This window comes from Cellulophaga lytica DSM 7489 (genome assembly GCF_000190595.1).
Classification (GTDB): domain Bacteria; phylum Bacteroidota; class Bacteroidia; order Flavobacteriales; family Flavobacteriaceae; genus Cellulophaga; species Cellulophaga lytica.
In genome coordinates this window covers 3,000,858-3,116,200 of sequence record NC_015167.1, presented here as the reverse complement: position 1 = coordinate 3,116,200, position 115,343 = coordinate 3,000,858, and the positions used below count along the sequence as shown (strand labels likewise).

Below are 115,343 nucleotides of genomic sequence, written 5' to 3'. Positions count from 1 at the left end.
ACTGGCATTAATCTAGAATCAATAATTCTTTTTGCTTCAGCAGTTAAAGTAGAGCTACCAGTATTCCAGTTAATTGGTAAAGCTTGGTATTGTACTAAAGAACACTCAACCTCGCTCCAAGTAGTAAGACCACCTTTTTGCTTTAATACCTCTTTGGTAATAGTTTTAGTTACAGCAGGTACAGAAACACTTGTAGTAAAAGCATCCTTATCTAAAACAGTTTTAGTAATTTCTTTGTACTCAGCAGGAATTATAGTTTCTACAACAGAAGGACCAGAAACTAAAACAGTTTTCTTGTAAGTTGCGTTTCTAGAACCAATTGGTGTTTTAGATACAGTAGCGTCTGAAGCTAATTCTTGAGTTTGAATAGTTGTAAACTCTGCTGGGTAACCTTTGTAACACCAGTATCTACAATCATCTGGGTTGCTAGAAGCACAATCAGGAGCAGGAGCACCTAATTCCCAAACTGCATATGCAGGCTTAACCTCTATAGTTTGTGAGCTTGGTGTAAAACTTGCAGGAGTAATGCTTAACGTATTACCTCCTTCTTTAGCTACATAACTAACAGTTTCTGTTCCCCATTTAGCAGGTACTATTTTTAAACTTTTACTTTCATCTTTAATCAAAACACGCTCTGTAACAGTTTTAAAAGTTGCAGGCACTGTTTTTAATACAGAATATGCAGGTTTAGTAGTTATTGTAATAGATTCATTAACGTATACGTCTGGAGTTGTACAACGTACGTAACATTTACCTGGTTCTGGATTTGTAGGCAAATCTTGAGCCATAGTAACAGATGCAGTCATTACTGCAAATAAGAATAATAATTTTTTCATTTTTGGTTAATGTGTTTAATTAATGTTAAAATATGTTAAATAATTATACTGCAAATATAATTTTTATGTTCAACTAATCATAAAAAAAGAGCATTAATTTATAAAAAAACCTTATTTTACTAGTGTTTTAAGGCTTAACAAGCGTTAATTTATAAATAAACCACTAATCTTAACAAAGTCTTAAAATTAATTTTACCATAACTTTAAAAAAATTCTTATATTTAATAAAAATGTGTAGGTATGTTAGATATTGAAAAAAAAGAGGATAATACTTTTACTTTTAGTTTAAAAACAAAGAACAATGTTGTGTTACTGCAAGGGAACAGTTTTAAAACAAAAGAAGAGTTACATAGTGCCATAAAAGAAATAATGCCATCTATAAACAGTCTTAACGTTTTTGAACGTAAGACCGCTTACAATGGCAAGTTTTTATTTAATTTAAAAGGTTTAAACGGTAAGGTTATTGGTAAAAGTCAGTTTTATTCATCAGAAGCTGGTATGGAAAATGGTATTAAAAATTTAAAAAACAGCTTTTTATCTATGCCCAATTTACAAACTCTTTAAAACAGACAAAAAAGTGCTATGCATAGTATCTGTGTAGTCTAAATGAGTAACTATACGTAATTTTCCTTGTCCCATTCCTATAATTTCTACTCCTTTTTTAAGTAATTTATCTAAGAATTGTTCTTGGCTTAATTTATTTTCATCAATAGCAAAAATAACAATATTAGTTTCTATAGGCTCTACAGTTTTTACATAGCTTAAGTTTTGCAATACCTCTCCTATCTCTTTTGCTTTTCTATGATCTTCTTTTAATCTATCTATGTGATTATCTAAAGCATATATAGCTGCACCAGCTAAATAACCTGCCTGCCTCATTCCGCCACCAAATAGCTTACGTACCCGGATAGCTTTTTCTATATCCTCTTTAGAGCCTATTAATACAGACCCTACAGGACATCCTAAACCTTTACTTAAGCAAACACTTATGGTATCAAACAAATCTCCATATTGTTTTGGAGTTTCATTTTTAGCTACCAATGCATTCCATAAACGAGCCCCATCTAAATGGTATTTTAAGTTGTGTTTTTCACAAACCATCTTAATTTTTTTTAGCTCTTCAAAATCCCAACAAGCTCCTCCTCCTTTATTAGTTGTATTTTCTATACAAACTAGTGTGGTAAGCGGACTATGATAAAAATCTGGCGGATTAATTGCTTCCTCTACCTGTTTTGCAGTCATCATACCTCTGTGGCCATCAATAAGCCTACATGACACACCGCTATTAAAGCTAACACCACCTCCCTCATAATTAAAAATATGAGCATATTTATCACAAATTAATTGCTCTCCTGGTTGTGTATGTAATTTTATTGCTGTTTGGTTTGCCATAGTTCCACTAGGAAAAAATAAAGCTGCTTCTTTACCAAACATTGTTGCTAGTTTTTCTTCTAACGCATTAATAGTTGGGTCATGCTTAAAAACATCATCTCCTACTTCAGAGGCAAACATTGCATTTAGCATTTCTGGGGTAGGCTTTGTTACCGTATCACTAATAAGGTTTATTTTCATTTTTAGATATTCTTTTTTTTTAGTTTGATAGACATTCCATTCCTATAGGAGAACCATCAGGAATTTTAGGAGACGTAACTACCTTAAATAATTCTGGGTGTTTTTGATAATAATTTATTCTTGTTACAATTTCTAAAGCATATGGCGTACTTACTGCATTATACTTATTTTTTAATTCGTTTAGCTTAAAATTAGCAATAGCATTTACTTGCGGATGTACGTTTTTACTTAACGCTAATTTTGTGATATAATATAGAGCTCTAAAGTTAATATTCTGTTGTACACCATTTAAATAAGAATCTTTATAATTATAATTTAGTGTAGTATTAACTAATTGGTTTAACACATCTTGTAGTCCTAGTTGTTTGGAGTCTAAACTTTTTTGCTGTATTAATCTAGATGCTCTTTGCGGATGCAATAAAAAAGAAAGTGTCATATCTGCAGCTGTTTCTGCAGCAGAAAGCGCATCAAAAGAAATTCCTGTTTTTCCGCTAAAAGATTCCCTACTGCTACCATAACCTAAAGCTCTAGGAGGAAAAAGAGGTAGTTTATTTTTAGGAATTGCAATCTGTTCAGCTTTTAATGTTTTTAATAATGCATCTAAGGCGTATTGTTGCTCTTTACTAGATACTGTTTTAACTGTAAATTGCCCATCTCCTTTTACTGCATAATTATAGTCTAAACCAGCAATTAGTTTAGTTACGGCTTCAGTTTGGTATCTATGAAAAAAATACAATGGAGCAAAAACATCTTCTAGAACTGAATTTGGTTGTCCTTCCTTAATATTATCTATAGAAAAATTAGAAATACCTACTGCTCTAATTTTTAACACCTTATTTAATTCTTCTGTTGCATTACCTCCATTGTCCCAAAGGTGTGCATATGCATGTGCACCTCCACTGGCTCTGGCATCTCTGTCTGATATAAACCTATATCCTTCTTTATATGCCTTTTCAATATTTTTTTTCAATTCTTTTTCTTCGTCTACACCATCTTTAAAATCTGAATAAGAATAAGCTACTGTATATTTATCCCACTCACCTATACCCTCTGCATATGCACTAGAAAAATCTATATTTTTTCCTTTCAACTTAAATTGTGGATGCGGATAATCCATAACAGATGCTCTGTTATTGGTACTAGCTGCAAAATTATGAGCAAAACCTAAGGTATGTCCAATTTCGTGTGCAGACAACTGTCTTATACGTGCTAGTGCAAGTTCAAGCATTTTGTTATAGTTATCATCACTCTTTGCAAAAGGTTTATTTGTTAAGGCTTGCGCAATTAAAAAATCTTGGCGAATTCGTAAACTTCCTAAACTTACGTGCCCTTTTATAATTTCTCCGGTTCTAGGGTCTGTAACACTAGCACCATAACTCCACCCTCTAGTAGATCTATGTACCCATTGTATAACGTTATACCTAACATCCATTGGGTCTGCATCTGCTGGTAATATTTTTAACTGAAAAGCATTTTTATAACCAATAGCTTCAAAAGCTTGGTTCCACCACCTACCACCTTCTAACAGTGCAGAGCGTACTGGTTCTGGTGTGCCATTATCTAAATAATAGACAATTGGCTCTACTGCCTCACTTATTGCCGCATTAGGGTTTTTCTTTTCTAATCTGTGCCTAGTAATAAATCTTTTCTGTATGTCTTTTTGTACTGGAGTAGCATAATCATAATAAGAAAACATAAAGGAACCACTTTGTGGATGATAACTTCTTTTTTTATAATTGTCATCTGGCAACTCTATAAAAGAATGATGCTGTGCTACTGTTACTAGGCTAGATGTTGGCGTTACAGAACTAATATACCTACCCTTTGCAGTTCCTTTAAAGGTTAAAAAAACATCAAACTCTATATTTTTAGGAAAAGCCTTTGTACGCTCTAAATTAAAAGCACTTTTACTAGCATCTAAACTATAACTACCTTGAGCAGAATTTTTTAATTTAGCGGCAACACCGTGGGTATCTTGCATTAATAATGGGGTAATATCTATTATATATTTACCTTCTTTTTCTTCTTCAATTTTAAAACCACCCAAAATAGATTTTGCAAAAGCTTGCTCTACAGATTGTTTTTCTAAAACATTATTAGTTAACGCTCTATATTTTAAATTTGGTTGTACTAATACTAGTTTGTTTCCTGCTTTTTTAAAAAATACTACTCTAGTTTTACCTAACTGGCCCCTATCTAAACCAATATCATTACTACCAATACCACTACTTAAAGAATTTACATATAAAAATTCTTTTTCCAATTCTTCAACTTCTAAATATACCTTATCTTTTTTGTCATCGTAATAAAACGAAAAATAGCCAGAGTATTTTTTAAAATCATTTTTCTTACTTGTAAATTGTGCATTTATAGATAAAGAATAAGTTATCAATAGTAGGAATATAGAAATATGCTTCATAGGTTGGTTTTTTAGATTTTCTAAATTTATATAAAATAGATTGTACAACCATAGTTTAGTGCTATTTTTGCTTTTAAATTAATTTAAGAATGATAACAACAGATCAATATAAAGATCTTTTAGATCGCCTTGGTGCGTTAAGGAGGTATCTTTGACATAGATGCCAAGCTTATAGAAATAGAAAATGAAGAAGAAAAAACACTAGCTCCAGATTTTTGGAATAATGCGCAAGTTGCACAAGCGCAAATGAAAGTTCTACAATCTAAAAAAAAATGGGTTAAAGATTTTGATGATGCAAAAATACTTATTGCAGATTTAGAGGTTCTGCTAGAGTTTTTAAAAGAAGGCGATGTTACTGCTGAAGAGGTAGAGAACCACTACAACAAAGCAAAAACTCATATTGAAGACTTAGAGTTTAAAAATATGCTTTCTGATGAAGGAGATGAACTCACTGCCATTTTACAAATAACAGCAGGTGCCGGCGGAACAGAAAGTTGTGACTGGGCTGCTATGCTTATGCGTATGTACTTAATGTGGGCAGAAAAAAATGGTTATAAAATTAAAGAACTAAATTACCAAGAAGGAGATGTTGCTGGTATTAAAACAGTTACTTTAGAAATTGAAGGTGATTATGCATTTGGCTGGCTAAAAGGTGAAAACGGAGTACACCGTTTGGTACGTATTTCTCCTTTTGATAGTAATGCTAAAAGACATACTTCTTTTGCTTCTGTATATGTATACCCACTTGCAGATGACAGTATAGAAATAGAAATTAACCCTGCTGATATAGAAATTACAACAGCACGTTCTAGCGGAGCTGGTGGACAAAATGTTAATAAAGTAGAAACCAAAGTACAGTTAACTCACAAACCAACAGGAATACAAATTTCTTGTTCTGATTCTAGATCTCAGCATGACAACAGGGCTACAGCTATGAAAATGCTTAAATCTCAATTATACGAAATTGAATTGCGTAAAAAACAAGAAGCACGTAGCGAAATTGAAGCTGGTAAAATGAAAATTGAATGGGGATCTCAAATACGTAACTATGTTATGCACCCATATAAATTAGTAAAAGATGTGCGTACAGCCGAGGAAACGGGTAACGTAGATGCTGTGATGGACGGACAAATAGACCCATTTTTAAAAGCTTATTTAATGATGATGGGACAAAAAAATGAAGATTAATTTTTAATAATATAATAATGATAAAAATTTACCATAACAACAGATGTAGTAAATCTAGAGCAGGAGTAGCTTTTTTAGAAGAAACTGGTAAACCTTTTGAAATTGTAAAATATTTAGAAAATGTACCTACAAAACAAGAGCTACAAAACATTATTAGCCTTTTAGCTATAGAACCTATAGCTTTAGTACGTAAAAATGAGGCTATTTGGAAAGAGAACTACAAAGGCAAGCAACTATCTAATAATGAAATTATTGATGCTATGATTGCCAATCCTAAACTAATAGAAAGACCAATTGTTATTAACGGAAATAAAGCCGTTATAGGAAGACCTACAGAAGCAATAAAAACTGTAATTTAGTAACAGTTTAATTTTTGGCATTTTTATTGCTAATTCTTTTAACAAATCTTTAACCAAACCAGATTAAACCTTCTTTAATTTTTAAACTCTTACTAATTCAGAAAGTTATGAAAACTAATAAAATATTTTTTTATGCAACAATAGTATTTGTATTGTCTTTTTCTACTGTAGAAGCGCAGTATGGTTACGGTAACGGTTATAATAATGGGTACGGAAACGGACGTGTTAGAAACCAAATGCCACAAACACAATCTAATGAAAAACCAGAGCCTTTAACAGCTGAAGAAATTGTAGACTTACAAATGCCTAAAATTTTAGAAGTTATAGATCTTAATAGTTTTGAAGAAGCAGTGCTAAGCACAACTTTAACCAAATACATTAAAAAGTATATGGAACTGCAGATTTTAAAGCTAGACGGTGAAAAAATGAAAGAAAGCATAGAAAAATTAAAAGAACAACAATCTGAAGAATTAAAAGCTGCACTGCCTAAAGAAAAATATGAGGCCTATGTTGCTTTAGAAAAAGAAGGCTTTAAAAAAGCCAAGAAAAAGAAAAAGAAAAAAACTAAACGAAAAGAATGAAACAACTACTTTCCTTAGTACTAGTATTTGCAACCGTAATTACGTACGCTCAAGGTCCCAATGCACAATCTAAAAACCCTAAAAAAATTAAAGTCACAGGTACTGTGGTTGATGATGAAACAGGAGACCCGTTAGAATACGCAACACTAATATTAGAAAGTGTTAAAGACCCATCTGTAGTTACAGGAGGTATAACAAATCAACAAGGAAAATTTAATGTTACTGCAGACGCAGGGCTTTACAATATTAAAGTAGAGTTTTTATCTTACAAAACATACACACTTAACAATCAAAACCTAACCAAATCTATAGATTTAGGTATTATTAAATTAGCTTTAGATGTAGAGCAGCTAGATGATGTTGTTTTAGTTGCCGAAAAAACTACCGTAGAACTTAGATTAGATAAAAAAGTTTACAACGTGGGTAAAGATTTAACCGTAAAAGGTGGTTCTGTTACAGACGTTTTAAACAATGTACCATCTGTAGATGTAGATGTAGAAGGAGCTATTAGCTTGCGTGGTAATGAAAGTGTTAAAATATTAATTAATGGTAAACCGTCTGCCCTATCTGGTTTAGACAATGCTGCACTAAAATCTTTACCTGCAGATGCTATTGAAAAAGTAGAAGTAGTAACAAACCCATCTGCTAGATATGACGCAGAAGGTACTGCTGGTATTTTAAACATCATTTTAAAACAAAGTAAAACTGCTGGCCTAAACGGATCTGTATCTGCTTCAGTTGGTGATCCAGAACAATACGCTGGTTCTGCAAATATTAACTTAAGAAGAGATAAATTTAACTTATACACTAACTTAAGCTATAGAGACAGAACAGGACCTGGAAATGCTACTTTTGAAAATGAATACCTTAATGATGACGGTACAACTTCAAGTTTTGAAAACGAATACAGAAATTACGATCGTAGCAGTAAAAATTACAACGCAAATATAGGTTTTGAATATTTTATAGACGAAACTAGTAGTATAACAAACTCTGTTTTATATAGAAACTCTAACGGTTTAGATAAAGCAGATGTTAACTTTTTTAATTTTGATGGTAATATGAATCCAACCATTGAAAGACAAAGAAACACAGTAGAAGATGATGATGAAGAAACTGTACAATATTCTTTAAACTATGTAAAAAGGTTTAATGATGATGGTAATAAATTAACTGTAGACTACCAATACTCTAGATCTAATGAGCTAGAAAATGCTAGTATTGAAGAATTAGTTAGTGGTAATGCTAGCAGCAACCCTTTAGAACGTACAATTTCTGACAACAAACAAATAGATCAATTAGTACAGGTAGACTATGTTTTACCTTTTGGTAAAGATTTAGCCTCTCAGTTTGAAGCAGGTTATAGAGGTAACTTTAACTTTTATAATACAGATTATGATTTTGGAGAAGAAGTTAATGGTAACTTCACTAGTAACCCAAATTTTAGTAACGAGCTTTTTTACAGAGAAAATATAAATGCTGCTTATGTACAATTAGGTACTAAATTTGATAAGTTTAGTTTACTTGGTGGCTTACGTATGGAATCTACAGATATAGAAATTGAGTTAGCAGAAACTAATGAAATTAACACCAAAAATTACACAAACTGGTTCCCTTCTGTATTTTTAGGGTATGAGTTATCGGAAATGGAACAATTTACACTTAGCTACAGCAAAAGATTAAGAAGACCTCGTTCTAGGTTTATAAATCCTTTCCCTTCTAGATCTAGTAATACAAACTTGTTTTTTGGTAATCCAGACTTAGATCCAACTTTTACAGATGCGTATGATTTAGGTTACTTAAAAAGATGGGACAAAGTTTTATTTAACATTTCTGGTTACTACAATCATTCTACTGGAGTTTTTCAATTTATTTCACAAGAAACAGGTGACTTTGTAAGCATAGAAGACCCTGCTAACCCTGGAAGTACTGTAGAAATTCCTGTACAAGCTAGAACACCAATTAACTTAGCTACAGAAACTAGATACGGTTTAGATATTACATCTACCTATACACCAATACGTAATTGGAGATTTAGCTTAAACCTTAACTTATTTCAACAAAGCTTAGAAGGTGAACACACCTATACTAATTTCTTAAACGAAGAAATTACTCAAAATTTTGATGCTGATAATTTTAGCTGGTTTTCTAAATTTAGTGCAAAAATACCATTGCCTGCAGAAATAGATTTTCAAACAAACTTAACTTATAGAGGTCCATCTAAAAATGCACAAACTGATACTAAAGGAATGTTTGGATCTGACTTAGCATTAAGTAAAGATATATTAAAGGAAAAAGGTACTTTATCTTTAAGTGTTAGTGACATTTTTAATTCTAGAAAAAGAAGATCTGAAAGTAGAACTGAAAATATCTTCTCTAACAGTGAATTTCAATGGAGAGAAAGAAGTGTTGCGTTAACTTTTACATACAGATTTAACCAACAAAAAAACCAACGTAACAAAGGTGAAATGAGAGATGGTGGCGGTGATGATATGGATATGCAAGGGTAAATTGCATAATTAAATAACCACAATAAAAAAAAGGATGTTGTTTAACAACATCCTTTTTTTATTTTATAACTAAATTATATTACACACTAAAATACACACCTAAGTAAACGTATATTTTATTAAATATAGGGTACAAAAAAAGAGACTTTTAAGTCTCTTTTTTGTTTTTTATTCTAAACGCTTTGCTTTTTTAGCTTCTCGTTTTTCTTTCAGAAATTCTATAAGTGATCCGCCCAACCAATAAGGTATAACAAATGTTAATAAAAATATCATTAGCCAAAATCCTATTGTAAGGATAGTTAAAAAAGCTAAAAAACCTAAATACTGGTCAAATTCAAACATAAGTAATTTATTTTAACGGTTACAAAGATACTTGTTCAAATGAATAGAACAAATCTAAATCATAAAAAAATAATAATTATTTTAATATTTTTTTATATTTGTAGTATAAGACGTACTAATTTTACCTTAAAATACCTGTAAGTAACCAAGGAAATACAAAGCGTTTTTTTAACTAACATACTCAACCAAATAACCTACGTTAAACTTATGCATAAGAACACTTATAATTTCCTAGTCTTTTTTACCCAAATTACAAAAGGCTAACCATAAATGAAAAATATTTTATTTTTGTTTTTAGCCCTAACAACAGCTATTAACGCTCAACAAAACCAAGTTAACAATAGCAATAGTTCTGTAAAGTTAACCGGTACAATTGTAGATTCTGAAACAAAGAATCCGCTAGAATTTGCTACATTAATTATACAAGATAATAATAACCCTAGTTTTATTTCTGGAGGTATAACCAATAAAAATGGCAAGTTTATTATAAATGATATTCCTAAAGGAAATTATAATATTAAGGTTGAGTATATTTCTTACAAAACCTATTACCTAAATAATGTTACTATAACAAAGTCTAAAAACCTAGGACAAATATTGCTAGACTTAGATGTAGAAGAGTTAAACGAGGTTGAGCTTATTGCTGAAAAAACAACTGTAGAGCTAAGGTTAGATAAAAAAATATACAATGTTGGTAAAGACTTAACTTTAAACGGAGGGTCTGCTTCTGACGTATTAAACAATATCCCCTCTGTAGCTGTAGATGCTGAAGGTACTATTAGTTTAAGAAGTAACAATAATGTAAAAATATTAATTAATGGCAAACCTTCTACATTATCTGGTGTAAGTCCAGAGGCTTTAAAGCAAATGCCAGTAAGCACAATACAAAAGGTAGAAGTTATTACAAACCCTTCTTCTAAATATAGTTCCTCTGGTACTGCAGGCATTTTAAATATAATACTTAGAAAATCTAAAAAAGCAGGTATTAATGGTTCTGTAACTGCAACTATTAAAGACCCTGAATATTATAAGTTAGGATTGTCTTTAGGTTTAAAAAGAAAATTATTTAATATTTTTTCTAATGTAACTTATACAGACAGGGAACGACCTGGATACTCATTATTTAATAACGATTTTTTTGATAATAGTAATACCAAAATAGGTTATGAAAATGAGTACAGATCATTAGATCGTAATTATAAAAACCTTACTATTAATGCAGGTATAGAGCTTTTGTTAAATAAAACCTCTAGCATCACTAATTCTGTTGCTTATACTAAAGCATCAGGTTTAAACTATACTGGTATAGATTTAAATAATTTTAATACCCTAAACAATACAACTATTAACAGAAGTAGAAATACTGAAGAAGATAGTAATGAAGAAAACATACGTTATTCCCTAAACTATAAAAGAAAATTTAATTCTAAAGGTCATATTTTAACTGCAGATTACCAATACTCTAGAAGTTTTGAGCTAGAAGATAGAGCTATTAACGAGGTTATATTAGGCAATAACAACAATGGCTTGTTTGAAGAAGCAATTACTGATGACCATCAAATTAGTCAGCTTGCCCAATTGGATTATACCTTACCTTTTGGAAAAAATTACAATTCTAAAATAGAAGTTGGTTACAGAGGTGTTTTTGATAATTATCATATAGACTATACAGAAGGTTCTATAATTAACAATCAATTTATAAAAAATAATATCTACAGCAACAATTTAATATATAGTCAAGATGTTAATGCAGGATACTTACAATTTGCACAAGGTTTTAATAAATTTAGTGCCTCTTTAGGTATGCGAGTAGAACATACAAATTTAGCGGTGTTACTTACCAATAATAACAGTACAGATAATAAATCTTATACAAATTGGTTTCCCTCTGTTTTTTTAAGTTATGAGTTTACTAATAAAGAAAAGATTAGTTTAAATTATAGCAAAAGAATTGATAGACCTACAGCAGGTAATTTAAATCCTTTTCCTAATAGAGTTAGTAAAACCAACTTATTTTATGGTAATCCAGATTTAGACCCAATGTTTACAAACTCATTTGAGTTTAACTATTTAAATAAATGGGATAAAATAACTTTTAACACTGCCCTATTCTATTCTAAAACAGAAGATGTAATACACAATGTAATAATAGAAACAGGCGAAACAGAGATTATTACAAACAGCACTAATACTATAGCTGCTCCTATAATTGCAAAAACTAAGCGCAATATTGCAGAGGAAGACAGGTATGGGTTAGATGCTACTGTTACTTATGTTCCGCGTAAAAAATGGCGCTTGTCTTTAAACCTTTTTATGTATAACCAAAAATTAAATGGCAGTTATAACTACACCAATAATAACAACCAGTTAATTAATGTAGACTTTAATGCCAACCAATTTAGATGGACAGGTAGCGCTAGTGCTAGATTACCTTTAATGTATGATATTAATTTTCAGACAAACTACTATTACATAGGAGCAAACAATAACTCTCAAACAAAAACAAAAGCACTAGACAGGTTAGACTTTGCGTTTAGCAAAAACATATTTAAAAATAAGGTATCTGTATCTATAGGCGTAACAGATATTTTTAATGCTTACAGAAGGTATTCTACCAGCAATTTAGACAATTCTATTTCTTATAATGAACTTCAATCAGACCAAAGAAACCTAAGAGCCACATTTACATATAAATTTAATTAACAATATTTTTAATTAAAGTTCATATTTACTCCAAAATAAACCAAAATCATCAAATAAATAGGCATTAAAAATTTTCCAAATTCTTACCTTTGTATCTATAAAAAATTAGTACAATGAGCTTTAGAATAGAAAAAGATACAATGGGTAAGGTAGAAGTACCTGCTGATAAATATTGGGGAGCACAAACAGAGCGCTCTAGAAACAATTTTAAAATTGGTCCTGCTGCATCTATGCCATTAGATATTGTTTATGGTTTTGCTTATTTAAAAAAAGCAGCAGCATATACAAACTGTGAGTTAGGTGTATTATCTACAGAAAAAAGAGATTTAATTGCACAAGTTTGTGATGAAATTTTAGAAGGCAAACACAATGATCAGTTTCCATTGGTAATATGGCAAACTGGCTCTGGTACACAGAGTAATATGAACGTAAATGAGGTTATTGCAAACAGAGCTCATGAAATAGCTGGTAATGTTATCGGTGAAGGCGAAAAAACAATACAGCCTAATGATGATGTAAACAAATCTCAATCATCTAACGATACGTTTCCTACAGGAATGCATATTGCTGCATATAAAAAAATTACAGAAGTTACTATACCTGGAGTTAAACAACTAAGAGATACTTTAGAAAAGAAATCTAAAGAATTTGCAAATGTTGTAAAAATAGGACGTACTCACCTTATGGATGCTACTCCTTTAACTTTAGGACAAGAGTTCTCTGGTTATGTATCTCAGCTAGATCACGGTTTAAAAGCTTTAGAAAACTCATTGCCGCATTTAGCAGAGCTTGCTCTTGGTGGTACTGCTGTTGGTACAGGTTTAAATACACCTGCCGGTTATGATGTTCTTGTTGCAAAGTACATAGCAGAATTTACAGGATTGCCTTTTATTACTGCTAAAAATAAATTTGAAGCATTAGCTGCCCATGATGCCATAGTAGAAAGTCACGGAGCACTAAAACAACTAGCTGTTTCTTTAAATAAAATTGCTAATGATATTAGAATGATGGCTTCTGGGCCAAGATCTGGTATTGGCGAAATAATTATACCTGCAAACGAACCAGGAAGTTCTATTATGCCAGGAAAGGTTAACCCTACACAAGCAGAAGCTATAACTATGGTTTGCGCACAAGTTATGGGTAATGATGTTGCTGTAACTGTTGGTGGTACACAAGGCCATTATGAGCTAAATGTATTTAAACCTATGATGGCTGCTAACATATTACAATCTGCCCAATTAATTGGTGACGCTTGCGTTAGTTTTGATGTTAATTGTGCGTCTGGCATACAACCAAATCACGATGTAATTAAAGAATTATTAAATAACTCTTTAATGCTTGTAACAGCTTTAAACACTAAAATTGGTTATTACAAAGCTGCAGAAATTGCAAATACTGCACATAAAAATGGTACTACACTAAAAGAAGAAGCTATTAATTTAGGCTACGTAACTGCAGAGCAATATGATGAATGGGTAAAACCTGAAGAAATGGTAGGTTCATTAAAATAAAAACCTAACTACTATAAAACAAAAAAGGTGCAATTTTAAATTGCACCTTTTTTATATGTATTAAATTAAGTATTACTTAAGGGTAAACTCACTTTTACCTAATATCTTTAATTTAGAATCGTAAACTATAGCCATATAGTTTCCTTTTTGAAAATCACCAACTGGCTTATTTACGTAATCACAAATGTCTAAAGTTCTGTTTTCATAATAAAAAGCTGTAGCCTTACTATACGTTAAAGAAGCTCCTGTTTCATTAGACTTTGTAGTTCCTTCTCCTAAAACATTTCCTTGAGGATCTAAAACTTCAATATAAAACTCTCTGTCACCAGCTTGTGCAATTGCATTATCTGCTACAGTAAAACAAATTTTTAATTTATCTGCTCTACTAGCTCTAGTTGTAGAAACTAATTTTCCGCTATTACGCTCTTTAACTGCATCTACAGAAAATTTAGCCAAGTTTAATGCAGAACCTTTTTCTACAGCATCAGCCAATTGTGTGTTTTGTACAACTAAAGAATCATTAAAAACTGTTTGTCTAGATAATTCTTGGTATGTACTATCTCTTTCCATAGCTAACATAGTGTTAGATGTAGTTAAAGAATCAACCTTTTTAAGTAAAAAAGCTCTTTCTTTCTTTAACAAATCAACCTGTCTTCTATATCTAGATAAAGAAGAAATATCAGTTTTCATTGTCTTAACAGAGTCAATATACTTAGCAATTCTGTCTCTTGCCTCAACTAATTCTTCATTTGTAGCATTACTTTCCATAATAGCCTTGTCATACTCAGACTGTAAGCTAGTTAAATCATTAACTACATATTCTTTCTCTTGCGTTAAAACAGTTTTGGTTTTCTCTCTGTCTTTGTATAAAGACACTGTGTAGGCAATAGAAGCTAATAATCCTACTCCCAATAAAACAGCAAGTACCTTTAATCCTGTATTACTCTTTTTCTCACTCATAACAATACTATTAATTCAGTTTAATTTATTAACTTGACTAAGTTAATCTTTTGGTTCAAATTTATATACGTTTTGGTTTAACATTTAGATTATATGCACTTAAAAATTGGTTTAAGTCCAATATTAATCGTCTAACGGAAATAATTACCTAAAATTATAATTTATAATGAATAATTTAACATTTATTCCCTTTCAGCCAAAATACGCTAAAACCTTTAAAAATCTAAATTTAGAGTGGATAAAAAAGTTTTTTGTGGTTGAAAATAAGGATATAGAGCTTTTAGACAATTGCGAAGAGAATATAATTAACAAAGGAGGCTATATTTTTTTTGCTAAAATTGATACTACCATTGTTGGTTGTGTAGCCTACATTAAAATTGAAGACAACGTTTATGAATTAGGTAAAATGGCAATAAGTGAAGCCTATCAAGGAAAAAAAATTGGACAAGAACTATTGACCTTCGCCATTAACTTTGCCAAAGAAAAACAATGGAAACAAGTAATCCTATACTCTAGTGTTAAGCTAACAAATGCACTACATATTTATAAAAAAGTTGGTTTTAAAGAAGTACCGTTAGAGCCAAACGTTGTTTACAAAAGAAGTAGTATAAAAATGGAACTAAATTTAAAATAGAAACTAATGAAAAAACTAATGGGTATTGCTGTTTTTTGCTTATTTATAGTGAGCTGTAAAGACGGTAAAAAGAAAGAAACAGCAACAAATAATGCTACAAAAGAAATTACTAAGGAAAATGACAGCAACTTCCAAATTACACCTATAGAACACGCTACTGCTGTTTTTAAATGGGGAAATACAACTATTTATATAGATCCTGTTGGAGGAGCAGATATGTTTAAAAAACAAGACGAACCAGATTTAATTTTGGTTACAGATATTCATGGAGATCATTTAAATGTTGAAACTCTAGAAGCCATTAACACCAAAAAAACAACAATTATTGCCCCACAAGCTGTTGCAGATAAACTGTCTGACAACTTAAAAACGAAACTTACTATACTTAATAACGATGCCTCTGTAGATTTTGCCAATATAAAAATTACAGCAATACCAATGTACAATTTAAGAGAGGAAGCTATTAAATTTCATAGCAAAGGACGCGGAAACGGTTATTTATTAGAGAAAGGTGGAGAGCGTGTTTATTTTTCTGGTGACACGGAAGACATACCAGAAATGCGTGCTTTACAAAACATAGATAAAGCATTTATTTGTATGAACTTACCTTACACTATGACTGTTAAAAGCGCCGCAAGTGCTGTTTTAGAATTTAAACCAAAACAAGTGTATCCATATCATTACCGTGGCAAACCAGATGTTAGTGATATAGCTAAATTTAAACAATTGGTAAACGATGGTAATAAAGACATTGAAGTTATACAGTTAGACTGGTACCCTAACGCATCTTACTAAAAAAATGAAATAAAAAAGCTCCTTACAACTAGTAAAGAGCTTTTTTTTATTTTGAATTAATTAAATAGAACTACCTAATTAATTTTTTATACTTAATACGTTTTGGCATTAAATCGCCACCTAAACGTTTTTTCTTATTCTCTTCATAATCAGAGAAAGATCCTTCAAAGAAATATACTTGCGAGTCTCCTTCAAAAGCTAATATGTGTGTACAAATACGATCTAAAAACCATCTATCGTGAGAAATAACTACAGCACAACCCGCAAAATTATCTAAACCTTCTTCTAATGCACGTAATGTATTTACATCCAAATCGTTTGTAGGTTCATCTAAAAGTAAAACGTTACCCTCTTCTTTTAACGTCATAGCTAAGTGTAAACGGTTACGCTCACCACCAGATAACATGCTTACTTTTTTGTTTTGCTCACTACCAGAAAAATTAAACCTACTTAAATAAGCTCTAGAATTTACTTGCTTACCTCCCATCATAACCAACTCTTGCTCATCACTAAAGTTTTGCCAAATTGTTTTTTCTGGGTCAATGTTAGAGTGACTTTGGTCTACGTAGGCAATTTTAGCAGTTTCACCAACACTAAATTCTCCTTTATCTGGAGTTTCTTCACCCATTATCATTCTAAAAATTGTGGTTTTACCAGCACCGTTAGGGCCAATAATACCTACAATACCAGCTTGTGGTAGTTTAAAGTTTAAATCTTCATAAAGTAACTTATCATCAAAAGCTTTGCTAACCCCTTTAGCCTCAATTACGTTTGTTCCTAAACGCGGACCATTAGGTATGTAAATTTCTAATTTTTCGTCAAGTTGTTTTTGATCTTGGCTCATTAATTTATCATAGTTCTTTAAACGTGCCTTTTGCTTAGTTTGTCTTCCTTTAGGACCTTGACGCACCCATTCTAACTCTCGTTCTAATGTTTTTTGACGCTTAGACGCTGTTTTACTTTCATCTGCCATACGTTTAGATTTTTGGTCTAACCAGCTAGAGTAGTTTCCTTTCCAAGGAATGCCTTCACCTCTATCTAACTCTAAAATCCAACCAGCTACATTATCTAAAAAGTATCTATCATGCGTTACTGCAATAACAGTACCTTTGTACTGTGCTAAATGGTGCTCTAACCAATGTACAGATTCTGCATCTAAGTGGTTGGTAGGTTCATCTAAAAGCAAAATTTCTGGTTCTTGTAACAACAGTCTACATAAAGCAACTCTTCTGCGCTCACCACCAGATAATACACTTATTTTTTTATCACCATCAGGAGTACGCAAAGCATCCATAGCAATTTCTAATTTAGTATCTAACTCCCAAGCATTGCTAGCATCTATTTGGTCTTGTAAAACTGCTTGCCTAGCCATTAGCTTGTCCATCTTATCTGCATCAGAATACACTTCTTCTAAGCCAAACATATCGTTTATCTTATTGTACTCATCTAAAATGGCTACAGTTTCTGCTACACCTTGCTTAACTATTTCTAAAACAGTTTTATCTTCATCTAGCTTAGGTTCTTGTTCTAAATACCCAACTTTATAACCGGGAGAAAAAACTACATCACCTTGGTAATTTTTATCTAAACCAGCTATAATTTTTAATAAAGTAGATTTACCAGATCCGTTAAGACCAAGAATACCTATTTTGGCTCCATAAAAGAAACTTAAGTATATATTTTTTAACACTGGAGTATTGGCCGTTTTAAAGGTTTTTGTAACTCCAGACATTGAAAAAATGACTTTTTTATCGTCAGACATATCTTGTATTATTAGTTGTTATTATTTTGAATTAAAAAAAGGCAAAACAGCATAGAATTATGCCGTTTTGCCTACATATATTTTGTTTTACACTCTACCTTTAAGTGCATTAAAAACCCATGCAATAGCAAAAAAGCCAATTCCTACGGCTGCAAAACCCCATCCGGCAACATCATCATATCTAAATGCACCAAGTGCAATTAATGCTAAGCCTACAAGTATCATAATAAATGTAGCCCAAGCTAAAACTGTATTTTTATTCATCTTCTATTATTGTTGGTTTATTAGATGCCAAATATCGTAATTTTAAAGGTAAAATACCTAATAAATTAAGCTTCAAAAGGAAAAACTATACCTGTTTGATCTCTAATTTGATCTAATAAATGTATTAAATCTAAACTATTTTGATGAGACCATAGGCTACTTTGTATTTGGTTGTTAGCAATGCATTTGTGCACTTCTTCTATTTCATATGTGTAACCAATTCCTTTTTTGGCTGTTTTATAATACTCTTTCTCTCGAGCCTTTTCAATATAATACTCTTCAGCCTCGTGCCATCTAGTTTCTAATTTTAACGTTGCTTTTTCACCAGATATTTCTGAGCTTGTTTCTGTGCTTGCCGTTAAACCACTATACAAATGCGCCTGTGCGTTATCATATTTAAAAATAATAGAAATTTGTTTTTCTATTCCGGTTTTATAAAAATTAGCTGTCGCTAATATTTCATTTGGCTTTCCTAACAAAAGGTACGATAAAAATACAGGATAAATTCCTATATCTAATAAAGAGCCACCTGCTAAATTTGGATTTAAAAGTCTACTCTCCTCTGCCCTATCTAAACCATAAAAAGCAAAATCAGACTTAATATAACTTATAGTTCCTAACTCATTAGCATCTACAATTTGCTTTACTTTTTGTATAGATGGTAAAAACCTACTCCATAAAGCTTCCATTAAAAAAACATTGTTTTTAACAGCAGCAGCAATCATACTTTGCACTTGCTCTTTGTTAACTCCCATTGGTTTTTCGCACAAAACGTGCTTACCACTGTTCATAGCTTGTATACTAAAATTAATATGCAAGGTATGCGGAGTAGCTATGTAAACAACATCTACATCTGTACAATTAAATAAATCTTGGGCATTGGTATATCTATTTTTTACATTGTGTTTATCTGCAAACGTATTTGCTTTTTCTTCACTTCTAGAAGATACTGCAACTAAATTTGCATTTTTAACCAAAGCTAAATCTTTAGCAAACTTATCTGCAATATTCCCTAAACCAACTATACCCCAACCTATTTTTTTGCTCATCAATCAACTATTTTTTTAAACTTTTATCAAAGTTAATCAATATCATATATATTATTCCACTTATCTTTATGGTCTAAAGCAATTTTTACAGAATGGATATAAATTTCAATAAGAACGAAGATCACAACAAACTCCTTTTATCAGATTTAAAACATAAACTGACCAAAGTAAAGTTGGGTGGTGGCAAAAGTAAAATTGAAAAACAACACGCCAAAGGCAAAATGACAGCCAGAGAGCGTATAGACTATCTTTTAGATAACAATACAGATGTTATAGAAATAGCTGCTTTTGCAGGAGAAGGAATGTACAAAGAACATGGCGGGTGCCCATCTGGAGGAGTTATTGTTAAAATAGGATATATACAAGGCAAACAATGTATTGTTGTTGCTAATGACGCCACTGTTAAAGCTGGTGCTTGGTTTCCTATAACTGGCAAGAAAAACTTAAGAGCCCAAGAAATTGCAATAGAAAATAAATTACCAATAATTTATTTGGTAGACAGTGCTGGTGTTTATTTACCAATGCAAGATGAAATTTTTCCTGACAAAGAGCATTTTGGACGCATTTTTAGAAATAATGCGGTAATGAGTAGTATGGGAATTACCCAAATATCTGCAGTAATGGGAAGTTGTGTTGCAGGTGGTGCTTATTTACCAATTATGAGTGATGAAGCTTTAATTGTAGATAAAACAGCTAGTATATTTTTAGCGGGTAGCTACCTTGTTAAAGCTGCTATTGGAGAAAGCATTGATAACGAAACTTTAGGTGGCGCTACTACACATTGCGAAATATCTGGTGTTACTGATTACAAAGCTAAAGATGACGCAGATGCTTTAGATAAAATAAAAAAAATAGTAGCTAAAATTGGTGATTTTGACAAGGCTGGCTTTAACAGAATTGAACCTAAAAAACCAAAATTAGACCCTAAAGATATTTATGGTATTTTACCAAAATCTAGAAGCGACCAGTATGATATGCTTGAGATTATTAAGCGTTTGGTTGATGATTCTGAGTTTGAAGAATACAAAGAAGGTTACGGAAAAACTATAATTACAGGTTATGCTCGTATAAATGGTTGGGCTGTTGGTATAGTTGCTAACCAACGAAAGTTGGTAAAAACCAAAAAAGGAGAAATGCAATTTGGAGGTGTTATTTATAATGACAGCGCAGATAAGTCTACCCGTTTTATAGCAAATTGCAACCAAAAGAAAATACCGCTTGTATTTTTACAAGATGTTACCGGCTTTATGGTTGGTAGTAAAAGTGAACATAGTGGTATAATTAAAGACGGAGCAAAAATGGTAAATGCAGTTAGCAACTCTGTAGTTCCAAAATTTACTATTGTTATTGGCAACAGTTATGGTGCTGGTAATTACGCTATGTGTGGTAAAGCATATGACCCAAGGTTAATTGCTGCTTGGCCTAGTGCAGAGCTTGCTGTAATGAGTGGTAATTCTGCTGCAAAGGTTTTAATGCAGATTGAAAAAGCTTCATTGCTGAAAAAAGGTGAAGAAATAGACGAGAAAAAAGAAAAAGAATTATTTGATAAAGTGAAAGCAAGATATGACGAGCAAATATCTCCTTATTATGCTGCTTCTCGTATTTGGACAGATGGTGTAATAGACCCACTAGATACCAGAAAATGGATCTCTATGGGTATTGAAGCCGCTAACCACGCTCCTATTGAAAAACCTTTTAACTTAGGAGTAATACAGGTTTAATTTTTACACTCAAAGTTCTATTTATCAACACTAAAAAAAAACATAATTGGCTATATCTGTTTCTCCTAATTTTATCAGGGGAAGCAGTTTTTATATTACCGTTTGTTTTAGCTAGAGTTTTTAGACCTACAGTTTTAGAGGTTTTTAATCTTACAAATTTAGAGCTAGGCACTTGTTTTTCTGTTTATGGTTTTGTTGCTATGGCTTCCTATTTATTAGGCGGACCAATTGCAGATAAATTTCCTCCTAGAAAACTAATTGCTGTAGCATTATTTGCTACTGCTTTAGGCGGATTGGTACTTGCAAGTAACCCTAGTTATTTTGTTCTTAAAATATTGTATGGTTATTGGGGATTTACAACCATTTTTTTGTTTTGGGCCCCAATGATAAAAGCTACACGCGTTTGGGGAGGAAACCACTCCCAAGGTAAAGCATTTGGTTTTTTAGATGGCGGTAGAGGTTTAGTTGGTGCTAGTTTTGGTGCTTTAGGTGTTTTTATATTTTCTTTATTTATAATTGGTTCTGTAGAAACTGCTAGCTTAGCAAATAGAGCAGAAGCATTTAATTATATTGTATGGGTAACTTCTGCAATAATTATTGTAATTGGTATTGTTGTTTGGTTTTTCTTAAAATCTAAAGAAATTAAAGAAGAAGAAATACAAATACAATCCATATCTACTCATCAAATAAAAACAGTTTTAAAAATACCATCTGTTTGGTTGTTAATGGTGATAATATTATGTGCTTATGTAGGCTATAAAATAACTGATGTTTTCTCGCTCTACGCAAAAGATGTAATGTTATATAATGAAGTAAAATCTGCTGAAATAGGCACAATTTTACTATTTATTAGACCGTTTATTGGAATTTTAATAGGTTTTATTGCAGATAAAAGCAAAACTACACTTTGGCTTATTATTAGTTTTATTTTTAGTATTTTAGGTGCTCTACTATTTGCATCAGGAATTATTAATCCTACAAGTACAACACTATTTATGGCTTCTATTTTAATTACTGTAACCGGAGTTTACGCGGTGCGTTCTTTATATTTTGCTACAATGCAAGAAGGTCATATACCTTTACTATTAACAGGAACTGCAGTAGGACTTATTTCTATTATAGGCTATACACCAGATATTTTTGCGGGCCCGTTAATGGGGATATTATTAGATAATTCTCCTGGTGAATTAGGTCACCAACACGTATTTATTATGCTGGCTATTTTTTCTTTTATTGGTTTAGTTGCCTCTATACTATTTTACAGATTACAGCATAAAAAGTGTTAACCATTGCTAGTTAACACTTAAAAATACAACCACTATTAACACTACAACTCTTTATGTGCAGCGTTTACTAAACGTATAAACTCTGCTCTGTAACCTTGTGCATCTTCCCCTCTGCCCTGTTCTGCTAACTCAATTATAGTAGTATAACTAGCATTATTTGTAAACTGAGATTTACGTAATTTAAGTCCGAATAAAGCAACTGCAGAAGCAAATTTAAAATCAGTAGACATTTCTGTTTCTTCATTTTTTTGAATGTGAACCATTTCTATACTTGTATCTTTATTTGGTTTCTTATACCTAAACTTTACCGTAAACAACTCATCCGTATAGCTATCTGCTGCTACTACATTTGTGTATTTTAATGGTGACACTTCTTTTAAATAATCACTTTTTACACCAACAGGTATCACCTCATAAAGTGCCGTTACCCTATGTCCGCTTCCCAACTCACCAGCATCTTTAGTATCATCTACAAAATCTTCATCTGCTAAAAGTCGGTTTTCATAACCAATTAAACGGTAAGCTTGTACTTTAGCAGGATTAAACTCAACCTGAATTTTTACATCTTTAGCAATAGTATACAGCGTACCTCCAAATTCATCACCAAATACTTTTTGTGCCTCTTGCATAGTATCTATATAAGCGTGGTTGCCGTTTCCTTTATCTGCTAAGGTTTCTAACTTAGAGTCTTTATAATTTCCCATACCAAAACCTAAAACAGATAAGAAAACTCCTGAAGCTCTTTTTTTCTCTATTAATTTTTCCATAGCTGTATCACTAGATGCGCCAACATTAAAATCACCATCTGTAGCAAGTATAACTCTGTTGTTTCCGTTCTTTTTAAAATTCTTTTCTGCTAATTTGTATGCTAATTTAATACCTTGTCCGCCTGCGGTAGAGCCACCAGCTTCTAATTTTTGTAATGCATTTATTATTTTTTCTTTTTGATCTCCATTAGTTGGAGGCAAAACTACACCAGCAGCTCCAGCATAAACCACAATGGAAACTTTATCTTTTTCTATAAGTTGATGCACCAACAATTTAAAAGCAGATATCAAAAGCGGTAACTTATTATGATCTTCCATAGAGCCAGAAACATCTATTAAAAAAGTTAAATTAGAAGCTGGTAACTCCTCATTTAAATACTCTTTTCCTTGTAAACCTATACGAACCAATTGTGTTTGTGTATTCCAAGGCGTTTTAGCCACATCTGTAGATATAGAAAATGGATGTTCGTCTGTTGGTTGCGGGTAATCATAATCAAAATAATTTACCATTTCTTCAATCTTAACAGCATCATAAGGTATATTGTCTCCGTTATTTATCATTCTTCTTACGTTACTATAACCTGCCTTATCAACATCTATAGAAAAAGTAGAAAGCGGATTTAGCGTAGCCTTTTTAAACTGATTTTCTGATAATTTAGCATATTCTTCATCATAATTAATTGTATTTGTATATCCTTTAGTGGTAATTACAATACATCCGTTTTTGGCTGAGTCTCCAAACAATACTCTTGCTTTAGGAGATTTAAAAACTTTCATAGATGTAATTTTTGATGGCTTAATTTTATAAATAGCTCTGTTACCCTCTTTAGCAGGAACTCCGTTTACAATATACAATGGATCCTTAGCTGTGTTAATTGATGATACACCTCTAATCTGAATTGGCTTACCTCTCTTTTTGGCTCCCTTTGTAACCTGTACACCTGCAACATTACCTGTTAATTGGCTAGAAATATTGTTTTGTATTTTTTCTCTCTTTGTTACCTTTCTGACATTACTACCTGTATATGATTTTCTTGAAGTTGTGCCATATGCCACAACAACCACTTCTTCTAAAGTTGCATTATCCTCTTCTAAAACTACATCTATTTTAAGACTATCTTTTACTACAACCTCTTTGTATTTATAGCCTATGTAGGTATATGCTAACGTATCTCCTTTTCTTGTTTTTATAGTGTATAAACCATCAAAATCTGTGGTTGTTCCGTATTTAGTCCCAGAACTAATGATATTTACTCCTGGCAAAGGACCAGTAACATCTGTAACTGTACCCGTAATTGTTAGTTCTTGTGCGTTTGCTTGTATGCTACATACAATTACGCAAAGTATAAATAATAGATTTTTCATAAGGTTTAGTTTCTTTTGGTTAGTAAATAGTTAGATGCTGCAACAGAATTAGCAACGTACACCTTTTCAATATCTGAAGGGTTTATGGTTTGTAAGATTGAAGTATCTGTGTAGCGTACACCATCTATAATAACAATGGTATTACTATCGCCACGCATTGTAATTTTTGGTGTATTATTAGTTTGAGTGTTTGTTATTTGTACACCCGGAACTTTTGTCCTAATTGTATTGTACAAATCTTGTGGTGTGTTTATATTTTCTGCATTAAACTCGTAAATATTAAATGGTAAAAAATACGATAGTTTAGCAAAGCAAATTGTAAAATCTTCTTGTAAGTTAACTGTTGACTTTATTTTTTTCTGTTTAATTTCTTTAGGTTTATAACCTAAACAGGTAAAGACAAGTTTATCATTCTTCATAGACTTTATTGAAAAATGACCATTAAAATCTGTTAATACGCCTTTGTTTGTTCCTTTAACAACAACATTTACTCCGGGCAAAGGGTTGTTATCACACATTACAGTTCCTGTAACTGTTTTTGTCTGAGCACTTAATTCTGTGCTAAAAAAAATGATACATAAGGCAATTAAAAAGTTTTTCATAATGATTGGTTTATAAGTTTAAAACAAACCTACAATAGAGTCATTAGTAGAAAAACACAGAATTAGGGAAGTGTACTTTTGAGTGAGTTAAGTTACTTTTTAAGTAATTCTAAAGTTTTAGTACGTTGAATTTTACCTGATTCTGTACGTACAAAATTAGTAATGTAGTTTACCTCCTTTGGTATTTCATAAGAGGTAAATGCAGTAGATTTTTTTAGCGTAGTAATAATATCTTCATTTTTTTGCTCCCCCTCTATTAGCAAAACAAGTTTGTTTTCTAAAACAGGGTCGGGCAAGCTTGTAATAAAAAAATCAGAATTAATATAGTCAGATAATTTAGCTTCAATCTGTTCTGGATTCAGTTTTATTCCACCAGAGTTTATAATATTATCAAACCTACCCAACCATTTAAATTCGTTTTCCGTTATAAGTTTTACAACATCGTTAGTAGTTATAATAACATCTGAGACTTTTGGCGCATTAATAATTAAGCAATTACGATTATCTAAAGAGACTGTAACGTTTGGTAAGGTTTTAAAAGAATCAGATTTAATTTCTTTTACTGCAATATGGGTAATGGTTTCCGTCATCCCATAAGTTTCAAACAAATGTGTAGACACGCTTTTTAATTTCTCTTTTAAATCTAATGAAACAGCTGCACCACCAATTATAAGTGTATCTATAAAGTGTAAATTATGCAAACAATTATAAACCTGCATAGGAACCATTGCAGAGAATTTATATTTTTTATTTATTTCTTTTAAAGGATTAGAACTGGGTTCTACAAAATCTATTTCTAAACCCAAAGCCAATGCTCTTACCAGCATCATTTTACCAGCAATATAACTTGCGGGTAAACATAATAAAGCTGTGTCACTTTCTTTTAAATTAAAGAAAGAACCTGTTGCTAAAGCAGAATTTACCATCTGCTGTTTTTGTAGTATTATTGGCTTAGGTGTGCCTGTAGAGCCAGAAGTATGAACAATTAATGTAGGCGAATTAGAAAGCCAATCTTGCAAAAAAGAGCCTATTTCTTTTTTAAAATTGTCTTTTTCTGCCAATTCTACAGCTAAAGAACACAATTGATCCTTAGTATATGAAATGCCGTTTAATTTAAACTTAGGATTAATGCTACTAAAATGCTTCATCTGTAAGCTGTTCTGCAGTCAATTCTTCTTCTTTAAAAACTTTACCAGTTAGCTTTTCTTTCCAGTTTGCCCATTTGTATTTTTTAGCAAAAAGGAATATTAGTATTGGATATATTACCAAAACTGGCACAAAAATATCCCAACCCAACTCTGGCTTACTAACATCTACATAAATAGAATCTGTCTGAAAAACGGTCCAATCTGCAGTAACAAGTAGTGCTCCTATTAAATTATTAGCAGCGTGAAAACCAAGAGCAAGTTCTAAACCGTCATCCATTAGCGTTATAATACCTAAAAAGAACCCCGTACCAATGTAGTACACCATTATACCATAACCAAGTGTTTCTACCTCTGGGTTTGCCATATGCATAACACCAAACAAAACAGATGTAATAATTAAAGGCACTAACCTATTTCCTGATAAAATACCAAGACCTTGCATCATATGCCCTCTAAAAAGGTACTCCTCAAAACTAGTTTGTAACGGAATTAAAAGTATGCTAATAATAGCTAAAGTTATAAAAGGCCCTAACTTAAAATTAAAAACAAAATCGTCTGGAGAAAGAACAAAACCAATAGCAAATAAAAATATGGTTAATAATCCCCAAAAAGCAAAAGAAAATCCAATACGTTTAAAATCTATCTTTTTTCTTGCGGTAGTTAAAGATGTTACAGATTGCCCATGCACAAGCTTTGTCCAACCTAAAACCACCAACAAACCAAATGCTAAAGGCACTAAGTTAATAGCAAACACTGGATTTCTACCAAATTGTTCTATTAACTTATTCATTAGCTCATCTACAGGAATTGGAGAGGTTTTTACAGAGATATAATTAAATATCATTAAAATTATAAACCCAGTTGGAAGTATAAAATACTTCCACATACCTCTTGTTTTTGCTTTGAGCCCTTGTTCTATATACATAAATCTTCTATTAAATTTTGTTGCCAATCTAAGTTATTACGGTAACTAATAGCTCCGTTACTAACCTCTAAAGGACTATTAAAATTGTTGGTATACAAACTACCAGTACCTAAACCTTGCGGCATTTTACTTTGCAAACCATAGGTCCATTGTGCAATTGCATTTAACCCTATATTACTTTCTAATGCACTTGTAACCCACCAACCAATATTATATTTTTCTGCTATGGAAATCCACTCTTGTGCCCCTTTAAAACCCCCAACTAAACTGGGTTTTAAAATTATATATTGCGGTTGTATTGTTTGTAGCAGTTCTTGCTTTTTTGTTACACTAAACACACCAATTAATTCTTCATCTAAAGCAATAGGCAATGGTGTAACTGCACACAAATTTTTCATTTTTGCGTAATTACCTTGTTTAATTGGCTGTTCTATAGAGTGTAAGTCCAATTCTGCTAAAATTTTAAGCTTATCTAAAGCATCTTCTTTAAAAGCACCGTTAGCATCTACACGCAGCTCTATTTCTTCTTTTTTGTATGTTTTCCTAATCGATTTTAAAAGCGAAACCTCTGTATCAAAATCTATTGCTCCAATTTTCATTTTAATACAGTTAAACCCGTCTTTCAGTTTTTGCTGTATTTGTTGGTGCATAAAAGACTCCTCTCCCATCCAAATTAATCCGTTTATTGGAATAGGAGCTTCTTTGGTTGAAAAATTATTTTCAAATAAAATAAAAGGATTATCTGCTGTTAATGATAAAAATGCTTGCTCTAAACCAAATTGTATACTAGGAAACTCTGTTAAATCATTTAAAAGAACCTCTAAGCCTAAATGAATGTTGTTACACACCCAATTTAGCTTTTCTTCATAGTTTGGAACATCGTCTATACTTAAACCTCTTAAAATTCCGCATTCACCAATTCCTGTTTTATTATCATTTTTTAAAATAATAAACCAAGTTTCTTTTTGGGTAAGTACACCACGGGAAGTACCACTAGGCCTTTTAAAATCTAGCGTGTATTTCTTATAAATTGCTTTCATAACAGTAAAAATTATACTGTAAGGGAATTGCCTATTGGCAATAAATGCAATAGTTTACCTGACGCTTTAAACTTTTCTATAGCTTTAGCTTCATCAATCTCTATAAAACCAAAAGTATCAAAGTGGTAGCCTAAAATAGTATTACATTCTATAAAGTCTGATGCAATAATAGCATCATCTACACCCATAGTAAAGTTGTCTCCTATTGGTAAAACGGCTAAGTCTAACTTAGTAAACATTGGTATAAGTTTCATATCCATAGTTAAGGCTGTGTCGCCAGCTATGTAAACACTTTTGTTTGCTGATGCGATAATAAATCCTCCAGGAAGACCACCCTCTGTACCATCTGCAAATGAAGATGTGTGTATAGCATTAACGTATTTTACAGTTCCAAAATCAAAAGACCAACTACCTCCATGATTCATTGGGTGTACTTTTAGTCCTTTATTTTCATAATACGTAGCAATCTCGTAATTACTAACTATTACTGCATTGGTTCTTGTAGCTATATCTTCTACATCTAAAACGTGGTCTTGATGTGCGTGGGTAACTAAAATGTAATCTGGGTTTAAAGAGTCTTTATCTACTTGATTATTATTCTTTGGATTACCAGAAATAAATGGATCTACCAAAACAGTTTTGCCTGCTACCTCTATTAACAAAGTTGCGTGACCAAGGAATGTAATTTTCATAGTATGTTATTTTAGTTCAAATTTATTTAAAATTGAACCAAAAACGAACTCCTTCTACAGATTTATCTATATTAAGTGTAGATTGTAATTGATTTACCAAACGGTTCATTAAACGAATTCCCATTGAAGATTTAGTTCTCTCATCTGTATCTTCTGGTAAACCAACACCGTTATCTGTATATTCAAAATAACCACCAGTTTCTGTATTTCTTAAATGAATGTATATTTTACCATTTTCATCATTATCTGGAAAAGCATATTTAAAAGAATTAGAAACAAGCTCATTTAGTATTAATCCAAAAGGAATTGCTCTATCAATATCTAACTCTACACCTTCTGCATCTATGGTAATGTTTATATTGTGACCTCCTTTTTTAAATACAGATTGTACACTGTTTACCAAACTCTCTACGTAGCCTTGCATTTCTATTACAGATAAATCATCATTCTGATATAGTTTTTGATGAATTAAAGCCATAGCTTTAACTCTACTTTTACCTTCTTCTAAAGCCATAATTGCAGCTTTACTTTTAGTATTTTTAGTTTGTAGACTTAACAAACTAGATACCATTTGAAGGTTGTTTTTTACTCTATGGTGAATTTCTTTTAAAAGCGAATCTTTTTCTGTTAACTGACTTTCTATAATATTATTTTGCTTAGCAATAACGCGTTGGTTTTTTATACTTTTGATGTAAGCAAATACCAAACCACCTAAGCCTAATAATGTAAATATTAACGATATTAAAATAAGACTCATACGCTCATCACTAGCCTGTGCCTCTATTTTTGCATTTTCTAATTCTATTTTCTTTTCATCTAATCTGTCTTCAGAATTTTCTAATTCTTTTTCAAAAACAGTTGCAATTTGCTGATGCTTTTTAAGCGTTTCATTAACTCTAATAGAATCGTTAATTTTTATATTGTTATTTAAATAGTAGTTGGCTTTTTTGTAATCGTTCATTTTTTGATAATAAACAGCCAACAATTGATTTTTGCGTAATACGTTAGATACTTTTATTGCACGTAAGTCATCATTAATAAGCTCTAAAACCTTATCTAATTTATTAGTCTGTAAATAGCAATTAGCTAAGTCTAAGGTGTTTTCTACCGCGTCTTGCGAATATACTTCTACGTTAAATTCTCTAATTTTAACCAAACTAGAGTCTAACAATGGTATAGCCTCTTCATACCTTTTTAAAAGCATATAGCATTTACCTATATTGCCCTCTATAACACCTTTTAAAAGAGCTCCTTTTGCCAACTCATCTTCAGTTTTTGGTCTGGCAATAGTATCTAAATATGTATTTATGTATTTGCGTGCTTCTTGATATTTTTCTAAGGCAACTTGTGAAGATTTATCTAACCTTAAAAAATCTCCTATTTTATTATTATAAACAGCTTGTCCGTAATAATCATCACTACTAACAACATTGCTTTTTTCTCTTATGTATTCGCTTCTGGCTTTTTGGTATAGGCCTTGGTCTGCATAAATATCATAAAATGAAATATTGTCTGCTAAACCTAGTTCTTTCTTTTCCTTACGTATTGCAATTTGTTTTTCATATAGTTTAAGCTGAGAATAATTCTCATCCATAATATCTAACAATGCACTTTTAAGGGTGTCACTAAGCTTTGTTTTATCTATATATAACTCATTGGTAATAGCAATACTTTTATCATACTGCACCAAGTCTTGATGTATGTGTGCTTGCAAAATTCTATAGTATTCTACAGAGCCATCATCCTGAGCATTTCTGGCCTTAGTTAACATAGAGTCTATACGCTCTAACCACTCATAGCTAGAGTTTTCTTTATATCTATTTGGTGTTTTATAAAAGTAGGCAAACTTATCTTTAGCAGACGGTATTTTAACAAAACTGTCTAAAACAGTTTGCTGTAATTGTATTTCTTGCGCATTAGACAGATTAATAAAAACAAACGAAAAAAAGAATACAGCAATATATGTTTTAAAAGAAAATATGCTGTTGTTTGTTTTTAAAGTGTACTGTGTATTTTTATTGTTGCTTAAAAATTTAGCAATTTTTGTAATCATATTACGGGTCTGTTATAAAAAATTCTTGCCTTACTTGGGTATAAGTAAAAGAGCGTAGTGCCCCAAAACACTCCTTTTTCTTAAGTTTTTGTTAAACTCTAGGGCAAGTTATGATTTTCTTAATAATTATAAGCTGAAAATAGTAAAAATAATAAGGCAAAACCTCTTAAAATGTATAAAAGAACTATAGTTATGTAAGAATTGCACCATTCTAATTATACTTAGCAAGTTTAATATTAAAATAAATAATTTATTTACTCTGTTTAATTGCTGGTAAATTAAAATATTACAAAAAAATGATTCTAATTAATAGCAAAAGAATATTATTTTTTGCAATGTGATATAAAAAAAAGCCTTACTAAATTATAGTAAGGCTTTACACGTTTGTAGTTGCTGTATTATTTTATGAATTCATAGAAGAAATAATAAATTCTTTAAACTCTTTAGATATTGGAATTAATTTATCATTAATCATAACATCTTTAGAATTTACCGCTCCAATATGATCTACATTTACAATGTATGATTTATGAGCTCTATAAAACTTATCTTTAGGTAATTTTTCTAAATAATCTTTTAAAGGAGATCTAACCAAGAACTTTTTATCTACTGTATTAACCTCTAGGTAAACATTATCTGCCTTTATAAACTGAATATCTGTAAAGTTTATTCTGTAATATAAATGTTGTTTTTTAACAAAAATAGAATCTTTTAAAACCGAATTAGACATTGGTTTTTCTACATCATCTTCTGTTAAACCTTGTTTATCTAAGTAGTTAAAGTTAGATAATGCAATTTCTATTGATGTGTATAAATCTTGTTGCTCAAATGGTTTAACTAAATAACCGTTAGGCTTAACAATTTTTGCTTTTTCTACTGTAGCTCTGTCAGAGTTAGATGTAACAAAAATAAAAGGTATATTGTAGTTATCTCTAATATGCTTTCCTAAATCTATACCTGTTTTGTCTGACGCTAGTATAATATCTATAAGTACCAAATCTACTTCTGTAGTTCTTAATACTTCTTCTGCTTGCTCGTAAACAATAACATTACCAACTATTTCATAGCCAATTTCTTCTAGCATAGATTGCATATCATCTGCTATAATAACGTTATCTTCTACAATTAAAATTTTAATGGGTTTTTCCAATTCAGTTGGTTTTTTATGGACTTAATCTATGCTAATTTACAAAAAATTATTAAAACTAAAATAAAACAAAATAGCGAATAAAAAACTACTTAAAGCCACTACTTTTAGTTCTGGGTCCATTGTTAAAGAATCCTTCATTTTTAATACTTTTATAAAGTGTTTAGCTATAGGAATATAAGCTAACAACCACATAAAATTTAGTACGTTAGTATAATTATATATTGTAAAAATTAATACACTTATAAAACTAGTTATAAGTATTGAATAATGGTACTTTTTTCCGTTTAAAAAACCCATTTTAACAACTATAGTGTTTTTTCCTGAGTTTTTATCAGATATAATATCTCTTAAATTATTAAGATTTAAGACAGCTACACTTAACAAGCCTATTGTAATAGCTGGTAAAAAAGCCATTGTAAAAAGTGTTTTTGTTAGTAAAAACATTGCGCCTAATACACTTACTAAGCCAAAAAAGATAAATACAAAAACATCTCCTAAACCTCTGTAGCCGTAAGCAGATTTACCTACAGTGTATTTTATTGATGCCCAAACAGCACAAAAACCAAGTATAAAAAACAATGCTATGTATATAATACTATCTGCTGTAAATGCTGTAAATGCTGTAAATATTAAACCTGCTATTAGCAGCAAGCATAATACAATAGCTACTATAATTCCTTTTTTAAGTTCTTTACGGGTTAATATACCACTTTGCAAAGCACGTTTTGGACCTATTCTGTCATCATTATCTGTACCTTTTACACCATCTCCATAATCATTAGCAAAGTTAGACGTTACTTGCAGTGCTACTGTAGTTAAAAGTGCTAGTATAAAAATTGTACTGTTGTTAAAACCATATAAACTAGCCAAAGCATAGCCTACAATAATTCCGGATATAGATAAAGGTAAGGTTCTTAACCTGGCTGCATTTACCCAAGCTTTTAATTTCATTTTAATTAGGATTCTCTATTTTTAATCTTTTGCCATTTTTATATGAAGCAACAAAGGCATCTTCAAAACCCATTTTTACAAGCTGTAACCTAAAAGTTCTAGCTTCTTCAATAGTCTCAAAATTTCCAATAGAATATGTATAAAAAGGGTTATTTTTTACAAATAACGTGTTTGCTAATGAGTTAGATACTAAGGTTACATTATTATCTACAAACGTTTTAACTTGTACAGAGTATATTACTTTTTTCTCTAAAATGTTACGTGCTAAGTAAAAGTCGTTTACAAAATTAAGTTCTTCGTTTTGCTCTTTTAAGTTATTAATACGTGATTTAATTACGTCTAAACTGTCTATAGATACTAGTATATTATTATTTTCTGCAGAGTTAAAAGCTCTTGCCCTTGTAGATAAGCCGGCAGAAAAAGAGGTAAAAACTAATGTTCCTAAGAAAAAAACAGCTGCTATTACACCCAGCACATTACGCTGCCTTTTTTTTCGTTTTAACTCTTTGTTTTTATATTTTATTTGATCTAATAAACGCTCGTTCATTAATTGAGCCTTATCTATATCCTTGTGTAGTTCTAATAAATCTACTTCTTCTATAAATGGCATATTCTTAATTTACAGGTTGGTTAATGTTTGCTTATAGTTATGGTATATGCAATTTAACGTTTTTTACACTAAAATAAAATAATGAATAACTTAATTTATATAACAAAAATAGCGCTGTAGGTTTTATTTTACAAAATAACGCTAATTATTTAACTCAAATATATTCCGTCTGACTTAATTTCTATTTTTCGTTCTCTGTATAATGTTCCTATTCCTTTTTTAAATGCTTTTTTACTTAGCTCTAACTCTCTTTTAATATCTTCTGGGTCAGATTTATCATGTAAACCTAAAAAGCCTCCATTTTCTTTTAATTTTTCGTAAATAGCATTAGCTACTGGTTCTAAAATTAAATGACCTAATGGCTGTAATGAAACATCAATTTTATTATCTGGTCTAATATTTTTTATATACCCTATTTGTTTATCTCCAATGGCAATATCTTTAAAAACCTCATTAGCGTAAACTAATCCTTTATGTAAGTTGTTAATTATTACCTCCCAACCAAGGTCTGTTTTTCGAGTAAACAAAATATTAACCTCATCATTATTATCTACGGTTAACTCTTCATTAGATAAAAACTTATCTAATTTGTTAGATGCTACCAACCTATCTGTTTGTTCATCTAAATAACAATAAACAATATACCATTGGCCGTCTACCATTTTTGTACGTTGTTCTCTAAAAGGCACTAACAAATGTTTTTCTAAACCCCATTCCATAAACGCACCAAAATTATTAACCTCAGCTACACGTAACAAATGAAAATCGTTACGTATAATATAGGGTTTTAAGGTTGTAGCAATAGGTCTTTCATCATAATCTAAATAGCAAAATACAGTAAGCATATCACCTATTTCAAAATTCTCTGGTACATACTTATTTGGCAATAAAACATCATTACCATCTGTATCTCCTAAAAACAACCCAACACTGGTGTCTCTTAATATTTCTAAAGTGTTATATTTTCCTAATTCCATTTTAACTATTGTATGCTTGCAAAAGTACAGTAAAAAAAAGAGGCTACCTTGTTTAAGGTAGCCTCTTTTACATAATTCTTTAAAATTCTATTTATCGTAAACAGACTCCTTTTTAAAGTGCTGAGCTAATTTATAATAAACTACAGCTCTATGCTTATTTTTGTTAGATGATCCGTATTTGTCCATAACAGTTTTAATACCCTCCATTAATTTTGGGTCATCACTCATTCCTAATTTTTTCATTAAGAAGTTTTTCTTAACTGTTTCTAATTCTTTCTCATCAGAACCAGATACTTTAGAAGAGTCTTTATTATAAATAGAAGGACCTAATCCAATAGTAACCTTTGTTAATAAATCCATATCTGCCGTTTCTCCAAATTTATCTTTTAAATCGGCAGCGTACTTTGCAATTAAATCATCTCTTTGGCTCATAATTTTAATATTCTTTTGTATAGTTAATGTTAATAATGCTTCTAAGATATAAAATCAAAATAACTAAGCAAAATTTTATTGTTTATAATTCTAGGGGTTTTTACCTCCAATAAAATTGCCTTGTCAGATTCTTTATAAAAATCTTCTAAATGTTGGTTTAATGTATTTTCATCATTAGCCAACTTATAATCAACATTATACATATTACACAAGTTTTCTATTTCTAAATTGTGTGCCGTTTCAAAATAGGTTTTATAGTTTTCGGTTTCTTCTTGTCCTGGTAAAATTCTAAAAATACCACCTCCACTGTTATTTATTACTATTATCCTAAAATTTGGTTTTACATAGTTGTTCCAAAGTGCATTACTATCATATAAAAAACTTAAATCTCCTGTAACTAAAAGGGTTGGCTTTTTATTATATATTGATGCACCCACTGCTGTAGAAGTACTACCATCTATACCACTGGTTCCGCGATTACAATACACTTTTAAAGTATTTTTTAAGGGAAATAACTGTGCATACCTTACCGTAGAACTGTTAGACAAGTGTACTTGGTAACCATCTGGGATACTTGGTAGTATTTGAGAAAAAGCCAACATATCTGAAAACGGAATAGTTTTTAAATATGCTTCTCTTTTTTCTTCATAATTTAATTTAACCTTAGACCATTTAGCGTAGTATGTACTATCTACAAATTTTGTTTTATCTAAAAAAGCATTAAAAAAAGTATTTGTATCTACTTTAAAATGATGAGATAAGCTATAAAATGTATTGTATGCTTTTTTACCATCTATATGCCAGTGATGTTTTGGCTTGTACGTACGTAAAAAATGTTTTATTTTTTTTGATACTATTAAACCTCCAAAGGTTAGTAAAACATCTGGCTTTAAGGCTGTAAATAATTCTTCTTTGTTTTCAGATTTTTCAATAGGTGCTAAAATGCTATCTATACTATTAAAAAAAGTAGAGTGATGTATGTTAGATGTTGTCTCTGTAAAAACAATAACAGATTCATCTTCTGCAACCTCATCTAAAAATTGCTGTTCTACAACATTAGGCTTATTAACTCCTACTAAAATCATTTTTCTGGTAGACGTATTCCAAATTGAAGCAAAATCATCTAATTTAGAGCAACTTTCTGGTATAGTCTCCTCCTCTTCTTTAACCGTCGGGTATACACAACTATACTCTTCTGTATTGTACAACGGCTCTTCTAAAGGTACATTAATATGTACTGGCGCATACTCATTTACAGCATAGTCTATTGCATTTTGTAGCTCTGCGCTATTAAATGTATTAATGTCTTTTTGCTGCTCTTCTACTGTTTTTTTTGCAGATAAAAGTTGTTCTCCAAATTTTTGTATAGTAGTTGTTGCATGAGAGACATCTTGTTTTAAATTAGCTTGGTAGCCTATATGGTTTTTAAAAACGTTTTCTTGTCTAATAGTTTGTCCGTCTCCAATATCTATTCTGTAACTTGGCCTGTCTGCAGAAATAACCAATAAAGGAATATCACTATAAAAAGCCTCTGCAACTGCTGGGTAGTAGTTTAACATAGCACTACCAGATGTACATACAACGGCAACTATTTTACCTGTATTTTGTGCAATACCTAATGCAAAAAATGCAGCACAACGTTCATCAACTACGCTATAACATTTAAAATATGGGTCTTCTGTAAAACCAATGGTTAATGGTGCGTTTCTAGAACCTGGTGATATTACTATATCTTTTACCCCTTTTGCCTTACAGTGTAATATTACAGATTGGGCAGTAGGTATGCTAGAGTATCTCAAATTATAAGAATATTTATTAGTAAATAACTAGTGCAAAAGTACTGCGTAAACCGTTGTTTACCCAATTATTTTAAAATAATACGCAACATAGTACCACTTTTGGCTACAGTTTCTTCCCATTCTTTTTCTGGGTTAGACCCAATGGTTATACCGCCACCCACATATACTTTTACTACATCTTGGGTTAACTCTGCGCAGCGTAGATTAACATATAAGTTACTAACTTTTGTTATGGCTGTATAAGCTCTATTTTCTATATTTCTTTTAGTTTTAGCCCTAAACTGCTCTTTACTAAAATTTAGTTCTCCCAAAAAGCCTGTATAAAAACTTCTGTTGTAATTTTCATGTGCTAGTATAAACTCCTTTGCAGCAAGTTTTGGAAATCCACAAGTAGCTGGTGTTGGGTGTAGTGCTGTTAAAATCTCTTTTAAATTGTTATGCATTACTCCCGTTATTTTTGTGCGCAAGTGCCAAAGTTTACCTGCTCTTACAGATGCTACACTACCTGCCTTTAAATTAACAACCTTATCTGCTAGCTCATTTTTAATAAACTGCGTAACTACATCTTGCTCATTATACTCTTTTTCTCCCCAAACAGGCTCCTCGCCTTCTTTGTAAACTTGTGTACCTGCCAATGAAGAAGTCTCTATACGTTGGTTTGTAGTTTTTAGCAATACTTCTGGTGTAGCCCCCAACCACATCCCTACTTTAGGGTGGTACCACAAATAACAAAAAGCGGTTTTGTAAGTAGCCAACAACTCCTTAAACAATGCTAAAGGTTCCTTTTGGGTTATTTTTTCTATACTACGTGATAAAACAACCTTTGTTAACAGCCCTTTAGAAATAGCACTAACACCATTCTTTACAAGTGCTATATGTGCCTCTTTTTCTGCTTGGATTGATGTATTAACAGTACTAGCATCTGCAGTAGATTTTGTTTGTTCTTCTGCACTATAATTTGTTGTTATTATAGTTTTATTTGGAATTAAAATTGATGCAGAATTACTATCAAAAGGAGCAAATACAAAGCCAGACTCCTGATAATCTTTTACATAGTGTAAAACAGCATCTTCTTGCAACACAGCAGTAACTACATCTTCATTAGGTTTTCTGTACACTACAAAAGGTTTTTGTGCATTAAGTTGCTCTTGTAGTTGATCAAAAAATTGATTCATTAAATTACTTTTTTCTTGGTAAAGAAATAGTTGTTAGTTTACATAAAGACACCAACTCTCCAGCATCATTAGTAATTCTAATTTGCCAAAGCTGCGTAGTTCTTCCTTTATGCATAATGCTGGCTTTAGCATACACATTACCATCTTTAACACTCTTAACGTGGTTTGCGGTAATTTCTAATCCGCGTACAAAATATTCTTGTCCGTCTAAAAAAATATAAGACGCTGCACTACCAACACTCTCTGCTAATGCTGCTGTTGCTCCTCCGTGTAAAATTCCGTCTGGTTGGTATACCTTTGGTGTTACTGGCATTTTTGCAACTAAAAAATTCTCTCCTACTTCTACATACTCTATATCTAATGTTTCCATTAGCGTATTTTTAGAGTTTTCATTACAAATACGTAGTATTTTTTCTTGAAATTCGTTCATCTCATATTTTTTTGTAAAAATAATCAATCCAAATACAACAAAAGCTATAACTTTAAATTTTGATTTTTTTACACATTTGAAACTACTGTTTTATGCAGCCTACAGAAAAAGAAGTAACATACACAACTACCAACTCTTATGCTACACTTAACTCCCTAACCAAAGACACTAAAAATATTTGGCTTGTATGCCACGGCATAGGCTATTTAAGCAGATATTTTTTACGCTATTTTAACGAACTAAATAGTAAAGAAAATTATATAATTGCTCCACAAGCTCCTTCAAAATACTATTTAAATAATAAGTATACTCATATTGGAGCTAGTTGGCTTACTAGAGAAAATACAGTTACAGAAACTAAAAACGTTATTGCCTATTTAAACAAAGTATACCTTGCAGAAAATATTCCTGAACATTGCAATTTTATTGTTTTAGGATATTCTCAAGGGGTATCTGTGGTAACAAGATGGCTAGCTCAAGAAAAAATTGAATGCAGCCACATTGTTTTATATGCTGGCACTGTGCCTAATGAACTCTCTAAAACAGACTTTACATATTTAAACAACAATAAAACCAAAACAACTCATATAGTTGGTGATGAAGATGCCTTTTTTGATGAAGACCGAAAGAAAGCAGAAAAAATAAGAATTAAAAACATTATAGACCCAAACACCAATTTTATAACCTTTAAAGGTGCACATGAGGTTAAAAAGGAAATAATAAACTCTTTAGTAGAATGATACACAATGTAGACAATTTAAAGGACAACGTTGTACAACTAATTCCTTTAAAAGAAAAACATATAGATCTGTTATGGCCAATTGCACAACAAATTGATGTACACAAATATGGTTCTAATGACATATCTACACTAAAAAAACTAACTAATTATATACATACAGCAATAGAAGACAAAAACAGTATTCCTTTTGCTGTATTTGATATGAGAACATCTGCTTACGTAGGTTCTACCCGATTTGGTAATATAGATGATAAAAATAAAGTTTTACATATAGGTTGGACGTGGATTTCTCCTAAAACTCAAGGTACCGGATTAAACCACAAAATGAAATACCTTATGCTTACCTATGCTTTTGAAAATTTAAATTTTAACAAAGTTGAATTTCGCATAGATGAAAGAAACATTAAATCTAGAAAAGCCGTAGAAAAACTTGGAGCATCCTTAGAAGGTATATTAAGACAAAATGTTATTACTAAAAATAACATTAAAAGAAACTCCTGCTGCTACGGTATATTAAAAGAAGAATGGGCAATAATAAAGCAACAGTTTTTTAATACATAAAAATTATTGCTTAACAGTTTTCTCTTCAGCAGGTATTTCTTCTTCTGGGTAATATTCTATTTTACGTGTAGTATAGGTGTTATCTGGTGATATAACTTGTTTTATCCAATTTCCTTTATCCCCATCAAATTGATGCATATAGGTTATATCATAAGTAGTTTTTTCTTTTTTAACGGTTATTTTATCTACAACTTTGATATCATTTTTATAAGTATATATTTCCTTTTTATCTAACATAAACTTATTTCCTGTAGCGTCTGCAACAAAATAATCTTTATAAACTATTGTTCCATCTTCTTTAGTAACTACTTCTTCTGCCTTTAAAGGTTTGCCATCTAAAAACTGTTTCGTTAAAGTTATTTTTAATTTTTCTTTTTTTGCATTTGTTTTGTAAGACTCGCGTATGGACTTTTGTATTTTTCCGTTTAAGTAAAATGTTTGTTCTTTTTCTGTATCAGTAGTTGTATAAGTTATAGTTGTTTCATCTACCTCTTCATTATTAATACGTTTAATAACCTTTAATTTACCCTGCTCATCAAACTCATACTCATATTGGTCTAAAAACTTTTTACTGTATGTAAGTATTTTTTCTGTTATATGTTTATTACCTGTAGTATCAATAGAAAAAATATGCGCTATAGATGTACTTTTATCAAAGGCACCATCTCTATAGTTTTCTAATCGTTTTTCTAATATTTGATTGTTTTTGTATTTGTAGTAAGTTATACTATAATCTTTATCTGTATAGCGAGTTATAGATTTTGTTAATTTCCCATCTTTATTAAAGTAAAACTCTTCTTTACCGTAATTTGTAATTACAGTACTTTTTTTAACATTGCCAATTAAGTTAAAATCTGCTTTAGTAAAAATACGCAGTTCTTGTGCCATTGTTAAAAATGGCAGCATAAGAATGGTTAGTAAGTATAGGTTTCGCATGGTTAAAGTCATACTCCAAAATTAGGTTATTTATTACTCATAAAAAATAAAATGCAACGTAAAAATTGTAGTTATATGTACTAAAAAACCCACTAAAAATTAATTTAGTGGGTTTTAATATAGTTATAAAAAATGTTATTTTACTTCTTCAAAATCAACATCTTCTACGTCATCTCCTTCTTTTGCTTCTGCACCTGCAGCTGCATCTGGTCCTGGAGCTGCACCACCCTGAGCTTCTGCTTGAGCTTTGTACATTTCCTCAGAAGCACCTTTCCAAGCTTCATTAATTTTATCTAAAGCAGGAGCAATAACTGCTAAGTCTTTTGTTTCATAAGCTTTCTTTAACTCTTCTAAAGCTTCTTCTACTGGTTTTTTATTAGCATCAGATATTTTATCTCCAAACTCTTTTAATTGCTTTTCTGTTTGAAAAATCATTCCATCTGCTTCATTTAACTTATCTGCAGTTTCTTTAGCTTTTTTATCTGCTTCTGCATTAGCTTCAGCTTCAGCTTTCATTTTCTTGATTTCTTCTTCAGTTAAACCAGAAGAAGCTTCAATTCTAATGTCTTGAGATTTACCTGTAGCTTTATCTGTTGCAGATACTTTTATAATACCGTTTGCATCAATATCAAAAGTTACCTCAATTTGCGGAACACCTCTTTGTGCTGGTGGAATACCATCTAAATGAAAACGACCAATTGTTTTGTTGTCATTAGCCATTGGACGCTCTCCTTGTAAAACGTGTATTTCTACAGATGGCTGATTATCTGCTGCTGTAGAGAATACCTGCGATTTTTTAGTTGGTATTGTAGTGTTAGCCTCAATTAACTTAGTCATTACACTACCCATAGTTTCAATACCTAAAGATAATGGTGTAACATCTAATAATAATACATCTTTAACATCACCAGTTAAAACACCACCTTGTATAGCTGCACCTACTGCAACAACCTCATCTGGGTTAACACCTTTTGATGGTTTTTTACCAAAGAATTTTTCTACTGCTTCTTGTACTGCTGGGATACGTGTAGAACCACCAACTAAAATTATCTCATCAATATCACTCTTAGATAAACCTGCTGATTTTAAAGCAGACTCACAAGGTGCTATTGTTCTTTTTACTAAATCATCAATTAACTGATTAAATTTAGCTAAAGTTAATGTACGTACTAAGTGCTTTGGCCCAGAAGCTGTAGCAGTTACGTATGGTAAGTTAATTTCTGTTTGTGCAGAAGAAGACAATTCAATTTTAGCTTTTTCAGCAGCTTCACGTAAACGTTGTAAAGCCATTGCATCTTGACGTAAATCTATGCTTTCTTCACTCTTGAATTCATCAGCTAACCAATCTATAATTTTTTGATCAACATCATCACCACCTAAGTGTGTATCTCCGTCTGTAGATAATACTTCAAAAACACCATCTCCTAATTCTAATATAGATACATCATGTGTACCACCACCAAAATCAAAAACTACTATTTTTTGGTCAGTATCTTTTTTGTCCATACCGTATGCTAAAGAAGCAGCAGTTGGCTCGTTAATAATACGCTCTACTGTTAAACCAGCAATTTCACCAGCTTCTTTAGTAGCTTGTCTTTGCGCATCATTAAAATATGCAGGAACTGTAATTACAGCTCTAGAAACATCTTGTCCTAAATAATCTTCTGCAGTTTTCTTCATTTTTTGAAGAATCATTGCAGACAACTCTTGTGGAGAGTATAAACGTCCATCTATATCAACTCTAGGCGTATCGTTATCTCCTTTTACCACTTTATAAGGTACTCTATCTGCTTCTTTGCTAGACTCAGAGTATTTGTTCCCCATAAAACGTTTTATAGAATATATGGTTTTATTAGGATTTGTAACCGCTTGTCTTTTAGCAGGGTCACCAACCTTAATTTCTCCTCCTTCTACAAATGCAATTACAGATGGCGTTGTTCTTTTCCCTTCTGCATTTGGAATAACAACCGCTTCATTCCCTTCCATTACAGAAACACAAGAATTGGTTGTACCTAAATCTATACCAATAATTTTACTCATATTATATTACTTAAATAAATTAGCGTTTATATTTATATTTTGCTTTTAGATAGACAAACAATATGCCAAGCAAACAAAATATGACAAGGTGGCAGTGCCACTTCTATTTTTTTAAAATTCTAAGTATATTTAACCAAAGACCACATTATAACTGTAAACAAACAAAAACTATAAAAAGGTATAATATATGATTCCAAAATGTATATTTGTCCACAGTAATAAAACGTTTTCGTAAATGGAATGTATCAGTGTTTTTGATATGCTTAAAATTGGTGTGGGGCCATCTAGCTCACACACTCTAGGACCTTGGAGAGCTGCAGAGCGATTTTTGCAGGAATTACAAGAGAAGCACCCTATAAATAGTGTAAAAACTATACATACAGAATTGTATGGCTCATTATCTTTAACTGGTAAAGGGCACGCCACAGACCTTGCAGTTATGTTAGGACTCTCTGGTGAAGATCCTGTAACTATGCAAGTACAAAATATTGGTATTATTATAGACACCATAAAAAAAAATAACCAATTATTATTACTTGGTAAATATGCCATTACATATAATACTACAGAGCATATTGTGTTTTTAAAAACTTCTTTGCCATTTCATGCAAACGGTATTAAGTTTTCTGCCACTTTAGACAACGGTACCATTTACGAGGATACTTTTTATTCTATTGGTGGCGGTTTTGTTGTTAAAGAAGAAAGAGTACACGCCAAAGAAAATATACAAGTATTTAAAACTTTTCCGCATCCTATAAATTCTGGAGTTGCTCTTTTAGAACACTGTAATGAGGGTAATAAATCTATCTCTGACATAGTTTTAGAGAACGAACTATCTTTACGTACACCAGAACAAGTAGATACCGACTTAAAAGCTGTTTGGGATACTATGCTAGAGTGTATGCATATTGGCTGCCACACACAAGGTACTTTACCTGGTGGTTTAAATGTTCGTAGACGTGCTTTTGATATGCATGAAAAACTAAAAGGAGACCTTAGTTACAACTCTCCTGAAGAATGGCTGCAAACTATACGTAAAACTGAAGTTAAGTTTAGACAAATACTTAAATGGGTTAGCTGTTTTGCACTAAGTGTTAACGAGGTTAATGCCTCTTTAGGAAGAGTAGTTACCGCACCTACTAATGGTAGTGCTGGTGTAATACCTGCCGTTTTAATGTATTATATGGTTATTGAAAACCATAATGCAAATTTTAGTCACATAAAAAAGTTTTTATTGGTAGCCGGAGAAATTGGTAGTTTATTTAAAAAAGGAGCTACAATATCTGCCGCTATGGGTGGTTGCCAAGCAGAAATTGGCGTGTCATCTGCAATGGCAGCTGGTGCACTAACAGAATTACTAGGCGGTACACCAGAACAAGTTTTAATGGCTGCAGAAATAGCCATGGAACACCACTTAGGCTTAACTTGTGACCCTATAGGTGGTTTGGTACAGGTACCTTGTATAGAACGTAACTCTATGGGAGCCATAAAAGCAATTAACGCTGCAGAACTTGCCTTAGACACAGATCCTGCAAATGTAAAAGTACCTATAGATAAAGTAATTAATACAATGTGGGAAACTGCAAAAGATATGAACTCTAAATACAAAGAAACATCTACAGGTGGTTTAGCTGTTGGTGTATTTTTAAGTGATTGTTAAACACTTGTAATGCAAAATATTTATTATGAATAAAAGACAACCTAGCGTACGCAATATTTTTAATTTTTTATTTTTTTTAATATCGATTGTTGGTATTGCACAAACCCAAAAAACTACTCCTGTTTTTAAAGATGGTGAAGCACAAATTGTAGAAGGTTTTAATAATCCTGATAAATGGATACGTCATGATCTATTTGTAGAAACTACTTTTGATACTGATGGCGACGGCAAATTAGACCGTATGCATGTTAGTGTTACAAGACCAGAGCAAACTGAAACGGAAGACCTAAAACTTCCTATTATCTTATGTTCTAGTCCGTATTACGCAGGCACAGCTACTGGCGCTGAAGAAGGTTTATTTTGGAATGTAAAGCATGAACTTGGTAAAAAAGCTCCAGAACGTTCTCACCCAGAGGTAGTACGTAAAGGCAAACGCCCAATAATATCTAACTCACATATAAAAAAATGGGTTCCTAGAGGATACATTGTAGTACATACATCTGCTCCAGGAACAGGATTCTCTCAAGGTGCGCCTACAGTTGGTGGTCCAAACGAAGCTCTTGCTCCAAAAGCTGTTATAGATTGGCTTTGCGGACGCGCTAAAGGATACACCTCTCCTGATAACAATGAAGAAGTAAAAGCATTTTGGTCTACCGGAAAAGTAGGTATGACGGGAACATCATACAACGGTACAATTCCACTTGCTGCTGCCACTACTGGTGTAGATGGTTTAGAAGCTATCATACCTATTGCTCCAAATACATCATCATACCACTACTACCGCTCTAACGGTTTGGTTAGGAGTCCTGGAGGTTATTTAGGTGAAGATATAGATGTATTATATGATTTTATACACAGTGGAGACCCTGCCAAACGTGCTTATAACAATAAAACTATTAGAGATACCGAGCTAAAAAACGGTTTAGACAGGGAGACCGGAGATTACAATGAATTTTGGGCAGGACGTGATTACCTTAACAAAATGGGACCTATGAAAGCAGCTTTATTAATGTCTCACGGCTTTAACGACTGGAATGTTATGCCTGAACATAGCTACCGTATTTACAAAGCTGCTAAAGAAAAAGGATTACCAACACAAATATATTACCACCAAAACGGACACGGAGGTCCGCCACCTATTAAAATTATGAACCGTTGGTTTACTCGTTATTTACACGGAGTAAAAAATGGTGTTGAGAACGATAAAAAAGCGTGGATTGTTCGTGAAAATGATAGTCCAAATAACCCAACTCCTTATGATGCATACCCAAACCCTAATGCATTTAACGTTACTTTATATTTAAAAAACGGAGCACCTAAACAAGGAAAATTAGTATTAAATCCTCTAAAAAAGCAAGCTCCAGAAACCTTAGTTGATGACCACAACATATCTATGGAAGAATTGGCGCAAGCTACATCATCAAAAAACAGATTGGTGTTTACTACCCCTACGTTAACAAAGGACATTCACATATCTGGTATAGCATCTATTACTGTAAAAATTGCTAGTAGTAAACCAGCTGCAAATTTATCTGTTGCTTTGGTTTCTTTACCTTGGAACACAACTGAAGGCACTGTTATTACAGACAATATTATTACTCGCGGTTGGGCAGATCCTCAAAACCACAAATCTATATCTAAAAGCAAGCCATTAAAGCCTGGTAAATTTTATACTATGACGTTTAATTTACAACCAGATGACCAAATTATAAAAGCTGGTCAGCAAATAGGCTTAGTTATTTTTTCTAGTGATAACCAATTTACTATTTTACCAAAACCTGGAACAGAACTAACTGTAGACACTAATGCTACAAAAATAACTTTACCAATTGTTGGCGGACAAGAAGCATATAAAAAGGCAGTAAAATAAACTATGGAGGACAGAAACTCACTAACATTTAAAGGATTTTTAAAGGTAATGTCTGTAATGCACATTGCCTTTTCTGTTGGTTTAATATTTTTTACAGCTGTTATGTATTATCAACAACAAAAATGGGAATTTAACATACCAACCAACAGTATTTATATTGTACTAGTACCGCTTGTAGCTATTACAGGTATTTTTTTAGGCAACTATGTTTTTAAAAAGAAGATAGAACCTGTTTTAAATAAAAAATCATTAAAACAAAAACTAGACGTTTACCAATCTGCTCTATTGTTTAAATACGCTTTTATAGAAGGTGCAGCTTTTATTTGTTTACTATTTTCTTTATTTAAAAGCAACTTACTTTACCTAGCCATTACCGTAGCTATTATTGTTTACTTTTTATTTTTAAGACCAACAAAAAATAAAATAGAACAACAGTTACAACTTAAGGGAGAACAAAGAGAACAGTTTAAAAGAGAAAATGATGTAATAACTTAACATTAATTACACCCTTTTTTACGTCTTGTATCTATTAAATAAATAATTTTCCACTCACCATTATCCTTAAATAACTGAAAAGAATTTACACCACAGTGACTAAATTTTCCATTTAGCCAAAATTCATACTCTGTCCAAGCATTGGCCATATCTCCATCTATCTTAATGGTATATGAAGTTAACTTTTCTTTAAAATTTACTTCTTCAGGTATACTTACAATGTTTTTTATAAAATCTGAATAACTCTCTGTTTTTACAACTGTATTACCATCTTTATCTGCTCCTATAGTTTGTAATATAACAGTGTTAGTAGCTACCGCTTTTAATTGCACCGAATCTTGCTTATGAAAAGCGTCAAAAAACAAGTTTATTGTATTTTTAACATCAACTTCGTTAGCTTGTGCAGATACAAAAGCACTAAATAAGATTGCAAATGTGAGTAAAATATTTTTCATCATATTAATTTTTATTAATTTATAAAAAATATATCACATTCTTAAGTTTGATAAACACAGTAATTCTTAATCTTTTTTCATAATTTTAACCCATCTAAACTAAATAAAACTTACAATGTCAGTTGCCAAAAAAGAATACAAACGAGTAACCGTTAAGTCGCTCGTAGATATGAAGAAAAACGGAGAACGCATTTCTATGCTTACTGCCTATGATTACTCTATGGCTAAAATTATAGATGACGCTAATGTAGATGTAATTTTAGTTGGTGATTCTGCCAGTAATGTTATGGCTGGTCATGAAACTACTTTACCTATTACATTAGACCAAATGATATACCACGCTTCTTCTGTAATAAGAGCTATTAACAGATGTTTAGTTGTTGTTGATATTCCTTTTGGTAGTTACCAGAGTGACCCAAAAGAAGCTCTGCGTTCTGCAATACGTATTATGAAAGAAAGTGGTGCACACGCTATAAAAGTAGAAGGAGGTATAGAAATTAAAGATTCTGTAAAACGTATACTTAACGCTGGCATACCTGTTATGGGACATTTAGGGTTAACACCACAATCTATATACAAATTTGGCACATATACAGTAAGAGCTAAAGAAGAAGCAGAAGCTAAAAAGCTTAAAGAAGATGCTTTATTACTTCAAAAATTAGGGTGTTTTGCTATTGTTTTAGAAAAAATACCAGCTACACTTGCTAAAGAAGTTGCAGAAAGTTTAACTATACCTGTAATTGGTATTGGTGCTGGTGGTGATGTAGATGGGCAAGTATTAGTTATACATGATCTTTTGGGTATGACAAAGGAATTTAACCCTCGTTTTTTAAGGCGTTATATGAATTTGTATGAAGAAATGGGTTCTGCAATTTCGCAATACGTAGATGATGTAAAAACTAAAGACTTCCCTAATGAAGAGGAGCAATACTAAAAAGTTTTTGCTCTTACATTTTTTTAAATAACAATCTATTTTGCAAAAAAAAGAAGTTTCTACTCCTCAAAATCTTCAGGTATTGTATGAAGACAACCACATTATTGCTATTAATAAGCGTGTTGGAGACATTGTACAAGGAGACAAAACGGGTGATGCCCCACTAAGTGATATTGTAAAAGCGTATATAAAAGAAAAATACAATAAACCGGGCAATGTATACCTTGGCGTTGCACATAGGTTAGATAGGCCCACTACAGGTATTGTAGTTTTTGCAAAAACATCTAAAGCATTACCACGTTTAAATAAACTATTTGCAGAAAAAGATGCTAAAAAAACATATTGGGCTGTAGTAAAACAGCAGCCCAAAAAAAATAATGAAACTCTTGTACATTACCTAAAACGTAACACCAAACAAAACAAGTCTTACGCTAACATAAAAGAAGTACCAGACAGTAAAAAAGCTATTTTAGACTATACAATACTTAAAAAGTTAGATAATTATTACTTGCTAGAAATAAATTTACAAACAGGAAGACATCATCAAATTAGATCACAATTATCTGGTATAGGATGCCCAATTAAAGGCGATTTAAAATACGGATTTAATCGTAGTAATACTGATGGTGGTATACATTTACACGCTCGTAAACTTTCTTTTATTCACCCTGTAAAAAAGGAGCCATTAGAAATCACAGCTCCTTTACCTAAAGATCCTATTTGGGATGCTTGCTCTTAATTTATCGTGTTAATTTTTTAGCTTTTTCTCGTACAATTTCTCCAACTGGTTTGTTATATAAATGACTCTCTAACCAAGAAATAATATCTAAATACAAAAAGGCTCTTTTTTCGTATGGATGATTTTCATACTTCTTTAGCTCGGTATGCAATTTTTTAAATTCGTTGCGCAAATCTGTAGGATAAATATCTCGTAAGTTTCTAAGAAATTTTATCATCTCCTTTTGCACAGCGTGCATATCATTCATTTTAATTAAAAACTTATAGGTGCTTTTAAGTTGTACTTCTAAATGGTAATCCATACCTGCTTCATAATGCGCAACTAAACTTAATACTCGAGAAAAGCACATTAAATCTTCTCTCATTTTTAAATTTTTGTTATTAATTATCTTTTTCAAGTATTGTATACACATTTTATTATCTCCTATACCAAAATACAAACAAGCGCATTTGTAGTATAAAAGCATAATATGATGCTGGTCTATACGGTCTTTATGCTTATTTATACCGTACTCCACAATACGCACCAAATACAAGCCTTTTTCAAAAGTACCCTCTAAAAAGTGCTGATTTAATTTATTTGAATTCAAATACAAAAATGCTAACGAAGAAATATTATCGTTTTTTGGAAAGCTCTTACTCTCTATCATAGCTTCCATTTTTGTTAATGTAGCTTTAAATTGAGTGCTGTATTTTACATAAAATAATGACTCTAATAAGTAATGATTTCCCTTTAGAAAGAAAACAGGATTTAGGTAAATCATTTCTTTATTGTCATAAAAAAGATCTACCCATTTGTTAGCATATTTGTAACAAGATAAAAAATCTTGTGTTAAAAAACTGTACCACAAATAAGCCTTGTATAACCACAGTTTTTCTCTAAAACCTAAATCTTCAATATTGTAAATAGGTAAATGATCATTAAAGTATGTTTTCACTTTCTTTAAATCTTCATCACTACGTACATAACCCACTTTTAACATCATACCGTACAACTGCAGAGACAAGTTACTAAGTTTACTTGTCATTACATTATGTGCAGATAATTCTTTAGCTTGTATAGCAAGCTCATTAGCCCTGTCTGGTATACTACGCGTTATGTATTGAGTTTCTATAATTTTTTCTAACTCAACAATTTCATAAGCAATATTTTTTTCTTCGTTTTCTATTGCTATGCCTTTTACTTTATCTAAAAGCTTTAAGCTTTGCTTATACAGCCCTTTTTGATATAAAATAGTTGCAAAATCTAGTTGCTCTCTAATTTGTACACGTATATTTTGGTTTACAGGGTTTAACCTTAAACTAACTAAAATTTGTTTGTAAAGGTGTGCTTTAAGGTTAGATAGTTGTGCTTTTTTAACTATACCACTATCTAAAATTACTTTTTCATTATATGTTTTAGCCTTATCTAAAAGATTAAAAAGAGACAAAAATTTTGCATCTGTGTTAACTCCTAAGCGACCTACATACAACTTAAACTGTCGCTTTTCTGACTTAGAAAGCGACTTTACCAATACAAACAAGGCATCTTTATGAGGAGTTGTCATCGTAAAAAATTCAATTTAAATAACTGATTATCAAATAATTAATATTTACAAAAACCACTTAAACGTTGTAAATGTTTTTTTGTTGATTCAATATTAATAATAAAGGACTATATATTCGTATAGCAGCCCAAAATTAAATAAATAAAATGAGTAAAGATAAAGTTCAAATATTTGACACCACGTTAAGAGACGGAGAGCAAGTCCCAGGATGTAAGTTAGACGCTAAGCAAAAGCTAATAATAGCAGAGCGTTTAGACTTATTGGGAGTAGATGTTATTGAAGCTGGTTTCCCTATATCTAGTCCAGGAGATTTTAATTCTGTAATGGAAATATCTAAATTAGTTAAAAATGCAACAGTTTGTGGATTAACAAGGGCAGTGAAAAAAGATATAGAAGTTGCTGCTGAAGCTGTAAAATATGCTAAAAGACCAAGAATACATACAGGGATTGGCACATCTGAATCTCATATTAAACACAAATTTAACTCTAATAAAGAGCAAATTATAGAACGAGCTGTAGCAGCTGTAAAATATGCAAAAACATTTGTAGAAGATGTAGAGTTTTATGCAGAAGATGCTGGTAGAACAGACAATGAGTTTTTAGCAAAAGTATGCTCTGCTGTTGTAAAAGCTGGTGCAACTGTATTAAATATACCAGACACCACAGGATATTGTTTACCTGAAGAATATGGTGCAAAAATGAAATACTTATACGAAAATGTAGAAGGTATACACAAGGCTATTTTATCTTGCCATTGCCATAACGATTTAGGCTTAGCCACTGCCAACTCTATTGCCGGTGTTATGAATGGTGCAAGGCAAATAGAATGTACAATAAACGGCATTGGAGAACGTGCCGGTAACACTTCTTTAGAAGAAGTTGTTATGATTTTAAGACAACACCCTAACCTTAACTTAGATACAGACATTAACAGCAAGTTATTGTATGACACCAGTTTAATGGTTTCTAACAAAATGGGAATGCCTGTACAACCTAACAAAGCTATTGTTGGTGCAAATGCTTTTGCTCATAGTTCTGGTATACACCAAGACGGAGTAATTAAAAATAGAGAAACGTACGAAATTATAGATCCCGCAGATGTTGGTGTTAATGAATCTTCTATAGTACTTACTGCACGTAGCGGTAGAGCTGCTTTAGCATATAGAGCAAAAAATATAGGTTATGAACTTACTAAAACACAATTAGATGTTGTTTATACTGAGTTTTTAAACTATGCTGATAGAAAGAAAGAAGTAGTTGATGAAGACATACACGAAATAATAAGTGTCTGTAAAATAGAAATAGAAACAACGGTATAATTATGAACTTAAAAATAGCTCTTCTTAGCGGTGATGGTATAGGACCAGAGGTTCTTGCACAAGCAGTTAAATGTCTACAATCTGTAGAGACTACTTTTAATCACCATTTCACCTTTTCCCCTGCTTTAGTTGGTGCTACTGCCATAGACCAAACTGGTACCCCATTACCAGATGAAACCTTGGAACTTTGTAAAAATTCTGATGCTGTTTTATTTGGCGCTATTGGCGACCCAAAATACGACAATGATCCTAATGCTAAAGTACGTCCAGAGCAAGGCTTACTTAAACTTAGAAAAGAATTAGGTTTATTTAGCAACATTAGACCTGTACGTGTATACCAAAGCTTAATAGATAGGTCTCCACTAAAAAAAGAAATTGTTTCTGGAGTAGATTTTACTATTTACAGAGAGTTAACTGGCGGCATTTATTTTGGAGAGAAAAAAATAAATGAAAAAGGAACAGTAGCTTCTGACCTATGTGAGTATTCTGAAAAGGAAATAAGCAGAATTGCACATTTAGCATTTAAAGCTGCTAAAAGCAGAAGAAAAAAAGTAACACTTGTAGACAAAGCAAATGTTTTGGAGTCATCTAGATTATGGCGCAAAGTAGTTACAAGAATAGGTGAAAGTTACCCAGAAATAGAGTTAGACTTTCTATTTGTTGATAATGCTGCTATGCAAATGATTTTAAACCCATCACAGTTTGATGTTATTTTAACCAATAATATGTTTGGTGACATTATTTCTGATGAGGCTAGTGTTATTACAGGTTCTATTGGTTTACTTGCTTCTGCATCTGTAGGCGCAGACAACGCAATGTTTGAACCTATACACGGGTCTTTTCCGCAAGCAACCGGTTTAGATATTGCTAACCCTATAGCAGCAATTTTGTCTGCTGCAATGTTGCTAGAACATCACGGTTTAATTGAAGAGGCACAAGCTATACATATGGCTGTAGAAAACGCAATACTAAACAACGTAGTTACACCAGATTTAAATGCAGACAGCACTTTAGGAACAGATTATGTGGGTGACTATATTGCTAATAGCATTGTAGATACAGATGAGTATTTACATTTAAACAATGAAAACATAGGCTTAGGAAAATCTACTATTATTTAGTAGATTTTTCTTTTAATAGTCTATTTATTGTATTTGTAAAATCGGTTTTAAATTCTTTATACTTTTCTCCTGTAGCAGGACCGTTAAAACCTGTATGTATTTTACGCACATCTCCATTTCTATCTATTAATATGGTTGTTGGGTACGATAAAATATGGTTTAACATAGGTAATTTTTGCTGCGCTTGCTGCTTGCTAGAGTTCCCATATTGAGCAAGTAAAATTGGGTAAGGCACATTTACTTTTTCTTTTAACCTTCTTATTTTGTTAAAAGCACTTTCCTTAGTTTTAGCATACTCAAAAGCTAAAGAAATTATCTCTAAATCTTTATTCTTGTGCTCAGTTAAAAACTCGGTTAAAAATTTTGTTTCATCTAAACAATTAGGACACCAAGTACCCATAATTTGTACAATTACCACTTTGTTTTTATACGCTGCATCTGTTAAAGAAATTAAATTATTATTTTCATCAGGAAATGAAAAATCTAATTTTTTATATCCCTCATTTAAATATGTAAGTGAAGTATCCGCAGGCAATTCATAACTTTTATTTCTTTTTGCAATAAAAGGCTCTTTAAAATGATTACCAGAATAAAAAGTCCCTTCTAAAACAGAATCTGTAGCTTTAGCTGTAAATAAAAATGCGTGTGCACCATCAAAAGTAGAAAGCTTTAAAGAATCGCCATCTACTACACCTTCTAAATACCTATAATCTCCTGTTGTAGTTCTAAAAGTACCTGTTACCTTAGCATCAACCTGCTTAAAAATACCTTTAGCTATGTAACTCTCATTTGTATTAGGACTAAAAACAGTTTCCCATATACCTGTTACATTTACTTTTGGAGAATTGGTGGTTGCAAATCGTTCTAAAATATTATTAGTATATATAGCTGTAAAGGGCACTACCCTATCTAAACTTTCTTTTACAAAATTGCCTGTAATTTTATGAGGTGTAAATTTCCCCTTTAAATATCCTTCAAAAACAGGCATTTTAATAGTTATAGAGTCATTTTTTACTACAATTTCATCTACAGTAATTACTTCTTCAGCATTAAAAACCTGTATTTCAATTTCGTTCTGGTCATTATAATCTATAAAAAAAGAAAAAGGTAGGTCTTTATTATCTTGTACTTGCAATTTTGCTAACCAATTGCCCTTTTGCAGTGTTATTTTTTTGGGTTCTGAACAAGAAATAACAAAAATTGAAATAATAAATAAAATTCCTAATTTCTTCATAATAAAGCGGTTTTTGTAAAAATCGTAATATAATTGAAAAGCTTACAATAAAAAAAGGCAATTGATGTAAATATGTGTTGAATGTCTATATTCATTGTCCTATCTTTGGGGTTTTAAATTTTTAAAATGAAAATATCTTACAACTGGTTAAAACAGTTTTTACATATTGATTGGGAAGCTGATAAAACAGCAGAATTATTAACAGATTTAGGTTTAGAAGTAGAAGGCATTTCTGAATTTGAAAGTGTTAAAGGCGGACTAAAAGGTATTGTGGTTGGGCACGTATTAACTTGTGTAAAACACCCTAACGCAGATAAACTTAAATTAACAACTGTAGATATTGGAGCAGATGCTCCTGTACAAATAGTTTGTGGTGCTCCTAACGTAGACAAAGGGCAAAAAGTACCAGTAGCAACTATTGGCACTACTTTATATACTGCTGAGGGTGAAGCCTGGAAAATAAAAAAAGGAAAAATACGTGGTGAAGAAAGTCACGGAATGATTTGCGCCGAGGATGAACTTGGTTTAGGACAAAGCCATGAAGGCATTATGGTTTTAGCAGATGACTTAACACCTGGCACACCTTGTGCAGATATATTTGAGGTTGAGTTAGATACTGTTTTTGAAATAGGCTTAACTCCTAACCGTGCAGATGCAATGAGCCATTTTGGTGTTGCAAGAGATTTAAGAGCCGGTTTAATTCAACAAGAAATTAAAAAAGAATTAATTACACCTCCTGTAACAAACTTTAATGTAGAAAATAGATCATTAAAAGTTACTGTAGATGTAGATAATAACGAACTAGCACCAAGGTATTGCGGTGTTACAATTAGTAATTTAGAGATTAAAGATTCTCCAGATTGGTTAAAAAATAGATTACGCTCTATAGGATTAACACCTAAAAACAATGTTGTAGATGCTACAAATTATGTTTTACATGAATTAGGGCAACCACTACATGCTTTTGATGCTAATAAAATTAAAGGTCACAAAATAGAAGTTAAAACAGTTGCTGCTGGCACTAAGTTTACAACTTTAGATGATGTAGAAAGAGAACTACACGAAGAAGACTTAATGATTTGTGACGAAGAAAAACCACTATGTATAGCTGGTATTTTAGGAGGAAAAGATTCTGGTGTTACAGAAAATACTACAGCAATATTTTTAGAAAGTGCTTACTTTAATCCGGTGTCTGTACGTAAAACTGCAAAAAGACACGGTTTAAATACTGATGCTTCTTTTAGGTTTGAAAGAGGTATAGATATACAAAATGTTGAGTATGCGCTACGCAGAGCTGCATCATTAATTAAAGAAATTGCAGGGGGTGACATAACATCTGACATTGTAGAGCTTTATCCAAAAAGAGTTGAAGACCACGAAGTGTTTTTAACCTATGAAAAAATAAACAAATTAATAGGACAAAACATACCCGGAGAAACCATAAAATCTATTTTAACATCTTTAGATATTAAAGTTAAGAATGTTTCTGAATCTGGAATGGGACTTGCTATTCCTTTTTACCGTGTAGATGTACAAAGGCAAGTAGATGTTATTGAAGAAATACTTAGAGTTTATGGTTACAACAACATAAACTTTACAACAAAACTTAATGCATCTATAGCTACAACATCTAGGTTTGAAGATTACAAATTGCAAAATGTAATAGGGAACCAATTAGCTAGCCAAGGTTTTTACGAGATTATGGCTAATAGTTTAACCACTATAGATTACAATAAACACTCAGAAAACTTAAAAGATAGTAATTCTGTAGCAATGCTTAATCCACTTAGCTCAGACTTATCTGTACTAAGACAGTCTATGTTATTTAGTGGTTTAGAGGCAATATCACACAACATTAATAGAAAAAAGTTAAACCTTAAGTTTTTTGAATTTGGTAAAACTTACCACAACTACTTAGACAAAAGAATAGAGAACAAACACTTGTCTCTGTTTTTAACAGGTAAACAAGAAGATGAAAACTGGTACGCAACTCAAAACAAATCAGATTTCTTTTATTTAAAGTCTTGTATAGAAACTGTGTTTAGCAAACTTGGTATTCGTAAAACAAGTTCTTCTCCTGTAGAGAACGATGTTTTTCAAGAAGGTTTATCTCTAAAAGCAAATAAATTAGCTGTGGTAGAGTTTGGTGTTATTAAACCATCTATAACAGCAGATTTTGACATTAAGCAAGAGGTTTTATTTGCCGATTTTAACTGGGATAATATTATAAAATTAGCCAAGCAAAACACAATTGTTTTTAAAGAAATTAGCAAGTACCCAAGTGTTAAAAGAGATTTTGCGTTACTATTAGATACAAAAGTAAACTTTAAAGATCTTTATGACATTGCTTTTGAAACTGAAAAGAAATTTTTAAAAGAAGTAAACTTGTTTGATGTTTACACTGGTGACAAGTTACCAAAAGGTAAAAAATCTTACGCTGTAAGCTTTACATTATCTGATGATAAAGACACGCTAAAAGACAAACAAATAGACAAAATTATGTCTAAACTTAGAAATAACTACGAGAAAAAATTAGGAGCAGAATTACGTTAATGTATTAACGTAATTAAATCTGCTTTGGTAAAATTACGCTGTCTATAAGATGCATAACACCATTACATTGTTCTGCATCTGCAGCTGTAATTTTAGCAGAGTGCCCTAATGCATCTGTAAGTATTATATCTGTACCCTTCATAGTTGCAACAATTTTTTTACCCTGTATGGTAGTGTAAGTTGCTACTCCATTTCCTTGGCACATTGCTTTTAAAATTTTAGAAGCAGATATTTTTCCGGCAATAATATGGTATGTAAGCAAAGAGGTTAAGTCCTTTTTATTTTCACTTTTTAACAACTCAGTTAATTTCTCAGAAGACATTTTACTAAATGCCTTATCACTAGGTGCAAATACAGTAAAAGGGCCATCGTTACGTAACAAATCTTCTAAATCTGATCCTTGCATAGCCGCTAATAAAGTTTTGTGTGTTTGTGACTGCTGTGTATTTTCTACAATAGAAAAATTAGGGTTCATCCCTTGGTTATTAATAGTTGCAGAAGTGTTTTGAGCTGATAAATAGCCTGCAGATAGCATAGCTATTACTAGATGAATTAGGGGGAATTTCATACGAATGTAAAAGTAAATATCATTTTAATTGTCGGTGAACGGCTTAAGTTCACCGACAATATACAACTTTTACATTACTATACAACTATAAAATGTGCATTTTATCGGTAAAGTAACAATTTATTAAGATTGGTATAACTTTGCTCTTTGTTCTTTTATAGACTTATCAGACATATACTCATCAAACGTTAAGTACCTATCTATAGCTCCATTAGGCGTTAACTCTATAATTCTGTTAGCAACAGTGTTAGCAAACTCATGATCGTGTGTTGTAAACAAAACTGTTCCTTTAAAGTTTTTTAAAGAGTTATTAAAAGCTGTAATACTTTCTAAATCTAAGTGGTTTGTAGGCTCATCTAACATTACTACATTAGCTCTTAGCATCATCATTCTACTTAACATACAACGTACTTTTTCTCCTCCAGATAATACAGTACATTTTTTAAGTCCTTCTTCTCCACTAAAAAGCATTTTCCCTAAAAACCCTCTAATATGTACTTCTTCTCTTTCTTCCTCTGTTTTTGCCCATTGGCGCAACCAATCTACTAGGTTTATTGGTTTATTAAAAAATTCTGAGTTGTCTGCCGGTAAATATGACTGCGATGTTGTAACACCCCATTTAAACTCACCAGAAGCAGCTTGTTTATTATTATTTATAATTTCATAAAAAGCAGTACTAGCCCTAGAATCTTTAGATATTATAGCAACCTTATCTCCTTTTGCCAAATTAATATTTACATTTTTAAATAGTAAATCTCCATCTTCAGATGTTGCCGAAAGGTTTTCTACATTTAAAATTTGATCTCCCGCCTCTCTTTCTCTTTCAAAAATTATTGCAGGATATCTTCTACTAGATGGCTTAATGTCATCAATCTTTAATTTAGAAAGCATTTTTTTTCTAGAAGTAGCCTGTTTACTTTTAGCAACATTGGCACTAAAACGCATAATAAACTCTTGTAGTTCTTTTGCTTTTTCTTCTGCCTTTTTATTTTGCTGAGCTCTTTGTCTTGCTGCAAGTTGACTACTCTCATACCAAAAAGTATAGTTACCAGAGTACAAGTTTATTTTACCAAAATCTATATCACCTATAGAAGTACAAACTGCATCTAAAAAGTGTCTATCATGCGATACTACAATAACTGTATTATCATAACCTGCTAAAAAGCGCTCTAGCCAGTTAATAGTTTCATAATCCAAGTCGTTGGTAGGCTCATCCATAATTAAAACATCTGGACTACCAAATAATGCCTGAGCCAATAAAACACGTACTTTTAGTTTAGAATCTAAATCTGCCATTGAAGAGAAATGAAACTCCTCTGATATACCTAAGTTAGATAACATTGTAGCTGCAGCACTATCTGCATTCCAACCATCCATTTCTTCAAAAAGCACCTGTAACTCTCCTATTCTGTCTGCATTTTCATCATTATAATCTGCATAAAGTGCATCAATTTCCTTTTTAATTTTATACAATGGTTTGTTACCCATAACCACTGTTTCTTGTACCGTATACTCATCATAAGCATTGTGGTTTTGTTCTAAAATAGACATTCTTTTACCCGCTTCTAAATGCACGTGTCCAGAAGTAGGGTCTATTTGTCCAGATAACACTTTTAAAAAGGTAGATTTACCAGCACCATTGGCACCAATTATACCATAACAATTTCCTTGAGTAAAAGTTACGTTTACATCATCAAAAAGGACTCTTTTTCCAAATTGAACAGATAAATTAGATACTGATAGCATATTTTTATTTTAAAATTTGTGCAAAAATAGTGAATTTAAACCCCTAATGCCAATACATTTTAACCAATAAACCGTGTATTTCATCTTTCTAATATTTTTTTTAACGACACATTAACAATAGTACACCTTAAGGTTCATTAAATTTGTGTGTAACGTTAGCTATTACTATATGAATAAATTTTTACTCTTTCTTTCCATTTCTTTACTAATAAGTTGCGGCGAGAAACAAAAAAACTCCCCCTACATATACTTTGCTGGTGAAATTGTAAACCCTAAAAACGATAGTGTTGTTCTTTACAAAGATGATCGTAAGGTTTGCTCTAGTAAATTAGACAACAATAACAGGTTTGCTTTTGAATTAGATTCTTCGGCTGAAGAGGGTCTATACCATTTTGGTCACAAAGAAGTACAATACATTTATCTAGAAAAAGGAGATAGTTTATTAATTAGAGTTAATACTGTAGATTTTGATGAATCTCTAGTTTTTGATGGTATTGGACAAGAAATAAACAACTTTTTACTTGAAATGTTTTTAACTCATGAAAATGAAGAATTGAACATTTTAGACAAAATGTACATTTTAGAACCTAATGAGTTTAGTAAAAAAGTAGATTCTTTACACGACATAAAAATAAATGCATTAAATAATTTAAAGGTTGATGCAAATTTGTCTGATGATGCCGTTACAATAGCAAAAACAGGTATAGATTACACTACATATTTATACAAAGAAAAGTACCCTTTTAAACATAGAAGAGCTTTAAAAGAAAAATCATTAAAACAGCCACCTGAAGATTTTTATGCTTACCGTAAAGACTTAACATATAATAACTCTAACTACACTTATATTACTCCATATTATAATTTTATGAAGCAACACTTTGGTGGTATGTCTTATATAAATTGTAAAGAAGGTTGTGAAATAAACGGAAGTTATTATGTAAATCAGCTACATTTTAGTGAGCACCAACTAAAACTAATAGATAGTATGGTTGGTGAAAAGAACTTAAAAGACAACTTAATAAGAAACGTTGCTTTAAATTACCTTTTACGTTCTGATGACACATACGAGAATAATAAATTGTTTATGACCGGCTTACATAAAATTGCAGGTAAAAATAAACATATAGCAGAAATAGACTCATTATTTGTAAATATAGAGCGTTTACAGCCAAACAATAGCTTACCAGCTATTAGCTTAGAAGGTTTTAACGGAAAAGAAAAAACATTAAAAGCTATTAGTGAAGACCAAAAAAATGTTGTTTTTTACTTTTGGATGGGAGAAAATAGTAAGCATTTTAAAAACATTATTAATCGTGTAAATACATTAAAAAGTAATCCTAATAATAAAAATACATTTATTGGTATAAGTTTAAGAACAGACAAACAAAGTTGGGAAAACATTATTAAGTCTAACAATTTAGACCAAGATACACAGTACAGAGCAAAAAATCTTAAAACTATAAATAATGCCTTAATAATTAACGGTAAACTAAACAGGGCAATTGTTACTAAAGAAGGCAAAATTAAAAATGCTTTTGCTAATATGTATGGTGAGTTTTAACCGTTAATATAGCTCTTGTATGAAAAATAAAAATCCCCTAAGATAATTTTAGGGGATTTTTTTATACTTAAAAATTTTAGAAACTAGTTTCCTTTTTTGTAATCTTCTAAAAATTTAGCTAAGCCACTATCAGTTAAAGGGTGCTTTAATAAACCTTCAATAGAAGATAAAGGACCAGTCATTACATCTGCTCCAATTTTAGCACAATCTATAACGTGCATTGTATGTCTAACAGATGCTGCTAAAATCTCTGTAGAAAATGCATAGTTATCATATATATGTCTAATCTCAGCAATTAAGTTTAAACCGTCTGTAGAAATATCATCTAACCTTCCAATAAAAGGAGATACATAAGTTGCACCTGCCTTAGCTGCTAATAAAGCTTGACCTGCAGAAAAAACTAGTGTTACATTAGTTCTTATTCCTTTATCAGAGAAATACTTACACGCTTTTACACCGTCTTTAATCATTGGTAATTTTACAACAATTTGCTCGTGCAATTCAGCCAGCTCCGTACCTTCTTTAATCATTGCTTCATACTCTGTAGCAATAACTTCTGCAGAAACATCACCATCTACAATGTTACAGATATCAACATAATGTTTTAAAATATTGTCTTTACCAGTAATGCCCTCTTTGGCCATTAAAGAAGGGTTAGTTGTTACACCGTCCAAAACACCTAATTCTTGTGCTTCTTTTATTTGTGCCAAATTTGCTGTGTCAATAAAAAATTTCATCTTTTGTTATTTTAAAAATTATGTTTTAAGTAAATATGGTTTTACAGTTAATCTGCTATTTTACAATTGTTACAAAACTACAATTTGTAATGATTCAATAATAATTTTTCATATGTTTTATCTGGTAAAATTTTCTTTAAAAACAATGAAAATTTCTGCATAAAAGCCCCTACTCTGTAATGCACTTTAGGTTTTTTAGTATTCATAATTTTAAAAACCATTTCTGCAACCTGTATTGGATCATTACCAGAGTCTACGTGCTCGTTCATTACATTTAATGTATTACCATATGGTTTTTTATAAGGAGAAGAATCTAAAAGAGGGGCATGATACCTACCTGAAGCAATATTTGTTGCAAAATCTCCTGGAGCCACTGTTGTTATATGCACACCAAAATCTTTTACCTCCATACGCATTGCCTCTACAACAAGCTCCAGAGCTCCTTTACTTGCAGAGTAAATTCCTCTGTAAGGCAAGCCCATATAACCCGCAATAGAGGTAATATTTATAATTAGTCCGTTTTTTTGTTTTCTCATCTGCGGTAACACAGCCTTCATGACATGAATAGGGCCATTTAAATTAACGTCAAAAGCATTAATAATTTCTTGATTAGGAGTTTCTTCTATTGGGCCAGTAATACCAACACCAGCATTATTAACCAAAACATCTAAACGACCTTCTTGCTCTATAACATAAGATACAGCTTCATTAATAGTTTCTGTATTTCTTACGTCTAGGTTAACTAAGTTAAAATGATTAAAGTTTGGATATTTAGCTTTGTCACGTGTAGTACCATACACAGTATAGCCTTTAGCAGTTAAAAAAATACCTATAGATTTACCTATACCTGAAGAACCGCCTGTTATTAAGACTACTTTATTACTCATATTATTAAAATAATTACGAGTGCAAATTAACAAATAAATAAAGGATAGTGGAAATTATGCTTTGCTAAATTTAGCGCATAAAAAAAGGCAAGCTACCTACATCGCACCGCTCAACCGCGTACCCTTGCTGCGTTCCCACCCTGGGGGATTAAGCAGGAGCTGGTCGTGTAGGACTTGCCGGGTGCAAATATACAATCTTTTAAATTTTTCGCAATCATTTTTCATTCTAATTTTAATTAAATACCTTGCTAATACTAATACCATTATTATGAAAACACTTAAGTTTTTAACTTACAGCGCAATAACAATATTATTAATTTCTTGTGGAGGAGCAAATACACCTGCTTCTAAGTTATTTGAAATACAAATAACCGGTAAAAAAGCAAAATTTCATCAAAATGAAACTGTAGATATTACTGTAAAAAACAAAAAAAACAAAACTATTAATGCCGTTTCGTATACTTTAGATGGTGAAAAAGTTGATGTTAAAGACAATAAATTAGTCTTAAAAACAGAAAAAGTTGGAAAAAAAACTGTTACAGCAGAAATTACCTATGATGATGATACCGTTGTAGAAGTTTCAAAAAAAATAACCGTGTTTGCAAGTACCGCTCCTAGTATATACACTTATGAAATTTTAAATGAATATCCGCATAACCCAAACTACTTTACACAGGGTCTGGAGTTTTATAAAGACACCTTGTATGAAAGTACTGGTAAAAGAGGAAAATCTGTTTTAGTAAAGTTAGATTATAAAACTGGTACTATTTTTAAAGAGCACAAATTAAAGGATACTCAGTTTGGAGAAGGCATTACTATTTTAGACAACAAAATATACCATTTAACATGGCAAAGTAATATTGGTTTTGTTTACAACGCAGATACTTTTAAAGAAATAGATCAATTTACATACGGAAAAAGTAAAGAAGGCTGGGGATTTTGTAATGATGGTGAAAAACTATATAAGAGTGATGGTTCTGAAAAAATTTGGACACTAAATGCAGAAACTTTAATAGAGGAAAGTGCTATTGAAGTGTACACAAATAGTAAAAAACTAATTAAAATTAATGAGCTAGAATATGTAGATGGAAAAATTTATGCTAATACTTGGCAATCTGGGCAAGATGTAGCAGTTATAATAAATCCAAACAGTGGTATAGTAGAAGGCATAATTAACTTTAACGGTTTAAAGGATAAAGTTACCAAAACTGATAATGTAGATGTTTTAAATGGTATTGCTTACAACCCTACAACAAAAACGTTTTTTGTTACTGGTAAAAACTGGGATAAAATGTTTGAAGTTGCCCTTATAAAAAAATAACGTTTGAAAGTATATCACAAAACTATTACCGTAACTAAGGATGATTTAGATGATTTAAATCACGTTAATAATGTCAGGTATTTGCAATGGGTACAAGATATATCTAAAGAACATTGGCAAGCCTCTGCAAGTAAAGAGGTCCAAGACAACCATATGTGGGTAGTTAGCACTCACTATTTAGAATACAAATCTGCTGCGGTATTAAATGATGTTATTGAATTAAAAACCTATATAAAAAAATCAGAGGGAGCCATATCTATACGTATTGTAGAAATGAAAAATGCAAAAACCAATAAACTTATACTAAAATCTAAAACAGAATGGTGCCTCTTAAACTCTAAAAGCTTACGCCCTATTCGTGTATCTGAAAAAATAAAGAATATTTTTATTGACTAATATGCTATTATTTTAGCAACTTTTATACCTTATTATATATGGCCTTATTTATTAACTTAAATAAGTAACAAAATAATATGATACCTTTTTTTTTATTCATAAGTATACACATCAGCTTTATATACAAAAGCTCTCATAACTTACTAAGTAATTACACGTATAAGGATAATATAAAAAAGTACCCTCTAAACTACTTACATGTAAATTTAGTTTCTAATTTACTTCTACAGCTATCCTTAAAAACACATCAAAACTAATCTTATATATAAACTACAAATAATAGAGGTTAGAAATACAGATAAAACAATAAGCTAATTCATTTTCTTTTCTGTTTGTAAGATAATACATCTAATTAGCAAGAAAACGAACATTTTAACACTTAAAACCACAAAAAATTAGAGGTTTACCTATAATCAATATTGCTTATGTATATGTAATTTTATACAAGAGAACATTTGCAATGAATTATTCATATACAATTATAGGAAACTCTGCTTCTTCTAATTTACAGCTTCAGTATTATTTAGAAGAGTACAAGGATTTTATGTGCGTAAATATTTCAGAAAATTCTAATACTGCATTAAACAGTATACTTAAGTATGGTCCCGACATCATTTTTATAGATCTTCAAAAAAATGCTTTAGAGTATTTTCAAATGGTTTCAGATTTACATCAATACATAAATCAAATTCCTTTAATTATAGGTGTAAGCAAAAATAAAGAATATGCGTATGAGGCAATCAAAAATGGTTTTTTTGATTATTGGTTGCTACCATATAATGAGTTTGATATTAGAAAAGCTGTTTTTAAAATTAGAAAGCAAACTCCCAAAAAAGAAACTTCACCAACATTATGCCTTCAATCATATAAAGATTACCAATACATAGAAACATCAGATATATTATACCTTAAAGCAGACAATAATGCTACAGATATATACCTTAATAGTGGTAAAAAAGTAAGCGCCTTTAAAACTCTTAAGACTTTTGAAAACAAACTACCTGAAAACTTTATAAGAATTCATCAAAGTTACATTATAAATAGCACATATGTATCTGGCATTAATTATGGTAAAAATGTCTGCGTTATTAAAAAGAGCGATGTTAAACTACCATTCTCAAAATCATACAAACAAAAAATAGATATTATTAAAAATAAGATAAGCAAAAATACAATTTCTACTCAGAATTGAACAAAAACTAACAAAACCACCCCAAACACTAACAGATATATGACTTACACTAATAGATATAATTTCTTACTTATACAGACAGTAAATAATTATACTTTAGCAAAGCAATAAAAATATATTTAACCAAAAAAAATGATTATGAAAAATTTAATTAACCTACTTGTATTATTTATCTTTAGCCTATTATTATTCTCTTGTGATGTAGACAGTGCATCTGATGACGCTTTATATGAAAATATTAATGCTACTGATGATGATGAAGTTGAATTTCCAAAAGGTAGTGGCGGTGAAGTTGGTACTGATGACGATGAAGTTGAATTGCCAAAAGGTAGCGGCGGTGAAGTTAGTACTGATGATGATGAAGTTGAATTTCCAAAAGGTAGCGGCGGTGAAGTTGGTACTGATGATGATGAAGTTGAATTGCCAAAAGGTAGTGGTGGTGAAGTTAGTACTGATGACGATGAAGTTGAATTGCCAAAAGGTAGTGGTGGTGCAGTAGACTAAAAACTTTAAAAAAAATAAAAATATTTTAAAGCCTTAAATTTAACATTTAAGGCTTTTTTTATACCTTGGGGTATTTAAAAACCCAATCTACGTGCAAAAATTATATACGCTACTTATTATTACGGTATTACTATTTTCTTGTAATCAAAAAAAGGAGAAGCAACAGCTTGTAGAAGTTACAAAGCATCAACAAAAAACAAAAGATACTACAAACCTTTTGCAACATAAAAAGGATTCTGTTTACAGAAGACAACTACACTCACTTGCATACACTTATTTAACACAAGACGACTCCTTAAATTTTAGAGAAACCAATAAAAAAGTAATGGAGTTATCTCTAAAACAAAAAGACTCTACATTATTAGCTTATGCTTATTGGGATCTGGGATATTTTTTCCACGAAAAATTAAAAGTAGACAGTAGTTACGTTTACTACTTAAAAGCACAAAACATTTTTGCTCTTCAAAAAAAGAAGAAAAAAGAAGGTACAGTTCTTCAATCACTCTCTATTTTACAATCACATGTAAAAGATTATAGAGGTAGTGAAATATCTACCATAAAAGCTATTGAATTATTTGATGATGTTGAAGACTCAGATTTAGAACTATATAGTTCATACAACAATTTAGGATCAGTTACTAATGCACTAAAAGAACATGATAGAGCTTTAGAGTACTATAATAAAGCACTAGAATATTACAAAAAGATTAAACCTAAAAGTAAAATAAATACAACCTTAGTAAACAATATTGCTAATGTATATAGAGATAAAGAAGATTATGATAATGCAATAGAAAACTATGAAAAAGTGTTAGCCGTAGACAGTTTGTATGAAAAAAAAGCATTATTCTACGCTAAAGTTTTAGACAACCTAGCCTATACTAAGTTAAAAATTAAAGATACAATTAATGTAGAAAAACAATTAATACGCGCCTTACAAATTAGAGATAGCTTAGGAGACAACACAGGATTAGCTATTAGTCATTATAATTTAGCGGAGTTTTACATTTTAAAAAAGGATACTTCTAAAGCGTTAGAAAACGCTAAAAAATCTGAAGAGTATTCCTTAGCAAACAAAAACAATAAACGATTATTACAAGCATATGACATTTTAACATCTATAGACCCCATAAATGCAAGTAACTATGCTCATAAATATATTGTTTTAAATGATAGCTTAATTGCAGAGGAGCGTATGATACAAGATAAATTTACTCGTATTAAATATGAAACTGACGAGGTAATTGAAGAAAAAGAAGAATTAGAAGAACAAAAACAAATTCTAATATCTTTTGTAATTGGTGCCCTCCTATTGGCTTTTGCTATTTTTATAATTGGTAGTCAGTATATAAAAAATCAGAAATTAAAATTTGAACAAGAACAGCAAGAAACCAACTTAGAAACATTTAACTTAATGTTAGATCAAAAAGGAAAACTTGCACAAGCCAAACAAGAAGAGCAACTACGCATATCTCAGGAGTTACATGATGGTGTACTTGGCAGCTTAACTGGTATAGGTTTAATTTTAAAAGCCACAAATAAAAGAGCAGATGAAGAAGCAATTGCAGAGCGTTTAGATCTTATAAAGCAATTACAAGAAACAGCAGAAGAAATTAGAACAATATCACATACATTAAGTGCTGCATCATCCAAAAAAATGCAAAACTTTACAAATTCTATTATAGAACTTTTACACAATACCAGTAAAGCATCAAATATAAAAACAAGCTTTACGTTTGATAAAAAAATAGATTGGGATTACTTAAATGCAGAAATTAAAATTAACCTATATAGAATAATACAAGAAGGTGTACAAAACTGTGTAAAATATTCTAAAGCAGAAAACATTTTATTAGATTTAAGTATGAAGAATTCAAATTTATCAGTAATTTTATCTGATGATGGTGTAGGTTTTAACCTCCAAAAGAAAAAAAGAGGTATTGGACTTAAAAATATTTACTCTAGAGCTAATAAAATTAATGCAAACGTTAATATAGAGAGTAAAATTGGTGAAGGAACAAAAATCTACATTACCATACCTGTAGAAGATAAAAAAGTATTTAATTCATAAACCAGATCAAAGTTTAACAAAATATGCGAACCCTAAAAATATTAGCTGTTGATGATCATCAACTTATACTAAAAGGATACCAGTATACATTTGCAGATATAAACCCAGCTAAATATAATATTAACTTAACCACCGCAAATAGCTACCAAGAGGCTAAAAAAATAATTGAAAGTAATATTTTTGATGTTGCATTTTTAGACATACAAATTGAAAAACCAGACAAAGAAAATATTGATGGAAACAAAACTGGAGAACATTTAGGAATGCTTTTAAGAGAGATATCTCCTAAAACAAAAATAATATTTCAATCTTCATTTAGCGACAGTTTGCGAATTAGTAATATATTTTCTTCTGTAAACCCAGATGGCTACATTGTTAAAACAGAAGTTAATGAAGAAGTGATTGAAAAAGCGTTAGATAATGTTTTAAATGATAGTACATACTATTCTAAATCTGCCATTGATGTTTTTAGAAAAACAATGACTAACAATATAATGATTAATGAAGATGATAAAGAAATACTATATCGTTTATCATTAGGAATTAAAACAAAAGACTTAGTAGATTACGTTAATTTATCTGTAACAGGTATAGAAACCAGAAAGCGTAAACTTAAATTTATTTTTGATATTGAAAACGAAAATGACCTTGCCTTAATTAACGAGGCAAAAAGGAGGGGCTTTATTTAAAAGAATGTAAGTAGCAACTTACGCTGTTAAAAACTTTAACATTTTTTTGCCCATTTAAGATAATAACCTCAAAAAATCCAAGGTTTACGTATAATCCAAACTCAAAAAATCATCATAGCTTTGTAGTAAGTATAACCACCTACAATTGATACTATGATGTCTAACCCATCGCAATACAATGATATACGTTATTCTAATAATGTCCCAGAGTGTATATTAGAACAACTAGAAATTTTTAGAAACGAACTAGAAAAAGCATATTTTTCTAGAGTTCTTATTAGGATCTTAAACAATAAACCAGATGCTTTTGAAATAGGTATTGAGTTCCAATCTAACTTTTGGCTATCAGAAGGTGTGTGTTTTTACAACAACTCTAATTGGTTAAAAGATAAATTAGATGTAAACTCATCTAGATTAGAGCAATTTTACAAAAGTTTAGAAAAGTTAAGGTGTAATACAGAACAATTTGTAGATATAGCTGAATGTGCTATTTATTTAGCAGATACATCTGTAATTATAAGTAAAGTATGCAACAATAGTATAGTTAATAGCTTAGATGCCATTTTAGATACGTTAGTTACTAATGTAGAATGTTTAATGACTGAAAATTTAGAATTACCTACAGAAATACATTTGCCAATTTTATCTGAAGATAATATAAGCTTAACCAATATAACTGAAAAATCTTACTTTGGATTCTGGGGACTTTATTATGAGTCTGAAGAAGATGCCGTTATTTATGATGTGCGCAACAACAGCACTAATAGAGGTGATCTGTTTATGATAGATCATATATAAAAAATGGAAAACCTGTATAGGTTTTCCATTTTTTTAACGGTTATTATAAGTTTACTATTAATTAAACAATGCTCTACCTTCCATTAGAGCATTTACTTTTTCTCTAACATTTAAAATAACCTCTTCATCTTCTGGGCTATTAATTACAGCATCTACAAAATCTACAATAGTTTGCATATCATCTTCTTTTAAACCACGTGTTGTAATAGCCGCAGTTCCAAAACGGATTCCTGAAGTTACAAAAGGAGATTTATCATCAAAAGGAACCATATTTTTATTTGCTGTAATATCTGCTTTAACTAAAGCATTTTCTGCGTCCTTACCTGTTATATTTTTATTTCTTAGGTCAATAAGCATCATATGGTTATCTGTACCTCCAGAAATTATTTTATAATCTTTTTTAACAAAAGCTGCTGCCATAGCTGCTGCGTTTTTCTTAACCTGAATCATATAATGCAAATACTCATCTGTTAAAGCTTCTCCAAAAGCTACAGCTTTGGCTGCAATAATATGCTCTAATGGTCCGCCTTGGTTACCAGGAAAAACTGCTAAATCTAATAAAGCAGACATCTTACGTAAATTTCCATTTTTAAGTTTTATCCCAAAAGGATTTTCAAAATCTTTCCCCATCATAATCATTCCTCCTCTAGGACCACGTAATGTTTTGTGCGTAGTAGTAGTAACAATGTGGCAATGTGGCATTGGGTCATTTAATATACCCTTTGCAATTAAACCTGCCGGATGCGAAATATCTGCTAACAATAAAGCACCAACACTATCTGCAATAACTCTAAAACGCTCAAAATCTATATCTCTAGAGTAAGCAGAAGCACCTGCAATAATCATTTTAGGCTTTTCTTTAGTTGCTATTTCTTGTATTTTATCATAGTTTAAAACTCCTGTTTCTTCTTCTACTCCATAAAAAACCGGATTATACAAACGCCCAGAAAAGTTTACAGGAGATCCGTGAGTTAAATGCCCTCCATGAGATAAATCAAAACCTAAAATAGTATCTCCAGGCTTTAAGCACGCATGATATACAGATGCATTTGCCTGTGACCCCGAGTGTGGCTGCACGTTTACATATTCTGCTCCAAAAAGCTCTTTTGCTCTATCTATTGCTAATTGCTCAATTTCATCAACAACCTCACAACCACCATAATAACGCTTTCCAGGATAACCTTCTGCATATTTATTGGTAAGCACAGAACCTGCTGCCTCCATAACTTGTGGACTTGTAAAATTCTCTGAAGCTATTAATTCTATTCCTTCTAATTGACGTTGTTTTTCGTCATTAATTAAATCAAAAATTTGGTTATCGCGTTGCATAGATATTTTATTGCGTTAATAAAGTGTAAAAATACAAATTGAGATTCTTTAATCAGAAGAAAATAATATATTTGAAAAGAAATTTATCAAAAAAAAATTAACACGTACAATATGCCTATAAAAACTAACGATCCTTCAAAAAAATCTTGGATTTCTGTTGATTCTACTTCAGACTTTCCAATTCAGAATATTCCTTTTGGTGTATTTTTAACCAGGGACGATATTATTACCATAGGTACTCGTATAGGAGACTATGCAATAGATTTAGGTGCTCTGCACCAATTAGGGTATTTTGATGGTATACCGTTAACAGATGATATTTTTTTACAAGATTCTTTAAATGATTTTATATCAGACGGTAAAAAAACATGGCGCTTGGTTCGTAACAGAATTAGCGAAATTTTTGATATTAACAATCCTGCATTACAAAATAATGAAGAGCACAAAAAAATTGTACTTTTTACTATGAATGAGGTAGAAATGCAATTACCTGTACAAATTGGTGATTACACAGATTTTTACTCTAGTAAGGAACATGCTACTAATGTTGGTACAATGTTTAGAGACCCTAACAATGCTTTATTACCAAATTGGTTGCATATACCTGTTGGTTACCACGGCAGAAGCTCTACAATTATACCAAGTGGCACTCCTGTACATAGACCAAACGGACAAACATTACCTAAGGGTGAAGAAACTCCTGTATTTGGCCCATCAAAATTAGTAGATTTTGAACTAGAGACTGCTTTTATTACTACAGACGCTAACCTATTAGGTGAACCTATACCTGTTGATGAAGCCGAAGATTATATTTTTGGCATGGTAGTATTTAATGATTGGAGTGCCAGAGATATTCAAAAATGGGAATATGTACCTCTAGGCCCGTTTTTAGCTAAAAACTTTGCTTCTTCAATTTCTCCGTGGATAGTTACATTAGATGCTTTAGAACCTTTTAGAACAGCGAGCCCTGCACAAGAACCTAAACCACTACCCTATTTACAACAAACAGGAGATAAATCTTTTGATATTAATTTAGAAGTAGATATTACACCAGAAAATGGAGAACCTACTACTGTTTCTAAATCTAATTTTAAATACATGTACTGGACAATGGCTCAACAACTTGCACACCACACCATAAATGGTTGCAAGGTTAATAGTGGTGATATGATGGGAAGCGGAACCATATCTGGTCCAACTCCAGACTCTTACGGATCTATGCTAGAGTTGTCTTGGCAAGGAACTAAACCAGTAGAATTATCTAACGGAGAAACCAGAAAATTTATACAAGATAATGACACTGTTACCTTAAGAGGTTATTGTAAAAAAGACGGTGTGCGTATTGGTTTTGGAGAAGTTTCTACTAAATTACTACCTGCAATATCCATTAAATAATTTACATATACATTTAAAAAATTCCCTTTTAAAGGGAATTTTTTTTGCTCAATAATTATACTATTAATCAAAATATTAGACCATAATTATATTCTAACAAAAAAAATATTACGCTATTACCCCTTGTAAAATATACTATTTAACCACTGTAAGCGTTTTCTCTTTTGTATGTTGGCACGACTATTGAAAACATACCTACAATATTAAATTTAGATGTTATGAAAAAAATTTTACTATTAACCGCAGTATCAATTTTTTTAGCCTCCTGTAGTGGAGTTAAAAAGACTCAAGAAGCAATAAATACAGGTAACTATTTATCTGTAATACAAACTTCTATTAAAAATTTAGCTTCTAATAAAACTAAAAAAAGCAACCAACCATATATCTCATTATTAGAAGATGCATTTAAAAAAAATACAGAAAGAGAATTAAGTAATATTGCCTTTTTAAAGAAAGACGGCAACGCTGCTAACTACGAAAATATTTTTAATGCCTACACACGACTTAAAAATATACAAGAACAAATTAAGCCATTACTACCATTAAGGATAGTAGATGAAAACAGAAATGCAGATTTTAATATTGTTAATTATAATGATAAAATATTGTCTTCTAAAAAACAGTTAGCAGACTATTTATATAGTAACGCTAGTAATTTACTTGCTAACGCAGTGAGCAAAGATGATTACAGAAGAGCATATGATGATTTTAATTATCTAAACGAGTTGAGTCCTAATTATGAAGACAGCAGAATAAAAATTGAAGAAGCACACAACAAAGGAATAGATTATGTTAGAGTAAAGCTTATAAATAGTACAGATAAAATTATTCCGGTACGTTTAGAAGATGATTTACTAAACTTTAATACCTATGGCTTAAATGATTTATGGACAGAGTACCACGCACAACCAATGAGTACTGTTAAGTATGATTATGAAATGGAAGTAGACTTTAGAGAAATAAATATTTCACCAGAACAGATTAGAGAAAAAGAACTTGTAAAAGAGTCTCAAATTAAAGATGGTTACAAATATGTACTAGATAAAGATGGTGAAGTTGTTGTAGATGAAGATGGCAACAAAGTAAAAACAGATAAATTTAAAACTGTAAGGTGTAATTTTTACCAATTTACACAATCTAAGTCTGCGCAAGTAACTGGTGTTGTAAGCTTTATAGATTTAAATACAAGGCAACAAGTAAATACATACCCTTTAGCTAGTCAGTTTGTTTTTGAACACAACTACGCAAATTATAGAGGTGATAAAAGAGCTTTAACAAGTGATTTAATTTCTATGTTAAGCTTAAAATCTGTGGAGTTCCCTACCAACGAGCAAATGGTTTATGATGCTGGTGAAAGTTTAAAGGCCAATTTAAAAAACATTATTATAAGACATAAGTTCTAATAATAAGTAATTATAAAAACGCCCTTGCAAATGCAAGGGCGTTTTTATTTATGAATATTTTTCTAAATCTAAGTCTGTTATAGAACCGTGAGAAGCATCAGCAACCGCAACTCCATTTTTTACAACCAACAATTGTGGTGATTGATGAATTACCTGAAACTTATACCCTGTTTCATTAGAAACTTCTCTGTATTGCAACAAATCTAAGTAGTATAAATCTGCTTGGTCTTCTGTAAAATTGTATGTATCTCTAAACATTTTTATAACCATACGGCTAATACCACAAGTGGTAGAATGCTTAAAAATAAACTGCGTTTTTGTTTTAGATTTTTCTTCAATATCCTGCAATTGCGCAACAGTAGTTAAGGGTATCCAAGGTAAATCTTTTTCCTCTTTTTTATTTTCTTCCTTACCACCAAATAAACCTGTAAATATTCCCATTATAAATATTAATTTTATAGTTAAGTCGATCTAAAAACACAACCTTACAACTGACTAAATGTCCTGCAAAACCCCGTAAAAACAGTCATTTTGTCTGCATTACTGTTTTGGTAAGGTAATTGTTTTTAACTCCGTAAAAATACTAATACTATAAAATATACAACATATATGAACATTAATAATTTCACAATAAAATCTCAAGAGTCCTTGCAGCAAGCCCAACTGCTAGCTCAGGAGCTTGGCAATCAACAAATAGAAAACGAACATTTATTTAAAGCATTAATTAAAGTAGATGAAAATGTAATGCCTTTTATATTAAAAAAGCTAAATGTAAATGTTGCGTTATTAACACAAATTGTAGACAAAGAATTGCAAAGTTTACCAAAAGTAACAGGCGCAGATATAATGATGTCTCGTGAAGCAGGTAAAACAGTTAACGAAGCTATAATAGTAGCTAAAAAAATGAATGATGAATACGTGTCTACAGAACATTTGTTATTGGCTATTTTTAAATCTAAAAGTAAAATTTCTCAGATCTTAAAAGATCAAGGGGTAACAGAAAAAGATTTAAACGCAGCTATAGCAGAGTTAAGAAACGGTAACAATGTTACATCACAAAGTGCAGAAGAAAATTACAATTCACTTGAAAAATATGCTAAAAATTTAAACAGATTAGCAGATGAAGGCAAACTAGACCCTGTAATTGGGAGAGATGAAGAAATACGAAGAGTTTTGCAAATTTTATCTCGTAGAACAAAAAACAATCCAATGTTAGTTGGTGAGCCTGGTGTAGGTAAAACAGCAATTGCAGAAGGTATTGCACACCGTATTATTCAAGGAGATATTCCTGAAAACTTAAAAGGTAAAATTATATACTCATTAGATATGGGTGCCTTAATTGCTGGTGCAAAATATAAAGGTGAATTTGAAGAACGTTTAAAGTCGGTTATTAAAGAAGTAACCTCTGCAGATGGCGAAATTGTATTATTTATTGACGAAATACATACACTAGTTGGTGCTGGTGGCGGAGATGGTGCTATGGATGCAGCAAACATACTTAAACCTGCATTAGCACGTGGAGAATTACGTGCTATAGGTGCTACAACTTTAGACGAATACCAAAAGTATTTTGAGAAAGACAAGGCCTTAGAGCGTAGATTTCAAAAAGTAATAGTAGATGAACCAAGTACAGAAAGTTCTATTTCTATATTAAGAGGAATAAAAGAAAAATACGAAGCACACCACAAAGTACGCATTAAGGATGAAGCTGTTATTGGTGCCGTAGAATTATCGCAACGCTATATAACAAACAGATTTTTACCGGATAAGGCTATTGACTTAATGGATGAAGCTGCTGCAAAATTACGTATGGAAATTAATTCTAAGCCAGAAGAATTAGACGTTCTTGACCGTAAAATAATGCAATTAGAAATTGAAATTGAAGCTATTAAAAGAGAAAATGATAAGGATAAGCTAAAAATTTTAAACGTAGATCTTGCTAATATTAAAGAAGAACGTAATGAAATTTTTGCAAAATGGGATAGTGAAAAAACAGTTGTAGATAATATACAACAAGTAAAACAAGATATAGAAAATTATAAGTTAGAGGCAGAACGCGCAGAACGTAACGGTGATTATGGTAAAGTTGCTGAAATTAGATACGGTAAAATTAAAGAAGCCCAAGAAGCATTAGAAAAACTACAAAACACACTTGCAGAGCAACAAAGTAATGGTACTTTAATACAAGAAGAAGTTACCTATGAAGACATTGCAGATGTTGTTGCTAAATGGACCGGTATACCGGTAACAAAAATGCTACAAAGTGAAAGAGAAAAACTATTAGACTTAGAGTCTGTATTACACAAGCGTGTAGTAGGGCAAGAAGAAGCTATAGAGGCTGTAGCTAATGCTATTAGAAGAAGTAGATCTGGTTTACAAGATGCTAAGCGTCCAATAGGCTCATTCTTATTTTTAGGAACAACAGGTGTAGGTAAAACAGAACTTGCTAAAACACTTGCTTCCTACTTGTTTGATGATGAAAATGCTTTAACCAGAATTGATATGAGTGAGTACCAAGAACGCCACTCTGTAAGCAGATTGGTTGGTGCACCTCCTGGGTATGTTGGTTATGATGAAGGCGGACAATTAACAGAAGCTGTAAGACGTAGACCTTACTCTGTTATTTTATTAGATGAAATTGAAAAGGCACATCCAGATACTTTTAATATTTTACTACAGGTTTTAGATGAAGGTAGATTAACAGACAACAAGGGTCGTGTTGCAGATTTTAAAAACACCATTATTATTATGACAAGTAATATGGGAAGCAGTATAATACAAGAAAGTTTTAACACACATAAAGATGCTACAATAGCTACTGAAGCAGCTAAAACAGATGTATTAGGCTTGCTAAAAGCAAGTATTAGACCAGAGTTTTTAAACAGAATTGATGACATTGTTATGTTTACACCGTTATCTAAGGATAACATTAAAAAAATTGTACGTTTACAATTAAACGCGCTTAAAAAACTTGTTGCCGAGCAAAATATTACAATAGATGCTACAGATGAGGCTGTTGGCTTTTTAGCATTAAAAGGCTATGATCCGCAATATGGTGCAAGACCTGTAAAACGTATAATACAAAAAGAAGTACTTAATAATTTATCTAAAGAAATATTATCTGGCAATATTACCACAGATAGCATTGTTTTAATAGATAGTTTTGATGATAAATTGGTATTTAGAAACAATAATTAATATAATTTAATAATAAAAGCAAAAAAGCTTCCTTTATGGAAGCTTTTTTTATGGTTCTATTTTATAGATTTTATATATTCGTAGAAACAACAAATAGCATATGTCCACCAAGGCAGAAAAAACCAAAGAATTTATCATTAAAACTTCTGCGCCAATATTTAGCAAACAAGGCTATGTTGGTACAAGTATGAGTGATATTACAAATGCAACAGGCCTAACAAAAGGCGCTTTATATGGTAATTTTAAAAATAAAGAAGAAATTGCTTTAGCCGCTTTTAACTATAACACTACTAAACTTTTAAATAAAATTGATGAACGCCTAAATATAGAAGGAACATCTTTAGACAAAATATACAACCTTACTAGTTTTTATAGACAATATGCTGTTTTTACATTAGATATGGGAGGTTGCCCAATAATAAATGTTGGTGTAGACGCAGAATACAACAACAAAACACTTTCTAGTGCCGCTAAAGAAATTGTACGCACTATAGAAGGTAAAATTGCTGCTGTTTTAGAAACGGGTGTTAATAATAACGAATTAAAGCTACCTGTAACTCCATTACAATTTGCTAAGCAACTGTATACAATGCTACAAGGTTCTGTTGCAATGGCAACAATAACACAAGACCGAAAGTATCTTTTAAACACTGTAAACTACATTAATCATCTTATAGAAAAAGAGGTTAAACTATAATACTTATAAACTACTATTTTTAGTAAAATAAAAGGCATTACAAATACCATTATTGTATACTTTTTTTACAAAAAGTAAGTTATATTATATACAACAACATCAAAATAAATTAGTACACAGATGAAATTTTTAAAACCTATTCTTTTAGTCTTACTTTTTACTGTAACACTAGCGTGTAAAAACGATAAAAATAATGCCACAGATGAAGAAATAAACAATACTGTCTCTACTTTTTATTTTATTAGGCACGCAGAAAAGGATAGATCAAATTCTGAAAATCAAGATCCAGAATTATCTCAAGAAGGCTTAGGTAGATCTATATTTTGGGCAAAGGTTTTTGAGCCTGTTGCATTAGAAGCTATTTACTCTACAGATTACCAAAGAACACAAATGACAGCTGCCCCTACATCTGTACAAAAAGGAATTTCTGTTACCAGTTATGACCCAACTACTATAGAACCACAGCAATTTGTAACAGATAATTATGGTAAAAAAGTTTTAGTTGTAGGCCACAGTAATACTATTCCTAAATTTGTAAATGCTATAATTGGCGAAGAAAAATTTGAACAAATTGATGACTATGATAACAGTGGCTTATTTGTAGTAACAATAATTGGCACACAAGCCACTGCTATTAAACTTAATTTAGATATTAGTAGACAATAATATTATCTAACTCTATTTTAGATAACAATTCCAACTCATTATTCTGGAACATTTTATCTATCTGTAAAATATTCATAGATTCAGATTTAGGTTTGTAGTTTTCATAATCTACAAACCTAATTCCGTTTACATAACGCTCATTATAAGCTACTCTAAAACGCATACCACCATCATTTACAAAAAACTTATACGCTAAATAATCTGGTTTTGCTGTTTCCTTATTAAACCAATACAAATAAGTATCCTCAAAATCATCACCACCATTTGCCTCACTAAAAGTAACTTTAACTTTATAGTACTGCTTACTTTTAATTGTAACTTCTCCTAAATATTCTTTTTTAACAGCGGCATCATTTAAACCATAAGGTAAAAGAGCAAAGTAAAAAACTGAATTAATAGCATTATCATATTTACGAGCAGTAGAATCTGCAACTGCAACAACACTATCGTTTACTAAACGTGTAAACTTAGCAGCCTTTACATCTGTAACAATTGTAGAATCTTGTTTAAAAATACGTTTCATTATACGCTTGCCATTTTCTTGCAATAAAACATACTTTTTATTTCTAAAATCAAAAGACATCTTTTTAGTTTTATACAAGCTATCTCCAGAAACGGCTATGGCGTTATCTACAATACTTTGTGCGCTAATTGCTACTTTTTTTTCATTCTTACACGCTGCAAAAGCAATCAGTAATAAGAAAAACATACTTTTTTTAATCATAAAATAAAATCTTTTGTGCATTAGTTGTAATGCTTTTAAAATCTTTACAAAGTTGGTTTAAAATATTCTATTTTTGCACTCTATGATGCAGAAAAAAATCAATATTAAAAATAAAAGAGCTAGGTTTGAGTATGAACTAATTGATACTTATACAGCTGGCTTAGTTTTGTCTGGTACAGAAATAAAATCTATAAGAGAAGGTAAAGCCTCTATAACAGAAAGTTTTTGTGAATTTAATGACAGAAACGAACTTTTTATAATTAATATGCAAGTAGATGAATACTCTCACGGATCTCATTACAACCACCAACCAAAAGCATCTCGTAAATTACTACTTAACAGAGGAGAGCTTAAAAAACTAGAGAAAGAAGTTAAAAATACTGGTTTAACAATTGTACCGTTAAATATGTTTTTAAATGATAAAGGTTTAGCAAAAATAAACATTGCTTTAGCTAAAGGTAAAAAACTACATGATAAAAGAGACTCTATTAAAGATAGAGACAACAAGAGAAATTTAGATAGAATAAAAAAGAGTTTTAATAACTAGTTTTTATTTTCTAAAAGCGGTACAAATTTAAAAGATCCAAATTCTTGTTTCTCAAACTCTAGCTCAGATTTACGTACAAACAACGTCATTATTTGATCTTCTACACCAACTGGTATAACTAACCTACCTCCTATTTTAAGTTGTGCAAGTAACGGTTTTGGCACTATAGGCGCGCCAGCTGTAACTATTATACCATCAAAAGGAGCTTCCTCTGGATATCCTTTGTAGCCATCTCCTAAAATTGCTTTTTTGGGTCTAATCCCCATTTTAGGAAAAAATAATTTATTCTTTTTAAACAACTGAGATTGTCTTTCAATAGTATAAACTCTAGCTCCTAATTGCAATAATACTGCAGTTTGGTATCCGCTCCCTGTACCTATTTCTAGTATTACATCATTTTGCTTAACTTCTAACAATTGAGACTGAAAAGCAACAGTATAAGGCTGAGAAATGGTTTGCTCTGCACCAATAGGAAAAGCTTTATCTTGGTATGCATGATCTTCAAAACTACTATCCAAAAACAAGTGTCTTGGAACCTTTTTAATAGCTTCAATAACTTTGGTATCTTCAATACCTTTTTCTATTAAAATGTTAGCCAAAAGATTACGTTTACCACGATGTTTTAAGGTGTCTTTCAAGAGTAAAAATGGGTTTGGTTTAGGTTACAAATTTAAGAATAAAAACAAGATCTAAAGGCAAAAATAGGCAGTAGATATAAAATAAAAATAAGTCTAAATTAAACTTATAAACTTAGTAAGCTTAGAACAAACATTATACGTATTTTTGGCGCTAATTAATAATAAAATACCTTATGAGCATCGAAAGAGAATTAAAAAAAAGAAGCCAAAACAAATGTGAACTTTGCTCCAATGAAGAAAACTTAAGTCCTTACCAAGTTTTACCTGCAAAAAATAGTGATTTACAAGACAATATACTAGCCTGCAGTACCTGTATTACTCAAATAGAAGACCCAGAACAAACAGAACCAAATCACTGGAGATGTTTAAATGATAGTATGTGGAGTGAGCATATACCTGTACAAATTATTGCTTGGCGTATGCTAAGTAGGTTACGTAGTGAAGGATGGCCACAAGACCTGCTAGATATGATGTATTTAGACGAAGATAATTTAGAATGGGCTAAAGCTACTGGAGAAGGAGAAGATCCTGAAGATAAAATTGTACACAGAGATAGTAATGGTGTTATAATTAACGCCGGCGATAGTGTTGTATTAATTAAAGATTTACCCGTAAAAGGCTCTAGTATGGTGGCAAAAAGAGGAACTGCTGTACGTAGAGTATCTTTAGATCATGAAAATGCAGAATATATAGAGGGCAAAGTAGACGGACAACAAATTGTAATTATTACCAAGTACGTTAAAAAAATATAATTTTAGCAATACAAAAAAAAGTAAAATTACTATGTTTCATTTTTTTAGTAAAAAATATTTTTTAGTTGATTATCTAGAAGGGTATACAGATATACACAATCATATATTACCTGGCATAGATGATGGTGCAAAAACACCAGAAGAATCATTAGAAATTTTAAGTGGTTTTAAAGATTTTGGTGTAACTAAATTTATATGTACACCGCATATTATGAGTGGTTACTACCCAAATACTTCAAAAAGTATAACAACCTCTTTAGCTACATTACAAAAAGAACTAAAAACTAAAAACATAAACGACTTTACAATAGATATTGCTGCGGAGCATATGGTAGACCCCTATTTTGAAGAGCTTATAGACTCTAAAGAGTATATGTCTTTAAATAATGACTATATTTTAATTGAAATGTCTTTTCTACAAGAGTCAATTAATTTAAAACAAGCTGTTCAGAAGTTAAATAAACTACCTTTATCCCCTATTTTAGCTCACCCAGAACGCTATGCGTTTGCACATAATAAATTTAAAGATTATAACTATTATAAAGAGCTTGGTACTTTTTTTCAATTAAACCTATTGTCTTTATGTAATTATTACGGTCCAGATGTGCACAAAGCAGCTTTAAAACTACTAGACAATAAAATGTATAACTTTATAGGGTCTGATGTACATAACATAAGACAATTAAAAGTCTTAAAAGAAATCAAGCTCCCGCATAAAACAATAGAGTTACTAAAACCTATTATAGAAAATACCAATTACAATTTTGGTTAAAAAAAAGTCCCAGTTTTTCACTAGGACTTTTTAATTTAATATTCTTGGTAACATTATTTTTTAAATAAATGCCACCAACGTTTTTTATTTACTCCATAACCATAGCCATACTTACCTCCATAGCCTAAATCTGCTTCTGGCACATCATTAACTATAAAGCTTAGATTACTAATTTTACCTTCTTCTTTTAAGTGTATAGGGTGCTGAATAACCTTATTTTCTGTAGAACCAGCTCTGGTAACATATAGCAACTGATCTGCATACTTACTTATCAATAATGTATCTGTAACTACAACCATAGGAGCAGTATCTACAATTACGTAATCATAAGTTTCAGATACTTCTTTTAATAATGATTCCATTTTACTGCTCATCAATAATTCTGCTGGGTTAGGTGGAATTTTACCAGAGTAAATAATATCTAATTCAGTTTCACCATAAACTGTTGACTTTACAATATCCTTTATTTTAATATCAGAAGTAAGGTACTCTGTTAAACCTGTATTTTTAGTACGTTTATTTCCTTTTTCTTCTGAAGCATCAAAAAATGTATATAATTTGGGGTTTCTAATATCTGCACCTACCAACAATACTTTTTTACCCGTATTAGCAAATATTAGTGCTAAGTTAGATGCTAAAAAAGTTTTACCTTCTCCAGATACACTAGATGTAACATAAATTACATTATTTTTCTTCCCATTAGTTTTTGACTGAATAAGATAGTCTATATTGGTTCTTAGAATTCTAAAAGATTCTGCTAAAACTGATCTATCATTTTTCTTTACTAATGATGCATTTTTACCCATACTTGGTATTTCTGCCAAAACAGGGGTAGAACCTACTAACTTTTCTAAATCTAATTTATTATGAATTTTGTTATCTAATAAATCTTTAGCATAAATAACTGAAAATGGCACTAGCATCCCTATTATTAAAAAAGCTAATAAAATTACAGGTTTTTTAGGCGAAACAGGAAATTTTGTAGGATTATAAGCCGCATCAATAATCTCACATTTAGGGCTTGTAGATGCCGCTTTAATTTGCGCTTCTTCTCTTTTTCTAATCAAGTACTGATACAAAGCAGCCATATTATCTTGATCTCTAGAAATTTCATTTAATGCTCTAGAATTTCCTGCTGTAGAATACAATCTTGAATTAGATTTTGCCAATTGCTTACTCAAGTTATTTGCTCTAACACTATAATTACTTACAACACTTTTTAAATTAGATACAATGTTGCTTTTCATACTATTCATTTGTTGTGTAAGCTGAATAACATCTGGGTGAGATTCTCCTGTACTCTCCAACAACCTTTTACGTTGCATAGCCAATTGATTATAACTACCAACAGTACCTTGTACAGCATTATTATCTAAATTTGAAACAATTAAACCATATCCAGATTCATTAGATATAGAATTCACCATAGATTCAGCAATATTTAACTGAACAGTGGTTGCTTGTAATTCTTGTTCGCTTTGTGCACTGATATTCATATTTAGATTAGACTGAGAAGCAATATCTGTAATTCCTCTTCCTTCCATAAAGTTTTCTGCAGTAGAATCTATCTCTGTTAAACTAGAATATATTTTAGAGATTCTATTATTTATAAATTCGGAAGTTTTATCTGCTAAATATTTTTGATTTGCAATTGCATTATCATTATACGTCATAATCAACGTATTTAATATATCTCTTCCCTTCTCAGGATTAGTACTATTAATACTTAAGTTAAGTATGCTAGATTTTTTACCTATTTGATTAATATTTACTTTCTTTTTATAAATACCAGCCACATCCTCAATAGGTAGTACAGTAACTCTATACTTTGTACCTATATAATTGTTAATAATATCTTTTTTAGGTGAAATAACTATATCTCCAATTTCTGTATGAATGGTAGTATCAAGTTCTATTGTCTTTGATGGTTCATCTTCAGATTCTGTAAATCCAATTTTAGTATCAGATACTATTTTTATTAAAAAACTACCCTTTTGTTTATAAAGAACCGAATCTAAACTTTTAAACTCTAATGAAAAAGGGTAAGGCGATTGATAAACTTCTGTATCAATAACATTTCCAATGGTTTCTATTTTTATATTTAAACCAAGTCTTTTTACAACCTGCATAAAATTTGATCTGGATACAATAGACTCAATTTCATCTTCAACGTTATTCTTTCCGCCAGATAAAATATCTAAATCCTGAAAAGCACTTAACTCAGAAGATTTCGTGTTATCTTCTACAATTTTAATTTTAGCTGTGGCATTATACTCAGGGATGGAGTATCTAATCTTAAAAAAAGCTAATACTGTAGCTATTATAATTGCTACAGCAAACCATTTCCAATGTTTGAGATACGAATTAATAATTAATTTAAGGTCCATTTTATTATCCGTATTCATTTTAAAGTTGTTCTCCATTAAGCTACAATAATTTTAATTACGTGTTATTAATAAAACAGTAGATGTTATTAAAACAGACGCTATAGATACAATAATTCCTGCTCTACTATCCTGATTAGAAGAATTTATTGCTGATTTATTTGGCTCTACATAAACTACATCATTCTGAGTTAAATAATACGCAGGTGAATTAACCGCATTTTTAGACGTTAAGTCAATTCTCATATAATTACGTACACCATTAAAATCACGCATTACTAAAATATTATCTCTACGTCCTTTAATTTTTAAATCTCCTGCTAAACCAAGAGCCTCCATTATATTAATACGTTCTCCATTAACTTTATATGTACCTGGTCTATTAACCTCTCCGTTAATTGTTACTTCAAAGTTTTTTAAGCGTATGTTGATTATAGGATCCTTAATGTATACCGTTAACTTTTCTCTTAATTCATTTCTTAATTCATTAGGAGATAAACCTGCAACTTTTATTCTTCCTAAGATTGGAAAATCAATCATTCCATCTAAATCTACCAAATAATCTACCTGTTCTGCTGCTATTCCCCCTTCTTGAGCTCCTCTGTATAAATTGAATGGTCTTCCTGCCTCTGGTGTTTTTCCTGAGACAAAAATACCAATTAAATCATCTACCTTAAATTTAGTAACAAAAACATCTTCGTTTACAATAGTTTCGTAATTTAATGCATCCTGAAAATAAACAATGTCTTTTTTTGATGCACATGATATTGTCATCATCACAATAAAAATTGCAACTATTTTTGTTGGTATAAGCCTAGTGATTTTCATAATTGTACTTAGTTAATGTTTGTTAGTATATTTTTTTCTTCCTCTTTTTGTTTTTCAATATCTATTTTGCATAAATCTGAATTACTAGAAATAAATTCAGGAACAATATCCTTCATTAAGCTTATGGTATTAGATTTAAAAAACATATTATTTACACACAACTCATCTATCAATGAGCGAGTTTTAACATAATCTAACTCTCTTACTTTGCTAATCATAATTTTTTTATGATATGTAGGCATTGTATTTTCTCCATTAGCTAAAAGCTCCTCATATAACTTTTCTCCTGGTCTTAAACCTGTGATTTTAATATCCATTTCTTCAGGATATTTTAAACCACAAAGTTTAATCATATTTTTAGCAAGATCAAATATCTTAACAGATTTCCCCATATCAAATATAAAAATCTCTCCTCCTTCTCCCATTGCTCCAGCCTCTAAAACTAATTGAGACGCTTCTGGAATTGTCATAAAAAAACGAGTCACATCTTTATGAGTTACTGTTAAAGGCCCTCCTTTATCAATTTGTTTTTTAAATAGTGGAATTACAGAACCGTTAGACCCCAAAACATTTCCAAACCTTGTAGTAATAAACTTTGTTTTGTTTTCTTGCTGCATACAACTAATATACATCTCTGCTATACGTTTAGTACCACCCATAACATTTGTAGGGTTAACAGCCTTATCTGTAGAAACAAACACAAACTTATCAACATTGTGCTGTATAGATAAATCTGCAAGAACTTTGGTTCCTGCAACATTAATTTTTATAGCTTCATAAGAATTATACTCCATTAAAGGAACATGTTTATAAGCAGCAGCATGAAACACAATATTAGGCTTATACTCATTAAAAAGATAATTCAACCTGTTTTTATCCCTAATATCACCTACTATTGGAAAAAAATTATGATATCCATTTTGTTTTAATTCTTGCTGTAAATCATAAAGTGCAGACTCTGCCTGGTCTATAACTATTAATGATTTGTAATTGTATTTACATATTTGCCTTACTAACTCACTCCCTATAGATCCAGCCCCTCCGGTTACAACTACCACTTTGTCTTTTAATTCACCAGATATTTTAGAGTTTTCAATGTTAATTGGTGCTCTATCTAGTAAATCTTCAATTTGAACTTGCTTTATTTGTGAGAATTTAAGTTCACCGTTTATCCAATCTTCTACAGGTGGTACAATTTTAACTTTTACAGGAAAGTCAACCATACTTTCTACAAGCTCCCTAAGTGCAGTTGGATTAATATTCTGAATTGAAAAAATAACTTCAGAAATACCATTATTTACTAAAAATTCTTCGTTTAAATCATCTTTAGCATAAACATTAACTCCGTTTATACTTTTACCAACCTTTTTACTATTATTATCTACATAACCTACAACCTTAACATTAGATTTAGAGTGGTTTGTAATAGCACTGTGCGTAATAATACCAGATTCACCAGCTCCATATATTAAAACTCTTTTTGTGTTGTGCAAGCTCTTATTTACAATACTATTGTATAAAGACTTAAAAAGGTATCTAGATGCAGATAATGCTAAAAAAGCAATTAAACTGTGTACTATAATAATTTGTAATGGTATGGTTGTCCAGCTAAACAAATCTAGTTTTTTGTTTGCCAAAACCATTAAAATCATTAGTATACTAGATAAACATATTGCATTAAAAATATTATAGACATCCTTAACACCTGTATGTCTAACAACCCCCTTATAAGATCCTGTAATTAAAAAAGCTAATGCTGCAACCACTGCTACAATCGGAATTTGATATGGCAACTGAGCCACATCAAATTCTAATGTTAAGTTATATCTTATTAAATATGATAGAATAAAAGCAACTACCATAATTACAATATCAATTGCTAGAACTAGCCATTTTGAGGCATATCTAGTAACATTATTATTTAAGTAATTCTTAATCATAAAAACTGAGACTTAATTTTATCTACTACTCGATGTAAATCCTTTTTCTCTAAATTAGACCCGCTAGGTAAACAAAGTCCTCTTTGAAAAAGGTTTTCTGAAGTCCCATCCATAAAACTTTCACAATCTGAAAAAACAGGTTGTAAATGCATAGGTTTCCATAATGGACGAGATTCTATATTTTCTTCCAATAAAGCTAATCTAATTTTCTCTCTAACTTCAAACGAAGGTGTTAAAATACAACTTAACCACCTGTTTGAGTAAAAACCATTTGGTTCATTTAAAAATTCGATTTCTTCTATTGAATTTAAATTATCATAATAAAATTGATAATTAGCTCTTCTAGCTGCTACTCTATCGTCCAAAACTAACATTTGTCCACGACCAATTCCAGCTAATACATTACTCATTCTATAATTGTATCCCACTACATTATGCTGGTAATGCGGCGCATCTTCTCTAGCCTGAGTTGCCAAAAAAATTACCTTACTTTTAATTTCCTCTGAATGTGCTACTAATGCTCCACCTCCTGAGGTTGTTATAATTTTATTCCCATTAAAAGAAAAAATTCCAATTGTACCAAAACCTCCACATTTAATATCATTTACAGAACTTCCAAGAGCCTCTGCACTATCTTCTATTACAGGTACCATATACTTATCTGCTACTTCTTTGATTTCTTTTACCTTGTAAGGCATTCCATATAAATGAACAGCAATTATAGCTTTTGGTTTCTTTCCCTTCTCAATACCATCTTTAATGGCCTTTTCAAGTAAAGCAGGAGAAATATTCCACGTATCCTTTTCACTATCTACAAAAACAGGGTTAGCTCCCAAATACTTAATAGGATTTGCAGAACCAGAAAAAGTAAAAGTTTGACAAATTACATTATCACCAGTAGTAACACCTAATATTTCTAATGCCAAATGAATGGCTCCAGTACCAGAGCTTAAAGCAGCTACATAAACATCTTGATTAACATAACTAGAAATAGCATTTTCAAAAAATGTTACGTTAGGTCCAAGTGGAGCTATCCAATTGGTATCAAAAGCTTCTTTTACAAATTCTTGCTCTTTTCCTCCCATATGAGGAGAAGACAACCATATTTTACTTTGTTCTGGCATAGTGTTTATTAGCTAGTATTAATGTAATTTAAAAACTAAACATCAAAATCAAATTTATTGCAATTTTACTCAACATTGCATAACTATAGTATTAATTCGGTAAACATGTATTTAAATCGATTAAATACTTATTTGAGGCATTAGAAAAAGTATCATAATCTTCAATAAAATAAATTAATAAAAAAACCAATATTTTTCAATTTTAAAATTAGTAGTTTCTGTTACGAAGACAACAGTATAATTTAACAATTCATCGGAAAATATCATTTTTTAAACAAAAAAATAGTTTCTTCGTATTCTTTAACCATTTATTCATTCTTCAAAAAATCAAATGAACATAAAATCATTAAATTTAGATTCTAACTTACATATATTAGTCACTGGAGGCGCTGGTTTTATTGGCTCAAACATCTGTGAGTCATTATTAGCTAACGGTAACAGAGTAACCTGTCTAGATAATTTTGCTACAGGAAAAAAAGAAAACATATCTCACCTACTAAAGCATAAAAATTTTAGTTTAATAACCGGTGATATTCGTAATATAAATGATTGTAAAGTAGCTTGTAAAAGTGTAGATTTTATATTACATCAAGCAGCCCTTGGTTCTGTTCCAAGATCCATAAATGATCCTATAACTAGTAATGATGTAAACGTATCTGGCTTTTTAAATATGTTAGTTGCAGCCCGTGATGCAAAAGTAAAAAGATTTGTTTTTGCTGCCAGCTCATCTACTTATGGAGATTCTACAGATTTACCTAAAATAGAAAATGTAATAGGTAAACCTTTATCTCCCTATGCAATTACTAAATATGTTAATGAATTATATGCAGATGTATTTTCAAAAACTTATGGTATGGAAACTATAGGCTTGCGTTACTTCAATGTTTTTGGAAGAAAACAAGATCCAAACGGGGCTTATGCGGCAGTAATTCCAAAATTTGTAATGCAATTTATGTCTCATAAATCTCCAACCATAAATGGAGATGGATCTTTTTCTAGAGATTTTACGTATATAGATAATGTAATTGAAATGAACGTTAGAGCACTAACAACAAATAATAAAAAAGCCCTTAATACAATATACAATGTAGCTTATGGAGAACGAACAAATTTAAATGAGTTAGTTAACTTATTAAGAGATAACTTAAGTGAGTTTGATCCAAAAATTAAGGACATAAAAATTGAATATGGCGCAACAAGACAAGGAGATGTACCACACTCTTTAGCGTCAATAGAAAAAGCAAAAAATCTATTAGGTTACAATCCACAATTTGACATAAAAAAAGGATTAAAAGAAGCTGTAACTTGGTATTGGAATAATTTAAAATAGTAAAATGAATTTAACAATTATAGGAACTGGGTACGTTGGTTTAGTTAGCGGAACATGTTTCGCAGAAATGGGTAACAATGTTACCTGTATTGATATTGACTCAAAAAAAATTGAAGGTTTAAAAAATGGTATTATACCAATATATGAACCAGGGTTGGAATCCATTGTAAAACAAAATATTAAAAACAAAACACTACACTTTAGCACCGACCTAAAAGATAGTTTAAAAAAATGTGATATAGCATTTATTGCCGTAGGCACACCAATGGGGCAAGATGGTTCTGCAGATTTAAAATATGTTTTACAAGTAGCCAAAGAAATTGGTGAATATATGACAAGTTCTTTAATTGTAGTAGACAAATCTACCGTTCCTGTAGGCACTGCAGACAAGGTAAAAGCTACAATACAAAAAGAATTAGATAACAGAAATATTGACTTAAGTTTTGATGTAGTTTCTAACCCAGAGTTTTTAAAAGAAGGAGACGCTATAAGTGATTTTATGAAACCCGATAGAGTTGTTATAGGATCAAATTCAGAAGAAGCAACAAAAATAATGCGTCAGTTATATAAGCCTTTTTTCCGAGTAACTACAGATAGAGTTATTGCTATGGATGTAAGGTCTGCTGAAATGACCAAGTATGTTGCTAACGCTATGCTTGCTACAAAAATATCTTTTATGAATGAGATAGCTAATATTTGCGAAATAATAGGTGCAGATGTTAATAAAGTAAGAATAGGAATTGGGTCTGATAGTAGAATAGGTTATAGCTTTATTTATCCTGGAAGCGGTTATGGAGGATCTTGCTTCCCTAAAGATGTAAAAGCTTTACAGAGAACAGCTCAAGAACATGGATATTCACCAAAGTTAATTGAAGCTGTTGAAGAAGTAAATGACAAACAAAAACTTGTTATTGCTAACAAAATAATTGAAAAATACGGTACAGATTTAAAGGGAAAAACATTTGCTATATGGGGTTTATCTTTTAAACCTGGAACCGATGATATGCGAGAAGCACCAGCTATTTATATTATAAAAAAACTTACGGAAATGGGAGCAAAAATTCATGCATATGATCCAAAAGCAATGGATGAAGCTAAACACTTTTACCTTAAAGATGTGAAAAACATAGAATATTTTAGCTCTAAATATGAGACTCTAAAAAACTCTGATGCTATGATTCTTTTGACAGAGTGGAAAGAGTTTAGATCTCCAGATTTTGAAGAATTAAAACTACAACTAAAAGAGCCTATAATTTTTGATGGTAGAAATCAATACAATGATGAACTAATGAAGGGTAGAGGGTTTGAATATTACCAAATAGGAAAAAAGACAATTTAATTACGAAAAATAATTATGCAAAAAATTGCAATCATAGGTCTAGGTTATGTAGGTTTACCTCTAGCCCGTTTATTTGCTGTAAAGTATCCAGTAATTGGTTTTGATATTAATAAAACTAGAGTTGCAGAGTTAAAATCTGGAGTTGATAGCACTTTAGAAGTTGATAATTCTACTTTAAAAAAAGTGCTCTCAGAGAATATTAATATGAAAACAGGTTTATTTTGTAGTGATAATAAAAAAGATATTGAAGACTGTAATTACTATATAGTAACAGTTCCTACTCCTGTAGACAAAAACAATAGACCTATATTAACACCCTTATATAAATCCAGTGAAACAGTAGGTAAAGTTTTAAAAAAGGGAGACACGGTAATTTATGAGTCTACGGTATACCCTGGGGTAACAGAAGATGAATGTGTACCTATTTTAGAAAAGTTTAGTGGTTTAAAATTTAATGTAGACTTCTTTGTAGGCTATTCTCCAGAGCGAATAAATCCTGGAGATAAAGAACATACTGTAGATAAAATATTAAAAGTTACATCTGGTTCTACTCCTGATGCTGGAAAAAAAATAGATAACCTATACAAATCTGTTATTACAGCTGGTACACATTTAGCACCAACCATTAAAGTTGCTGAAGCAGCTAAGGTAATAGAGAACTCTCAACGTGATATTAATATTGCCTTTGTTAATGAGTTAGCTAAAATCTTCAATTTAATGAATATTGACACAAATGATGTACTGAAAGCTGCTGGAACTAAATGGAATTTTCTACCCTTTAAACCTGGTTTAGTTGGTGGTCATTGTATTGGTGTAGATCCATACTACTTAGCTCAAAAGGCTCAAGAATATGGCTATCATCCAGAAATAATATTAGCCGGACGACGCCTAAATGATGGTATGGGTAATTACATTGCTTCTGAAATTGTAAAACTTATGATTCAGAATGACATTAAAATAAAAGGAGCCAACATATTAATTCTTGGAGTTACTTTTAAAGAAAACTGTCCAGATGTACGTAATACAAAAGTTGTTGATGTCATAAGAAATTTAACATCTTATAATGCTAATTTAGACATTTACGACCCTTGGGCATCACCTGAAGAAGTTCTAAAAGAATACAATCTTAACACAACACAAGAAATACCTAACAAAACTTATGATGCTATAGTGCTAACTGTAGCTCACAAGGAATTTTTAACTTTAGACATAGAAAAACTTAAAAATAAGGATGGTATAATTTACGATGTAAAAGGTCAATTAAAAAAGAATGTAAATAAAAGACTATAAGTTTTTAACTTATAGTCTTTTCTAATATTGTATTGTAAGCATTATCAGGCAACAAATTATTTTTCATATAATCATAACCATGTTGCCCCATAGTCCTTCTTAAATCAGGATTGTTATATAGCAACAATAATTTATCTTTAAGCTCTCCCGTTTTTCCTGCCTCAGCCCATAATCCAGAATTTATTTCTTCTAAGATAGTTCCAAAATCAGTTTGTAGATCAACTGAAGCCAAAACTGGAATTTTATTACCATAATAAGATAATACTTTAGATGGAAAATTCGGAATTGTAAAATCCTCACTTAAGGATATTAATCCAACATCTGCTATTCGTAATAAATTATTATAATCTGCTTTAGGTAATTTATTTTCTAAAATTACATTTGGTAACTTTAGTTCTTTAGCCATATTAAATATTCGCTCTTTTTCAGTTCCTGTCCCTATAATAAAAAAGACTATTTCTGGGTAATCTAAACAGTTCTTTGCTAAGTTTACTATATTCTCTAATTTTTGTGGTTTTCCTATGTTACCTCCAAAAATTAAAATAAACTTATCTTTTAAACCATATTTATTTACCAATGAATCCAATTGAATTTCTTCCTTATATACTGGTAAATTTTCCCAATTAGGTAATAAATGAAGTTTTGAGAAATCCATATTTGGATTATGTTCCTTTACATAATTTACATTTGCAGGAGACATACACCCAATAGCGTCAGAAACAGTATAAAGTGCTTCTTCTTTTTTTCTAAAATAATTATGTAAAAGACCTTTATCCTTCATCATTCTTAAATCAACAGCATTTTGAGGAAAAATATCTCTTAATATTAAATACAGTTTGCCGCCAGTCTTACTCTTTAACCATGCTGCTACTGAAGTTAAAGTTATGGGTGGGGTTGGCATCAAAATAAGATCAAAATCTAATTCTATATTATTATTTAAAAGTGCTTTTTTATATTGCCTGGCTAACAACAAGTTAGCAATACCTTTCTTTATTGCTCCAACATTAAAAAGGGGTAAAGTTTTTACTCTTAAAACACTTACTCCTGCCTCTTTTCTTAAACCTATATCTTCTTTATTAACTGCTGGGGCCAACACTAACACCTCATGACCGTTTTTATGAAATTCATAAATAAGATCTGTGTAAATATTTGTAGATTTTGATGCATCTGGAAAACCAAGTGCTAGAAAAATAATTTTCTTCATTTTTGCTTATTTACGCCAAACTACTCTGTTAATATAATCTACGTAAGATATAATTATACGCACTACCTTTTCACTAACGTTTGGCATAGAATAATCTGCCACTTGTCTAAAATTACGTTCAGGATTTCTTTTCTGAACCTCTAGTGCTTCCAACCCTTGTAAAATACGCTCTGGGTTTAAGCCTACCATCATTACTGAAGCTTCTTCCATAGCTTCTGGTCTTTCATGAGCTTCTCTTATATTTAAAGCATTAAAATTTAATATAGAAGACTCTTCAGATATCGTTCCACTATCAGATAAAACAGCAAATGAGTTGTATTGTAATGCGTTATAGTCTGAAAAACCCAACGGTTTTAAGAACTGAATATTTTTATGAGTTTCCATTTTTTTTGCATCTAACATATTTCTTGTCCTAGGGTGTGTAGATACAATAATAGGATAGTCATATTTTTCTGCTATTAGGTTCAAAGAAGTAATTAAACCTTCAAAATTTTTAGGGTTACTAATGTTTTCTTCTCTATGAGAAGAAACTACAAAATATTTTTGTTTCTCTAAACTTAACTTTTCTAATACATTTGAAGCTTCAATTTTTGATCTAAATTGATCTAAAACCTCAAACATTGGACTACCTGTTTTTATTATTCTGTCTGCAGGTAAACCTTCTTTTAATAAGTACTCTCTAGCAATATCACTATATGTTAAATTAACATCTGCTACGTGGTCTACTATTTTACGGTTGGTTTCTTCTGGCACGCGCTGATCAAAACACCTATTACCAGCTTCCATATGAAATACTGGTATTTTTCTTTTTTTAGCAGGTATTGCACATAAACAAGAATTGGTATCTCCTAAAACTAAAAATGCATCTGGATTAACCTCTTCTAAAACTGGGTCTATTTTTATTAAAATATTCCCTACTGTTTCTGTTGCATTTTTACCTGCAGCGTTTAAAAAATGATCTGGTTTTCTAATTCCTAAATCATCAAAAAATATTTCATTTAATTCATAGTCATAGTTTTGTCCTGTATGCACAAGTACATGATCTATGGCTTGGTTAGCATCTAATGCATTTAAAACACATGCTAATCTTATTATTTCTGGTCTGGTTCCTACTACAGTAAGTACTTTTAGCTTTTTCAATTTTTTAAATTTTAATTAGATACTATTATACGTTTACAAAATATGTGTCTGCATCTTCAGGGTTGTAAGGTTCATTAATCCAAAATAATGTAATTAATTCATCCTCTCCTATATTTTTTATATTGTGCGTATACCATATAGGCATATCTACGTAAGCAGGCTCTTTACCATCTAGGTAATAATCTATCACTTCATCTGTGCCAATTTTACGTAATTGTATAAGTGCTTTTCCACTAATTACAGCAAAACGCTCTGCTTTTCTGGTATGAAAGTGGTTTCCTCTGGTTATACCAGGAACAGTAGTAGAAAATGAAAATTGTCCACTGGTTTGAGTTCTAGCAATCTCTACAAAACTACCTCTTGGGTCAGTATGTTTTGTATATTTTACAGGGTAATGATCTACAGGAACGTAACAGCGAAATGTATTAAACAATGCTTTTTCAAAGGTATCTTCTAAACTAGGAAAAATACCATTTTCCATATAGTCTCTTTTATACTGTTTAAGTAAATTAAGTATTTCCGAAACCTTTTTGGTATGCGGTGCAACAATATTAACTTCAGAAGCATTTTCACTAATATTTATAGTGTTTTCTGCTTTACCAGTTATAGCCTTAATTATAACAGCAACTAATTCATTGATATAAATTAAGTTTACATCACTATCATTAATAATTGTAGGTTCTTCCCCATGTGCAACTTTATAACAAAATGTAGCTACAAAAGAATTGTAATTTGGTTTTCCAAAAGGACCAAAAACATTTGGTATGGTTAAAGAAGTAAATTTACTTTTAGTACTATTGGCCCACGCTATAAACTTACCCTTCCCTTCTTTCTTAGATTTACCATAAAGGTTGTCTTTTGTTTCTTGCGAAGAAGAAGAAAATAAAATATGAGGAGTTACATTTTTATTTTTACAAGCTGTAAGTAAGCTATCTACTAAAGCAGTATTTGTATTGTATATAACATTGGCATCTTCATGCCTGTTCATTGCTGCTAAATGAACAATTACATCACATGATGCTACAAAATCCTCTAATTTGTCTTGTTTAGAAAAAAAAGCTCTTTCAAAAGGTATTAGCGTTACACCTTCATCAAGAGATAAAGTATTGTACAGGTGGTTTCCAACAAAGCCAGCCTGACCAGTAATTCCTATTTTTATCATGGTAGTGTTTTTAAATTATTATTTATAGGCCATTCATTTAAAGAAAATCTAAAATCATCAGCAACAGATTCTTCTACAGAAAAATTAGAAAATACTAACAATCTAGAATTCTCTTCTTTTGCTTTAAAAGCAGTTGCATAACCACCAGTTATATGTAATACAGATGGAGAATTAGAACTTAAATTAAATTCTTTTACGTGATGTTCTTTTTCAGAGTCATTATAAAAATATGGTAATGGCGCTAAATAAACTGTAAAAGAACCTGCAGAGCAATAGAACCACTTGTGTTCTTTACCATGCCCCTGCCAACCTCTTACATTTTTTATAGATGAAGGAGAAATTTCATACATTCTAACAACTTCTTTAAGATTAAAATCATTAAAGAAATTTAGTTTTCCTCTCTCATCTATATGAGAATTACCTTTTATAATATTATGTGCAATCATTTACAGATTATCCTTAATATAGTCTAAATTTAATAAGGTATTTTTAAGTTCTTCGTTAGTTAACCTTGTAGTATTATGAGAGTGGTAATCCTCTATAGTACTAATATCTGTTTCTCCTTCAGAGAAATAACGGCTATAGTTTAAATCTCTATTATCAGCAGGGATTCTGTAAAATTCTCCCATATCCTCTGCTTTTTGCATTTCTTCACGAGTACATAAGGTTTCATATAATTTTTCACCATGTCTGGTTCCAATAACCTTAACCTCATTATCTACATTGTAAATCTCTTTCATTGCATTAGCCAAATCACCAATTGTACTAGCAGGAGCTTTATTTACAAACAAATCTCCTTGATTACCATTTGTAAATGCAAAAATTACCAAGTCTACAGCATCCTCTAGAGACATTAAAAAACGAGTCATATTAGGGTCTGTAACTGTAAGTGGTTGCTTTTCCTTTATTTGATTCACAAATAATGGTATTACAGAACCTCTAGAGGCCATTACATTACCATACCTTGTTAAACAAACAATTGTGTTATTATCTGGTATATTTCTAGAAGCTGCAACAGCTACTTTCTCCATTAAAGCTTTACTAATACCCATAGCATTAATTGGGTAAGCAGCTTTGTCTGTACTTAAACAAATAATACGTTTTACATTATTAGCAACAGCAGCATCTATGGCGTTTTGTGTACCAAAAACGTTAGTTTTAGTAGCTTCCAATGGAAAAAACTCGCATGAAGGTACTTGTTTTAAAGCTGCAGCATGAAAAACATAATCTACACCTTTCATAGCTCTATTAATACTATCAAAATCTCTTACATCACCAATGTAAAATTTAACTTTTTCGTTCTTTAATGTATTACGCATATCATCCTGCTTTTTTTCATCTCTAGAAAAAATGCGAATTTCTTTAATATCTGTTTCTAAAAAACGATTTAATACTGCGTTTCCAAAAGAACCAGTACCTCCTGTTATTAATAATGTTTTTCCTTTAAACATATTACTATTTTTTATTTTTAGTATAATTTATATCTACGCTTTGTTTTTTCAACATTTTCTTGTGCAAAGAAATTTCTTGCTCATTAAAACGCATTTTTAAAAACTTAGCAGGATTACCTGCGTATATTGAATAGGGCTCAGTGTCTTTCGTTAATATTGATCCAGCAGCAATAATACAACCATTTCCAATTTTGACCCCTGCCATAATACATACGTTAGCTCCTATCCATACGTCTTCTCCAATAATTGTACTTGGCATTTGTGGTCTTCCTGAAAAAATAATAGGTCTTTCAGGGTTATTAAAAATATGATCACCCCCCAATATACTTACGTTAGGTGCTAACATAGAGTATTTGCCTATTTTAACTTTAGGAGGTAATACACTATTTTTACCAACATATGAGAATTTATCAGCAATTAAATCACTTGATATTGATCCTTTTCCTCCCAAATAAAAAGTCGAATCTACATTTTTAAGATCATAAAGACCTCTAAACCATATCATCTTTAATTTCCTGTATAAAAATCGTACTGAGAATTTATTCATTATTTAAAACCCATTTAATAGAATTAGAAATACCTTTAGCCATATCTTCTGGCTTACGATGTTGATCATAAAAAGATTTAGCTTTTTTTCCCATTTCAATATATTTATCTGGGTTTTCAGATATATCTAAAATGATAGACTGAAGCTCATCATCATTTTCATATAAAAGACCAGAAACACCATTCTCTATATTAAATATCTCTCCTCCAGTAATCGCGTTTTTCTTTGATATATAAGGAACTCCATAACCCATACTTTTCAAAACAGACAACCCTGCTTGACCTGGAGAGATACAAGCTATTGCTGAACTAAAGTATTTTTTTAAGATTCCCTCATCAAATATTTTTCCTCTTAAAAAAACCTTATGAGATAAATTCTCTTTTTTTATCCAATTAGTTATGTTATCAAACTCATCTCCTCCTCCAATAATTTCAAGGTTAGGAAGCGCTTTATTTTTTTTATATGCAATGTGATAACTATCAAGAAGTTCATAAATTTTCTTCTGCTTATATAAAGTGCCAATAAAAAGTAAGTTTTCTCTTTTTATTGACTCATCTATTTCATCAACATAAACTGTATTGTTTGCTACGTGTAACTTATCTTTTTTAAAACCCTCCTTGACATATAAAGGAATAGGGTCTTTTGAATAAAATAATACTGCATCCGTTTTTTTCATCAAAAAGAACCTTACTTTATCCCAAATACTCTTTTCTCCATAACTAGATTTGTACGATGCCCTTACTCCTATTCCCCAAAGTATTAATTTATAGGATTTATTTTTAATAAATAACAATTTAACAAGACTTAGCCATCCAATATCACCATAACCAATTACTACATCATAGTTTTCGCAAATTTTATGTAGAGAATCATTATGAATATAAAACCTAGATAAAAATTTTTTCCCAGGAAATTTGACTACTTTAAAATCTACATCTTCATCAAAAGAGTTGTCTATTGAATAAGAAACCGTTAAGTCATATTCCTTACTCAAAAGATTGAAAATAGGTATTCTATATGGCCAAATTCTGTTATATATTATTAATACTTTTTGCATATGACTTTATTACTTATTAACACCAGCAAAATCAAGAATAATTTTCTCATTACTTTGAGGTAAGGTTGAAAATTCTTTGTGATTTACCAAGTAAACTATAATATCTGCCTTTTGATAAGCCTCTGTATAATTTGTTAATTTAAACACATTATGTTCTTGTATATTTGGCTCTACAATATAGTACTCCTCATTATTAGCATTTTGTAGTACACGTTGTGCAATATACTTGGCAGGAGATTCTCTTAAATCATCAATATTTGGTTTAAAAGCTAGTCCCATTAAGGCTATTTTAGGCTTTCTTCCAAAGTCTAATTCAAATTTAAGCTTTGTATTTTGTACTTTTTCTGCACACCAAAATGACTTGTAATTGTTTACCTCCCTAGCAGTACCAATAATTTTAGATTCCATTGGATAATCTGACACTATAAAATATGGGTCTACTGCAATACAGTGACCACCAACACCACAACCAGGCTGCAAAATATTTACTCTTGGATGTTTGTTTGCTAAATTAATAAGCTCCCAAACGTTAATATCTGCCTTATCACAAATTAATGAGAGTTCATTTGCGAAAGCAATTTGTACGTCTCTTGATGAGTTTTCTACTAACTTACACATTTCTGCAGTACGTGCATTTGTTTTATGTAACTCACCTTTTACATATTTAGAATAAAAATCTAGCGCCCTTTGTGTAGACTTTTCATCTATACCACCAATAACTCGGTCATTAAAAACCAATTCATGCATAACATTGCCTGGCAATACTCTTTCTGGACAATATGCTATATTTAACTTCCCTTTTAATTCTGGTCTTTTTTCATATATAAAATTCATCATTTTTTCTGTAGTTCCTACAGGTGATGTGGATTCTATTATATATAAATCATCTTCTTTTAATAAATTTAAAATAGCTGATGTTGCCGCTTGTACAAATGAAATGTCTGGCTCATTTTTATCTTTAAAAGGTGTTGGAACCACTACAATATATGTATTAGCACCAACTGGTTTAATATCTGCCTTTAAAAAACCTTTAGAAACGGCTTCTTTTACTGCTTGCCCTAAATCTGGTTCAACAATGTGTATTTCACCTCTATTAATTGTATCTACTACAGACTGGTTAATGTCTACTCCATAAACATATGCTCCACCTTGGGCAATTAATGCTGCTGTTGGAAGGCCAATATAACCTAAACCAATCATTACTACTTCTGGATTCTGCATTATTTTAAATTTCCTATAAATTCTACAATTCTTTTACAAGCTTCTCCATCACCATAAGGATTGTGAAGCTTACTCATTTCATTATATTTTGAGGTATTCTCTAACAAGTTTTGCGCCTCAAAAACAATTTTATCTTTATTAGTACCTACTAATATTACAGTTCCTGCATCTACAGCTTCTGGTCTTTCAGTAGTATCTCTCATAACCAAAACTGGCTTACCTAAACTTGGAGCTTCTTCCTGCACTCCTCCACTATCTGTAATAATTAATTTAGATTTATTCATTAACCAAACAAATGCTGGGTAAGCAAGCGGATCAATTAAATGTACATTTGATAAACCACTTAAAATTCTTTTAACAGGCTCCTGTACTTTAGGATTTAAATGAACCGGATATATTATCTGTACATCTTCATTTTTTGAAGCTATCTCTTTTAATGCTTCACAAATATTAATAAACCCTTGTCCATGATTTTCTCTTCTATGGCCCGTTACCAATATTATTTCTTTAGAAAAATCTATAGTCTTTTTTAGGCTCTCAATTTCTTCATCTACAATAGTATCTACCTTAGATACACTCTCTAATAAAGCATCAATTACAGTATTACCTGTAACCAAAATACTATCTTTATGAGTATTTTCCTTAACTAAATTATTGAAAGAATTTTGAGTTGGAGCAAAATGATAATCTGCAATTCTACCTGTAACAGTTCTATTAATTTCTTCTGGAAAGGGTGCATATTTGTTAAAAGTACGTAATCCAGCCTCTACATGACATACTTTAGCACCAGCATAAAAAGCAGCTATACTAGAGCCCATAGTAGTTGTGGTATCTCCGTGCACGTAAACAAAATCTGGATTATAAGATTCTAAAACTGGCTGTAAACCAGTAATAATTGAAGCTGTTAAACCATATAAATTCTGCCCTGGTTTCATTAAGTTTAAATCATAATCAGGTGTAATTTCAAAAAAATCTAACACTTGGTCTAGCATTTCTCTGTGTTGGGCTGTAACACAAACTTTTGTTTCAAATAATTCTGATTTTTGAAACTCTTTAACCAGTGGAGCCATTTTTATTGCTTCTGGTCTGGTACCAAAAATTATAAGGTTTTTTTTCTTCATCTATCTAAATGGTCTATGTGTTTTACTAATATCTATAAGTAGAATAAATTAACTATTTTCTTAATATTTTATTTTTGTAAATTTTCGGGAAAACTACCTTAAAATACCCCATAATAAACACAAGTGGTAAACGGTATAAAAAATGATTTTTCATATACACCAAATGCGATTTAAAATCAAAGCCTATAGGGTTATATAGCATTTTTAACCGCTCACTTAAAGGTAAGGTTACAAACTTGGCGTATTTATCTATATGGTCATTTGTGCAAGTACCTAAGTAATTGGCTGCTAACAATACAGGAATATTATTTTTTTTAGCCTTTAAAGTGTAATCAAAATCTGCAAGCCCGTGTACATAACCATCAGAAAGACCTCCTATTTTCTCTACAGCATCCTTACTTGCAAGCAATATATTAGCATTACCAAGTTCGCAGGCTTGGGGAAATTCTCCATTAGGGATTAATTTTTTATAGTTCCCTTTAAATTTATTAGTAAATACACTGCCTCCATAAGTCATCTCATTAGTATCTTCATCTAATGTTGCACCAATATACACCCCTCCTTTACCATATTCTTGAATACAATAATTATGAGTTTCAAACAAATCAACTAAAAAATTAGAATACGGTTTAGTATCATCATTCAGTAATAAATAGGCGTCATAATTATTTTTTAATGCTGCTGACCATGAATTTCTCATACCACCAGCCCAATATAAATCACCACTTCCTTTAAGTAATTTAACTGCAGGAAATTGTTTTTTTACTGCTTCTGAAGTACCATCTGTTGACCCATCATCTGTTAAATACACAGACATAACCACGTCTTTATTTAATACTTCTTTGGCTTTATAAAGAGACTCTAAAGCTGCTAAAGACTTTTCTTTTCTGTTAAAGCATGTTAATAAAACAGCAAAATTTTGCATAGCTATTTTTAAATAAAATTATATTTAAAATTTAATAAGATAAAACTACAATATTACTTTTTGTATGAACACAATATTGGATAAGGATACCCAATTATGCGTTTATCTGTACTTACAGATTTTACTTACCTAATATTCGCTTAAAAAGAACACTAAATTTCCTAAAAGTTTCTAATTTAATATAATGCAAAGCATCGTTATAATTTACACGCTTTATGTTATACAAAAAATCACTTTTAAAATTTAAATTATTCTTATTTTTTTGCTCTATACTTAAATCATAAAGAAAAAAATCACTCCCATTGATATTATGCAAAATATTAGAATCTATAGGCTTTAATGACTTTCCAAAAGATTTTTCAATTTTATAATTTAATATCTTTCTTGAAAGCAAATATTTTGTTGGATAAACTTCTTTATAACCATACAAATCAACTGTAATATCTTCTTTATCTTTATTTAAAAAAGACATTATATACTTATTCTCAAAAAAAGAATCGTAAACCGACTTTGAGTCATTTAATTCTGAGAAAAAATACTTTTTCTTAACCCCTTCTTGCAAGGGAACCTGATATAATGTACTGCCAACACCAACATGGGTACCCGCATCACTAAAATTAGTTGACAAAGAAATTTTAGGATATAAAAAATATAAGTTTTTAGTAATCAGGTATGCTATATTGTATTTCAACCAAGATTTTTCTGACCAAGATCTAACATACTTAGGCACTTTATCATTACTATTAATATCCTGACCTTTATTATACCAATCTTTAAAACCCATCCAATGTGTTGCACTCCAAGCTTGCCCCCAAGATGATGCAAATTGAAAGTACCAATTATCATAACCATCATCTATTGCGCTAAAATGTTCTCCTTTATGTACATTAAATTGATGATTATATAACGAGACACCGGCTATGTATGATTTATTTTCACTAAAATCTAGCGCACTAACCGTATAATTATAAAAATTAGGTGAAACTAATAAATCATCTTCCAAAACAATAACTGCCCCATAAGTTAAACTTAGATCACCACATTTAATTATATGTTTTCTTAATCCTAAATTTTCTTGTTGATAAGCAATTTTTTTTTCTCCAAAATTCCAACTAAAGTTTTCTGCTATTTTCAAAACGTCTTCATTATTTGGACCTTTATCTATGCTTATTATTAAATCTATGTTGGTACTAGGGTAATTTGCCTTACTTAATGATTGTAATAATCTTTGTAAGGATTTAGGTCTGTTATAAGCTACTACTACAATTGGTACATTTTTACTAATCATCTTTAATGTTTTTTATAAAACCTTGTATATCTGTAAAAAAAGCTGCGTTATTTGCAATCCAATCTTTAGGTTTATCCCACCATCTAATTTCTTTTAAAAAAGCTATTTCTGTATCTAAAAATCTTTTTTTTATCATTTTAGATGGAACGCCACCAACAACCGTATAGGGTGCTACATTTTTATTTACAAGAGAATTTGCAGCAATAATTGCACCATCACCAATTTCAACACCATCCAAAATAGAAACATTGGCTCCAATCCAAACGTCATTACCTATTTTAATTGTATACATTCCCTTTTCATCTATAGCATCAGGAAACTCTTTAAACAATTGCTCTTTTGCATATGTAAAAGGTACAGGTGTTTTTAATGCAAAAAATGAAGGATGTGTAGACACAAAGGTGTTCGCTGGATGCCTACCAAATATACACTGCACGTTTGGGCCAATAGAACAATACCGACCTATTTTTGTTTTTGAGATTTTTGTACTTTGTGCTATATAAGAACCATATCCTATGTATGAAGAAGTAATGGAGCTGTAAGCCCCAAAACCATTAGCCCCTTCACAAATTGTAGAAAAACCAATAAATGCATTTTTCCCATACTTAATACCTAATGTTTTTTTAAGACGCAGACGTCTAAAATACATCACACATTTAGTTAAAAAACCACTACTCAATATTAGTTTTTTTATCCTACTTTTCATTTATTATTTATTAGGAAATGATTTTCCGCTTAAAACTGACTTCTCCCAAATATACGGTGATAGTTCTGACCAACATTTTTGAGCATCAGAAAACTCATTATTTTCTCCCTTAACAATTTTTGTGATTTTGGTTTGTAAATCTTTTGGATTACTAACCAAATTAGATTGTAAAAAGTCAGTGTCATTTATTGTACTTAAAAACCAATCACTCAAATCGTTTTGCATCCAATTTACAATTGGAGAACTAAAACCAATTTTAGACTTTCTCCAAGTAACTTCCTTAGGCATATAAGGGTCTAAAGCATCACGTACTATTCTTTTGGTATATCCACCTCCTATTTTGCTTGAATAAGGTAATGAGTTTACAAAATTTACAATTCTATGATCCATAAATGGCATACGTATTTCCACGCTATTAATCATAGCATACCTATCATAATTACGCAATAAAGTAGGTAGTATATTTTCATGAAACATTGCGTATAAATATTGAGCATGGTTGTCTAATTTTTTAAAATTAGGGTGTCCGTTATCAATAGATGGCATTGTTTTACCTAATATTTTTTTTACTGTTTTTTTAGACATAAAGTCTGTATACAATTTGCTACTATTTGTGCGTTTGTATTGCTCTTTGTCTTCATTAATAGAATCTTGGTAAATATTTAATATATCTTTTGTTTTAGACGGACTTAACTTAGCATCCCATAAAGCTTCTAAATTACCTTGTTGGTAACCACTTAATAGTTCATCTGCTCCATGACCATCTAGTGTAACTGTTACACCATTTTTTTTCACGGACTCATACAACATAATCATTGGTATTGGAGACGTGATGTATAAATCTTCAAACTTATAAAAATATTCTTCTAACTTGTCCCAATGTTGTAGAGGGTTTATATCTACAAAAGTTGCACCTATACCTAAATTATCTGTTACCTTTTTAGCGTAGTAAGATTCATCTAAAGGAGTACCCGGAAAAGAAGCTACAAAAGCGTGCTGCCAATCTTTAGAATAACTGCCATTATCTTTTGCCAAATTAGCCATAGCGGAAATTGTTGCGCTACTGTCTAACCCTCCACTTAAAGCTGTTCCTATAGTAACATCAGAACGCATACGTAATTTGCAGGCATCCATAAACAATTCTCTAAATTTTTCTACCTGCTCATCATAAGACTTAGGCACTTCTACTAAATTATCTAACGTATTATGGTATCTATATGTATTTAGTTTCCCCGCTTTATACACAGCACTATGCCCCGCAGGAAAACGCTGTATGCCTTTAATTAAACATTTATCTGTAGATTCATAGAAAAAAATATTTTTTTTCATCCAATGAAAATCTTCCGAAATCTCTAATTGTTTAAAGAAAGGGAAAATGGCTTTCATTTCAGACGCAAAAACAAACTGACCATTTATTTGTGCGTAAAACAACGGTTTTTTACCATATCTGTCTCTAGATATAAATAACTTTTTAGTTTCTTTATCCCATATTGCAAATGCCCACATACCATTAAACTTATGCACACACTCTTCACCCCATTCTAAAAAAGCTTTAAGCAACACCTCTGTGTCTGAAGTTGACTTAAATGAATGTCCTTTTAACGCTAGCTCTTTTTTTATTTCTATAAAATTATATATTTCACCATTAAAAGTTATCAAATACCTATCGTTTTCACTCTTCATAGGTTGGTGCCCTGTTTCAGACACATCTAAAATAGATAATCTTCTATGACCTAATGTAACGTCATGATCTACAGACTCTACTCCAAAACTATCTGGACCTCTGTGGTACAGTGTATCTAATGCTGGTTTAAATTTATCGTATGGTGTGTAAGGCACAGTGCCTAAAATTCCGCACATATTTTTATGGTGTTAGTGAATATTATATATAGTTATTGTTTTAAAAAAAACTAATTTATTGATTGATGATTGTTTGCATTTAATACATTACCGTTATTTGTCGTTATATAATGGTGACGTACTAACCCCACAAACAAACAAAATAATATAAACAACGTAAATGTACCATCTATACCAGGTTCTACCATAAACAATGAGAAAAAGCCCAAGGTATAGGTTAAGCATAAAATTTGAAATGACATATCTATTTTTTTACTAAAAAAAATATTATAAATTAAATTAATAAAGCGTAATGAGTACAGTATAAGAATTACAAAAGGAATGAAACCTCCCACTCGCAATGCATCTAACCACAGATTATGAGAATACCCAAATTCCTGTAAATCCCAGCCTAAAGGTTTTTCAAACATATAATCTATAGATTTCACCCAAAGTTTTGTACGGCCACCACCGCTTGCTATATCTGCTGCCCCATCATCTTCCATTCTACTAGCAAAAGTTGCTAAAATATCAGAGTCTAAATCTAGAGAAACCTGTGTTGCAACTACACCTAATAAAATAGCAAATACTGTAAATGTTACAGAGTTCTCTTTAAACGACCTTTTAGGTATAGCTACAACCAAACTAATAATTAATGACAGTATAAAAATTGCCAATTGTGTTCTACTACCAATTCGTAAAACACACAATAAACTTATCACGAAAATAGCACCTAGTACAATTATCAAATATTTTGGAATTACTTTATATGCAGAAAACAACAAAGCAGGAATACACATATTAAAAACAAAAAAAGCTCCCATTGCAGTAGCATTTATTGGTTCTCCACCCCAAAACATTGGCAAATTTCTATCTAGCTGCCCAAAACCACCTTCTAGTATGTTTAAGACAACCGATACCATAGCTGGGAATGAATATATAAGTGTTAAAATTACAGCAGTAAAAAATACAAACATTGATTCTTTAAATACAGTAGAGATATATTTGCCCCAAAGATACAATACCGGTGGAGCTGATGCGTAAATAATTACAAATTGAAATCCTTTCCAGGGATTCAATGCATAAAACATTCCATAGGTTACAGAAAAAAAAGTTAACAATAAAAAGTTGCGATCTATGGCTTTTTTTAAGAATTGCTTCTTAAATAAAATTAAGCCTATACAACCATAAGCAAATAGATGTCCGTAATTAAAAATATTGGTAAATAAACCAATTAAAAATAATAACGGTATAAAACCTATTGTTTGTATTTTATCAATAAGTTCCCTCTTCATTTCATTTTTTTTGCTAAAGCTTTTGTAAATAATATAGACCCTTCTTTAGATAAGTGATGTAAATCCACCCAATAAACTCCTGAATTCAGAAAAGAATAATCCTTGATCTCATAAATATTACTAGCATCTGACTCTAATGGCATAAAATTTGATCTTTTATATTTTTTATTTATATTTAAGTCTGACATTACTGGTATGTATAACTGAGAAAATTTGAACTTGTTTAACCTACTAATCTCTTTAGCCTTATACACAAATGCTTCTTGAGAACTTGAATTGGTTAGCCAACTATTATTAGAAAACCTAAACTTAATTTCTCTTAAAAGACTTTTAGCTTTTCTTATAATTAAAGACTCCAGATTTTCGCTAATGTAATTAAATCCATTTTGATATAGATTAAATCCTTCATCTATTCTATTAAGTTTATTTATATTTTCTGATTTTTTTAAATAATCTTTACTTAATTCGTTTTTTGCATAACGAACTCCGTAAAAGAACTTTATCTCTTCTTTGTACACCGTTTTTGTTGGAGTATAAAACAGATATTCAAGAGTTAACTTAACTCTCTTGAATAAGTATTTAACAAAATATAAATTTACTGTTTGTCCATTAGCAATATACTCGCTAGGTCGATATAATAGAGGACTTAGTTTATGAAATCCAACTGTATAAAACTTATGCTTTAGACTAATAACTTCCTTTGGCTGTAATTTTTTAATTCTATTTAAAAAGTACAATCCCAAATCGTTACCATTATGTTTCACTGCCATATTGATTACTTTTTTATCATTAAATGAAAGTACTGAATCATTAACTCCATTTAAGACATAAGAAGAACCTAGAAAAATAGTGCTATTTTTTATTCGCTCAGGATAATTATTTATTATGTCTAAATTCCATCCAACTTTTTCATAAGCCGTGCCCTTAGTTTTGCTGGCAATAAATTCATCAGAATACTTAACTTCTCCTAAAACTATCGCTAAAAAAAACACCAAAGCATTAAAAATCAATAACTTAATTAAAAAACTCTTCATTTCATCTAAAATTGAAAATAAATAAAATCTTGTTGATTACTAACATTACCTATAATAACAAAAACAATAAGCATGTAAAAAGCCCACCTAATAACTCTACTTCTTTTAACAAATAATTTTTCTATTGCATAGTCACTATTTTTTCCAAACCACTCAATAATTAAAAAACTTAAAATGTAAATATTTAAAAAAAATGGAGCCACTTCAGGTGTACTGAATATTGTAGAATCAAAAATTCCTACAATATAACTTAATGCATGTTCTAAATTTAAAGCTCTAAAAAATATCCACGCAAAAACTGTCAAACTAAATGTTAATAACATCTTCACAAAATCTTTAAAAGTAGGAATATAAGATTTTCCTCCTATAACATCCATATTACTTCTATTCTTATTAAATAACAATAAGGGCAAAAAATATATAGCATTTAGAGCACCCCAAATAACAAATGTCCAGTTTGCACCATGCCAAAATCCACTAACTAAAAATATAATGAATGTATTTCTAATCTTCATTTTTAGCCCACCTCTACTTCCTCCTAAAGGTATATACAAGTAATCTCTAAACCACGTAGATAAAGATATGTGCCATCTCCTCCAAAATTCAGCAATATCTCTTGAAAAATAAGGAAAAGCAAAGTTTTTCATAAGGTTAAATCCAAACAACCTAGAAACTCCAATTGCAATATCTGAATAACCACTAAAATCACCATATATTTGAAAAGCAAATAGTATCGCTCCTACTAAAAGAGTACTTCCTGAATAACCATCTGAATTATCAAAAATAATATTTACATATTTAGCACATTGATCAGCAATGACAATTTTCTTGAATAATCCCCATAAAATTTGGCGCAATCCTGATTTTGCCTTCTCTAAAGAAAAAACCCTACGTTTATAAAACTGAGGTAATAAATTAGTGGCTCGCTCTATTGGGCCTGCAACTAGTTGAGGAAAAAAACTAACAAACGCTGCAAAAGATATAAAATCTTCTGCCGGCTCTAAATTTCTACGATAAATATCTATTGTATAACTAAGTGTTTGAAAAGTATAAAAACTAATCCCCACAGGCAATATAACTTTTAACGTAGAAACATTAAAATTTAATCCAAAAAAGGAAAAAGCATTAATAAAATTATCAAGAAAAAAATTACAATATTTAAAGTAAAATAACAATCCTAAATTCACGAATAAACTAGTATAAAGAAATATTTTCTGTCTAGATACTTTCTCCGTCCTATACATAAGATTTCCCAAACAATAATCTACAATTGTACTAAATAAAATTAATGACAGAAACCTCCAATCCCACCAACCATAAAAAACATAACTAGCTACAAGTAAAACTATATTTTGTTTTTTTATACTCTTATTTACTAAAAACCAATAAATAAAGAACACTATAGGTAAAAAAATTGCAAAATCTAATGAATTAAAAAGCATTTTATGTTAATTATTATTTTTATATTTTTTTTTAAATAAACTTAAAAAAAACAGAGCCCTAATCATCATGAAAAAAGTTTTTCTTGTTTTTTTAAACAAAACTGGCGCAAACAATGAAGCTATAGCCTGTGCTATAAGCGTTGCATAAGCAGCACCTAATATACCATATTTAGGTATAAATAGTATATTTAAGAGTACGTTTACCAACATTCCTAAAGCCAAACATAAAATATTATATTTCTGCAAGTTTTCACTAATAAACCATTTTTGATTGGCTACACCTAAAAACACAAAAACTCCCGCCCAAATATGTATTTTTAAAACAGTTGCTGATAGATTATAAGCTTCCCCATACAATAATTCTATTCCCCAATCACTTAATAACAATACAGGTACAACTACACTTAACCCTAAAACAACCATTAAATTAAACAAACGTTGTAATCTAGAAAAATATAACCTTTCATCTACTTTTTTAGCATTAAGAATTGCCGGAAACAAAGAACTACATATTATCATAGGTATAAAATACCACGCTTCACTTAAACGTACTGCTGCGGAATACTGACCAACTGCTTCTGTGTTTAAAAACTCTTTTATCATTACTTGATCTATTTTCATATAAATAGATATTACAATAGCACTCAGTATTAATGGCCAGGCATCTAACAGCAATTGCTTCGCTTTTTTTGATGAAAAAGACCATTTTTTTATAAAGTTTCCTTGCCTTTGATATAAGTAAATTTGGCCAAACATTAAAAATGCAATATCAAAAACCAGCACATACACAAAGTAAATTAAACTGTAGTTGTTTAGGATAAAAAAAACTTTCAGCGCTGCAGAAATCAACAATCCTATAAAGCTAGGTATAACAATATTTTTACTTGTAACATTACTGTAAAAATAAGAGGTAATTACGCCAAAACTATTAATAAAAGTGATACCTCCTAATATTAAAATAATTTTATTAGTTAATTGGTCATTATCGTTTACAAATACAGCAATAAGCAAACAAAACATGATAAAACAGGAGCCTAAAATTTGCATCCAAAAAGACGTCCCTAAAATTAAATTTTTATCATCTTTATCTTTTACTAGTTCCCTTACAATTATATCATTAAGCCCTAAGGTAGAAAATGCAGTAAATAACCCAACAAAACTTTGTGCATAACTCAGGACACCAAATTGATTAGGCCCCAAATAACGTGCTACCCAAACCCCTATGGTTAGCGCCACAACCATACGAGCAACTTTTTCTGCCATTAGCCATGACGTATTCTTTAAATATCTTAAAAAACCACCTTGAAATATTACATTTTTAATCTTTTGAATCATACAATTAGTTAAACTTCATTTGTTTATTTACTCTTTCAATCGATTTTTAACTAATTTATGTTTTTGCAATATACCAATTGTATAATGATGCTATACCTTCTTCTAAATTAACTTTATGCTTCCATCCTAAATTGTTAAGTTTGGTTACATCTGTTAGTTTTTTCATTGTCCCGTCAGGCTTATTTGTATTAAAAACAAATGCTCCTTTATACCCCACTGTTGTAGCTATTAAATCTGCCAGTTGTGCTATACTTATATCTTCTCCGGTTCCTATATTTATATGAGTGTTCCTAACTTCTTTAATGTCTTTTACTACATCTACAAAATCTCTTTCTCTCATAATATACACACAGGCATCTGCCATATCCTCCGACCATAAAAATTCTCGTTTAGGCTTTCCGGTTCCCCAAATCTCTACACTAGCTTTAGATTGATTTAATACCACTCCAAAGTCTGATAAAACCTGTTTTATTTCTTCCTCAGAGGCAGAACCGTTTACACCTTTTATTGGTAACTTGTTTAAGTCTGAACTGATATAATCCCAGTTTTTATCTTCTAATGCTTTACCTAAGGCTACTTTTCTAATTAATGCAGGAAGTACGTGTGACTTTTCTAAATCAAAATTATCATTAGGGCCGTACAAATTTGTTGGCATTACAGAAATAAAGTTAGTGCCGTACTGTAGGTTGTAACTTTCACACATTTTTATACCTGCTATCTTTGCTATTGCGTATGGCTCATTGGTATATTCTAATGTATCTGTTAATAGGTAGTCCTCTTTCATTGGTTGAGGACAATTTTTGGGATAGATACACGTGCTTCCTAAAAACAATAATTTCTCTACCTTATGTACATAAGATTGATGAATTACATTGTTTTGGATCATTAAATTTTCATAAATAAAATCGGCTCTATAGGTATTATTTGCTACAATACCTCCTACTTTGGCTGCTGCTAAAAACACATATTTGGGTTGTTCTGCCTTAAAAAAATTAGAAACTGCTTCTGTATTGGTTAAATCTAATTCCTTATGGGTTTTTACTACTAAATTGTGATACCCTCTACTCTTTAAATTTTTAACAATTGCACTGCCTACAAGCCCCCTGTGACCTGCAACATATATTTTTGAACTCTTATCCATATTACTCAAAGTAGTTTAAAATTCGGTATCCCCCGTCTTTTAAATACTGCTCTTTTTGCATTAGCTTTAAATCGCTCTGAACCATATCTTTTACCAAGTCAGCCAACTCATACTCTACTGTCCACCCTAATTTTGTTTTTGCCTTAGTTGGGTCTCCAATTAATAGCTCTACCTCGGTTGGTCTAAAGTATTTTGGATCTACAGACAGTACCTCTTTTCCAATCTCTAATTGATAATCTGGATTGCTACATTTTACAACATAAGCTTTTTCTTCTACCCCACTTCCTTTAAACTCTAACTCTATACCAGCTTCTGCAAAACTCATTTTCACAAACTCTCGCACCTTTGTTGTTTTGCCTGTTGCTATAACCCAATCTTCTGGCTCATCTGCTTGTAGTATCATCCACATCATACGAACGTAGTCTTTTGCATGACCCCAATCGCGTTCGGCATCTAAATTTCCTAAGTAAAATTTATCTTGTAAACCCAATGCTATTTTTGCTGTGGCTCTTGTAATTTTTCGTGTTACAAATGTTTCTCCTCGTATAGGTGATTCATGATTAAATAATATACCATTACATGCATACATATTATACGCCTCTCTGTAATTTACTGTTATCCAATATGCGTACATTTTTGCTACTGCATACGGACTTCTAGGGTAAAATGGAGTTGTTTCTGATTGAGGAACCTCTTGTACTTTTCCGTATAACTCTGAGGTTGAAGCTTGGTAGATTCTTGTTTTATTAGACAAACCTAACATACGTACTGCGTCTAATATACGTAAGGTTCCTATACCATCTGCATTAGCGGTGTACTCTGGAACTTCAAAAGACACGTGTACATGACTCATTGCTGCCAAGTTGTATATCTCATCAGGTTGTATTTCTTGTATAAGTCTAATTAAATTTGTACTATCAGTCATATCACCATAGTGCAAAATAAAATTTCTGTTCTCTATATGTGGATCTTGGTACAAGTGGTCTATCCTATCTGTATTAAATAATGAGGAACGCCTCTTTAAACCGTGTACCTCATACCCTTTTTTTAGTAAAAATTCACTTAAATAAGCGCCATCTTGGCCTGTTACCCCTGTTATTAAAGCTACTTTCTTATCTGACATAGTTGTAGTATATTCTTTTATAGTTGTGTTTATTTTTTATACTTTATGCGCAAATCTATTACTAAGCACAACACAAATATAGTATTTGTACACCTAAACTTACACACCTACAAATGTCAGTTATTTTAATGTATTAACTTGTATTAATCTACAAACGGTAACATTAATTAGATAAGTTAAACACAAATAAGAATAAAAAAGGTGATACACTTATATTCTCAATAAAGAAGGATGGTAAATTAGAAAGAAATACTCACAGTACCCTTATCAGGAGTTGCATTAAAAATCACAAACTTAGAAGCTCCTAATTTTGCAATTCCATAATCCAATTGAACATTTGATTGTTTAACTACTAAAGAAGAATCAATAGTTTCAAAAGGAATCTTTTTTTTAACCGTAATTGGATGATTATAGATACTATCATCTAAATTATCAGTAATAGAAATTTCAATAAGGTTTGAAGTTTGATTTTCGACTTTTAAAGTTGCTGCTTCTCTTTCTTTGATATATTTAACAACATCAACAAAAGTTGCAACCCAATAAATATTTATATTTTGATTAAGATAAGTAAGGTGTTTTTTTAATTCTTGAGAATTTACAGAAAAACCTCCTTCAGTGTCAATGTTATGAAATAAATAAATTGCCCATCCATTAGTGTCAATCGATTTTTGTGCCAAATCATTTAATTGTTCTCCTAAAAAATACTGTGTTGTTTCTCCACATAAAACGCCGCCTAAATCGTAATAATCTGATGGCTTATTACTCTGAATACTATTTTTACATGATCGTGCAGCTATATAATATTTCTCAGTTAAACCATATGATTCGGAAGTACAATATGGATATGCAAATGTTAAACAATTAACAGTTTGCATTTTTTTATTAATTTCATTTTTTGATTCTTTCAGCTCATTTTCAATTTGACTACTTGTTATTTTTTCAAAATTTAAATGATTTAATGAATGACTAGCTACTTCATGTCCGTTATCATATGCTTTTTTATAAGGTTCCCAGTCCTTAATTTTATTAGGAAGACTAAATAACGTAGTTTTTAAGTTAAAGCTATCATACAAGGGTATAGCTATATTAATTTGGTTATAATTACTATCATCCCATGTATGAGTAACTGAAGAACGTTTAAACCCAAACCAAGTAGCAATCTCTACGTCTAAGTCTTCTACTCCAAATCCGTTTGTACCTTCAGGTGGCAGCTCAATATAACTTATGATTCCTAAACTGTCTTTTGCGTTTTTTGGAACAACATCAGGTACACTATCATTTTCCTGCACAACTACAGTATCTATTATCTCATCAATATCCTTACTACAAGAACTATTAATCATTAAAAAAAAAGCAAAATTAACAATAAAAAAGAATCTAATTTTGAACATAAACATATAATACTTTTTTAAAAGACAGTAATTGGTAATCCAGCACTATCTTTACTATTGCTAATTTTAACTGTTTTATTAGAGCCGGTTACCTTTATTGCGCCTGTTGCCAACGCTCCATTTATGGTACAATTTGTAATGGCATTGGTATTTCCAAAATTAGAACTATTTTTTGATCCTATATACCCAAATGCTTGCCCAACACCAGATAAACCTTTATAATTTACGGTAACATTGTCTATTGTTAAATTTTCCACACTAGATACTATGCTAACCACTACCCCGCTAAATAAATTAAAAACTTTACCTGCACTATAGTTTACTGCACTATTCTTTAAAGTAACAGCACCAGTAACAGTAGCATTAGAGCTAGACGAGTAACGTAAAACTCCTACATAATTGCCTGGATTGTTACCGCCCCAATTGTAATTAAATGTACTTTCATCTATAACTACAGGTCCATTTTGTGGGTCAAAAATACGTGCTATTTCTACACCACAATTTGTAAACTCATTTTCTTTTATTGTGTTATTTATTAATACACCATAATACCCTGTAGTGCCAGAACCTAAAGTTAACCCAGGATAATTAGAAATATCACTAAAAGTAATTCTGTTTCCTATAATTTTTGCATCCTCAAGTTCAGTAACAGCTATAGCACCCATAGTTGGTATGTTGTTAGAAACCAAATCTGAATTTATCAATTCAAAATTTTTATTGGTTTGTCCTTTTTTTGTGCTAAAAACACCTAAAATTACCGCCGCTTGTCCGTTAAAATCTTGTGCTACACCAGGTGCCTCAAAATAAGAATCTCTAATATGCACATTAGAAACAGTTATTTTAGCTTGTCTACGTTTTGCGTATTTGTAAGTTTCATTAGTTAAATAAAAATTAACGTTATTATCCATAGTAGCAGAACCATGAGGAGCTATATACAAGCACTCAGCATCATCACCAATAATATTTGTAATTATATTATCTTCCAAAAAAACATCAGCAGCTCCATCTTCATACAATCCTAGCAAAATTCCTTTGCTTAATCCATTAACATTATTAGCTATACCATCAGAAGCAGAACTTATGTTATTAATGGTATTACGATAAAACTCACCTTTGTTAAACCCATAAGACTGTGGATACATATTGACTCTAAAAGCTATTCCTCTAGCATTAGATGTTGAATGGTAATTGTGTACATTTAAATCTGCAAAATAGAAACTTTGTTGCCCTCTTAACCAAATTAACCTCCCATAAGTGTCTGTACCATCAAACTCACCAT

At 31.0% G+C, this 115,343-nt stretch carries 100 protein-coding genes, 1 other RNA gene and 1 pseudogene (2 of these 102 cut by a window edge); 40 read left to right on the top strand and 62 right to left on the bottom strand.

The features are described 5' to 3' along the window. Positions 1-836, bottom strand: partial view of an OmpA family protein gene (locus CELLY_RS13670; RefSeq protein WP_013622277.1) — the 5' portion only. Its footprint begins 265 nt before the window's first position; 836 of the gene's 1,101 nt are visible here — the first part of the coding sequence; the start codon lies at positions 834-836; its stop codon lies beyond the left edge, outside the window. A gap of 240 nt (positions 837-1,076) precedes the next feature. On the opposite strand from CELLY_RS13670, the gene CELLY_RS13665 reads away from it, so the two are divergent. Beyond that, the gene (locus CELLY_RS13665; protein ID WP_013622276.1) at positions 1,077-1,400 is read left to right on the top strand and encodes a YegP family protein; all 324 of its coding nucleotides are present in this window, start codon (positions 1,077-1,079) and stop codon (positions 1,398-1,400) included. On the opposite strand, the gene CELLY_RS13660 is transcribed toward CELLY_RS13665, so the two are convergent. Next, on the bottom strand, positions 1,386-2,408 hold the full coding sequence (locus CELLY_RS13660) for a threonine aldolase family protein (RefSeq protein ID WP_013622275.1): 1,023 nt from the start codon (positions 2,406-2,408) through the stop codon (positions 1,386-1,388). The genes CELLY_RS13665 and CELLY_RS13660 overlap by 15 nt on opposite strands. A 19-nt stretch (positions 2,409-2,427) precedes the next feature. Next, positions 2,428-4,827, bottom strand: a complete 2,400-nt coding sequence (locus tag CELLY_RS13655) for a zinc-dependent metalloprotease (RefSeq protein ID WP_013622274.1) — start codon at positions 4,825-4,827, stop codon at positions 2,428-2,430. 89 nt (positions 4,828-4,916) lie between these two features. Here CELLY_RS13655 and prfB point away from each other — a divergent pair. From prfB to CELLY_RS13635, 4 genes are all read left to right on the top strand, one after another. Further along, positions 4,917-6,015, top strand: a protein-coding gene (prfB, locus tag CELLY_RS13650; protein WP_013622273.1) for a peptide chain release factor 2 whose coding sequence is annotated in 2 segments (ribosomal slippage) — positions 4,917-4,979 and positions 4,981-6,015 — 1,098 coding nt in all. Because the reading frame shifts where the segments join, the coding sequence is not laid out codon by codon here. Between the two features lie 17 nt (positions 6,016-6,032). Further along, a complete protein-coding gene (gene arsC, locus CELLY_RS13645) occupies positions 6,033-6,374 on the top strand; it encodes an arsenate reductase (glutaredoxin) (RefSeq protein WP_013622272.1) in 342 nt (113 codons plus the stop codon). A gap of 107 nt (positions 6,375-6,481) precedes the next feature. Continuing rightward, the gene (locus tag CELLY_RS13640; protein WP_013622271.1) at positions 6,482-6,955 is read left to right on the top strand and encodes a hypothetical protein; all 474 of its coding nucleotides are present in this window, start codon (positions 6,482-6,484) and stop codon (positions 6,953-6,955) included. Further along, on the top strand, positions 6,952-9,465 hold the full coding sequence (locus CELLY_RS13635; protein WP_013622270.1) for a TonB-dependent receptor: 2,514 nt from the start codon (positions 6,952-6,954) through the stop codon (positions 9,463-9,465). Before CELLY_RS13640 ends, CELLY_RS13635 begins: the two co-directional genes overlap by 4 nt. Positions 9,466-9,633: 168 nt before the next feature. Here CELLY_RS13635 and CELLY_RS17115 read toward each other — a convergent pair whose 3' ends face one another. Further along, a complete protein-coding gene (locus tag CELLY_RS17115) occupies positions 9,634-9,807 on the bottom strand; it encodes a hypothetical protein (RefSeq protein ID WP_013622269.1) in 174 nt (57 codons plus the stop codon). A gap of 270 nt (positions 9,808-10,077) precedes the next feature. Here CELLY_RS17115 and CELLY_RS13625 point away from each other — a divergent pair, with 270 nt between their 5' ends. Both CELLY_RS13625 and fumC read left to right on the top strand, forming a co-directional pair. Further along, complete coding sequence (locus tag CELLY_RS13625; RefSeq protein WP_013622268.1) at positions 10,078-12,510, top strand: TonB-dependent receptor; 2,433 nt, start codon at positions 10,078-10,080, stop codon at positions 12,508-12,510. A gap of 113 nt (positions 12,511-12,623) precedes the next feature. Continuing rightward, positions 12,624-14,021 (top strand): class II fumarate hydratase, encoded by a 1,398-nt coding sequence (gene fumC / locus CELLY_RS13620; protein ID WP_013622267.1) that lies wholly within the window; start codon positions 12,624-12,626, stop codon positions 14,019-14,021. 72 nt (positions 14,022-14,093) lie between these two features. On the opposite strand, the gene CELLY_RS13615 is transcribed toward fumC, so the two are convergent. Next, positions 14,094-14,981 (bottom strand): hypothetical protein, encoded by an 888-nt coding sequence (locus tag CELLY_RS13615; RefSeq protein ID WP_013622266.1) that lies wholly within the window; start codon positions 14,979-14,981, stop codon positions 14,094-14,096. Positions 14,982-15,147: 166 nt separating this feature from the next. On the opposite strand from CELLY_RS13615, the gene CELLY_RS13610 reads away from it, so the two are divergent. Together CELLY_RS13610 and CELLY_RS13605 are read left to right on the top strand one after the other, a co-directional pair. Further along, positions 15,148-15,615 (top strand): GNAT family N-acetyltransferase, encoded by a 468-nt coding sequence (locus CELLY_RS13610; protein WP_013622265.1) that lies wholly within the window; start codon positions 15,148-15,150, stop codon positions 15,613-15,615. Between the two features lie 6 nt (positions 15,616-15,621). After that, positions 15,622-16,410 (top strand): MBL fold metallo-hydrolase, encoded by a 789-nt coding sequence (locus tag CELLY_RS13605; RefSeq protein ID WP_013622264.1) that lies wholly within the window; start codon positions 15,622-15,624, stop codon positions 16,408-16,410. A gap of 70 nt (positions 16,411-16,480) precedes the next feature. Here CELLY_RS13605 and ettA read toward each other — a convergent pair whose 3' ends face one another. The 3 genes from ettA to CELLY_RS13595 form a co-directional block, all read right to left on the bottom strand. Beyond that, complete coding sequence (gene ettA, locus CELLY_RS13600; RefSeq protein ID WP_013622263.1) at positions 16,481-18,172, bottom strand: energy-dependent translational throttle protein EttA; 1,692 nt, start codon at positions 18,170-18,172, stop codon at positions 16,481-16,483. 87 nt (positions 18,173-18,259) lie between these two features. Then, positions 18,260-18,436: a CAL67264 family membrane protein gene (locus CELLY_RS17110; protein ID WP_013622262.1), complete on the bottom strand. Its 177-nt coding sequence runs from the start codon at positions 18,434-18,436 to the stop codon at positions 18,260-18,262. A gap of 65 nt (positions 18,437-18,501) precedes the next feature. Further along, the gene (locus CELLY_RS13595; protein WP_013622261.1) at positions 18,502-19,485 is read right to left on the bottom strand and encodes a Gfo/Idh/MocA family protein; all 984 of its coding nucleotides are present in this window, start codon (positions 19,483-19,485) and stop codon (positions 18,502-18,504) included. Between the two features lie 92 nt (positions 19,486-19,577). Here CELLY_RS13595 and CELLY_RS13590 point away from each other — a divergent pair, with 92 nt between their 5' ends. Together CELLY_RS13590 and CELLY_RS13585 are read left to right on the top strand one after the other, a co-directional pair. Continuing rightward, positions 19,578-21,206, top strand: coding sequence for an acyl-CoA carboxylase subunit beta (locus CELLY_RS13590; RefSeq protein WP_013622260.1), 1,629 nt, complete (start codon positions 19,578-19,580; stop codon positions 21,204-21,206). Positions 21,207-21,229: 23 nt separating this feature from the next. Next, positions 21,230-22,492: an MFS transporter gene (locus CELLY_RS13585; RefSeq protein WP_013622259.1), complete on the top strand. Its 1,263-nt coding sequence runs from the start codon at positions 21,230-21,232 to the stop codon at positions 22,490-22,492. A 41-nt stretch (positions 22,493-22,533) separates the two neighbouring features. On the opposite strand, the gene CELLY_RS13580 is transcribed toward CELLY_RS13585, so the two are convergent. The 15 genes from CELLY_RS13580 to CELLY_RS13510 form a co-directional block, all read right to left on the bottom strand. After that, complete coding sequence (locus tag CELLY_RS13580; RefSeq protein ID WP_013622258.1) at positions 22,534-24,624, bottom strand: YfbK domain-containing protein; 2,091 nt, start codon at positions 24,622-24,624, stop codon at positions 22,534-22,536. A gap of 5 nt (positions 24,625-24,629) precedes the next feature. Beyond that, the gene (locus CELLY_RS13575; RefSeq protein ID WP_013622257.1) at positions 24,630-25,226 is read right to left on the bottom strand and encodes a carboxypeptidase-like regulatory domain-containing protein; all 597 of its coding nucleotides are present in this window, start codon (positions 25,224-25,226) and stop codon (positions 24,630-24,632) included. A 92-nt stretch (positions 25,227-25,318) separates the two neighbouring features. Beyond that, the gene (locus tag CELLY_RS13570; RefSeq protein WP_013622256.1) at positions 25,319-26,374 is read right to left on the bottom strand and encodes an AMP-binding protein; all 1,056 of its coding nucleotides are present in this window, start codon (positions 26,372-26,374) and stop codon (positions 25,319-25,321) included. Then, positions 26,361-27,299, bottom strand: coding sequence for a CPBP family intramembrane glutamic endopeptidase (locus CELLY_RS13565; protein ID WP_013622255.1), 939 nt, complete (start codon positions 27,297-27,299; stop codon positions 26,361-26,363). Before CELLY_RS13565 ends, CELLY_RS13570 begins: the two co-directional genes overlap by 14 nt. Further along, complete coding sequence (locus CELLY_RS13560) at positions 27,290-28,339, bottom strand: o-succinylbenzoate synthase (protein WP_013622254.1); 1,050 nt, start codon at positions 28,337-28,339, stop codon at positions 27,290-27,292. The genes CELLY_RS13565 and CELLY_RS13560 overlap by 10 nt, the downstream gene beginning before the upstream one ends. A gap of 11 nt (positions 28,340-28,350) precedes the next feature. Next, positions 28,351-29,031 (bottom strand): metal-dependent hydrolase, encoded by a 681-nt coding sequence (locus CELLY_RS13555; RefSeq protein WP_013622253.1) that lies wholly within the window; start codon positions 29,029-29,031, stop codon positions 28,351-28,353. 22 nt (positions 29,032-29,053) lie between these two features. After that, the gene (locus tag CELLY_RS13550; RefSeq protein WP_013622252.1) at positions 29,054-31,084 is read right to left on the bottom strand and encodes a sensor histidine kinase; all 2,031 of its coding nucleotides are present in this window, start codon (positions 31,082-31,084) and stop codon (positions 29,054-29,056) included. Between the two features lie 403 nt (positions 31,085-31,487). Continuing rightward, on the bottom strand, positions 31,488-32,234 hold the full coding sequence (locus CELLY_RS13545; RefSeq protein WP_013622251.1) for a LytR/AlgR family response regulator transcription factor: 747 nt from the start codon (positions 32,232-32,234) through the stop codon (positions 31,488-31,490). 36 nt (positions 32,235-32,270) lie between these two features. Next, positions 32,271-33,185: a 1,4-dihydroxy-2-naphthoate octaprenyltransferase gene (gene menA, locus CELLY_RS13540; protein ID WP_013622250.1), complete on the bottom strand. Its 915-nt coding sequence runs from the start codon at positions 33,183-33,185 to the stop codon at positions 32,271-32,273. Position 33,186: 1 nt separating this feature from the next. Further along, positions 33,187-33,795, bottom strand: a complete 609-nt coding sequence (locus tag CELLY_RS13535) for a sporulation protein (RefSeq protein WP_013622249.1) — start codon at positions 33,793-33,795, stop codon at positions 33,187-33,189. A gap of 149 nt (positions 33,796-33,944) precedes the next feature. Next, the gene (locus CELLY_RS13530; RefSeq protein WP_013622248.1) at positions 33,945-34,772 is read right to left on the bottom strand and encodes a CvfB family protein; all 828 of its coding nucleotides are present in this window, start codon (positions 34,770-34,772) and stop codon (positions 33,945-33,947) included. Between the two features lie 87 nt (positions 34,773-34,859). Further along, positions 34,860-35,204 carry a DUF2853 family protein gene (locus CELLY_RS13525; protein WP_013622247.1) on the bottom strand — a complete coding sequence of 115 codons (345 nt, stop codon included), beginning with the start codon at positions 35,202-35,204 and terminating at the stop codon, positions 34,860-34,862. Between the two features lie 41 nt (positions 35,205-35,245). Continuing rightward, the gene (gene menD / locus CELLY_RS13520; RefSeq protein ID WP_013622246.1) at positions 35,246-37,003 is read right to left on the bottom strand and encodes a 2-succinyl-5-enolpyruvyl-6-hydroxy-3-cyclohexene-1-carboxylic-acid synthase; all 1,758 of its coding nucleotides are present in this window, start codon (positions 37,001-37,003) and stop codon (positions 35,246-35,248) included. Positions 37,004-37,068: 65 nt separating this feature from the next. Continuing rightward, on the bottom strand, positions 37,069-38,178 hold the full coding sequence (locus CELLY_RS13515) for a chorismate-binding protein (RefSeq protein WP_013622245.1): 1,110 nt from the start codon (positions 38,176-38,178) through the stop codon (positions 37,069-37,071). 4 nt (positions 38,179-38,182) lie between these two features. After that, positions 38,183-38,608, bottom strand: coding sequence for a PaaI family thioesterase (locus CELLY_RS13510; RefSeq protein WP_013622244.1), 426 nt, complete (start codon positions 38,606-38,608; stop codon positions 38,183-38,185). Between the two features lie 92 nt (positions 38,609-38,700). Here CELLY_RS13510 and CELLY_RS13505 point away from each other — a divergent pair, with 92 nt between their 5' ends. After that, a complete protein-coding gene (locus CELLY_RS13505) occupies positions 38,701-39,348 on the top strand; it encodes an alpha/beta hydrolase (RefSeq protein WP_013622243.1) in 648 nt (215 codons plus the stop codon). After that, positions 39,345-39,911, top strand: a complete 567-nt coding sequence (locus CELLY_RS13500; RefSeq protein ID WP_013622242.1) for a GNAT family N-acetyltransferase — start codon at positions 39,345-39,347, stop codon at positions 39,909-39,911. The genes CELLY_RS13505 and CELLY_RS13500 overlap by 4 nt, the downstream gene beginning before the upstream one ends. Positions 39,912-39,914: 3 nt before the next feature. On the opposite strand, the gene CELLY_RS13495 is transcribed toward CELLY_RS13500, so the two are convergent. After that, positions 39,915-40,817, bottom strand: coding sequence for a hypothetical protein (locus CELLY_RS13495; protein WP_051456052.1), 903 nt, complete (start codon positions 40,815-40,817; stop codon positions 39,915-39,917). A 165-nt stretch (positions 40,818-40,982) separates the two neighbouring features. Then, complete coding sequence (gene dnaK / locus CELLY_RS13490; protein ID WP_013622240.1) at positions 40,983-42,887, bottom strand: molecular chaperone DnaK; 1,905 nt, start codon at positions 42,885-42,887, stop codon at positions 40,983-40,985. Between the two features lie 235 nt (positions 42,888-43,122). Between dnaK and CELLY_RS13485 the strand changes: the two genes are divergently transcribed. Genes CELLY_RS13485 through CELLY_RS13475 form a run of 3 tightly spaced genes read left to right on the top strand, consistent with a single transcriptional unit; the run spans position 43,123 to position 46,912 of the window. Beyond that, on the top strand, positions 43,123-44,547 hold the full coding sequence (locus CELLY_RS13485) for an L-serine ammonia-lyase (RefSeq protein ID WP_013622239.1): 1,425 nt from the start codon (positions 43,123-43,125) through the stop codon (positions 44,545-44,547). A 25-nt stretch (positions 44,548-44,572) separates the two neighbouring features. Then, complete coding sequence (locus CELLY_RS13480; RefSeq protein ID WP_013622238.1) at positions 44,573-46,417, top strand: Xaa-Pro dipeptidyl-peptidase; 1,845 nt, start codon at positions 44,573-44,575, stop codon at positions 46,415-46,417. A 3-nt stretch (positions 46,418-46,420) separates the two neighbouring features. Then, the gene (locus tag CELLY_RS13475) at positions 46,421-46,912 is read left to right on the top strand and encodes a hypothetical protein (protein ID WP_013622237.1); all 492 of its coding nucleotides are present in this window, start codon (positions 46,421-46,423) and stop codon (positions 46,910-46,912) included. A gap of 2 nt (positions 46,913-46,914) precedes the next feature. Here CELLY_RS13475 and CELLY_RS13470 read toward each other — a convergent pair whose 3' ends face one another. Further along, complete coding sequence (locus CELLY_RS13470; RefSeq protein ID WP_013622236.1) at positions 46,915-47,367, bottom strand: hypothetical protein; 453 nt, start codon at positions 47,365-47,367, stop codon at positions 46,915-46,917. A gap of 115 nt (positions 47,368-47,482) precedes the next feature. On the opposite strand from CELLY_RS13470, the gene panB reads away from it, so the two are divergent. Beyond that, positions 47,483-48,301, top strand: coding sequence for a 3-methyl-2-oxobutanoate hydroxymethyltransferase (gene panB / locus CELLY_RS13465; protein WP_013622235.1), 819 nt, complete (start codon positions 47,483-47,485; stop codon positions 48,299-48,301). Between the two features lie 40 nt (positions 48,302-48,341). Beyond that, on the top strand, positions 48,342-49,040 hold the full coding sequence (locus CELLY_RS13460) for an RluA family pseudouridine synthase (protein WP_013622234.1): 699 nt from the start codon (positions 48,342-48,344) through the stop codon (positions 49,038-49,040). A 1-nt stretch (position 49,041) separates the two neighbouring features. Here CELLY_RS13460 and CELLY_RS13455 read toward each other — a convergent pair whose 3' ends face one another. Further along, on the bottom strand, positions 49,042-50,586 hold the full coding sequence (locus CELLY_RS13455; RefSeq protein WP_013622233.1) for a hypothetical protein: 1,545 nt from the start codon (positions 50,584-50,586) through the stop codon (positions 49,042-49,044). A gap of 146 nt (positions 50,587-50,732) precedes the next feature. Between CELLY_RS13455 and CELLY_RS13450 the strand changes: the two genes are divergently transcribed. Both CELLY_RS13450 and leuB read left to right on the top strand, forming a co-directional pair. Continuing rightward, a complete protein-coding gene (locus CELLY_RS13450; protein WP_013622232.1) occupies positions 50,733-51,905 on the top strand; it encodes a 2-isopropylmalate synthase in 1,173 nt (390 codons plus the stop codon). A gap of 2 nt (positions 51,906-51,907) precedes the next feature. Continuing rightward, on the top strand, positions 51,908-53,026 hold the full coding sequence (leuB, locus tag CELLY_RS13445) for a 3-isopropylmalate dehydrogenase (RefSeq protein WP_013622231.1): 1,119 nt from the start codon (positions 51,908-51,910) through the stop codon (positions 53,024-53,026). Here the strand turns inward: leuB and CELLY_RS13440 are convergent. Beyond that, positions 53,019-54,260, bottom strand: a complete 1,242-nt coding sequence (locus tag CELLY_RS13440) for a peroxiredoxin family protein (RefSeq protein ID WP_013622230.1) — start codon at positions 54,258-54,260, stop codon at positions 53,019-53,021. The two genes, leuB and CELLY_RS13440, sit on opposite strands and share 8 nt — an antisense overlap. Before the next feature lie 126 nt (positions 54,261-54,386). Here CELLY_RS13440 and pheT point away from each other — a divergent pair, with 126 nt between their 5' ends. Next, the gene (gene pheT / locus CELLY_RS13435; protein WP_013622229.1) at positions 54,387-56,813 is read left to right on the top strand and encodes a phenylalanine--tRNA ligase subunit beta; all 2,427 of its coding nucleotides are present in this window, start codon (positions 54,387-54,389) and stop codon (positions 56,811-56,813) included. 13 nt (positions 56,814-56,826) lie between these two features. Here pheT and CELLY_RS13430 read toward each other — a convergent pair whose 3' ends face one another. Further along, positions 56,827-57,381, bottom strand: a complete 555-nt coding sequence (locus tag CELLY_RS13430; protein ID WP_034644641.1) for a fasciclin domain-containing protein — start codon at positions 57,379-57,381, stop codon at positions 56,827-56,829. A gap of 123 nt (positions 57,382-57,504) precedes the next feature. Next, a complete protein-coding gene (locus CELLY_RS13425) occupies positions 57,505-59,127 on the bottom strand; it encodes an ABC-F family ATP-binding cassette domain-containing protein (protein ID WP_013622227.1) in 1,623 nt (540 codons plus the stop codon). 169 nt (positions 59,128-59,296) lie between these two features. On the opposite strand from CELLY_RS13425, the gene CELLY_RS13420 reads away from it, so the two are divergent. Then, a complete protein-coding gene (locus CELLY_RS13420) occupies positions 59,297-60,691 on the top strand; it encodes a hypothetical protein (RefSeq protein WP_013622226.1) in 1,395 nt (464 codons plus the stop codon). Between the two features lie 83 nt (positions 60,692-60,774). On the opposite strand, the gene fsa is transcribed toward CELLY_RS13420, so the two are convergent. The 3 genes from fsa to ffs all read right to left on the bottom strand — a co-directional run bounded on the left by fsa (position 60,775) and on the right by ffs (position 62,495). After that, positions 60,775-61,428: a fructose-6-phosphate aldolase gene (gene fsa / locus CELLY_RS13415; protein WP_013622225.1), complete on the bottom strand. Its 654-nt coding sequence runs from the start codon at positions 61,426-61,428 to the stop codon at positions 60,775-60,777. Between the two features lie 77 nt (positions 61,429-61,505). Further along, a complete protein-coding gene (locus tag CELLY_RS13410; RefSeq protein ID WP_013622224.1) occupies positions 61,506-62,315 on the bottom strand; it encodes an SDR family oxidoreductase in 810 nt (269 codons plus the stop codon). A gap of 82 nt (positions 62,316-62,397) precedes the next feature. Next, positions 62,398-62,495: signal recognition particle sRNA small type (gene ffs / locus CELLY_RS16935), an RNA gene on the bottom strand. Positions 62,496-62,583: 88 nt separating this feature from the next. Between ffs and CELLY_RS13405 the strand changes: the two genes are divergently transcribed. The 7 genes from CELLY_RS13405 (at position 62,584) to CELLY_RS13375 (ending at position 69,286) form a co-directional block, all read left to right on the top strand. Next, on the top strand, positions 62,584-63,636 hold the full coding sequence (locus CELLY_RS13405; RefSeq protein WP_013622223.1) for a glutaminyl-peptide cyclotransferase: 1,053 nt from the start codon (positions 62,584-62,586) through the stop codon (positions 63,634-63,636). A 3-nt stretch (positions 63,637-63,639) separates the two neighbouring features. Beyond that, positions 63,640-64,032: an acyl-CoA thioesterase gene (locus CELLY_RS13400; RefSeq protein ID WP_013622222.1), complete on the top strand. Its 393-nt coding sequence runs from the start codon at positions 63,640-63,642 to the stop codon at positions 64,030-64,032. Positions 64,033-64,492: 460 nt separating this feature from the next. Further along, positions 64,493-65,224, top strand: a complete 732-nt coding sequence (locus CELLY_RS13395; RefSeq protein WP_013622221.1) for a LytR/AlgR family response regulator transcription factor — start codon at positions 64,493-64,495, stop codon at positions 65,222-65,224. 138 nt (positions 65,225-65,362) lie between these two features. Continuing rightward, positions 65,363-65,728, top strand: a complete 366-nt coding sequence (locus CELLY_RS13390; protein ID WP_013622220.1) for a hypothetical protein — start codon at positions 65,363-65,365, stop codon at positions 65,726-65,728. Between the two features lie 91 nt (positions 65,729-65,819). Beyond that, complete coding sequence (locus CELLY_RS13385) at positions 65,820-67,799, top strand: tetratricopeptide repeat-containing sensor histidine kinase (protein ID WP_013622219.1); 1,980 nt, start codon at positions 65,820-65,822, stop codon at positions 67,797-67,799. A gap of 23 nt (positions 67,800-67,822) precedes the next feature. Further along, positions 67,823-68,488 (top strand): response regulator, encoded by a 666-nt coding sequence (locus CELLY_RS13380; RefSeq protein WP_013622218.1) that lies wholly within the window; start codon positions 67,823-67,825, stop codon positions 68,486-68,488. A 153-nt stretch (positions 68,489-68,641) separates the two neighbouring features. Beyond that, entirely contained in the window at positions 68,642-69,286 is a 645-nt protein-coding gene (locus CELLY_RS13375) for a hypothetical protein (protein ID WP_013622217.1), read from the top strand. A 57-nt stretch (positions 69,287-69,343) separates the two neighbouring features. Here CELLY_RS13375 and glyA read toward each other — a convergent pair whose 3' ends face one another. Continuing rightward, complete coding sequence (gene glyA / locus CELLY_RS13370) at positions 69,344-70,615, bottom strand: serine hydroxymethyltransferase (RefSeq protein WP_013622216.1); 1,272 nt, start codon at positions 70,613-70,615, stop codon at positions 69,344-69,346. Between the two features lie 111 nt (positions 70,616-70,726). Between glyA and fahA the strand changes: the two genes are divergently transcribed. Both fahA and CELLY_RS13360 read left to right on the top strand, forming a co-directional pair. After that, the gene (fahA, locus tag CELLY_RS13365; RefSeq protein WP_013622215.1) at positions 70,727-72,010 is read left to right on the top strand and encodes a fumarylacetoacetase; all 1,284 of its coding nucleotides are present in this window, start codon (positions 70,727-70,729) and stop codon (positions 72,008-72,010) included. A 218-nt stretch (positions 72,011-72,228) separates the two neighbouring features. Continuing rightward, complete coding sequence (locus CELLY_RS13360) at positions 72,229-73,413, top strand: hypothetical protein (protein ID WP_038506546.1); 1,185 nt, start codon at positions 72,229-72,231, stop codon at positions 73,411-73,413. A 48-nt stretch (positions 73,414-73,461) separates the two neighbouring features. On the opposite strand, the gene ytxJ is transcribed toward CELLY_RS13360, so the two are convergent. Beyond that, a complete protein-coding gene (gene ytxJ / locus CELLY_RS13355) occupies positions 73,462-73,854 on the bottom strand; it encodes a bacillithiol system redox-active protein YtxJ (protein WP_013622213.1) in 393 nt (130 codons plus the stop codon). Positions 73,855-74,022: 168 nt separating this feature from the next. On the opposite strand from ytxJ, the gene clpB reads away from it, so the two are divergent. The 3 genes from clpB to CELLY_RS13340 all read left to right on the top strand — a co-directional run bounded on the left by clpB (position 74,023) and on the right by CELLY_RS13340 (position 77,974). Next, positions 74,023-76,611 carry an ATP-dependent chaperone ClpB gene (gene clpB / locus CELLY_RS13350; RefSeq protein ID WP_013622212.1) on the top strand — a complete coding sequence of 863 codons (2,589 nt, stop codon included), beginning with the start codon at positions 74,023-74,025 and terminating at the stop codon, positions 76,609-76,611. Positions 76,612-76,711: 100 nt separating this feature from the next. Beyond that, positions 76,712-77,308, top strand: coding sequence for a TetR/AcrR family transcriptional regulator (locus CELLY_RS13345; RefSeq protein ID WP_013622211.1), 597 nt, complete (start codon positions 76,712-76,714; stop codon positions 77,306-77,308). Positions 77,309-77,428: 120 nt separating this feature from the next. Further along, positions 77,429-77,974, top strand: coding sequence for a histidine phosphatase family protein (locus tag CELLY_RS13340; RefSeq protein ID WP_013622210.1), 546 nt, complete (start codon positions 77,429-77,431; stop codon positions 77,972-77,974). Here CELLY_RS13340 and CELLY_RS13335 read toward each other — a convergent pair. Beyond that, a complete protein-coding gene (locus CELLY_RS13335; RefSeq protein WP_038507545.1) occupies positions 77,961-78,698 on the bottom strand; it encodes a DUF6503 family protein in 738 nt (245 codons plus the stop codon). The two genes, CELLY_RS13340 and CELLY_RS13335, sit on opposite strands and share 14 nt — an antisense overlap. A gap of 85 nt (positions 78,699-78,783) precedes the next feature. Between CELLY_RS13335 and smpB the strand changes: the two genes are divergently transcribed. Continuing rightward, on the top strand, positions 78,784-79,245 hold the full coding sequence (smpB, locus tag CELLY_RS13330) for an SsrA-binding protein SmpB (protein WP_034644707.1): 462 nt from the start codon (positions 78,784-78,786) through the stop codon (positions 79,243-79,245). Here smpB and CELLY_RS13325 read toward each other — a convergent pair. Then, complete coding sequence (locus CELLY_RS13325) at positions 79,242-79,883, bottom strand: protein-L-isoaspartate(D-aspartate) O-methyltransferase (RefSeq protein ID WP_013622207.1); 642 nt, start codon at positions 79,881-79,883, stop codon at positions 79,242-79,244. The two genes, smpB and CELLY_RS13325, sit on opposite strands and share 4 nt — an antisense overlap. Positions 79,884-80,056: 173 nt before the next feature. Here CELLY_RS13325 and CELLY_RS13320 point away from each other — a divergent pair, with 173 nt between their 5' ends. Then, complete coding sequence (locus tag CELLY_RS13320; RefSeq protein WP_013622206.1) at positions 80,057-80,635, top strand: PhnA domain-containing protein; 579 nt, start codon at positions 80,057-80,059, stop codon at positions 80,633-80,635. Between the two features lie 31 nt (positions 80,636-80,666). Beyond that, positions 80,667-81,407 (top strand): tyrosine-protein phosphatase, encoded by a 741-nt coding sequence (locus CELLY_RS13315; protein ID WP_013622205.1) that lies wholly within the window; start codon positions 80,667-80,669, stop codon positions 81,405-81,407. A 53-nt stretch (positions 81,408-81,460) separates the two neighbouring features. Here CELLY_RS13315 and CELLY_RS13310 read toward each other — a convergent pair whose 3' ends face one another. Genes CELLY_RS13310 through CELLY_RS13295 form a run of 4 tightly spaced genes read right to left on the bottom strand, consistent with a single transcriptional unit; the run spans position 81,461 to position 87,683 of the window. Then, the gene (locus tag CELLY_RS13310) at positions 81,461-83,812 is read right to left on the bottom strand and encodes a GumC family protein (RefSeq protein WP_013622204.1); all 2,352 of its coding nucleotides are present in this window, start codon (positions 83,810-83,812) and stop codon (positions 81,461-81,463) included. A 33-nt stretch (positions 83,813-83,845) separates the two neighbouring features. Continuing rightward, positions 83,846-84,619 (bottom strand): polysaccharide biosynthesis/export family protein, encoded by a 774-nt coding sequence (locus CELLY_RS13305; RefSeq protein WP_013622203.1) that lies wholly within the window; start codon positions 84,617-84,619, stop codon positions 83,846-83,848. Between the two features lie 8 nt (positions 84,620-84,627). Beyond that, complete coding sequence (locus CELLY_RS13300) at positions 84,628-86,559, bottom strand: polysaccharide biosynthesis protein (protein ID WP_013622202.1); 1,932 nt, start codon at positions 86,557-86,559, stop codon at positions 84,628-84,630. Beyond that, positions 86,556-87,683 (bottom strand): DegT/DnrJ/EryC1/StrS family aminotransferase, encoded by a 1,128-nt coding sequence (locus CELLY_RS13295; protein ID WP_013622201.1) that lies wholly within the window; start codon positions 87,681-87,683, stop codon positions 86,556-86,558. The genes CELLY_RS13300 and CELLY_RS13295 overlap by 4 nt, the downstream gene beginning before the upstream one ends. A 331-nt stretch (positions 87,684-88,014) precedes the next feature. Here CELLY_RS13295 and CELLY_RS13290 point away from each other — a divergent pair, with 331 nt between their 5' ends. Genes CELLY_RS13290 through CELLY_RS13280 form a run of 3 tightly spaced genes read left to right on the top strand, consistent with a single transcriptional unit; the run spans position 88,015 to position 91,642 of the window. After that, positions 88,015-89,013 (top strand): SDR family oxidoreductase, encoded by a 999-nt coding sequence (locus tag CELLY_RS13290; RefSeq protein WP_013622200.1) that lies wholly within the window; start codon positions 88,015-88,017, stop codon positions 89,011-89,013. Positions 89,014-89,017: 4 nt separating this feature from the next. Further along, positions 89,018-90,352, top strand: a complete 1,335-nt coding sequence (locus tag CELLY_RS13285; RefSeq protein ID WP_013622199.1) for a UDP-glucose dehydrogenase family protein — start codon at positions 89,018-89,020, stop codon at positions 90,350-90,352. A gap of 15 nt (positions 90,353-90,367) precedes the next feature. Next, on the top strand, positions 90,368-91,642 hold the full coding sequence (locus CELLY_RS13280) for a nucleotide sugar dehydrogenase (protein ID WP_013622198.1): 1,275 nt from the start codon (positions 90,368-90,370) through the stop codon (positions 91,640-91,642). Between the two features lie 4 nt (positions 91,643-91,646). Here CELLY_RS13280 and CELLY_RS13275 read toward each other — a convergent pair whose 3' ends face one another. The 21 genes and pseudogenes from CELLY_RS13275 to CELLY_RS13175 form a co-directional block, all read right to left on the bottom strand. Next, positions 91,647-92,846 carry a glycosyltransferase family 4 protein gene (locus tag CELLY_RS13275; RefSeq protein WP_013622197.1) on the bottom strand — a complete coding sequence of 400 codons (1,200 nt, stop codon included), beginning with the start codon at positions 92,844-92,846 and terminating at the stop codon, positions 91,647-91,649. A gap of 6 nt (positions 92,847-92,852) precedes the next feature. Further along, positions 92,853-93,986, bottom strand: a complete 1,134-nt coding sequence (gene wecB, locus CELLY_RS13270) for a non-hydrolyzing UDP-N-acetylglucosamine 2-epimerase (RefSeq protein WP_013622196.1) — start codon at positions 93,984-93,986, stop codon at positions 92,853-92,855. 25 nt (positions 93,987-94,011) lie between these two features. Further along, a complete protein-coding gene (locus CELLY_RS13265; RefSeq protein ID WP_013622195.1) occupies positions 94,012-95,148 on the bottom strand; it encodes a polysaccharide biosynthesis C-terminal domain-containing protein in 1,137 nt (378 codons plus the stop codon). After that, positions 95,145-95,594 (bottom strand): WxcM-like domain-containing protein, encoded by a 450-nt coding sequence (locus CELLY_RS13260; protein ID WP_013622194.1) that lies wholly within the window; start codon positions 95,592-95,594, stop codon positions 95,145-95,147. Before CELLY_RS13260 ends, CELLY_RS13265 begins: the two co-directional genes overlap by 4 nt. Beyond that, positions 95,595-96,599 carry a polysaccharide biosynthesis protein gene (locus CELLY_RS13255; RefSeq protein WP_013622193.1) on the bottom strand — a complete coding sequence of 335 codons (1,005 nt, stop codon included), beginning with the start codon at positions 96,597-96,599 and terminating at the stop codon, positions 95,595-95,597. 4 nt (positions 96,600-96,603) lie between these two features. Next, positions 96,604-97,146 (bottom strand): CatB-related O-acetyltransferase, encoded by a 543-nt coding sequence (locus CELLY_RS13250; protein WP_148228909.1) that lies wholly within the window; start codon positions 97,144-97,146, stop codon positions 96,604-96,606. Next, positions 97,139-98,203, bottom strand: a complete 1,065-nt coding sequence (locus CELLY_RS13245) for a glycosyltransferase (RefSeq protein WP_013622191.1) — start codon at positions 98,201-98,203, stop codon at positions 97,139-97,141. The genes CELLY_RS13250 and CELLY_RS13245 overlap by 8 nt, the downstream gene beginning before the upstream one ends. Before the next feature lie 9 nt (positions 98,204-98,212). Continuing rightward, positions 98,213-99,424 carry a UDP-N-acetyl-D-mannosamine dehydrogenase gene (gene wecC, locus CELLY_RS13240; RefSeq protein WP_013622190.1) on the bottom strand — a complete coding sequence of 404 codons (1,212 nt, stop codon included), beginning with the start codon at positions 99,422-99,424 and terminating at the stop codon, positions 98,213-98,215. Further along, complete coding sequence (gene wecB, locus CELLY_RS13235) at positions 99,424-100,545, bottom strand: non-hydrolyzing UDP-N-acetylglucosamine 2-epimerase (protein WP_013622189.1); 1,122 nt, start codon at positions 100,543-100,545, stop codon at positions 99,424-99,426. Before wecB (CELLY_RS13235) ends, wecC begins: the two co-directional genes overlap by 1 nt. A 52-nt stretch (positions 100,546-100,597) precedes the next feature. Beyond that, positions 100,598-101,470, bottom strand: coding sequence for a glycosyltransferase family 2 protein (locus CELLY_RS13230; RefSeq protein WP_013622188.1), 873 nt, complete (start codon positions 101,468-101,470; stop codon positions 100,598-100,600). A gap of 121 nt (positions 101,471-101,591) precedes the next feature. Then, on the bottom strand, positions 101,592-102,758 hold the full coding sequence (locus CELLY_RS13225) for a glycosyltransferase (RefSeq protein ID WP_013622187.1): 1,167 nt from the start codon (positions 102,756-102,758) through the stop codon (positions 101,592-101,594). Between the two features lie 108 nt (positions 102,759-102,866). After that, positions 102,867-103,041: pseudogene (locus CELLY_RS17355) on the bottom strand (DapH/DapD/GlmU-related protein); the annotation flags it as partial. 426 nt (positions 103,042-103,467) lie between these two features. Then, on the bottom strand, positions 103,468-105,324 hold the full coding sequence (asnB, locus tag CELLY_RS13215) for an asparagine synthase (glutamine-hydrolyzing) (RefSeq protein ID WP_013622185.1): 1,857 nt from the start codon (positions 105,322-105,324) through the stop codon (positions 103,468-103,470). 50 nt (positions 105,325-105,374) lie between these two features. After that, positions 105,375-106,598, bottom strand: coding sequence for an O-antigen ligase family protein (locus CELLY_RS13210; protein ID WP_013622184.1), 1,224 nt, complete (start codon positions 106,596-106,598; stop codon positions 105,375-105,377). Further along, entirely contained in the window at positions 106,595-107,632 is a 1,038-nt protein-coding gene (locus CELLY_RS13205) for a hypothetical protein (protein ID WP_013622183.1), read from the bottom strand. The genes CELLY_RS13210 and CELLY_RS13205 overlap by 4 nt, the downstream gene beginning before the upstream one ends. Before the next feature lie 5 nt (positions 107,633-107,637). Next, on the bottom strand, positions 107,638-109,074 hold the full coding sequence (locus CELLY_RS13200) for an MBOAT family O-acyltransferase (RefSeq protein ID WP_013622182.1): 1,437 nt from the start codon (positions 109,072-109,074) through the stop codon (positions 107,638-107,640). Positions 109,075-109,080: 6 nt separating this feature from the next. Then, positions 109,081-110,409: a flippase gene (locus tag CELLY_RS13195; protein ID WP_013622181.1), complete on the bottom strand. Its 1,329-nt coding sequence runs from the start codon at positions 110,407-110,409 to the stop codon at positions 109,081-109,083. 55 nt (positions 110,410-110,464) lie between these two features. After that, entirely contained in the window at positions 110,465-111,550 is a 1,086-nt protein-coding gene (locus tag CELLY_RS13190) for a GDP-L-fucose synthase family protein (protein WP_013622180.1), read from the bottom strand. A 1-nt stretch (position 111,551) separates the two neighbouring features. Continuing rightward, positions 111,552-112,673 (bottom strand): GDP-mannose 4,6-dehydratase, encoded by a 1,122-nt coding sequence (gmd, locus tag CELLY_RS13185; protein ID WP_013622179.1) that lies wholly within the window; start codon positions 112,671-112,673, stop codon positions 111,552-111,554. 239 nt (positions 112,674-112,912) lie between these two features. Continuing rightward, entirely contained in the window at positions 112,913-114,064 is a 1,152-nt protein-coding gene (locus tag CELLY_RS13180) for a polysaccharide deacetylase family protein (RefSeq protein ID WP_169309927.1), read from the bottom strand. A 17-nt stretch (positions 114,065-114,081) separates the two neighbouring features. Beyond that, positions 114,082-115,343, bottom strand: the 3' portion of a protein-coding gene (locus CELLY_RS13175; RefSeq protein WP_013622177.1) for a hypothetical protein. It continues 715 nt past the right edge of the window; 1,262 of the gene's 1,977 nt are visible here — the last part of the coding sequence; its start codon lies off the right edge, out of view — the gene reads right to left on this strand; the stop codon is at positions 114,082-114,084.

Coding starts and splice junctions, on each gene's coding strand:
- CELLY_RS13255 (WP_013622193.1), bottom strand. CDS start 96,599: ATGTTTAAAGGAAAAACATTATTAATAACAGGAGGTACTGGTTCTTTT.
- CELLY_RS13660 (WP_013622275.1), bottom strand. CDS start 2,408: ATGAAAATAAACCTTATTAGTGATACGGTAACAAAGCCTACCCCAGAA.
- CELLY_RS13300 (WP_013622202.1), bottom strand. CDS start 86,559: ATGATTAAGAATTACTTAAATAATAATGTTACTAGATATGCCTCAAAA.
- CELLY_RS13335 (WP_038507545.1), bottom strand. CDS start 78,698: ATGATTAAAAAAAGTATGTTTTTCTTATTACTGATTGCTTTTGCAGCG.
- CELLY_RS13550 (WP_013622252.1), bottom strand. CDS start 31,084: ATGATTACAAAAATTGCTAAATTTTTAAGCAACAATAAAAATACACAG.
- CELLY_RS13625 (WP_013622268.1), top strand. CDS start 10,078: ATGAAAAATATTTTATTTTTGTTTTTAGCCCTAACAACAGCTATTAAC.
- CELLY_RS13570 (WP_013622256.1), bottom strand. CDS start 26,374: ATGAAGCATTTTAGTAGCATTAATCCTAAGTTTAAATTAAACGGCATT.
- CELLY_RS13280 (WP_013622198.1), top strand. CDS start 90,368: ATGCAAAAAATTGCAATCATAGGTCTAGGTTATGTAGGTTTACCTCTA.
- leuB (WP_013622231.1), top strand. CDS start 51,908: ATGAACTTAAAAATAGCTCTTCTTAGCGGTGATGGTATAGGACCAGAG.
- CELLY_RS13245 (WP_013622191.1), bottom strand. CDS start 98,203: ATGCAAAAAGTATTAATAATATATAACAGAATTTGGCCATATAGAATA.
- CELLY_RS13615 (WP_013622266.1), bottom strand. CDS start 14,981: ATGAGTGAGAAAAAGAGTAATACAGGATTAAAGGTACTTGCTGTTTTA.
- CELLY_RS13190 (WP_013622180.1), bottom strand. CDS start 111,550: ATGGATAAGAGTTCAAAAATATATGTTGCAGGTCACAGGGGGCTTGTA.
- CELLY_RS13315 (WP_013622205.1), top strand. CDS start 80,667: ATGTTTCATTTTTTTAGTAAAAAATATTTTTTAGTTGATTATCTAGAA.
- clpB (WP_013622212.1), top strand. CDS start 74,023: ATGAACATTAATAATTTCACAATAAAATCTCAAGAGTCCTTGCAGCAA.
- CELLY_RS13565 (WP_013622255.1), bottom strand. CDS start 27,299: ATGTATATAGAACAAGGGCTCAAAGCAAAAACAAGAGGTATGTGGAAG.
- CELLY_RS13485 (WP_013622239.1), top strand. CDS start 43,123: ATGGAATGTATCAGTGTTTTTGATATGCTTAAAATTGGTGTGGGGCCA.
- ytxJ (WP_013622213.1), bottom strand. CDS start 73,854: ATGGGAATATTTACAGGTTTATTTGGTGGTAAGGAAGAAAATAAAAAA.
- CELLY_RS17110 (WP_013622262.1), bottom strand. CDS start 18,436: ATGAATAAAAATACAGTTTTAGCTTGGGCTACATTTATTATGATACTT.
- menA (WP_013622250.1), bottom strand. CDS start 33,185: ATGAAATTAAAAGCTTGGGTAAATGCAGCCAGGTTAAGAACCTTACCT.
- ettA (WP_013622263.1), bottom strand. CDS start 18,172: ATGTCTGACGATAAAAAAGTCATTTTTTCAATGTCTGGAGTTACAAAA.
- CELLY_RS13195 (WP_013622181.1), bottom strand. CDS start 110,409: ATGATTCAAAAGATTAAAAATGTAATATTTCAAGGTGGTTTTTTAAGA.
- CELLY_RS13310 (WP_013622204.1), bottom strand. CDS start 83,812: ATGAATACGGATAATAAAATGGACCTTAAATTAATTATTAATTCGTAT.
- CELLY_RS13380 (WP_013622218.1), top strand. CDS start 67,823: ATGCGAACCCTAAAAATATTAGCTGTTGATGATCATCAACTTATACTA.
- CELLY_RS13575 (WP_013622257.1), bottom strand. CDS start 25,226: ATGAAAAACTTTTTAATTGCCTTATGTATCATTTTTTTTAGCACAGAA.
- CELLY_RS17115 (WP_013622269.1), bottom strand. CDS start 9,807: ATGTTTGAATTTGACCAGTATTTAGGTTTTTTAGCTTTTTTAACTATC.
- panB (WP_013622235.1), top strand. CDS start 47,483: ATGTCAGTTGCCAAAAAAGAATACAAACGAGTAACCGTTAAGTCGCTC.
- fahA (WP_013622215.1), top strand. CDS start 70,727: ATGCCTATAAAAACTAACGATCCTTCAAAAAAATCTTGGATTTCTGTT.
- CELLY_RS13525 (WP_013622247.1), bottom strand. CDS start 35,204: ATGAGCCAAAGAGATGATTTAATTGCAAAGTACGCTGCCGATTTAAAA.
- CELLY_RS13225 (WP_013622187.1), bottom strand. CDS start 102,758: ATGATTAGTAAAAATGTACCAATTGTAGTAGTAGCTTATAACAGACCT.
- smpB (WP_034644707.1), top strand. CDS start 78,784: ATGCAGAAAAAAATCAATATTAAAAATAAAAGAGCTAGGTTTGAGTAT.
- CELLY_RS13305 (WP_013622203.1), bottom strand. CDS start 84,619: ATGAAAATCACTAGGCTTATACCAACAAAAATAGTTGCAATTTTTATT.
- CELLY_RS13595 (WP_013622261.1), bottom strand. CDS start 19,485: ATGAGCAAAAAAATAGGTTGGGGTATAGTTGGTTTAGGGAATATTGCA.
- CELLY_RS13665 (WP_013622276.1), top strand. CDS start 1,077: ATGTTAGATATTGAAAAAAAAGAGGATAATACTTTTACTTTTAGTTTA.
- asnB (WP_013622185.1), bottom strand. CDS start 105,324: ATGTGCGGAATTTTAGGCACTGTGCCTTACACACCATACGATAAATTT.
- CELLY_RS13475 (WP_013622237.1), top strand. CDS start 46,421: ATGGAGGACAGAAACTCACTAACATTTAAAGGATTTTTAAAGGTAATG.
- CELLY_RS13430 (WP_034644641.1), bottom strand. CDS start 57,381: ATGAAATTCCCCCTAATTCATCTAGTAATAGCTATGCTATCTGCAGGC.
- CELLY_RS13295 (WP_013622201.1), bottom strand. CDS start 87,683: ATGCCAGAACAAAGTAAAATATGGTTGTCTTCTCCTCATATGGGAGGA.
- CELLY_RS13320 (WP_013622206.1), top strand. CDS start 80,057: ATGAGCATCGAAAGAGAATTAAAAAAAAGAAGCCAAAACAAATGTGAA.
- CELLY_RS13470 (WP_013622236.1), bottom strand. CDS start 47,367: ATGAAAAATATTTTACTCACATTTGCAATCTTATTTAGTGCTTTTGTA.
- CELLY_RS13395 (WP_013622221.1), top strand. CDS start 64,493: ATGAATTATTCATATACAATTATAGGAAACTCTGCTTCTTCTAATTTA.
- CELLY_RS13230 (WP_013622188.1), bottom strand. CDS start 101,470: ATGCAAAATTTTGCTGTTTTATTAACATGCTTTAACAGAAAAGAAAAG.
- CELLY_RS13405 (WP_013622223.1), top strand. CDS start 62,584: ATGAAAACACTTAAGTTTTTAACTTACAGCGCAATAACAATATTATTA.
- CELLY_RS13655 (WP_013622274.1), bottom strand. CDS start 4,827: ATGAAGCATATTTCTATATTCCTACTATTGATAACTTATTCTTTATCT.
- CELLY_RS13510 (WP_013622244.1), bottom strand. CDS start 38,608: ATGAACGAATTTCAAGAAAAAATACTACGTATTTGTAATGAAAACTCT.
- pheT (WP_013622229.1), top strand. CDS start 54,387: ATGAAAATATCTTACAACTGGTTAAAACAGTTTTTACATATTGATTGG.
- CELLY_RS13590 (WP_013622260.1), top strand. CDS start 19,578: ATGGATATAAATTTCAATAAGAACGAAGATCACAACAAACTCCTTTTA.
- gmd (WP_013622179.1), bottom strand. CDS start 112,673: ATGTCAGATAAGAAAGTAGCTTTAATAACAGGGGTAACAGGCCAAGAT.
- wecB (WP_013622189.1), bottom strand. CDS start 100,545: ATGAAGAAAAAAAACCTTATAATTTTTGGTACCAGACCAGAAGCAATA.
- CELLY_RS13345 (WP_013622211.1), top strand. CDS start 76,712: ATGTCCACCAAGGCAGAAAAAACCAAAGAATTTATCATTAAAACTTCT.
- CELLY_RS13480 (WP_013622238.1), top strand. CDS start 44,573: ATGAATAAAAGACAACCTAGCGTACGCAATATTTTTAATTTTTTATTT.
- arsC (WP_013622272.1), top strand. CDS start 6,033: ATGATAAAAATTTACCATAACAACAGATGTAGTAAATCTAGAGCAGGA.
- CELLY_RS13265 (WP_013622195.1), bottom strand. CDS start 95,148: ATGATAAAAATAGGAATTACTGGTCAGGCTGGCTTTGTTGGAAACCAC.
- CELLY_RS13560 (WP_013622254.1), bottom strand. CDS start 28,339: ATGAAAGCAATTTATAAGAAATACACGCTAGATTTTAAAAGGCCTAGT.
- CELLY_RS13275 (WP_013622197.1), bottom strand. CDS start 92,846: ATGAAGAAAATTATTTTTCTAGCACTTGGTTTTCCAGATGCATCAAAA.
- CELLY_RS13450 (WP_013622232.1), top strand. CDS start 50,733: ATGAGTAAAGATAAAGTTCAAATATTTGACACCACGTTAAGAGACGGA.
- CELLY_RS13530 (WP_013622248.1), bottom strand. CDS start 34,772: ATGGAATTAGGAAAATATAACACTTTAGAAATATTAAGAGACACCAGT.
- CELLY_RS13390 (WP_013622220.1), top strand. CDS start 65,363: ATGAAAAATTTAATTAACCTACTTGTATTATTTATCTTTAGCCTATTA.
- CELLY_RS13440 (WP_013622230.1), bottom strand. CDS start 54,260: ATGAAGAAATTAGGAATTTTATTTATTATTTCAATTTTTGTTATTTCT.
- CELLY_RS13360 (WP_038506546.1), top strand. CDS start 72,229: ATGAAAAAAATTTTACTATTAACCGCAGTATCAATTTTTTTAGCCTCC.
- CELLY_RS13495 (WP_051456052.1), bottom strand. CDS start 40,817: ATGCTGCCATTTTTAACAATGGCACAAGAACTGCGTATTTTTACTAAA.
- CELLY_RS13425 (WP_013622227.1), bottom strand. CDS start 59,127: ATGCTATCAGTATCTAATTTATCTGTTCAATTTGGAAAAAGAGTCCTT.
- CELLY_RS13420 (WP_013622226.1), top strand. CDS start 59,297: ATGAATAAATTTTTACTCTTTCTTTCCATTTCTTTACTAATAAGTTGC.
- CELLY_RS13410 (WP_013622224.1), bottom strand. CDS start 62,315: ATGAGTAATAAAGTAGTCTTAATAACAGGCGGTTCTTCAGGTATAGGT.
- CELLY_RS13340 (WP_013622210.1), top strand. CDS start 77,429: ATGAAATTTTTAAAACCTATTCTTTTAGTCTTACTTTTTACTGTAACA.
- wecC (WP_013622190.1), bottom strand. CDS start 99,424: ATGCAGAATCCAGAAGTAGTAATGATTGGTTTAGGTTATATTGGCCTT.
- CELLY_RS13535 (WP_013622249.1), bottom strand. CDS start 33,795: ATGCCATTTATAGAAGAAGTAGATTTATTAGAACTACACAAGGATATA.
- CELLY_RS13285 (WP_013622199.1), top strand. CDS start 89,018: ATGAATTTAACAATTATAGGAACTGGGTACGTTGGTTTAGTTAGCGGA.
- fumC (WP_013622267.1), top strand. CDS start 12,624: ATGAGCTTTAGAATAGAAAAAGATACAATGGGTAAGGTAGAAGTACCT.
- CELLY_RS13455 (WP_013622233.1), bottom strand. CDS start 50,586: ATGACAACTCCTCATAAAGATGCCTTGTTTGTATTGGTAAAGTCGCTT.
- CELLY_RS13635 (WP_013622270.1), top strand. CDS start 6,952: ATGAAACAACTACTTTCCTTAGTACTAGTATTTGCAACCGTAATTACG.
- CELLY_RS13515 (WP_013622245.1), bottom strand. CDS start 38,178: ATGAATCAATTTTTTGATCAACTACAAGAGCAACTTAATGCACAAAAA.
- CELLY_RS13250 (WP_148228909.1), bottom strand. CDS start 97,146: ATGAATAAATTCTCAGTACGATTTTTATACAGGAAATTAAAGATGATA.
- CELLY_RS13555 (WP_013622253.1), bottom strand. CDS start 29,031: ATGAAAATTACATTCCTTGGTCACGCAACTTTGTTAATAGAGGTAGCA.
- CELLY_RS13580 (WP_013622258.1), bottom strand. CDS start 24,624: ATGAAAAATCTATTATTTATACTTTGCGTAATTGTATGTAGCATACAA.
- CELLY_RS13260 (WP_013622194.1), bottom strand. CDS start 95,594: ATGATTGCACATAATATTATAAAAGGTAATTCTCATATAGATGAGAGA.
- CELLY_RS13500 (WP_013622242.1), top strand. CDS start 39,345: ATGATACACAATGTAGACAATTTAAAGGACAACGTTGTACAACTAATT.
- CELLY_RS13205 (WP_013622183.1), bottom strand. CDS start 107,632: ATGAAGAGTTTTTTAATTAAGTTATTGATTTTTAATGCTTTGGTGTTT.
- fsa (WP_013622225.1), bottom strand. CDS start 61,428: ATGAAATTTTTTATTGACACAGCAAATTTGGCACAAATAAAAGAAGCA.
- CELLY_RS13640 (WP_013622271.1), top strand. CDS start 6,482: ATGAAAACTAATAAAATATTTTTTTATGCAACAATAGTATTTGTATTG.
- CELLY_RS13180 (WP_169309927.1), bottom strand. CDS start 114,064: ATGTTCAAAATTAGATTCTTTTTTATTGTTAATTTTGCTTTTTTTTTA.
- CELLY_RS13290 (WP_013622200.1), top strand. CDS start 88,015: ATGAACATAAAATCATTAAATTTAGATTCTAACTTACATATATTAGTC.
- CELLY_RS13605 (WP_013622264.1), top strand. CDS start 15,622: ATGAAAAAACTAATGGGTATTGCTGTTTTTTGCTTATTTATAGTGAGC.
- CELLY_RS13375 (WP_013622217.1), top strand. CDS start 68,642: ATGATGTCTAACCCATCGCAATACAATGATATACGTTATTCTAATAAT.
- CELLY_RS13200 (WP_013622182.1), bottom strand. CDS start 109,074: ATGCTTTTTAATTCATTAGATTTTGCAATTTTTTTACCTATAGTGTTC.
- CELLY_RS13610 (WP_013622265.1), top strand. CDS start 15,148: ATGAATAATTTAACATTTATTCCCTTTCAGCCAAAATACGCTAAAACC.
- dnaK (WP_013622240.1), bottom strand. CDS start 42,887: ATGAGTAAAATTATTGGTATAGATTTAGGTACAACCAATTCTTGTGTT.
- CELLY_RS13210 (WP_013622184.1), bottom strand. CDS start 106,598: ATGAAGAGGGAACTTATTGATAAAATACAAACAATAGGTTTTATACCG.
- glyA (WP_013622216.1), bottom strand. CDS start 70,615: ATGCAACGCGATAACCAAATTTTTGATTTAATTAATGACGAAAAACAA.
- CELLY_RS13505 (WP_013622243.1), top strand. CDS start 38,701: ATGCAGCCTACAGAAAAAGAAGTAACATACACAACTACCAACTCTTAT.